Origin of the sequence: Pseudomonas sp. R38(2017), assembly GCF_002112395.1 — a bacterium.
GTDB lineage: Bacteria > Pseudomonadota > Gammaproteobacteria > Pseudomonadales > Pseudomonadaceae > Aquipseudomonas.
Window position 1 is genome coordinate 338,710 of sequence record NZ_NEHN01000004.1, and the last position, 111,917, is coordinate 450,626.

The 111,917-nt window shown below is 61.6% G+C and carries 110 protein-coding genes (1 of these 110 running past the window's edge); 58 read left to right on the forward strand and 52 right to left on the reverse strand.

The window, feature by feature from the left end; all coding sequences use genetic code 11:
• The first annotated feature begins 57 nt into the window (after positions 1 to 57).
• The gene (locus CAF87_RS11495) at positions 58 to 483 is read left to right on the forward strand and encodes a DUF4399 domain-containing protein (protein WP_085709014.1); all 426 of its coding nucleotides are present in this window, start codon (positions 58 to 60) and stop codon (positions 481 to 483) included.
• A gap of 63 nt (positions 484 to 546) precedes the next feature.
• Here the strand turns inward: CAF87_RS11495 and serA are convergent, their stop codons facing one another.
• Positions 547 to 1,776, reverse strand: coding sequence for a phosphoglycerate dehydrogenase (serA, locus tag CAF87_RS11500; RefSeq protein ID WP_085709015.1), 1,230 nt, complete (start codon positions 1,774 to 1,776; stop codon positions 547 to 549).
• Between the two features lie 206 nt (positions 1,777 to 1,982).
• Between serA and CAF87_RS11510 the strand changes: the two genes are divergently transcribed.
• The 4 genes from CAF87_RS11510 to CAF87_RS11525 all read left to right on the forward strand — a co-directional run bounded on the left by CAF87_RS11510 (position 1,983) and on the right by CAF87_RS11525 (position 6,253).
• Positions 1,983 to 3,377 (forward strand): FAD-binding oxidoreductase, encoded by a 1,395-nt coding sequence (locus tag CAF87_RS11510; RefSeq protein ID WP_085731517.1) that lies wholly within the window; start codon positions 1,983 to 1,985, stop codon positions 3,375 to 3,377.
• A gap of 40 nt (positions 3,378 to 3,417) precedes the next feature.
• Entirely contained in the window at positions 3,418 to 4,083 is a 666-nt protein-coding gene (locus CAF87_RS11515) for a fumarylacetoacetate hydrolase family protein (RefSeq protein WP_085731518.1), read from the forward strand.
• A 222-nt stretch (positions 4,084 to 4,305) separates the two neighbouring features.
• Positions 4,306 to 5,229 (forward strand): SdiA-regulated domain-containing protein, encoded by a 924-nt coding sequence (locus CAF87_RS11520; protein ID WP_085731519.1) that lies wholly within the window; start codon positions 4,306 to 4,308, stop codon positions 5,227 to 5,229.
• Between the two features lie 106 nt (positions 5,230 to 5,335).
• Positions 5,336 to 6,253, forward strand: a complete 918-nt coding sequence (locus CAF87_RS11525; protein WP_085731520.1) for an SdiA-regulated domain-containing protein — start codon at positions 5,336 to 5,338, stop codon at positions 6,251 to 6,253.
• Between the two features lie 54 nt (positions 6,254 to 6,307).
• Here the strand turns inward: CAF87_RS11525 and rpiA are convergent, their stop codons facing one another.
• Positions 6,308 to 6,982, reverse strand: a complete 675-nt coding sequence (gene rpiA, locus CAF87_RS11530) for a ribose-5-phosphate isomerase RpiA (RefSeq protein ID WP_085731521.1) — start codon at positions 6,980 to 6,982, stop codon at positions 6,308 to 6,310.
• A 148-nt stretch (positions 6,983 to 7,130) separates the two neighbouring features.
• Between rpiA and ilvA the strand changes: the two genes are divergently transcribed.
• A complete protein-coding gene (gene ilvA, locus CAF87_RS11535) occupies positions 7,131 to 8,645 on the forward strand; it encodes a threonine ammonia-lyase, biosynthetic (protein ID WP_085731522.1) in 1,515 nt (504 codons plus the stop codon).
• A 39-nt stretch (positions 8,646 to 8,684) separates the two neighbouring features.
• Positions 8,685 to 9,110, forward strand: coding sequence for a DUF2269 domain-containing protein (locus CAF87_RS11540; protein ID WP_085731523.1), 426 nt, complete (start codon positions 8,685 to 8,687; stop codon positions 9,108 to 9,110).
• A gap of 22 nt (positions 9,111 to 9,132) precedes the next feature.
• On the opposite strand, the gene CAF87_RS11545 is transcribed toward CAF87_RS11540, so the two are convergent.
• Complete coding sequence (locus CAF87_RS11545) at positions 9,133 to 9,789, reverse strand: HAD family phosphatase (RefSeq protein ID WP_085731524.1); 657 nt, start codon at positions 9,787 to 9,789, stop codon at positions 9,133 to 9,135.
• A gap of 143 nt (positions 9,790 to 9,932) precedes the next feature.
• On the opposite strand from CAF87_RS11545, the gene CAF87_RS11550 reads away from it, so the two are divergent.
• Together CAF87_RS11550 and ptsP are read left to right on the forward strand one after the other, a co-directional pair.
• The gene (locus CAF87_RS11550; RefSeq protein WP_003229203.1) at positions 9,933 to 10,412 is read left to right on the forward strand and encodes an RNA pyrophosphohydrolase; all 480 of its coding nucleotides are present in this window, start codon (positions 9,933 to 9,935) and stop codon (positions 10,410 to 10,412) included.
• A gap of 22 nt (positions 10,413 to 10,434) precedes the next feature.
• On the forward strand, positions 10,435 to 12,699 hold the full coding sequence (gene ptsP, locus CAF87_RS11555) for a phosphoenolpyruvate--protein phosphotransferase (protein WP_085709024.1): 2,265 nt from the start codon (positions 10,435 to 10,437) through the stop codon (positions 12,697 to 12,699).
• Positions 12,700 to 12,730: 31 nt separating this feature from the next.
• Here ptsP and CAF87_RS11560 read toward each other — a convergent pair whose 3' ends face one another.
• Positions 12,731 to 13,477, reverse strand: coding sequence for an NRDE family protein (locus CAF87_RS11560; protein ID WP_085731525.1), 747 nt, complete (start codon positions 13,475 to 13,477; stop codon positions 12,731 to 12,733).
• 130 nt (positions 13,478 to 13,607) lie between these two features.
• Between CAF87_RS11560 and CAF87_RS11565 the strand changes: the two genes are divergently transcribed.
• The 3 genes from CAF87_RS11565 to CAF87_RS11575 all read left to right on the forward strand — a co-directional run bounded on the left by CAF87_RS11565 (position 13,608) and on the right by CAF87_RS11575 (position 16,324).
• On the forward strand, positions 13,608 to 14,390 hold the full coding sequence (locus CAF87_RS11565; RefSeq protein WP_085731526.1) for a sulfite exporter TauE/SafE family protein: 783 nt from the start codon (positions 13,608 to 13,610) through the stop codon (positions 14,388 to 14,390).
• A 96-nt stretch (positions 14,391 to 14,486) separates the two neighbouring features.
• Positions 14,487 to 15,302: a prolipoprotein diacylglyceryl transferase gene (gene lgt, locus CAF87_RS11570; RefSeq protein WP_065258902.1), complete on the forward strand. Its 816-nt coding sequence runs from the start codon at positions 14,487 to 14,489 to the stop codon at positions 15,300 to 15,302.
• Positions 15,303 to 15,352: 50 nt separating this feature from the next.
• A complete protein-coding gene (locus tag CAF87_RS11575) occupies positions 15,353 to 16,324 on the forward strand; it encodes a thymidylate synthase (protein WP_085731527.1) in 972 nt (323 codons plus the stop codon).
• 48 nt (positions 16,325 to 16,372) lie between these two features.
• Here CAF87_RS11575 and cadR read toward each other — a convergent pair whose 3' ends face one another.
• On the reverse strand, positions 16,373 to 16,822 hold the full coding sequence (gene cadR, locus CAF87_RS11580; protein WP_007953454.1) for a Cd(II)/Pb(II)-responsive transcriptional regulator: 450 nt from the start codon (positions 16,820 to 16,822) through the stop codon (positions 16,373 to 16,375).
• Positions 16,823 to 16,906: 84 nt separating this feature from the next.
• On the opposite strand from cadR, the gene CAF87_RS11585 reads away from it, so the two are divergent.
• The 8 genes from CAF87_RS11585 to CAF87_RS11620 all read left to right on the forward strand — a co-directional run bounded on the left by CAF87_RS11585 (position 16,907) and on the right by CAF87_RS11620 (position 26,308).
• Complete coding sequence (locus CAF87_RS11585) at positions 16,907 to 19,162, forward strand: heavy metal translocating P-type ATPase (protein ID WP_085731528.1); 2,256 nt, start codon at positions 16,907 to 16,909, stop codon at positions 19,160 to 19,162.
• Positions 19,163 to 19,178: 16 nt separating this feature from the next.
• Positions 19,179 to 20,042 carry a LysR family transcriptional regulator gene (locus CAF87_RS11590; protein ID WP_085731529.1) on the forward strand — a complete coding sequence of 288 codons (864 nt, stop codon included), beginning with the start codon at positions 19,179 to 19,181 and terminating at the stop codon, positions 20,040 to 20,042.
• A gap of 107 nt (positions 20,043 to 20,149) precedes the next feature.
• A complete protein-coding gene (locus tag CAF87_RS11595; RefSeq protein ID WP_085731530.1) occupies positions 20,150 to 21,226 on the forward strand; it encodes a putative 2-aminoethylphosphonate ABC transporter ATP-binding protein in 1,077 nt (358 codons plus the stop codon).
• A complete protein-coding gene (locus CAF87_RS11600; RefSeq protein ID WP_085731531.1) occupies positions 21,226 to 22,950 on the forward strand; it encodes a putative 2-aminoethylphosphonate ABC transporter permease subunit in 1,725 nt (574 codons plus the stop codon). The genes CAF87_RS11595 and CAF87_RS11600 overlap by 1 nt, the downstream gene beginning before the upstream one ends.
• 47 nt (positions 22,951 to 22,997) lie before the next feature.
• Complete coding sequence (locus CAF87_RS11605; RefSeq protein ID WP_085731532.1) at positions 22,998 to 24,023, forward strand: putative 2-aminoethylphosphonate ABC transporter substrate-binding protein; 1,026 nt, start codon at positions 22,998 to 23,000, stop codon at positions 24,021 to 24,023.
• A 43-nt stretch (positions 24,024 to 24,066) separates the two neighbouring features.
• Positions 24,067 to 25,230 (forward strand): TIGR03364 family FAD-dependent oxidoreductase, encoded by a 1,164-nt coding sequence (locus tag CAF87_RS11610; RefSeq protein ID WP_139831715.1) that lies wholly within the window; start codon positions 24,067 to 24,069, stop codon positions 25,228 to 25,230.
• Positions 25,230 to 25,796: a phosphonate degradation HD-domain oxygenase gene (locus CAF87_RS11615; RefSeq protein WP_085731534.1), complete on the forward strand. Its 567-nt coding sequence runs from the start codon at positions 25,230 to 25,232 to the stop codon at positions 25,794 to 25,796. The genes CAF87_RS11610 and CAF87_RS11615 overlap by 1 nt, the downstream gene beginning before the upstream one ends.
• 86 nt (positions 25,797 to 25,882) lie before the next feature.
• Complete coding sequence (locus CAF87_RS11620; protein WP_085731535.1) at positions 25,883 to 26,308, forward strand: hypothetical protein; 426 nt, start codon at positions 25,883 to 25,885, stop codon at positions 26,306 to 26,308.
• On the opposite strand, the gene CAF87_RS11625 is transcribed toward CAF87_RS11620, so the two are convergent.
• Positions 26,305 to 27,690, reverse strand: a complete 1,386-nt coding sequence (locus tag CAF87_RS11625; protein ID WP_085731536.1) for a GTPase/DUF3482 domain-containing protein — start codon at positions 27,688 to 27,690, stop codon at positions 26,305 to 26,307. The two genes, CAF87_RS11620 and CAF87_RS11625, sit on opposite strands and share 4 nt — an antisense overlap.
• A complete protein-coding gene (locus CAF87_RS11630) occupies positions 27,683 to 29,056 on the reverse strand; it encodes a DUF2868 domain-containing protein (protein WP_085731537.1) in 1,374 nt (457 codons plus the stop codon). Before CAF87_RS11630 ends, CAF87_RS11625 begins: the two co-directional genes overlap by 8 nt.
• 85 nt (positions 29,057 to 29,141) lie before the next feature.
• On the opposite strand from CAF87_RS11630, the gene CAF87_RS11635 reads away from it, so the two are divergent.
• On the forward strand, positions 29,142 to 29,654 hold the full coding sequence (locus CAF87_RS11635) for a dihydrofolate reductase (protein WP_085731538.1): 513 nt from the start codon (positions 29,142 to 29,144) through the stop codon (positions 29,652 to 29,654).
• A gap of 40 nt (positions 29,655 to 29,694) precedes the next feature.
• Here CAF87_RS11635 and CAF87_RS11640 read toward each other — a convergent pair whose 3' ends face one another.
• Entirely contained in the window at positions 29,695 to 31,086 is a 1,392-nt protein-coding gene (locus tag CAF87_RS11640) for an L-cystine transporter (protein ID WP_085731539.1), read from the reverse strand.
• Positions 31,087 to 31,328: 242 nt separating this feature from the next.
• Between CAF87_RS11640 and CAF87_RS11645 the strand changes: the two genes are divergently transcribed.
• Positions 31,329 to 32,384, forward strand: a complete 1,056-nt coding sequence (locus CAF87_RS11645; protein ID WP_085731540.1) for a phosphorylcholine phosphatase — start codon at positions 31,329 to 31,331, stop codon at positions 32,382 to 32,384.
• A 61-nt stretch (positions 32,385 to 32,445) separates the two neighbouring features.
• On the opposite strand, the gene ilvD is transcribed toward CAF87_RS11645, so the two are convergent.
• The 6 genes from ilvD to CAF87_RS11675 form a co-directional block, all read right to left on the reverse strand.
• Complete coding sequence (gene ilvD, locus CAF87_RS11650) at positions 32,446 to 34,287, reverse strand: dihydroxy-acid dehydratase (protein ID WP_064380052.1); 1,842 nt, start codon at positions 34,285 to 34,287, stop codon at positions 32,446 to 32,448.
• Between the two features lie 255 nt (positions 34,288 to 34,542).
• Positions 34,543 to 35,775 carry an MFS transporter gene (locus CAF87_RS11655; RefSeq protein ID WP_085731541.1) on the reverse strand — a complete coding sequence of 411 codons (1,233 nt, stop codon included), beginning with the start codon at positions 35,773 to 35,775 and terminating at the stop codon, positions 34,543 to 34,545.
• The gene (locus CAF87_RS11660; RefSeq protein WP_085731542.1) at positions 35,768 to 36,724 is read right to left on the reverse strand and encodes a diiron oxygenase; all 957 of its coding nucleotides are present in this window, start codon (positions 36,722 to 36,724) and stop codon (positions 35,768 to 35,770) included. Before CAF87_RS11660 ends, CAF87_RS11655 begins: the two co-directional genes overlap by 8 nt.
• Positions 36,721 to 37,794, reverse strand: coding sequence for a SagB family peptide dehydrogenase (locus tag CAF87_RS11665; RefSeq protein ID WP_085731543.1), 1,074 nt, complete (start codon positions 37,792 to 37,794; stop codon positions 36,721 to 36,723). Before CAF87_RS11665 ends, CAF87_RS11660 begins: the two co-directional genes overlap by 4 nt.
• Positions 37,795 to 38,239: 445 nt before the next feature.
• Positions 38,240 to 39,436, reverse strand: a complete 1,197-nt coding sequence (locus CAF87_RS11670) for a class I SAM-dependent rRNA methyltransferase (protein ID WP_085731544.1) — start codon at positions 39,434 to 39,436, stop codon at positions 38,240 to 38,242.
• Between the two features lie 124 nt (positions 39,437 to 39,560).
• Entirely contained in the window at positions 39,561 to 40,100 is a 540-nt protein-coding gene (locus CAF87_RS11675) for a type 1 glutamine amidotransferase domain-containing protein (protein WP_085731545.1), read from the reverse strand.
• 227 nt (positions 40,101 to 40,327) lie between these two features.
• On the opposite strand from CAF87_RS11675, the gene CAF87_RS11680 reads away from it, so the two are divergent.
• The 3 genes from CAF87_RS11680 to CAF87_RS11690 all read left to right on the forward strand — a co-directional run bounded on the left by CAF87_RS11680 (position 40,328) and on the right by CAF87_RS11690 (position 42,372).
• On the forward strand, positions 40,328 to 41,140 hold the full coding sequence (locus CAF87_RS11680) for an HDOD domain-containing protein (protein WP_170929590.1): 813 nt from the start codon (positions 40,328 to 40,330) through the stop codon (positions 41,138 to 41,140).
• Between the two features lie 28 nt (positions 41,141 to 41,168).
• A complete protein-coding gene (gene mutM, locus CAF87_RS11685) occupies positions 41,169 to 41,981 on the forward strand; it encodes a bifunctional DNA-formamidopyrimidine glycosylase/DNA-(apurinic or apyrimidinic site) lyase (protein ID WP_085731547.1) in 813 nt (270 codons plus the stop codon).
• 67 nt (positions 41,982 to 42,048) lie between these two features.
• Positions 42,049 to 42,372 carry a multidrug transporter gene (locus CAF87_RS11690; protein WP_085731548.1) on the forward strand — a complete coding sequence of 108 codons (324 nt, stop codon included), beginning with the start codon at positions 42,049 to 42,051 and terminating at the stop codon, positions 42,370 to 42,372.
• A 38-nt stretch (positions 42,373 to 42,410) separates the two neighbouring features.
• On the opposite strand, the gene CAF87_RS11695 is transcribed toward CAF87_RS11690, so the two are convergent.
• The 5 genes from CAF87_RS11695 to CAF87_RS11715 form a co-directional block, all read right to left on the reverse strand.
• A complete protein-coding gene (locus CAF87_RS11695) occupies positions 42,411 to 42,662 on the reverse strand; it encodes a YfhL family 4Fe-4S dicluster ferredoxin (RefSeq protein WP_003195146.1) in 252 nt (83 codons plus the stop codon).
• A 102-nt stretch (positions 42,663 to 42,764) separates the two neighbouring features.
• Complete coding sequence (coaD, locus tag CAF87_RS11700; RefSeq protein ID WP_003229157.1) at positions 42,765 to 43,244, reverse strand: pantetheine-phosphate adenylyltransferase; 480 nt, start codon at positions 43,242 to 43,244, stop codon at positions 42,765 to 42,767.
• Between the two features lie 115 nt (positions 43,245 to 43,359).
• Positions 43,360 to 44,955 carry a GMC family oxidoreductase gene (locus tag CAF87_RS11705; protein ID WP_085731549.1) on the reverse strand — a complete coding sequence of 532 codons (1,596 nt, stop codon included), beginning with the start codon at positions 44,953 to 44,955 and terminating at the stop codon, positions 43,360 to 43,362.
• 41 nt (positions 44,956 to 44,996) lie between these two features.
• Positions 44,997 to 45,542: a twin-arginine translocation pathway signal protein gene (locus tag CAF87_RS11710; RefSeq protein WP_085731550.1), complete on the reverse strand. Its 546-nt coding sequence runs from the start codon at positions 45,540 to 45,542 to the stop codon at positions 44,997 to 44,999.
• A 24-nt stretch (positions 45,543 to 45,566) separates the two neighbouring features.
• Complete coding sequence (locus CAF87_RS11715; RefSeq protein ID WP_085731551.1) at positions 45,567 to 46,997, reverse strand: coniferyl aldehyde dehydrogenase; 1,431 nt, start codon at positions 46,995 to 46,997, stop codon at positions 45,567 to 45,569.
• A 146-nt stretch (positions 46,998 to 47,143) separates the two neighbouring features.
• Here CAF87_RS11715 and CAF87_RS11720 point away from each other — a divergent pair, with 146 nt between their 5' ends.
• Complete coding sequence (locus tag CAF87_RS11720; protein WP_085709051.1) at positions 47,144 to 47,815, forward strand: TetR/AcrR family transcriptional regulator; 672 nt, start codon at positions 47,144 to 47,146, stop codon at positions 47,813 to 47,815.
• Between the two features lie 27 nt (positions 47,816 to 47,842).
• Positions 47,843 to 48,697: a sulfurtransferase gene (locus CAF87_RS11725; protein ID WP_085731552.1), complete on the forward strand. Its 855-nt coding sequence runs from the start codon at positions 47,843 to 47,845 to the stop codon at positions 48,695 to 48,697.
• 6 nt (positions 48,698 to 48,703) lie between these two features.
• Here CAF87_RS11725 and CAF87_RS11730 read toward each other — a convergent pair whose 3' ends face one another.
• The 5 genes from CAF87_RS11730 to CAF87_RS11750 form a co-directional block, all read right to left on the reverse strand.
• The gene (locus CAF87_RS11730) at positions 48,704 to 49,534 is read right to left on the reverse strand and encodes an AraC family transcriptional regulator (RefSeq protein ID WP_085731553.1); all 831 of its coding nucleotides are present in this window, start codon (positions 49,532 to 49,534) and stop codon (positions 48,704 to 48,706) included.
• 4 nt (positions 49,535 to 49,538) lie between these two features.
• On the reverse strand, positions 49,539 to 50,537 hold the full coding sequence (locus CAF87_RS11735) for a hydrolase (RefSeq protein WP_085731554.1): 999 nt from the start codon (positions 50,535 to 50,537) through the stop codon (positions 49,539 to 49,541).
• A gap of 62 nt (positions 50,538 to 50,599) precedes the next feature.
• Positions 50,600 to 51,208, reverse strand: coding sequence for a 16S rRNA (guanine(966)-N(2))-methyltransferase RsmD (gene rsmD / locus CAF87_RS11740; protein WP_085731555.1), 609 nt, complete (start codon positions 51,206 to 51,208; stop codon positions 50,600 to 50,602).
• Positions 51,208 to 52,695, reverse strand: a complete 1,488-nt coding sequence (locus CAF87_RS11745) for a pitrilysin family protein (protein ID WP_085731556.1) — start codon at positions 52,693 to 52,695, stop codon at positions 51,208 to 51,210. Before CAF87_RS11745 ends, rsmD begins: the two co-directional genes overlap by 1 nt.
• Positions 52,688 to 54,043: a pitrilysin family protein gene (locus CAF87_RS11750; RefSeq protein ID WP_085731557.1), complete on the reverse strand. Its 1,356-nt coding sequence runs from the start codon at positions 54,041 to 54,043 to the stop codon at positions 52,688 to 52,690. The genes CAF87_RS11745 and CAF87_RS11750 overlap by 8 nt, the downstream gene beginning before the upstream one ends.
• A gap of 344 nt (positions 54,044 to 54,387) precedes the next feature.
• On the opposite strand from CAF87_RS11750, the gene ftsY reads away from it, so the two are divergent.
• From ftsY to rpoH, 4 genes are all read left to right on the forward strand, one after another.
• Complete coding sequence (gene ftsY, locus CAF87_RS11760; RefSeq protein WP_085731558.1) at positions 54,388 to 55,890, forward strand: signal recognition particle-docking protein FtsY; 1,503 nt, start codon at positions 54,388 to 54,390, stop codon at positions 55,888 to 55,890.
• A complete protein-coding gene (ftsE, locus tag CAF87_RS11765; protein WP_003229148.1) occupies positions 55,887 to 56,558 on the forward strand; it encodes a cell division ATP-binding protein FtsE in 672 nt (223 codons plus the stop codon). Before ftsY ends, ftsE begins: the two co-directional genes overlap by 4 nt.
• Positions 56,555 to 57,580 carry a permease-like cell division protein FtsX gene (gene ftsX / locus CAF87_RS11770; RefSeq protein WP_085731559.1) on the forward strand — a complete coding sequence of 342 codons (1,026 nt, stop codon included), beginning with the start codon at positions 56,555 to 56,557 and terminating at the stop codon, positions 57,578 to 57,580. The genes ftsE and ftsX overlap by 4 nt, the downstream gene beginning before the upstream one ends.
• Before the next feature lie 115 nt (positions 57,581 to 57,695).
• Complete coding sequence (gene rpoH / locus CAF87_RS11775) at positions 57,696 to 58,550, forward strand: RNA polymerase sigma factor RpoH (RefSeq protein ID WP_003229146.1); 855 nt, start codon at positions 57,696 to 57,698, stop codon at positions 58,548 to 58,550.
• A gap of 70 nt (positions 58,551 to 58,620) precedes the next feature.
• Here the strand turns inward: rpoH and mtgA are convergent, their stop codons facing one another.
• Positions 58,621 to 59,343 (reverse strand): monofunctional biosynthetic peptidoglycan transglycosylase, encoded by a 723-nt coding sequence (gene mtgA / locus CAF87_RS11780; RefSeq protein ID WP_085709060.1) that lies wholly within the window; start codon positions 59,341 to 59,343, stop codon positions 58,621 to 58,623.
• 74 nt (positions 59,344 to 59,417) lie between these two features.
• Here mtgA and CAF87_RS11785 point away from each other — a divergent pair, with 74 nt between their 5' ends.
• The 4 genes from CAF87_RS11785 to trmB all read left to right on the forward strand — a co-directional run bounded on the left by CAF87_RS11785 (position 59,418) and on the right by trmB (position 61,660).
• A complete protein-coding gene (locus CAF87_RS11785; protein ID WP_085731560.1) occupies positions 59,418 to 59,798 on the forward strand; it encodes a DUF423 domain-containing protein in 381 nt (126 codons plus the stop codon).
• A 71-nt stretch (positions 59,799 to 59,869) separates the two neighbouring features.
• The gene (thiS, locus tag CAF87_RS11790; RefSeq protein WP_167394879.1) at positions 59,870 to 60,070 is read left to right on the forward strand and encodes a sulfur carrier protein ThiS; all 201 of its coding nucleotides are present in this window, start codon (positions 59,870 to 59,872) and stop codon (positions 60,068 to 60,070) included.
• A gap of 60 nt (positions 60,071 to 60,130) precedes the next feature.
• Entirely contained in the window at positions 60,131 to 60,925 is a 795-nt protein-coding gene (locus CAF87_RS11795) for a thiazole synthase (RefSeq protein WP_085731561.1), read from the forward strand.
• Positions 60,926 to 60,934: 9 nt separating this feature from the next.
• Positions 60,935 to 61,660, forward strand: coding sequence for a tRNA (guanosine(46)-N7)-methyltransferase TrmB (trmB, locus tag CAF87_RS11800; protein WP_085646976.1), 726 nt, complete (start codon positions 60,935 to 60,937; stop codon positions 61,658 to 61,660).
• Positions 61,661 to 61,790: 130 nt separating this feature from the next.
• Here trmB and CAF87_RS11805 read toward each other — a convergent pair whose 3' ends face one another.
• The 10 genes from CAF87_RS11805 to CAF87_RS11850 form a co-directional block, all read right to left on the reverse strand.
• A complete protein-coding gene (locus CAF87_RS11805) occupies positions 61,791 to 62,114 on the reverse strand; it encodes a DUF3392 domain-containing protein (protein WP_011336381.1) in 324 nt (107 codons plus the stop codon).
• A gap of 20 nt (positions 62,115 to 62,134) precedes the next feature.
• Complete coding sequence (gene hemW, locus CAF87_RS11810) at positions 62,135 to 63,340, reverse strand: radical SAM family heme chaperone HemW (protein ID WP_085731562.1); 1,206 nt, start codon at positions 63,338 to 63,340, stop codon at positions 62,135 to 62,137.
• Positions 63,337 to 63,933 (reverse strand): RdgB/HAM1 family non-canonical purine NTP pyrophosphatase, encoded by a 597-nt coding sequence (gene rdgB / locus CAF87_RS11815; RefSeq protein ID WP_085731563.1) that lies wholly within the window; start codon positions 63,931 to 63,933, stop codon positions 63,337 to 63,339. The genes hemW and rdgB overlap by 4 nt, the downstream gene beginning before the upstream one ends.
• Complete coding sequence (locus CAF87_RS11820) at positions 63,930 to 64,364, reverse strand: DUF4426 domain-containing protein (protein ID WP_085731564.1); 435 nt, start codon at positions 64,362 to 64,364, stop codon at positions 63,930 to 63,932. Before CAF87_RS11820 ends, rdgB begins: the two co-directional genes overlap by 4 nt.
• A gap of 26 nt (positions 64,365 to 64,390) precedes the next feature.
• The gene (gene metW, locus CAF87_RS11825) at positions 64,391 to 65,011 is read right to left on the reverse strand and encodes a methionine biosynthesis protein MetW (protein WP_085731565.1); all 621 of its coding nucleotides are present in this window, start codon (positions 65,009 to 65,011) and stop codon (positions 64,391 to 64,393) included.
• 7 nt (positions 65,012 to 65,018) lie between these two features.
• Positions 65,019 to 66,158 carry a homoserine O-acetyltransferase gene (locus CAF87_RS11830; RefSeq protein WP_085731566.1) on the reverse strand — a complete coding sequence of 380 codons (1,140 nt, stop codon included), beginning with the start codon at positions 66,156 to 66,158 and terminating at the stop codon, positions 65,019 to 65,021.
• Positions 66,159 to 66,267: 109 nt separating this feature from the next.
• Positions 66,268 to 66,558, reverse strand: coding sequence for a DUF167 domain-containing protein (locus CAF87_RS11835; protein ID WP_085731567.1), 291 nt, complete (start codon positions 66,556 to 66,558; stop codon positions 66,268 to 66,270).
• Positions 66,555 to 67,145, reverse strand: coding sequence for a YggT family protein (locus CAF87_RS11840; RefSeq protein ID WP_085731568.1), 591 nt, complete (start codon positions 67,143 to 67,145; stop codon positions 66,555 to 66,557). Before CAF87_RS11840 ends, CAF87_RS11835 begins: the two co-directional genes overlap by 4 nt.
• 10 nt (positions 67,146 to 67,155) lie before the next feature.
• Positions 67,156 to 67,974: a pyrroline-5-carboxylate reductase gene (gene proC / locus CAF87_RS11845; RefSeq protein WP_085731569.1), complete on the reverse strand. Its 819-nt coding sequence runs from the start codon at positions 67,972 to 67,974 to the stop codon at positions 67,156 to 67,158.
• A 23-nt stretch (positions 67,975 to 67,997) separates the two neighbouring features.
• Positions 67,998 to 68,684: a YggS family pyridoxal phosphate-dependent enzyme gene (locus CAF87_RS11850; RefSeq protein WP_085731570.1), complete on the reverse strand. Its 687-nt coding sequence runs from the start codon at positions 68,682 to 68,684 to the stop codon at positions 67,998 to 68,000.
• Positions 68,685 to 68,740: 56 nt separating this feature from the next.
• Here CAF87_RS11850 and CAF87_RS11855 point away from each other — a divergent pair, with 56 nt between their 5' ends.
• Positions 68,741 to 69,775: a type IV pilus twitching motility protein PilT gene (locus CAF87_RS11855; protein WP_085731571.1), complete on the forward strand. Its 1,035-nt coding sequence runs from the start codon at positions 68,741 to 68,743 to the stop codon at positions 69,773 to 69,775.
• 51 nt (positions 69,776 to 69,826) lie between these two features.
• Here CAF87_RS11855 and CAF87_RS11860 read toward each other — a convergent pair whose 3' ends face one another.
• Positions 69,827 to 70,450, reverse strand: coding sequence for a C40 family peptidase (locus CAF87_RS11860; protein ID WP_085731572.1), 624 nt, complete (start codon positions 70,448 to 70,450; stop codon positions 69,827 to 69,829).
• A 248-nt stretch (positions 70,451 to 70,698) separates the two neighbouring features.
• Between CAF87_RS11860 and CAF87_RS11865 the strand changes: the two genes are divergently transcribed.
• Entirely contained in the window at positions 70,699 to 71,133 is a 435-nt protein-coding gene (locus CAF87_RS11865; RefSeq protein ID WP_085731573.1) for a TM2 domain-containing protein, read from the forward strand.
• Between the two features lie 35 nt (positions 71,134 to 71,168).
• Here the strand turns inward: CAF87_RS11865 and CAF87_RS11870 are convergent, their stop codons facing one another.
• The 7 genes from CAF87_RS11870 to gshB form a co-directional block, all read right to left on the reverse strand.
• A complete protein-coding gene (locus CAF87_RS11870; RefSeq protein ID WP_085731574.1) occupies positions 71,169 to 72,440 on the reverse strand; it encodes a dihydroorotase in 1,272 nt (423 codons plus the stop codon).
• Positions 72,437 to 73,441: an aspartate carbamoyltransferase catalytic subunit gene (locus CAF87_RS11875; RefSeq protein WP_007913665.1), complete on the reverse strand. Its 1,005-nt coding sequence runs from the start codon at positions 73,439 to 73,441 to the stop codon at positions 72,437 to 72,439. The genes CAF87_RS11870 and CAF87_RS11875 overlap by 4 nt, the downstream gene beginning before the upstream one ends.
• A 27-nt stretch (positions 73,442 to 73,468) precedes the next feature.
• Positions 73,469 to 73,972 (reverse strand): bifunctional pyr operon transcriptional regulator/uracil phosphoribosyltransferase PyrR, encoded by a 504-nt coding sequence (pyrR, locus tag CAF87_RS11880; RefSeq protein ID WP_007953335.1) that lies wholly within the window; start codon positions 73,970 to 73,972, stop codon positions 73,469 to 73,471.
• A gap of 81 nt (positions 73,973 to 74,053) precedes the next feature.
• Positions 74,054 to 74,491 (reverse strand): Holliday junction resolvase RuvX, encoded by a 438-nt coding sequence (ruvX, locus tag CAF87_RS11885; RefSeq protein ID WP_007953334.1) that lies wholly within the window; start codon positions 74,489 to 74,491, stop codon positions 74,054 to 74,056.
• Positions 74,491 to 75,063, reverse strand: coding sequence for a YqgE/AlgH family protein (locus CAF87_RS11890; protein WP_085689619.1), 573 nt, complete (start codon positions 75,061 to 75,063; stop codon positions 74,491 to 74,493). The genes ruvX and CAF87_RS11890 overlap by 1 nt, the downstream gene beginning before the upstream one ends.
• A 59-nt stretch (positions 75,064 to 75,122) precedes the next feature.
• The gene (locus CAF87_RS11895; protein ID WP_085731575.1) at positions 75,123 to 76,022 is read right to left on the reverse strand and encodes an energy transducer TonB; all 900 of its coding nucleotides are present in this window, start codon (positions 76,020 to 76,022) and stop codon (positions 75,123 to 75,125) included.
• A 107-nt stretch (positions 76,023 to 76,129) separates the two neighbouring features.
• Positions 76,130 to 77,080, reverse strand: a complete 951-nt coding sequence (gene gshB / locus CAF87_RS11900) for a glutathione synthase (protein ID WP_085731576.1) — start codon at positions 77,078 to 77,080, stop codon at positions 76,130 to 76,132.
• Between the two features lie 224 nt (positions 77,081 to 77,304).
• On the opposite strand from gshB, the gene pilG reads away from it, so the two are divergent.
• The 15 genes from pilG to madM all read left to right on the forward strand — a co-directional run bounded on the left by pilG (position 77,305) and on the right by madM (position 94,518).
• The gene (gene pilG, locus CAF87_RS11905) at positions 77,305 to 77,709 is read left to right on the forward strand and encodes a twitching motility response regulator PilG (protein ID WP_085709083.1); all 405 of its coding nucleotides are present in this window, start codon (positions 77,305 to 77,307) and stop codon (positions 77,707 to 77,709) included.
• Positions 77,710 to 77,769: 60 nt separating this feature from the next.
• Positions 77,770 to 78,135: a twitching motility response regulator PilH gene (gene pilH / locus CAF87_RS11910; protein ID WP_011336365.1), complete on the forward strand. Its 366-nt coding sequence runs from the start codon at positions 77,770 to 77,772 to the stop codon at positions 78,133 to 78,135.
• 10 nt (positions 78,136 to 78,145) lie between these two features.
• A complete protein-coding gene (locus CAF87_RS11915) occupies positions 78,146 to 78,685 on the forward strand; it encodes a chemotaxis protein CheW (RefSeq protein WP_085731577.1) in 540 nt (179 codons plus the stop codon).
• A gap of 13 nt (positions 78,686 to 78,698) precedes the next feature.
• Entirely contained in the window at positions 78,699 to 80,759 is a 2,061-nt protein-coding gene (locus CAF87_RS11920; protein ID WP_085731578.1) for a methyl-accepting chemotaxis protein, read from the forward strand.
• A 35-nt stretch (positions 80,760 to 80,794) separates the two neighbouring features.
• Positions 80,795 to 86,710: an Hpt domain-containing protein gene (locus tag CAF87_RS11925; protein ID WP_085731579.1), complete on the forward strand. Its 5,916-nt coding sequence runs from the start codon at positions 80,795 to 80,797 to the stop codon at positions 86,708 to 86,710.
• Positions 86,703 to 87,173 carry a chemotaxis protein CheW gene (locus CAF87_RS11930; protein ID WP_085731580.1) on the forward strand — a complete coding sequence of 157 codons (471 nt, stop codon included), beginning with the start codon at positions 86,703 to 86,705 and terminating at the stop codon, positions 87,171 to 87,173. Before CAF87_RS11925 ends, CAF87_RS11930 begins: the two co-directional genes overlap by 8 nt.
• 99 nt (positions 87,174 to 87,272) lie before the next feature.
• Complete coding sequence (gene mdcA, locus CAF87_RS11935) at positions 87,273 to 88,943, forward strand: malonate decarboxylase subunit alpha (protein ID WP_085731581.1); 1,671 nt, start codon at positions 87,273 to 87,275, stop codon at positions 88,941 to 88,943.
• A complete protein-coding gene (locus CAF87_RS11940; protein ID WP_085731582.1) occupies positions 88,943 to 89,815 on the forward strand; it encodes a triphosphoribosyl-dephospho-CoA synthase in 873 nt (290 codons plus the stop codon). Before mdcA ends, CAF87_RS11940 begins: the two co-directional genes overlap by 1 nt.
• On the forward strand, positions 89,815 to 90,114 hold the full coding sequence (locus CAF87_RS11945; protein WP_085731583.1) for a malonate decarboxylase subunit delta: 300 nt from the start codon (positions 89,815 to 89,817) through the stop codon (positions 90,112 to 90,114). The genes CAF87_RS11940 and CAF87_RS11945 overlap by 1 nt, the downstream gene beginning before the upstream one ends.
• Entirely contained in the window at positions 90,107 to 90,958 is an 852-nt protein-coding gene (locus CAF87_RS11950; protein WP_085731584.1) for a biotin-independent malonate decarboxylase subunit beta, read from the forward strand. The genes CAF87_RS11945 and CAF87_RS11950 overlap by 8 nt, the downstream gene beginning before the upstream one ends.
• A complete protein-coding gene (gene mdcE / locus CAF87_RS11955) occupies positions 90,955 to 91,740 on the forward strand; it encodes a biotin-independent malonate decarboxylase subunit gamma (RefSeq protein WP_085731585.1) in 786 nt (261 codons plus the stop codon). Before CAF87_RS11950 ends, mdcE begins: the two co-directional genes overlap by 4 nt.
• Positions 91,734 to 92,354, forward strand: a complete 621-nt coding sequence (locus CAF87_RS11960; RefSeq protein ID WP_085731586.1) for a malonate decarboxylase holo-ACP synthase — start codon at positions 91,734 to 91,736, stop codon at positions 92,352 to 92,354. The genes mdcE and CAF87_RS11960 overlap by 7 nt, the downstream gene beginning before the upstream one ends.
• The gene (gene mdcH, locus CAF87_RS11965; protein ID WP_085731587.1) at positions 92,351 to 93,271 is read left to right on the forward strand and encodes a malonate decarboxylase subunit epsilon; all 921 of its coding nucleotides are present in this window, start codon (positions 92,351 to 92,353) and stop codon (positions 93,269 to 93,271) included. The genes CAF87_RS11960 and mdcH overlap by 4 nt, the downstream gene beginning before the upstream one ends.
• Before the next feature lie 64 nt (positions 93,272 to 93,335).
• Entirely contained in the window at positions 93,336 to 93,752 is a 417-nt protein-coding gene (madL, locus tag CAF87_RS11970; protein WP_085731588.1) for a malonate transporter subunit MadL, read from the forward strand.
• Position 93,753: 1 nt separating this feature from the next.
• Positions 93,754 to 94,518 carry a malonate transporter subunit MadM gene (gene madM / locus CAF87_RS11975; protein ID WP_085731589.1) on the forward strand — a complete coding sequence of 255 codons (765 nt, stop codon included), beginning with the start codon at positions 93,754 to 93,756 and terminating at the stop codon, positions 94,516 to 94,518.
• Positions 94,519 to 94,563: 45 nt separating this feature from the next.
• Here madM and CAF87_RS11980 read toward each other — a convergent pair whose 3' ends face one another.
• Positions 94,564 to 95,481 carry a LysR substrate-binding domain-containing protein gene (locus tag CAF87_RS11980; RefSeq protein WP_085731590.1) on the reverse strand — a complete coding sequence of 306 codons (918 nt, stop codon included), beginning with the start codon at positions 95,479 to 95,481 and terminating at the stop codon, positions 94,564 to 94,566.
• 141 nt (positions 95,482 to 95,622) lie between these two features.
• Here CAF87_RS11980 and CAF87_RS11985 point away from each other — a divergent pair, with 141 nt between their 5' ends.
• Positions 95,623 to 96,240, forward strand: coding sequence for a hemolysin III family protein (locus tag CAF87_RS11985; RefSeq protein WP_085731591.1), 618 nt, complete (start codon positions 95,623 to 95,625; stop codon positions 96,238 to 96,240).
• Here the strand turns inward: CAF87_RS11985 and CAF87_RS11990 are convergent.
• Positions 96,237 to 97,148: a LysR family transcriptional regulator gene (locus CAF87_RS11990; RefSeq protein ID WP_085731741.1), complete on the reverse strand. Its 912-nt coding sequence runs from the start codon at positions 97,146 to 97,148 to the stop codon at positions 96,237 to 96,239. The genes CAF87_RS11985 and CAF87_RS11990 overlap by 4 nt on opposite strands.
• 108 nt (positions 97,149 to 97,256) lie before the next feature.
• Between CAF87_RS11990 and CAF87_RS11995 the strand changes: the two genes are divergently transcribed.
• Positions 97,257 to 98,498 (forward strand): D-amino acid dehydrogenase, encoded by a 1,242-nt coding sequence (locus tag CAF87_RS11995; RefSeq protein ID WP_085731592.1) that lies wholly within the window; start codon positions 97,257 to 97,259, stop codon positions 98,496 to 98,498.
• 41 nt (positions 98,499 to 98,539) lie between these two features.
• Entirely contained in the window at positions 98,540 to 99,442 is a 903-nt protein-coding gene (locus CAF87_RS12000) for a transporter substrate-binding domain-containing protein (RefSeq protein WP_085731593.1), read from the forward strand.
• Between the two features lie 4 nt (positions 99,443 to 99,446).
• Here the strand turns inward: CAF87_RS12000 and CAF87_RS12005 are convergent, their stop codons facing one another.
• The gene (locus tag CAF87_RS12005; RefSeq protein WP_085731594.1) at positions 99,447 to 100,166 is read right to left on the reverse strand and encodes a 16S rRNA (uracil(1498)-N(3))-methyltransferase; all 720 of its coding nucleotides are present in this window, start codon (positions 100,164 to 100,166) and stop codon (positions 99,447 to 99,449) included.
• A 50-nt stretch (positions 100,167 to 100,216) separates the two neighbouring features.
• Positions 100,217 to 101,623, reverse strand: coding sequence for an adenosylmethionine--8-amino-7-oxononanoate transaminase (locus CAF87_RS12010; protein WP_085731595.1), 1,407 nt, complete (start codon positions 101,621 to 101,623; stop codon positions 100,217 to 100,219).
• A gap of 223 nt (positions 101,624 to 101,846) precedes the next feature.
• On the opposite strand from CAF87_RS12010, the gene CAF87_RS12015 reads away from it, so the two are divergent.
• Positions 101,847 to 103,643, forward strand: a complete 1,797-nt coding sequence (locus CAF87_RS12015) for a flavin monoamine oxidase family protein (protein WP_085731596.1) — start codon at positions 101,847 to 101,849, stop codon at positions 103,641 to 103,643.
• 263 nt (positions 103,644 to 103,906) lie between these two features.
• On the opposite strand, the gene CAF87_RS12020 is transcribed toward CAF87_RS12015, so the two are convergent.
• Positions 103,907 to 105,772 (reverse strand): anti-phage dCTP deaminase, encoded by a 1,866-nt coding sequence (locus CAF87_RS12020; protein WP_256576006.1) that lies wholly within the window; start codon positions 105,770 to 105,772, stop codon positions 103,907 to 103,909.
• 330 nt (positions 105,773 to 106,102) lie between these two features.
• Between CAF87_RS12020 and CAF87_RS12025 the strand changes: the two genes are divergently transcribed.
• Positions 106,103 to 106,654 carry a cytochrome b gene (locus tag CAF87_RS12025; protein WP_085731598.1) on the forward strand — a complete coding sequence of 184 codons (552 nt, stop codon included), beginning with the start codon at positions 106,103 to 106,105 and terminating at the stop codon, positions 106,652 to 106,654.
• 31 nt (positions 106,655 to 106,685) lie between these two features.
• Positions 106,686 to 107,279, forward strand: a complete 594-nt coding sequence (locus CAF87_RS12030; protein ID WP_085731599.1) for a YceI family protein — start codon at positions 106,686 to 106,688, stop codon at positions 107,277 to 107,279.
• Positions 107,280 to 107,348: 69 nt separating this feature from the next.
• On the opposite strand, the gene CAF87_RS12035 is transcribed toward CAF87_RS12030, so the two are convergent.
• From CAF87_RS12035 to ahcY, 4 genes are all read right to left on the reverse strand, one after another.
• A complete protein-coding gene (locus tag CAF87_RS12035; protein WP_085709104.1) occupies positions 107,349 to 109,223 on the reverse strand; it encodes a DEAD/DEAH box helicase in 1,875 nt (624 codons plus the stop codon).
• A 222-nt stretch (positions 109,224 to 109,445) separates the two neighbouring features.
• Positions 109,446 to 110,258, reverse strand: a complete 813-nt coding sequence (locus tag CAF87_RS12040) for an ABC transporter substrate-binding protein (protein WP_085731600.1) — start codon at positions 110,256 to 110,258, stop codon at positions 109,446 to 109,448.
• 168 nt (positions 110,259 to 110,426) lie between these two features.
• Positions 110,427 to 111,272 carry a methylenetetrahydrofolate reductase [NAD(P)H] gene (metF, locus tag CAF87_RS12045; RefSeq protein ID WP_085731601.1) on the reverse strand — a complete coding sequence of 282 codons (846 nt, stop codon included), beginning with the start codon at positions 111,270 to 111,272 and terminating at the stop codon, positions 110,427 to 110,429.
• 192 nt (positions 111,273 to 111,464) lie between these two features.
• Positions 111,465 to 111,917, reverse strand: partial view of an adenosylhomocysteinase gene (ahcY, locus tag CAF87_RS12050; protein WP_085709106.1) — the 3' end only. It continues 957 nt past the right edge of the window; only the last 453 of its 1,410 coding nucleotides appear in the window; its start codon lies off the right edge, out of view; its stop codon occupies positions 111,465 to 111,467.

The window sequence follows — 111,917 nt, forward strand, 5'->3', positions numbered from 1 at the left end:
GAATGGTCATGAAGTTGTCATGACCGCGCGGATTTTACGGAAAAACTGGAGAAGAGAATGAAAACATTCATGTCACGTGCTGCTTTGGCTGGTTTGCTGATGGGCGTTTCGGTGCTGGCCAGTGCGGCTACGCCTGCGCCGAAGGGGGCCGAAGTGTTCATCGTTTCTCCCGAGGACGGCGCGAAGGTTTCGCAGACCTTCACCGTCAAGTTCGGCACCAAGGATGTCGCGCTGGCACCGGCCGGTGATGCCACGCCGAATACCGGTCACCACCATCTGCTGATCGACGCCAAGGAGATTGTTCCGGCCGGCGCAGTGGTGCCGACCGACGCCAACCACATGCATTTCGGCAAGGCCCAGACGTTCGCAGAAATCAAACTGGCACCAGGCAAGCACACCTTGCAGCTGGAGCTGGGCGACAAGAACCACATGGCTTTCGATCCGCCCGTGGTCTCGAAGAAAATCACCATCACTGTGGAATGATTTTTTCACCGGCATGAAAAAGGGAGCCCCGAGGGGCTCCCTTTTTTGTGGCTCGGCGCCGGATCAGAACAATACGCGGCTACGGATGGTGCCGTTGACGTGTTGCAGCTTCTCTTGCGCCAGCTCCGAGTATTCGGCGTCGACGTCGATCACCACGTAGCCGACCTTCTCGTTGGTCTGCAGGAACTGACCGGAGATGTTGATGCCGTTTTCGGCGAAGACCTTGTTGATCTCGCTCATCACACCCGGGATGTTCTCGTGGATGTGCAGCAGACGGTGCTTGCCAGGGTGAGCCGGCAGGGCCACTTCCGGGAAGTTCACGGACGATACGGAAGTACCGTTGTCGCTGTACTTGACCAGTTTTTCTGCCACTTCCAGACCGATATTGGCCTGCGCTTCAGCGGTGGAGCCGCCGATGTGCGGGGTCAGGATCACGTTGTCCAGGCCACGGAGCGGGCTTTCGAACTCTTCGTCGTTGGAGCGTGGCTCGACCGGGAACACGTCGATGGCGGCGCCGATCAGGTGCTTGTCCTTGATCGCAGCGGCCAGGTGATCCAGCTCGACCACGGTACCGCGTGCCGCGTTGATCAGGATGCCGCCCTTCTTGATGGCGCGGATTTCCTTCTCGCCGATCATCCATTGGGTCGCAGCGGTTTCCGGAACGTGCAGGGTGACGATGTCAGACATGCCCAACAGCTCGTGCAGGTTGCCGACCTGGGTCGCGTTGCCCAGTGGCAGCTTGGTCACGGTGTCGTAGAAGAACACCTGCATGCCCAGGCCTTCAGCCAGGACCGACAGCTGAGTACCGATCGAGCCGTAGCCGACGATGCCCAGTTTCTTGCCGCGGATCTCGAAGGAGTTGGCCGCTGACTTGATCCAGCCGCCACGGTGGCAGGAAGCGTTTTTCTCGGGGATGCCGCGCAGCAGCAGGATCGCTTCGGCCAGCACCAGCTCGGCTACGGAGCGGGTGTTGGAGTACGGTGCGTTGAACACGGCGATACCGCGCTCGCGGGCCGCTTCCAGGTCGACCTGGTTGGTGCCGATGCAGAAACAGCCGACTGCCACCAGCTTCTTCGCGTGATCGAAGATCTCTTCGGTCAGTTGGGTGCGCGAACGAATGCCGATGAAGTGAGCGTCAGCGATCTTTTCCTTGAGCTGGTCTTCCGGCAGGGAGCCAGTCAGGTATTCGATGCTGGTATAGCCCGCCGCCTTGAGGACGTCGACAGCCGATTGGTGGACGCCTTCGAGAAGAAGGAACTTGATCTTGCTCTTATCGAGAGAAGTCTTGCTCATCTGCGTAAACCTGTATCCCGGAGAAAAATGGCAGGGAGGGGAGCAGCCTGGAGCTGACCCGCACGGCAAGAAAGCCGTCACCGCAGAACCGGCCTTGGGCACTGGCCTGCGGGGTCGGTATGCTAGCATAGCCGCCCCGCTAATCACTCATTCCTGCGACGTGAAGCGTTCTCAGGATGACCATGAATTGTTCGAGAGTTCTGTCGATGACCAATCCTGCCCTGATTGATGAACTGAAGACCCTGGTCGAGCCTGGCAAGGTCCTGACCGATGCCGACTCCCTGAACGCGTACGGCAAGGATTGGACCAAGCACTTCGCCCCGGCGCCGAGCGCCATCGTGTTCCCCAAGACCATCGAACAAGTGCAGGCCATCGTCCGCTGGGCCAACGAGCATAAAGTGGCGCTGGTGCCTTCGGGCGGCCGTACCGGTCTTTCCGCCGCTGCCGTGGCCGCCAATGGCGAAGTGGTGGTGTCGTTCGACTACATGAACCAGATTCTCGACATCAACCTCACTGATCGCACCGCTGTGTGCCAGCCGGGCGTGGTCACCGAGCAATTGCAGAACGCGGCCGAAGAACATCACCTGTACTACCCGGTGGACTTCGCTTCCGCCGGTTCCAGCCAGATTGGCGGCAATATCGGCACCAATGCCGGCGGGATCAAGGTCATTCGCTACGGCATGACCCGCAATTGGGTGGCGGGCATGAAAGTGGTCACTGGCAAGGGCGATGTGCTGGAACTGAACAAGGACCTGATCAAGAACGCCACCGGTTACGACCTGCGGCAGCTGTTCATCGGCGCCGAAGGCACTCTCGGCTTCGTGGTCGAGGCCACCATGCGTCTGGATCGTGCGCCGAAAAACCTGACCGCGATGGTCCTCGGTACCGCCGATTTCGACTCGATCATGCCGGTGCTGCACGCCTTCCAGGGCAAGCTCGACCTGACTGCGTTCGAATTCTTCTCCGACAAGGCTCTGGCCAAGGTCATGGGCCGTGGCGATGTCCCGGCACCGTTCGAAACCGATTGCCCGTTCTACGCCTTGCTGGAATTCGAGGCGACCACCGAAGAAGTGGCCAACAGCGCCCTCGAAACCTTCGAGCATTGTGTGGAACAGGGTTGGGTGCTGGACGGCGTGATGAGCCAGAGCGAAACCCAATTGCAGAACCTGTGGAAGTTGCGCGAGTACATCTCCGAAACCATCTCCCACTGGACGCCGTACAAGAACGACATCTCGGTCACCGTCTCGAAAGTCCCGGCGTTCCTGCGGGAGATCGATGCGATCGTCGGCAAGCATTATCCAGACTTCGAAATCGTCTGGTTCGGCCACATCGGCGATGGCAACTTGCACCTGAACATCCTCAAGCCGGACAACCTGAGCAAGGACGAGTTTTTCGCCAAGTGCGCGACCGTCAACAGGTGGGTGTTCGAAACCGTCGAGAAGTACAACGGTTCGATCTCCGCCGAACACGGCGTGGGCATGACCAAGCGCGACTACTTGACCTACAGCCGTTCGCCGGTGGAAATCGAATACATGAAAGCGGTCAAGGCGGTGTTCGACCCGAACGGCATCATGAACCCGGGCAAGATCTTCGCGGTTTGATTGGCAATCCCTGATGAATCAATGAAGGCAGGAGTCGGTAATGAGCTATCAGCACCAGTATGTCGACGGTACGCGGATTCATTTTCCGCTGGGGAAAGTGGTGTGTATCGGCCGTAACTACGCCGAACACGCCAAGGAACTGGACAACCCGGTCCCTACCGAGCCGCTGCTGTTCATCAAGCCGGGCAGTTGCGTGGTGCCGCTGGAAGGCGGTTTCAGCATTCCGACCGAGCGCGGCTCCGTGCATTACGAAGCGGAAATCGCCGTATTGATCGGCAAGCCTTTGTCGACCAAGCCGAGCCGTGAAGAAGTGCTGGACGCGATCTCCGGCTTCGCCCCGGCACTGGACCTGACCCTGCGCGACAAGCAGGCCGAACTCAAGTCCAAAGGCCTGCCGTGGGAAATCGCCAAGTCGTTCGACGGCGCGGCGGTGATTGCACCGTTCGTGGTCGGCAGTACCTTTTCCGACCTGACCGACATCGGCATCCGCCTGACCATCAATGGCGAAGTGCGCCAGGACGGTAACAGCAGCGCGATGCTCAACCCGATCGTGCCGATGATCCAGCACATGGCCGGCTGCTTCTCGCTGCAGGCCGGTGACGTGATCCTGACCGGCACGCCGGTTGGCGTCGGTCCTCTGAACGTCGGCGATGACATCGTGCTGGAACTGCCGGGCGCCAGTCGCTTCACCAGCAGCGTGCGCTGATCCGGCATCGCGTTCCCGAGCGGGAGGTCGCGGGTTTGAGTTGAGTACTCAAGCTGGCAGCCTCCCGTTTTTGATTTGTGATCGAGCCTGCAAAGACGCAGGGCAATCCGGCCATTTGCCGTTTTTTTCACATCTTGTCCGGATAATTCCGGTCATCCTGGCGTCTGAGCCGGCCTCTTTGTGCTATTACCCATAGCCTGAATTTTCGGAACGCGTCCTCTGATGTCATCTCAAACTCAGCTCAACCCTGCCCGTCGTTCACGTTTCGCCCTGCGCTGGTATTACTGGCTGTTGCTGGTAGTCGCTGCCGCTTACGGCCTGGCGCATGCCATGCATTGGGATGACCGGGGCCTGCTATGGCTGCGCGAGCGCTTCGAAAGCCCGGCTGAGCGCACGGCGAGTGTCTGGTTGCCGGACTATCGGGTGGTGATTGATGCCAAGCTGCTGCCGGGCATGGAAAAGGACGAGGCCTCGGACGTGTCATACGACGCGCAGAGCAAGACCCTGTTTTCGGTGATGGGCAAGAACCCGTTCCTGGTCGAACTGACCTTGCAGGGCGACGTGCTGCGCAAGATGCCGCTGGTAGGATGGAGCAATCCTGAAGGTGTGACCGTACTGGGCAACGGCCTGCTGGCCATCGTCGATGAGCGCGAGCACATGCTGTCCATCGTCAAGGTCGACGCCGCGACCCGCGAACTGAAGCGCGACGATTTCCCGAAATACGACCTCGGCCCGTCGAAGGACCAGAACAAGGCTTTTGAAGCGATTGCCTGGGACCCGCGTAATCAACAGTTGCTGCTGGGCGAAGAGCGTCCACCGGCGCTGTTCACCTGGAAAAGCGACGGCAGCCAGACCCTCACCGGCGACAAGCAGAAACTGCCGAACGACGAACTGGACATCCGCAACCTTTCGGCCCTGGCGGTCGATCCGCGTACTGGCCATACCCTGGTGCTGTCTGCCGACTCGCACCTGCTGCTGGAGCTGGACGAGAAAGGCGAGCAAGTCAGCTTCATGACCCTGCTCGGCGGTTTCAACGGCCTGAAGGAAACCATCCCCCGCGCCGAAGGCGTGACCATGGACGAGCAGGGCACGCTGTACATGGTCAGCGAGCCGAACCTGTTCTACCGCTTCGAAAAGCAGAAATAACCAACCCGCCGCCGCAAGGTTGTCGTCCGGGGCAAGTGGCCTTTAAGCTTCGATTCAGACAGGCGTGATATTTCATCCGCCTGTTTTGATCCCGAGCCCAGCCCGCATGCGTCGATTTGCCCGTCTCAAGCCACTTCTGATCATCCTTTCGGTGGTTGTCCTGATCGCATTGATTGCGATCGGCCAATACCTGCGTCTGTTCGAGCGCGCCTGGTTCAACCTGCAAAGTCACTGGCGGCCCCACAGCATTGAAGCGATCAATCTGGATGAGTACCACGTGGATATCGAGGCCCGGGTCATCGAAGGGCTGAACGATGACGTCTCCGCGCTGACCTACGATCCGGTGCGCAAGAGCCTGTTCACCGTCACCAACAAGAATGCCGAGCTGATCGAGTTGTCGCTGGAGGGCCGGATCCTGCGCCGTGTCGCGCTGATCGGCTTCGGCGATGCGGAGGCGGTGGAGTTCATCAGCGCCGATACTTACGTCATCAGCGATGAGCGTCAGCAGCGTCTGATCAAGATTCATCTGGAGCAGGGCACGACTTACCTCGATGCAGCGGACGCCGAGCAGATGACGCTCGGCGTGCACATGAGTGGCAACAAAGGATTTGAAGGCCTGGCCTACGACTCGGTGGGCAAACGCCTGTTCGTTGCCAAGGAGCGGGATCCGATGCTGGTCTACGAAGTGCATGGCTTTCCGCACTTCAACCCGGAAAAATCCTACGCTGTACATGTGATCAACAACCCCAAACGCGATGCCGGGATGTTCGTGCGTGACCTGTCGAGCCTGCAATACGACGAGCGCAGCGGCCATCTTCTGGCGCTGTCGGACGAGTCGCGGCTGATTCTGGAACTGGATGTGGACGGGCGCCCGATGAGCACGATGTCGTTGAGCGGTGGCCGGCAAGGACTGAAAAAAACCGTGCCGCAGGCGGAAGGCATCGCGATGGATGATGACGGGACGTTGTATCTGGTGAGTGAGCCGAATCTGTTTTATGTCTTCAGAAAGCCAGACCAGAACTGACATTCTTCAATGAACCCCTGTGGGAGCGGACAGGCTCCCACAGGTTCTTCAGGCTTACTCGGCCTTCAGGGTTTTCACGCCTTCGCTGGTGCCCAGCAACAGCAGATCCGCCGGACGCGCCGCGAACAGGCCGTTGGTGACGACGCCGACGATCGCATTGATCTGCGCTTCCAGCTCCACCGGGTTGGTGATCTGCAGGTTGTGCACGTCGAGGATGATGTTGCCGTTGTCGGTCAGCACGCCTTCACGGTAGACCGGGTCACCGCCCAGTTTCACCAGTTGGCGGGCGACGTGGCTGCGAGCCATCGGAATGACTTCCACCGGCAGCGGGAACGCGCCGAGCACCGGCACCAGTTTGCTGCCGTCGGCGATGCAGATGAAGGTCTTGGCCACGGCCGCGACGATCTTCTCGCGGGTCAGGGCTGCGCCGCCACCCTTGATCAGGTTCAGGTGCGCGTCGCTTTCGTCGGCGCCGTCGATGTAGAACTCCAGGTCGCTGACCGTGTTCAGTTCATACACTGGAATCCCGTGGCCCTTGAGGCGCGCGGCGGTGGCTTCGGAACTGGCGACCGCGCCATCGAACGCGCCCTTGTGCCGGGCCAGGGCGTCGATGAAGCAGTTGGCGGTGGAGCCGGTGCCGACACCGATGATGCTCTTGTCGTCGAGTTTCGGAAGGATGAAGTCGACGGCGGCCTGGGCCACGGCCTGTTTGAGTTGATCCTGGGTCATGCGGGCTCCGGAAGCGGGCAAGGTAAGAACGGAAAGGCCGGCATTATAGCCGCAAGCCGGGCTAAAACCTCTGGATTCGTGTGGTCGTGCGCCCGAAAGCCGGGTTAGACTCGTTGGCCCTGCCCAACCCGCTCAGTGATGCTTTCCGATGCTCGAACAGTACGTCAAGAAGATCCTCACCTCGCGCGTTTATGACGTTGCCGTAGAAACCCCGCTGCAGAACGCTCGCCAGCTCTCCGAGCGGCTGGGCAACGACATCTGGCTCAAGCGCGAAGACTTGCAGCCGGTGTTCTCGTTCAAGATTCGCGGCGCCTACAACAAGCTGACCCAGTTGAGCGACGAAGAACGCGCCCGTGGCGTGGTCACCGCGTCGGCGGGCAACCATGCGCAGGGCCTGGCCCTGGCGGCGAAAGTGCTGGGCGTGAAAGCGACCATCGTGATGCCCAAGACCACCCCGGAGATCAAGGTCGAAGGCGTGCGCTCCCGTGGTGGCAAAGTGGTGCTGCATGGTGATTCGTTCCCGGAAGCCCTGGCCTACTCGCTGAAACTGGTCGATGAAAAAGGCTACGTCTACATTCACCCGTACGACGATCCGCACACCATTGCCGGGCAGGGCACCGTGGCGATGGAAATCCTGCGCCAGCACCCGCAGCCACTGGACGCGATCTTCGTGCCGGTGGGCGGCGGAGGTCTGATCGCCGGCATTGCGGCCTACGTGAAGTACCTGCGGCCGGACATCAAGGTCATCGGCGTCGAGCCCGACGACTCCAACTGCCTGCAGGCGGCGATGGCGGCGGGCGAGCGCGTCGTGCTGCCGTCCGTAGGCATTTTCGCCGACGGCGTGGCGGTGGCGCAGATCGGCCAGCACACCTTCGATATCTGCAAGGATTACGTCGATGAGGTGATCACCGTCAGCACCGACGAGATCTGCGCGGCGATCAAGGACATCTACGACGACACCCGTTCGATCACCGAACCGGCCGGCGCCCTGGGTGTGGCGGGGATCAAGAAGTACGTCGAACAGCGCGGCGTCAGCGGCAAGACTTTCGTCGCCATCGATTCCGGCGCCAACGTCAACTTCGACCGTTTGCGCCACGTCGCCGAGCGCGCCGAGCTGGGTGAAGGCCGCGAAGCGATCATCGCCGTGACCATCCCGGAGCAGGCCGGCAGCTTCAAGGCGTTCTGCGAAGCCATCGGCAAGCGCCAGATCACCGAATTCAACTACCGCTACAACACCGGCAGCGAAGCGCACATCTTCGTCGGCGTGCAGACCCACCCGGAAAACGATCCGCGCAGCGCACTGCTGGCGAGTCTGACCGAACAGGGCTTCCCGGTACTGGACCTGACCGACAACGAACTGGCCAAGCTGCACATCCGCCACATGGTCGGCGGGCGCGCGGCGCAGGTGGTCGATGAAGTGGTGCTGCGCTTCGAGTTCCCGGAGCGTCCGGGCGCGCTGTTCAACTTCCTCAACAAGCTCGGCGGGCGCTGGAACATCTCGATGTTCCACTACCGCAACCATGGCGCGGCGGACGGTCGTGTGGTCGCCGGCCTGCAGGTGCCTCACGACGAGCGACATCTGGTTCCCGCCGCACTGGCGGAAATCGGCTACCCGTACTGGGACGAAAGCGACAACCCGGCCTATCAGCTGTTTCTTGGCTGAGCGGCTACGCTGATGGGCAGGCCATAAGGAAATTCGACAATGGAAACGTTAACTGCCCTGAAAACGGCGCACATGGTCGCCACCGTGGTTTTGCTGGCGAGTGCGCTGGGGCTGGGCGTCTGGGTTTTGCTGGCCCGGCGCAAGGGTGATGTGACGGCGGGCAGCCGCACGTTGCAGCGGCCGCGGGTGTTTGTCTGGCTGCTGATGGGCCTGGCGTTGCTGAGCATGCCGTTCACCGGCTGGTGGATGGTGCATCTGGTAGGCTGGCCGCTGGGGCAGACGTGGATTCTGGCCTCCAGCGTGCTGTACACCGTGGCGGCGCTGGCGTGGTTCTGGCTGCTGGTGCGTTTGAACCGCTTGCGCAAGACGCCGGGCGGCGTCGGCCGGTTCAGCTTTGCCCTGGCGTTGTTCAGTTTTGTCTGCTTTGTCGCGATTGCCGGGTTGATGGGCGCCAAGCCGGTTTAAGGCCCGGCGCCCGATCTCGAGATCAATCGCGCAGTGAGATGACCGACCAGCCACGTTTCTCGGCTTCGGCCCGTAGATTCGGGTCCGGATCAACAGCGACCGGATTCACCACCTGCTCCAGCAGCGGCAAATCGTTCATCGAGTCGCTGTAAAAGTAGCTGTCATCCAGCGAATGCCCGGTCTCTTCCAGCCAGCGGTTCAGGCGCGTCACCTTGCCTTCGCGGAAGCACGGCACGTCGGTGCTGCGCCCGGTGTAGCGGCCGTCCTGCATCTCGCACTCGGTGGCGATCAGGGTTTCAACGCCCAGGCGCACGGCAATCGGTGCGGTGACGAAACGGTTGGTGGCAGTGATGATCACCAGTTTGTCACCGGCGTCGCGGTGCTTTTTCAGCAGCTCGACCGCTTTTGGCAGCATCAATGGCTCGATGCAGTCGCGCATGAAGTCGCTGTGCCATTGCTCGAGCACGGCCATGTCGGTGCGGCCGAGGATTTCCAGACAGAAGTTCAGGTACGCGGCGTTATCCAGTTTGCCTGCCAGGTAATCCTGATAGAACTCGTCGTTGCGTGCCTTGTAGGCGATCGGGTCGAGGAAGCCGCGTTCACACAGATAGTCGCCCCAGGCGTGATCGCTGTCGCCGCCCAGAAGGGTGTTGTCCAAATCGAATAAAGCCAGGCGCATTGCAGTTACCCGCTGAAAAGTCAGTAAAAAGGCCACAAGAATACGGTCTTTTCACAAGAGTGCACATAAGCTCGGAACCTTCGTTGCCGCCTTCACAAGCTTTGTGGAACAATGCGGCGACATGCGTTTGCGAGGTTGTTGCCGTGATCGACCCCGATGGTTTCCGTCCTAATGTCGGGATCATTCTGACGAATGACGCCGGACAGGTGCTATGGGCTCGCCGTATCAATCAAGATGCCTGGCAGTTTCCACAGGGAGGAATCAATCCCGAGGAGACGCCGGAAGACGCCTTGTACCGCGAGTTGAACGAAGAAGTGGGCCTGGAACGCGAAGATGTTGAAATTCTCGCCTGTACCCGGGGCTGGTTGCGCTATCGTTTGCCGCAACGTCTGGTGCGAACCCACAGCCAACCGCTGTGCATCGGCCAGAAACAGAAGTGGTTTCTCCTGCGCCTGATCTCCAACGAGCAGCGGGTGCGGATGGATTTGACCGGTAAACCGGAGTTCGATGGCTGGCGCTGGGTCAGCTATTGGTATCCGCTGGGCCAGGTGGTGACATTCAAGCGCGAGGTGTATCGCCGCGCTCTCAAAGAGCTTGCCCCGCGCCTTTTAGCGCGCGACTGACGACGGAGTTCGACCCCGAGCCATGCTCAATACGCTGCGCAAGATCGTCCAGGAAGTTAACTCCGCCAAGGATCTCAAGGCGGCGTTGGGGATTATTGTGTTGCGCGTCAAAGAGGCCATGGGCAGCCAGGTCTGCTCGGTCTACTTGCTTGATCCCGAGACCAACCGCTTCGTCCTGATGGCCACCGAGGGCTTGAACAAGCGCTCGATCGGCAAAGTCAGCATGGCACCCAACGAAGGTCTGGTCGGCCTGGTCGGCACGCGTGAAGAACCCCTGAACCTCGAAAATGCCGCGGATCACCCGCGCTATCGCTACTTCGCCGAAACCGGCGAGGAGCGCTACGCCTCGTTCCTCGGGGCGCCGATCATTCACCACCGCCGCGTCGTCGGCGTGTTGGTCATCCAGCAGAAAGAACGCCGCCAGTTCGATGAAGGTGAAGAGGCCTTCCTCGTGACCATGAGCGCGCAGCTCGCCGGCGTAATCGCTCACGCTGAGGCCACCGGGTCGATCCGAGGTCTGGGCCGTCAGGGCAAGGGCATCCAGGAAGCCAAGTTCGTCGGTGTGCCGGGTTCGCCGGGTGCGGCGGTCGGTACGGCGGTGGTCATGCTGCCGCCGGCCGACCTCGATGTCGTGCCAGACAAGTCTGTCGACGACATCGATGCCGAAATAAAACTGTTCAAGAAGGCGCTTGAAGGCGTGCGCGCCGACATGCGCAACCTGTCGACCAAACTGGCCACCCAGTTGCGTCCCGAAGAACGCGCGTTGTTCGACGTGTACCAGATGATGCTCGACGACGCGTCTCTCGGTAACGAAGTCAAAACCGTGATCAAGACGGGTCAGTGGGCCCAGGGCGCGCTGCGTCAGGTGGTGACCGACCACGTCAACCGTTTCGAATTGATGGACGATGAATACCTGCGTGAGCGGGCGTCGGATGTGCGTGACCTAGGTCGCCGTCTGCTGGCCTACCTGCAGGAAGACCGCACGACCAACATGGTTTTCCCCGACAACACCATCCTGGTCAGTGAAGAGCTGACCGCCACCCAGCTCGGTGAAGTGCCGGAAGGCAAGCTGGTGGGGTTGGTCTCGGTACTGGGTTCGGGTAACTCCCACGTCGCGATCCTGGCCCGGGCCATGGGTATTCCGACGGTGATGGGTGTAGTCGACTTGCCGTACGCCAAGGTCGATGGCATCCCGATGATCGTCGACGGGATCAAGGGCGAAATCTACACCAACCCGAGCGAAGTGCTGATCAAGCAATTCGCCGACGTGGTGGAAGAAGAGAAGCAATTGGCGCTGGGCCTCGATACCCTGCGTGACTTGCCGTGTGTGACACTCGACGGTCACCGCATGCCGCTGTGGGTTAACACCGGCCTGCTGGCGGACGTGGCGCGGGCGCAGAAACGCGGTGCCGAGGGTGTCGGTCTGTATCGGACCGAAGTGCCGTTCATGATCAACCAGCGGTTCCCGAGCGAAAAGGAACAACTGGCGATCTACCGCGAACAGCTCGCCGCGTTCCACCCGCAACCGGTGACCATGCGTACGCTGGACATCGGCGGTGACAAGGCGCTGTCGTACTTCCCGATCAAGGAAGACAACCCGTTCCTTGGCTGGCGCGGGATCCGCGTCACCCTCGACCACCCGGAAATCTTCCTGGTGCAGACCCGTGCGATGCTCAAGGCCAGCGAAGGCCTGAACAACCTGCGGATCCTGTTGCCGATGATCTCCGGCATCCATGAGCTCGAAGAGGCATTGCACCTGATCCACCGGGCCTGGGGCGAAGTGCGCGACGAAGGCACCGATGTGCCGATGCCGCCGGTGGGCGTGATGATCGAGATTCCGGCGGCGGTCTACCAGACCAGGGAACTGGCGCGGATGGTGGACTTCCTGTCGGTGGGTTCCAACGACCTGACCCAGTATCTGCTGGCCGTGGACCGCAACAACCCGCGCGTGGCCGATCTCTACGACTATCTGCACCCGGCGGTGCTGCAAGCCTTGCAGATCGTCGTGCGCGACGCCCATGCCGAAGGCAAACCGGTGAGCATCTGCGGCGAGATGGCCGGTGACCCGGCGGCGGCGGTGCTGTTGATGGCGATGGGCTTCGACAGCCTGTCGATGAACGCCACCAACTTGCCGAAGGTGAAGTGGATGCTGCGTCAGATCAATCTGAGCAAGGCGAAGGATCTGCTGGCGGAACTGATGACGATCGATAACCCGCAAGTTATCCACAGCTCGCTGCAACTGGCGCTGAAGAGTCTCGGTTTATCGCGGATGGTCAAACCGCTCTGAACAGAAGATCGCAGCCTTCGGGCTGCGATCTTCAAAGGTTGATCTCCACTTCCCCCAGATGCCCGCCGTACGGCCCGAAACTACGTTCCACCATCCGCCGCGTCCCGTCCGCCTGCACGATCAGCGCCGTACTCGCCCGCGTTCCGTAGCTCTGGCTGGCAATAAACACACTCGACAGCAACGACTCGGTTGCCAGGCCCACGCCGGTGTCCGGCAGTTCGGCAAACGGCGCGGTCTGCGCATCCCCCAGCAGCGCGAGCAATTGCTCGGGTTGCGGATCATCCAGCACCGCACTCAATGCCGCCTTGGCCTTGAGCAGTTTTGGCCACGGCGTATCGAGTCCGGCATTTGAAAGCCCGTAGAGGCCCGGCTGCAAGATCACCGGTTCCGAAGACCGCGCGTTGAAATGCCACAGCTCGTTGGCGTTGCCCAGCAGCAGATTGAACCCGGCATACTCCGGCGAGCGGGCGACAACGTCGGACAGATAGTCATCGATCGACAGGTTTCCGGTCAGAAATCCCGCCACCAGTTCACCCCGGGAACGCCGGGCCGGAGGCTGATGCGGATCGCGGATGTTGGTCAGCGCGGCAAAGCGGCCGTTGGCGCCGAGGCCGAGCCAGGTGCCGCCGGCCTCCAGATCCCGTCCGGCATGAACCTGCGGCGACTCGGGCCATTGGGCCAGCGGCAGGCTGGGCCGGGCGTAGAATTCGTCACGGTTGGCCGCGACGATCAGCGGCTGGGCATGCCCCGGCCGCCAGGCGAAAACGATCAGGCACATAAGGTAGTCCTTGTGTGTTTTTTGCCCACTCTACGCAGACATCGTCCGTGCATCCATCGCCAGTGGAGCCGAAGGCCATGCATCCGTTACCATGCCGCTCCGGTTTTGGGATGCGCCTCTGGAGGCAGTCATGGAATTTCTGCTCTATCTGGCACTGGGTGCCTGTGCAGGCGTGCTGGCCGGGCTGTTCGGGGTTGGCGGTGGGATCATCATCGTTCCGGTGCTGGTGTTCAGTTTCACCTTGCAGGGCTTCGATCAGTCGATCCTGACCCACCTGGCCGTCGGCACGTCGCTGGCGACGATCATCTTCACCTCGGTCAACGCCGTGCGTGAACATCATCGACGCGGGGCGGTGCGCTGGCCGATTTTCGCCTGGATGACCGTCGGGATCCTGCTCGGTGCCGGTTTCGGGGCGCTGACTGCCGAAGCGATCTCCGGGCCCAACTTGCAAAAAATCATCGGTGTGTTCGCCCTGGTGATCGCGGCGCAGTTGGCGCTGGACGTCAAACCCAAGGCCAGCCGAACGGTGCCCGGCAAATTCGGTCTGACCGTGGCCGGCAGTGTGATCGGCTGGGCCTCGGCGATTTTCGGGATTGGCGGCGGCTCGTTGACCGTGCCGTTCCTGACCTGGCGCAGCGTGCCGATGCAGCAGGCCGTGGCGACTTCGTCGGCCTGTGGCCTGCCGATCGCCGTGGCAAGTGCAATAAGTTTCATGATTCTGGGCTGGCATGATCCGTTGCTGCCGGCCCATAGTCTCGGGTTTGTGTATTTGCCGGCGCTGCTGGGCATTGCGCTGACCAGCATGGTGTTCGCCCGTCTCGGCGCGCGGCTGGCGCACAAGTTGTCGCCGAAGTTGCTGAAACGGCTGTTCGCCGCTTTGCTGTTCTGCGTGGGACTGAGCTTTCTGTTCTGAGGCGTCTGTTCCGAGCAGGCCACAATCCTGGCTTAATCCTGAGGTGGCAGCGTCGCCCGGGAATTTTGAAGATTTGAACTCTAACGAGGAGTCGCAATGCTGCCTTACCCGCAGATCGACCCGGTGGCCCTGGCCATCGGTCCGCTGAAAATCCATTGGTACGGCCTGATGTATCTGGTCGGCATCGGCGGTGCGTGGCTGCTGGCGTCGCGCCGGCTCAACCGTTTTGACCCGACCTGGACCAAGGAGAAACTCTCCGATCTGGTGTTCTGGCTCTCGATGGGCGTGATTGTCGGCGGGCGACTGGGCTATGTGCTGTTCTACGATCTGAGCGCCTACATCGCCAACCCGACGCTGATTTTCGAGGTGTGGAAGGGCGGCATGTCGTTCCACGGCGGCTTCATCGGCGTGATGCTGGCGGCTTTGTGGTTCGGCAAGCGTAACGGCAAGTCGTTCTTCCAGCTGATGGACTTCGTGGCACCGATGGTGCCGATCGGTCTGGGCGCCGGACGTATCGGCAACTTCATCAACGCCGAGCTGTGGGGCAAGGCCACCGATGTGCCGTGGGCCATGGTGTTCCCGCCGTTCAGCGACCCGGCGCAACTGCCGCGCCACCCGTCGCAGCTGTATCAGTTCGCACTGGAAGGCGTGGCATTGTTCCTGATCCTCTGGCTGTTCTCGCGCAAGCCGCGACCAACCATGGCGGTCTCGGGCATGTTCGCGCTGTTCTATGGCATCTTCCGTTTCATCGTCGAATTCGTCCGCGTGCCGGATGCGCAACTGGGCTACCTGGCCTGGAACTGGCTGACCATGGGTCAGATCCTCTGCGTACCGATGATCATCGGCGGGCTGTTCCTGATCTGGCTGGCCTACCGCCGTGCCCCGTCGGCGCCGGTTGCACCGACAGCTTAAATATTCGAACCCCGGCGCAGCTGGCCGGGGCTCAAGGACACAGGTAACTCATGAAGCAATATCTCGATCTGGTGTCGCACGTCATCAACAACGGTACCAAACAGGCCAACCGTACCGGCGTGAACACCATCAGCTTTCCGGGCGCGATGCTGCGCTTCGATCTGCAGGAAGGTTTCCCGGCGATCACCACCCGCAAGATGGCCTTCAAATCGGCCATCGGCGAAATGTGCGGCTTTCTGCGTGGCGTGAACAACGCCGCCGAATTCCGTGCGCTGGGCTGCAAGGTCTGGGATCAGAACGCCAACGAAAACGCCCAGTGGCTGGCCAACCCGTTCCGCCAGGGCGAAGACGACCTCGGCGAAATCTACGGTGTGCAATGGCGCAAATGGCCGGCGTACAAGCAGATCCCGCTGAGCAACAGCGCCGCCATCGAACAAACCCTGAGCAACGGCTACAAGCAGATTGCCCAGGGCGAAGAAGACGGCCAGGCCTACGTGGTGCTGTACAAAGCCATCGATCAGGTGCGCCAGTGCGTCGACACGATCATCAAGGACCCGGGCAGCCGGCGTATCCTGTTCCACGGCTGGAACTGCGCCCAGCTCGATGAAATGGCCCTGCCGCCGTGCCATCTGCTGTACCAGTTCCACCCGAATGTCGAGACCAAAGAGATCTCTTTGACGCTCTACATCCGTTCCAACGACCTGGGTCTGGGCACGCCGTTCAACCTCACCGAAGGCGCCGCGCTGCTGAGCCTGATCGGTCGCCTGACCGGCTACACGCCGCGCTGGTTCACCTATTTCATCGGTGACGCCCACGTCTACGAAAACCATCTGGACATGCTCAACGAACAGCTCAAGCGCGAGCCGTTCGCCATGCCGAAACTGAAGATTTCGGATCGTGTGCCGGAGTTTGCCAAGACGGGTATTTACCAGCCGGAGTGGCTGGAACTGGTGGAGCCAGGCGACTTCTCGCTGGAAGGTTATGAGCACCATGCGCCGATGACCGCGCCGATGGCGGTCTGATCAAACACCGAGGGAGCCAAATGGCTCCCTCAGTTGTTTCTGGCGTTCTTAATGGCCGTGGCTGCGGCCCACATGCGAATGCTCAACCTCCGCCGCCACAACCCCGCCACTCACCTCCAGCCGCTGCAGGATCCCGCACTGATCCGCCTCCGGTCCTTCGCCACAACGCTGGCGCAGGTCGAGCAGTTGCGTCTGCAACGCCAACAACCCGTCGATCCGCGCCTTGACGTGCTGGATGTGCTCGTCGATCAGTGCGTTCACGCTTTCGCACTGATCCTGCGGACTGTCGCGCAAGGCGAGCAGGCTGCGGATTTCTTCGAGGGTCATGTCGAGGGTGCGACAGTTGCGGATGAAGGTCAGGCGCTCGGCGTGGGCCTGGGTGTAGACGCGGTAGTTGCCGTCGCTGCGGGCCGGCTCCGGCAGCAGGTTTTCGCGCTCGTAGTAGCGAATGGTTTCCACGGCGCAATCGGTCTGTTTCGCCAGTTCTCCGATCTTCATGACGGCAATCTCCAAAAGGGTGCTTGACCCTATAGTGGCTACAGGGTCTTTACTTGGCAACAGGCACCTTCATGGACGCGACCAATGAGCGATTCCCAGCACACCCACAAATCCCACGCGGGACACGATCACAGCCACAAATTGCAGCCTGTGCATAAACATGACCATGGTGCTGATGCCTGCTGTGCATCAAAAGCCGCGGTCCCGTCGCTGATTCAACTGAGCGAGGCGAAAAGCGCCGACGCCCGCTTGAGCAGTTTCCGCATCGAAGCAATGGACTGCCCGACGGAGCAGACACTGATCCAGAACAAGCTCGGCAAACTGGCCGGGATCCAGCAGCTGGAATTCAACCTGATCAATCGCGTGCTCGGCGTGACCCATAATCTGCCGGACACCGCGCCGATCATCGACGCGATCAAATCCCTCGGCATGCAGGCCGAGCCGCTGGAGGCCGGCGTTGATTCCCCGGCCGCCGCCCCGGTGAAAAAACACTGGTGGCCATTGGCGCTGTCCGGCGTCGGTGCGCTCGCCGCCGAAGTGATCCACTTCACCAGCGCCGCGCCGACCTGGGTGGTGGCGATCATCGCGCTGATCTCGATCCTCAGCGGCGGCCTCACCACTTACAAGAAGGGCTGGATCGCCCTGAAGAACCGCAACCTCAACATCAACGCCCTGATGAGTATCGCCGTGACTGGCGCCGTGTTGATCGGCCAGTGGCCGGAAGCGGCGATGGTGATGTTCCTCTTTACCGTGGCCGAGCTGATCGAAGCGCGCTCGCTGGATCGCGCACGCAACGCCATCAGCGGTTTGATGCAGATGACGCCGGAGCAGGCGACGGTGTTGCAGGCGCACGGCAACTGGGTCGAACTGGACGTCAAAAGCATCGATCTCGGCGCCCGCGTGCGAGTGAAACCCGGCGAGCGCATCGCGCTGGACGGTGAAGTCGTCAGCGGCAGTTCGACCATCGATCAGGCACCGATCACCGGTGAAAGCCTGCCGGTTGAGAAAACCGTCGGCGACAAAGTTTTCGCGGGCACCATCAACCAGGCCGGTTCGCTGGAATACACAGTGACCGCAGCGGCAAACAATTCCACCCTGGCGCGGATCATCCACGCCGTGGAACAGGCGCAAGGCGCACGTGCGCCGACCCAGCGCTTCGTCGATCAGTTCTCGAAGATCTACACCCCGGTGGTCTTCGTTCTGGCCCTGGCCGTGGCGATCATCCCGCCGCTGTTCATGGGGGGCGCGTGGTTCGACTGGATCTACCGCGCGCTGGTGCTGCTGGTGGTCGCGTGCCCGTGTGCACTGGTGATTTCCACCCCGGTGACCATCGTCAGCGGCCTCGCGGCGGCGGCGCGCAAAGGCATTCTGGTGAAGGGCGGCGTGTACCTGGAGGGCGGTTTCAAGCTTGACTATCTGGCCCTCGACAAGACCGGCACCATCACCCACGGCAAACCGGTGCAGACCGATTACCTGTCCCTCGACCCGACTGCCGACGGCACGGCTCCGGCGATTGCCGCCGCGCTGGCCGGGCGCTCCGATCACCCGGTGTCGCTGGCCATCGCCAATGCCGCTGTGGATAAAGGTTTCGCGCCGCTGGTTGTGGATAACTTCGAAGCGTTGGCCGGGCGCGGTGTGAAAGGTGAGGTCAACGGTCAGGCCTACCATTTGGGCAATCACCGACTGGTGGAAGAACTGGGCCTGTGCTCGCCGCAACTGGAAGAAAAGCTGTTCGCTCTGGAGAAGCAGGGCAAGTCCGTGGTGTTGCTGCTCGACAGCTCCGGCCCGCTGGCGCTGTTCGCCGTGGCCGACACCGTCAAGGAAACCAGCCGCGAGGCGATCCGCCAATTGCACGATCTGGGCGTGAAAACCCTGATGCTCACCGGCGACAACGTTCACACCGCGCAGGCGATTGCGGCGCAGGTCGGGATCGATCAGGCCAAGGGCGACTTGTTGCCGACCGACAAACTGCAAGCCATCGAAGACCTGTACGCACAGGGCCGTCGGGTCGGCATGGTCGGCGACGGCATCAACGATGCGCCGGCACTGGCTCGGGCCGAGATCGGTTTCGCCATGGCGGCGGCCGGTACCGATACGGCGATTGAAACCGCTGATGTCGCCCTGATGGACGACGATCTGCGCAAGATTCCGGCCTTCATCAGTCTGTCCCGCAACACGGCCTGCATCCTGAAACAGAACATTGCGTTGGCACTGGTGATCAAAGCGATCTTTCTTGGGGTAACCTTCGCCGGGCTCGCCACCATGTGGATGGCGGTGTTTGCCGACATGGGCGTGAGCCTGCTGGTGGTGTTCAACGGTTTGCGCCTGTTGCGCAAATAGAGGAAGAGGGACGGTTGTGCTGAGTGCCGAGCTGAAAGCGTTTTACATGGTGGCCCGTCTGGGCAGCATCACGCTGGCGGCGAAAAAGCTCGGCCTCAGTCAACCGACCGTGACCACCCAGATCCGTAATCTGGAAAGCCAGTATTCGGTGGAGCTGTTCTACCGTGGCGGCCGACGGCTGAGTGTCAGCGACGAAGGCGCGCGGCTGTTGCCGATGGTCAAGGCGCTGTTGCAGCAGGAGGCCGATATCGAATTCTTCCTGCGTAACAGCGGCCAGGTACAGGGCACGCTGCGCATCGCCGCCACGGCGCCGTATTACATCCTCGATCTGGTGAAGACCTTTCGCGAGCGTCTGCCGCAGGTCGAAGTCTCGGTGGAAATCGGAAATTCACAGCAGGTGCTCGAAGCGCTGGAGGATTATCGAGTGGATGTCGCGGCGTCATCGCAGTTGCTCGACGATGCGCGGCTGATCCGCCGGGTGCTCGGCAGCGATCCGCTGGTGCTGGCGGTGCATCGCAATCATCCGCTGGCGGCGCACGACCATGTGACGCTGAACGCGCTGGCCGGGCATACCCTGTTGATGCGTGAACCGGGCTCGACCACCCGTCGCCTGACCGAAGAATTGCTGGCCGGCGCCGGGGTCGGTTTTGGCCCGTTGCTGGAGATCGGCAGCCGCGAGTCGATCCGCGAGGCGGTGCTGCGCAACATCGGTATCAGCATCATTGCCCGCCAGGAAGTGCCGCATGATCCGCAGTTGCGGGTGCTGACCCTCGAAAATGCGCCGCAGATTCCTGAATACCTCTACTGCCTGAAGGAACGCAAGAACGCCCGGCTACCGGCGGCGTTTCTGGGGCTGGCGCAGGAAATGTCCCCAGCCTGATCAACCAAAATCCCTGAATACCACTATCGGTCGATTTTGCCTCGTTGCCATATGACCGACGCATTACAACTCTAGGATTTGCCTCATCTGCTTGATGAGGTCTGTCCATGAACCCTGCAATCGCAACTGCCCTGACCAACCCCGGCGCCCCGATGAAAGTGTGCGGCGTGCAGAAGCGCTTCGGCGCCTTCACCGCGCTGGATAATGTCTCCCTCGATGTCGCGGCCGGTGAGCTGGTGTGCCTGCTCGGCCCGTCGGGCTGTGGCAAGACCACGCTGTTGCGTTGCATCGCCGGTCTGGAGAAGCAGGACAGCGGCGAGTTGTACCTCGGCGAGCGCGACGTTTCCCACCTCGCGCCACAGGCTCGGGACTACGGCATCCTGTTCCAGTCCTACGCGCTATTCCCCAATCTGACCGTCGAAGCGAACATTGCCTACGGCCTCGCCGGCAGTGGTCGCGATGAAGTACGCCGTCGTGTCGGTCAGATGCTGGAACTGGTCGGCCTCACCGGCAGTGAGAAAAAGTACCCGGGCCAGTTGTCCGGCGGTCAGCAACAACGAGTTGCTCTGGCCCGAGCGCTGGCCCCGGCGCCGTCGCTGCTGTTGCTCGACGAACCGATGTCGGCCCTCGACGCCCGCGTCCGCGAGCACCTGTGCACCGAGCTGCGCCAACTGCAACGCAACCTCGGCATCACCACCCTGATGGTCACCCACAATCAGGACGAAGCCATGCTGATGGCTGACCGCATCGCCGTGATGAACAACGGCAAGGTCGAGCAGTACGCTACCCCGCAGGAAATCTACAACCGTCCGGCCACACCGTTCGTGGCCGAGTTTGTCGGCCAGGGCAACTGGCTGCCATTCCAGCGCAGCAGCGACAGCCACGCCAAGGTCGGCGGGATGAACCTGCGTCTGGCCGATGGCAGCGTCCATAGTCCGTCGGGCCGACTGTTCTGCCGTCCGGAAGCGATCAACGTCAATCCGCTGGTGCACGAAGAAAACCTGTTCCCGGCCAAGGTCCGCGAGATCACTTTCCTCGGCAACCGCTGCCGCATGAGCTTCGAACTTGATCAATTGCCCGGCCATGCCTTACTCGCCGAACTGGCGCCGGAAGCCATGCCGCGCCTCGGCGCCCAGCAGATCATGGTTGCCTTGCCGCCACGCAGCCTGCAGGTGTTTGCCTGATGAACAGCAACCTCGCACTGCCGCTACCGCAAAAGCAGGCGCGGCAGGTGGCCGGGGCCGAGGTCGGCGACCGGATCTTCGTCCTCGGCGGCAAACTCCTGCTGCTGGTGCTGCTCGGTGTGGCGGTGCTGTTGCCGTTGCTGGCGATCTTCTGGCGCGGTTTCAGCAGCGAAGCCGGGCAGGGCGGTGGCTGGCTCGCCGCGAAGGAGCTGGTGAGCAGCGACAATTTCCATTGGCTGCTCGGCAACAGCCTGAAAGTTTCCCTCAGCGTGGCGGCGATCGTCGTACCGTTGGCCTACCTGTTTGCCTACGCCTTGCAACGTACGCTGATTCCCGCAAAAGGCATCTGGCGCGGGATTTCCCTGCTGCCGCTGATGGCGCCGTCGATGTTGCCGGGGATTGCCCTGGTCTATCTGTTCGGCAATCAGGGCATGTTGCGCGGGCTGCTGTCGGACAACATCTACGGCTTCTGGGGGATTGTTCTGGGTGAGGTGATCTACACCTTCCCACACGCCTTGATGATTTTGCTGTCAGCCCTGTCGCTGGCGGATGCGCGACTGTTCGACGCCGCGTCGAGCATGGGCGCCAGTCCGCCAAAAGCGTTCCGCAGCATTACCTGGCCGGCGACACGCCAGGCCGTGTTCGCCGCGTTCTGTCTGGTGTTCACCCTGACCATCACCGATTTCGGTGTGCCGGTGGTGGTCGGTGGCGACTACCAAGTGCTGGCGCTGGAAGCCTACAAAGCGGTGGTCGGCCAACAACAATTCGGTCGCGGCGCCTTGATCGGCATGGTTCTGCTGCTGCCGGCACTGTTCAGCTTCGGTGTCGATGCCTGGCTGCGTCGTCGTCACGGCGACTCCATGAGCGGCCGCGCCCAAGTGTTCAAACCGGCGCCGTCGAAGAAGCGCGATGCCTTTTATCTGGCCATCGTCCTGCTGATCAGCGCGGCGTTGCTGCTGGTGTTCGGCATGGCGGTGTTCTCGTCGCTGGTGAAGTTCTGGCCGTACAACCTGTCGTTGTCGCTCAACCACTATCAGTTCAACGAGACCGCCGGCGGTGGCTGGCTGGCCTACGGCAACAGCTTGAAGATGGCTCTGGGCACGGCGTTGATCGGCAGCGTGCTGATCTTCACCGGCGCCTACCTGATGGAAAAGACCCGCAGCCAGCGCGGGCTGAATCTGACGCTACGCATGCTCAGTTTCGTACCGATGGCGGTGCCGGGGCTGGTGCTGGGTCTGGGTTACGTCTTCTTCTTCAACCTGACTGGCAATCCGTTGCATGTGCTGTACGGGACCATGACCCTGCTGATCGTCTGCACCATTGCTCACTATCTGACCACCGCGCAGATGACCGCCACCACCGCGCTGCGTCAGCTCGACGCCGAGTTCGAAGCCGCCGCGCTGTCGCTCAAGGCGCCGCTGTACCGGCATTACCTGCGGGTCACCGTGCCGATCTGCCTGCCGGCGCTGCTGGACATCGTGCGCTATCTGTTCGTGTCTGCGATGACCACCGTGTCCGCCGCGATCTTCCTCTACAGCCCCGACACCATCCTCGCGGCGGTGGCGGTGCTGAACATGGATGACGCCGGCAACGTCGGTGGTGCGGCGGCGATGTCGACCCTGATTCTGTTCACCTCGGCGGGCGTGTCCTTGCTGCTGGCGTGGGCTTCGCGCGGCTTGCTGCGCCGTTCCCAGGCCTGGCGGCAAACGGCGCCCGGCCACTGATCCACGACTTATCCCGATAGCCTCAACTCACCGACAGGAAAACGATCATGTTCAAGCCTATGGCCCTGGCCGCTGCTGTGCTCGCTACTTTCAGCCTGAATGCCTTCGCGGCAAAAACCGAGTTGACGGTGTACACCGCTCTCGAAGCCGAACAGCTCAAGAGCTATAAGGAAGCGTTCGAAAAGGCCAATCCGGACATCGAGATCAAGTGGGTGCGTGATTCCACCGGGATCATTACTGCCAAACTGCTGGCCGAAAAAGAGCGTCCGCAGGCTGACGCGGTATGGGGCCTGGCCGCTTCGAGCCTGGCGATCCTCGATCAGCAAGGCATGCTGCAAAGCTACGCGCCGAAGGACCTGGGCAAGATCGGCGCGAACTACCGCGATGCCGCCAACCCGCCAGCCTGGGTCGGTATGGACGTCTGGGCTGCGACTATTTGCTTCAACACCGTCGAAGCCGAAAAACAAGGTCTGACCAAACCGGTGAGCTGGCAGGACCTGACCAAGCCTGAGTACAAAGGCAAGATCGTGATGCCGAACCCGGCCTCGTCCGGCACCGGTTTCCTCGACGTCAGCGCCTGGCTGCAAACCTTCGGCGAGAAGCAGGGCTGGGCTTACATGGACGGCCTGCACCAGAACATCGGCCAGTACGTTCACTCCGGTTCCAAGCCTTGCAAACTGGCGGCGGCGGGCGAATTCCCGATCGGGATTTCCTTCGAGTACCCGGCCGTTCAGCTGAAGCGTCAGGGCGCGCCGCTGGACATCATCCTGCCGAAAGAAGGCCTGGGTTGGGAGATCGAAGCGACTGCCGTGATCAAAGGCACACCGCACGAAGAAGCCGCGAAGAAACTGGCCGACTTCTCCGCCAGCGCCCCGGCGATGGATCTGTACAAGGAAAACTTCGCCGTCCTCGCACAGCCGGGCATCGCCAAGCCGCAGACCGAACTGCCGGCCGACTACGAACAGCGCCTGATCAAGAACGACTTTGCCTGGGCCTCGAAGAACCGCGACGAGATTCTGACCGAATGGCGCAAGCGTTATGACGGCAAGTCCGAGAAAGTCGCTGCCAAGTAAGAACTTCATCGACTGACAGGGCCCCATCGCTGGCTTGCCAGCAATGGTGGTCTCTTATTCAGAGCACTTCTCAATGACACAACACAAAGACTTGCTGATCGTCGGCGCCGGCATTATGGGCCTGTCCCACGCCTATGCCGCCGCCCGGCGCGGTCTCAAGGTCACGGTTTTCGAGCGCACCGCCACACCACTCGGCGCCTCGGTACGCAACTTCGGTCAGGCCCTGGTCACCGGCCAGCCACCGGGCCCGATGCTGGAGCTGGCCAAGGCCAGCCGCGAACTCTGGGGCCAGTGGGCGCAACTCGCCGGGCTGCAACTCAAGCGCAACGGCTCGTACCTGTTCGCCCGCACCGAGGCCGAAGAACACTTGCTCGAAGCCTTCTGCGCCGGGCGCGCCGTCGAGCACGACTACCGCGTCGAGCTGCTACGCGGTGCCGCGCTGCGCGATCTGTATGGCGGTCAGTTCAGCCATCACCGCGCCGCGCTGCACGGGATGGACGATCAACAACTGTATTCCCGGGAAGCGATTCCGGCGTTGATCGAATACCTGCGCCGCGAACTCAACGTCGGGTTTCACTTCTCGACGCTGGTGCGCGACGTCGAACCGGGACGCCTGCACAGCACGGCCGGCACCTTCACCGCCGAGCAGATCATCGTCTGCTCCGGCCATGATTATCAGACCTTGCTGGCCGAACCGATTGCCGCCCTCGACCCGCAAATCTGCCGCCTGCAAATGCTTCGCGCTCGGCCGCAGATTGACCTGAACTTGCAACACGCCTTGCTCACCGGTCTCAGCTGCGTGCATTACGGCGCCTTCGCCGACTTGCCGGAAGCGGTGGCGGTGCAGGCACAGATCCTGCGCGAACAACCGCACCTGCAGGAAAACGGCATTCATCTGCTGATCAGCCCGACGCCGTATGGCGAACTGATCATCGGCGACTCGCACCATTACGGCAGCGATCCATCGCCGTTCAACGCCGAGCAGGTCGACAACTGGATGCTCGAACTGGCCGAACAGACTCTCGGCTGCAAGGTGCAAGTGGTCGAGCGCTGGCAGGGTGTCTATGGTTCCCGTGGACCAGGTCCGTTTTCGTTCCTGCGTCCGGCGCCGGGGCTGAATGTGGCGCTGATGCACAGCGGCGTCGGCATGAGCGTCGGCCCGGCCATGGCCGAGCGCAATGTTGCACAGCTTTTTGGAGAGCTTTGATGTTGAGTCACGAGCAAGTCATCGACCGGGTGTTCGGCCTCTACGAGCGCTTCGGCGCCAGCGACTACATCGGCGAACCGGTGTCGCAGATCGAACACATGTCCCAGGCGGCGCAACTGGCCATCGCCGAAGGCTTCGACGACGAAGTGGTACTCGCCGCGTTCTTTCACGACATCGGCCATTTTTGTGCCGAGGGCGCGGAGAACATGGGCGGTTATGGCGTGGTCAGCCACGAACGGCTCGGTGCGGACTATTTGCGTGAAGCCGGATTCAGCGGGCGCCTGGCGCGGCTGGTGGAGTATCACGTCCAGGCCAAGCGTTATCTGACGCTCAGGGAATCGGGCTATTACGAACGCTTGAGCGAAGCCAGCCGCCGCACCCTGGAATATCAGGGCGGGGTGATGACGGAGGCTGAAGCCGATGCGTTCGAGCAGGATCCGTTGTGCGACGTCAGTCTGAGGATGCGTCAGTGGGATGAGCTGGCGAAGGAAATGGCCGTACCGGTGATTGATCTTGAAGTCTTGAAGCACAAGGCCTTCACCGTGTTGTCCCGCGAGGCGCGCTGAACCTTCTTACGTCAAACCGGGAAACGGTGCATGGCGCGTGTTGCCCCCTCGGCCCAGACTGGTTTTTTTGCCGAAGGAGCGCACGGATGCGTTTTTTGAAAGTGATTGCTCGGGATCGATCGAGCAGCGGCGCGGGGCACAGTGTCCAGCTGCGCTTTCATGACAGCGAACAGGATTGGCGCGAAGCGTCAGTTCGCGAAGTCGCGCAACTGCGCAGCTTCTCCAGCACCTATCTGAAATGTGCCTGGTTCAATGCGGCCGATGACGATGCGCGACATCTGCGGATCTTCGCTCTGAACCCCGGCGGCGATGGAACACCGGAGTCAGTCAGGCTGCACTTTCACGAGGGCGAAACCATCGCTTATAAAGCTGCCGTCCATGACCTGGATAACGATGGCAGCTTCGAGGTTGTCCTGTGTTCGGACGTCGACAACGACGGGCGCGCCAATCGCACGGATCGCAGCCGCGTGACGGCGCTGGTCAAACAGTTCCTCAAACTTGGCTGGTTCTAGAGTTCGAGGACGTTGCTCACCAGCTCATCGATCTGTTCCTGACGCTGGGCCTGATTCAGCTTTGGATGCGGATTGAGCGACGACCATTGCGGGTGGGCCCGGGCGATGTTCAATGCCTCCGGCAGCTTGCCTTCGCGCCAGGTCTTGTCCTGCGGCGTCGCCACCTGAACGGTATCCATCGCTGCATGACCACGGGCATTCAGCGCTTGCAGCAGTTGCCGCTGACGCAATGCCAGCAGTCGCAATACGTTGTCGTCGACCGTCAGTTCCCGCTGCCCTTTGATCTTGCCGAGCAGGCGATTGCCGTAGCTGCGGGCGGTTTGCAGGGCGCCGCCGGCAATTGCTCCGGCCAGGGCGGCGGCGCCGAGGGTGATGCCGCCGACCAGTAAATCCACACCTGCCCCCGCGGCTGCACCGGCCGCAATCCCGCCGCCGACCCGCACGCCCAGTTGCTTGAGGGTTTCCGGGTTGAACAGGTCATCGCCCCAGCGCCCGTCGAGCAGCGGCAGATCGCTGGCGGCGGCGTCTTGCGGGCGGAAGGCGTAGAGCTTGAGCAGTGCTTCGACGCATTTCTGCTCGCGTTGGCGCACGGCTTTGCGCAGTTCGCTGATGGCCTGTTGTTCCTGCTCGGCGTTGCTCGCCACACTGCGCCGGCACGCGGCGCAGTCGATCAGCAATTCGGCGATCAGGCGTGCGGCACTTTGCTCGCGGGCGAGACGTTGGGCCTGTTGATCGGCGATCAGCCGTTCAAGCTGCGGGCGGGCATTTTCCAGCAGCAACGCGAGACTTTCGTACAGCCGCCGCTCGCCATCCTCCGGCGGGGCGACGCTGTCGAAACGCACCAATGCATGCAGCCCCAGACGCGCCAGTGCTTCACGCCAGTCCGGTTCGCGGTGGTTGGCGCTGCTGACGAAATTCAGCACCGGCAGCAACGGTTTGCCGCAACTGGCCAGCACCTCCAGTTCATCGCGGTACTTGGCCAGCACCGGTTCACGGGCGTCGATCACATACAGGCCGGCATCGGAATCGAGCAGTTGCCGCAGCACTTTGGCTTCCTGTTCGAAACGCTGGCGCGCTTCGCTGCCGTCGAGAAACCGCGCCAGCCGTGCCGGACCGTCGAGGCGTTCGCCGGGGCGTTCAAGACGCTCGAGAAAATCCAGCAGGGCGATGGCATCTTCCAGACCGGGCGTGTCGTAGAGGTCGAGCAACGGCTCGCCATCCACCGACAACCGCGCGCCTTCGACATGCCGCGTGGTGCTCGGGCGATGGGAGACTTCGCCGAAACCAACGTCGCGGGTCAGGGTGCGCAACAGCGAAGTCTTGCCGACGTTGGTATGGCCGACCACCGCCAGTTTCAGCGGCGCTTTCCAGGCATCAGTCATGTCCGTGCTCCAGCCAGTTCAACGGGGCGCAATCGGCGAACGGCAGCTCCAGTTGTTGCAGCGCCACGTGCCAGTCACCGAGGCGTTCGGCGTCCAGCGCCTGACCTTGTGGCGCCTGCAACAGCCAGACGCGGGTCGCGGTGGCATTGCGCGCCAGCTCGGCAATCAGCGCCAGGCTGCCGCGATCCGGTGAACGCCGTGGGTCGCAAGCAATCGCGAGGCGCGCCGGCGGGAAGCGGCTGAGTTGTTCGAGCAGCTTATTGCGCGATTCACGGCTGTCGAGGATGCCGGCGTTGCTGACGTTTTTTGGCAGCGTCGGCGGCCATGGGTGTTGATCGTCTAGTTCGATCGCCACCAGCAACGCGCCGTTGCTGGCGTGTTCGCCGACGGTGCTTTCGACGCGGTGCAATTGCGCTGGCTCGGGGTCGGTGATGCCGAGGCGTTCGCTGGTCGGCATCAGGCGTTCGCGCAGTTGGGCGTAACCGGGCAGGTTCAGGTCCAGCCGCAATGCGGCTTTGCCGCTGTTCCAGCGCCAGAAGCAGAACAGCGCCAACAGCAGGCGCGGCAGCACGCCGTACACCACCAGCACGCCGACCAGCCAGGTCGCCCAGGCCTGACGGGCGCTTTCGATGTTCAGCGCGGTGTCGCCGCTGGCGCGGATCATGTCCACAGTCGGCACGTTGAAACCCAGCAACGCCGGCAATGCGCCGAGGGCCTGAGTCATGTTGATGAACGTGTCGGCGCTGAGAATCGTGGTTTCCCAGACGAAGCCGTAGCGACGGGTCGCCATCAGCGTCAGCAGCAAAACCAGCGCGCTGAACATCGCCAGCAACCACAGTCCATTGACCAGCGTACCGAGCGCCCAACGATTGAGTTTCTGGCGTTGCAGCATCAACAGCAGGGCCGGCGCCAGTTGCGCAGCCTTGGCGTCGCGGGCGAGTTTTTCACTGAGCCACAACCACAAGCGGCCAAGAGTGGCGCCATGTTCGCCAGCGAAGATCAGCCCAAGCGCCCAGCTCAACAGCAGAATCAGATTCAGCCCGAGCAGGCTGCCCAGGGCCCAGAACACATTGACCGGCGTCTGGCCCAGTGCGGCGAAGGCCAGACCCGCGCCGCTCAATACGGCGAGGATCGCCAGTAACACCAGCGCCAGGCGTGCGCCTTGCAGCCAGTGCCTGAGCGCAGAGGTCAGCCCATCGCGCTCGGCCAGCCACAGGGCGCGGCGCTGAATGCGTCCCGGCAGATCGCCGCCGGCCGCGCGGGCCAGGCGATTGGCTTCCTGATCGTCCAGCGGGCCTGCGTGTTCTTCGCGCAGGCGCACGGTTTCGGTGAGCCAGAGGTTTTGCAGTGAAGTCAGTTCAGTCACGCGGCATCCCGTTGCTTGATTGAGCCGTGAGCATAACCGCTGTGGCGCTTATCGGGGTAAGCGCGGCTCTGGTATCCTCGCCGGCATGACTAAATCACTCCCCCTCAGCCTGATCGCAGCCCTCGGTGAAAACCGTGTGATCGGCGTCGATAACAGCATGCCCTGGCACCTGCCGGGGGACTTCAAATACTTCAAGGCCACGACGCTCGGAAAGCCGATCATCATGGGTCGCAAGACCTGGGATTCGCTGGGTCGTCCGTTGCCGGGCCGTTTGAACATCGTAGTCAGCCGTCAGCAGGATCTGGTGCTGGCAGGTGCGGAAGTCTATCCGTCGCTGGAAGCTGCCGTGGTTCGTGCCGAAGAGTGGGCGAAAGAGCAGGGCGTCGACGAGTTGATGCTGATTGGCGGGGCGCAACTGTATGCGCAAGGGCTGGCACAGGCGGATCGTTTGTATCTGACCCGTGTGGCGCTGAGCCCGGAAGGCGATGCGTGGTTTCCGGAGTTCGATCTGAATCAGTGGAAACTGGTGTCGAATGTGCCGAATCCGGCTGAAGGCGACAAACCGGCTTACCACTTCGAAGTCTGGGAAAAAGCCTGAATCTGTGGCGAGGGAGCTCGCTCCCTCGCCACAGCGTCAATCAAGCCTGAACAAGCTCCGCATGCTCATCGGCATCCAGCAGGGCCTTGTCGGTCTGCTGCATCACCTGGCTGGTAATCGCGCCAGCGGTGATCGAACCACTCACGTTCAGCGCCGTACGACCCATGTCGATCAGCGGCTCGACCGAAATCAGCAACGCCACCAGCGAAACCGGCAAGCCCATGGCCGGCAGCACAATCAGCGCGGCGAAGGTCGCGCCGCCGCCCACGCCCGCCACACCGGCCGAACTCAGGGTCACGATCGCCACCAGCGTCGCGATCCACAGCGGATCCAGCGGGTTGATGCCGACGGTTGGCGCAACCATCACTGCCAACATTGCCGGGTACAGACCGGCGCAGCCGTTCTGGCCGATGGTCGCGCCGAACGAGGCGGCGAAGCTTGCCACCGATTGCGGAATGCCCAGACGACGGGTCTGCGCTTCGATGCTCAGCGGGATGCTTGCGGCGCTGGAGCGGCTGGTGAAGGCGAAGGTCAGCACCGGCCAGATCTTGCGGAAGAAGCGCAGCGGGTTGATCCCGGCCGCCGACACCAGCAAGCCATGCACCACGAACATCAGGCCCAGACCGAGGTACGACACCACGACGAAACTGCCGAGCTTGATGATGTCCTGCAGGTTGGAACCGGCCACCACTTTGGTCATCAGCGCCAGCACGCCGTACGGGGTCAGCTTCATCACCAGGCGCACCAGACGCATCACCCAGGCTTGCAGGGTGTCGATGGCGTTGATCACTTTCTGACCTTTCTCGGCGTCATCCTTGAGCAGTTGCAGCGCAGCAACCCCCATGAACGCGGCAAAGATCACCACGCTGATGATCGACGTCGGTTTGGCCCGGGCCAGGTCGGCGAACGGGTTCTGCGGGATGAACGACAGCAGCAGTTGTGGCACGTTAAGGTCAGCGACCTTGCCGGCGTAGTCGGTTTGAATGGTTTGCAGACGGGCCATTTCCTGAGTACCGGCGACCAGGCCTTCGGCGGTCAGGCCGAACAGGTTGGTCAGGCCGATGCCGATCAGCGCCGCAATCGCCGTGGTGAACAGCAGCGTGCCTATGGTCAGGAAGCTGATCTTGCCCAGCGAAGAGGCGTTGTGCAGGCGGGCCACCGCGCTGAGGATCGAGGCGAACACCAGCGGGATCACGATCATCTGCAGCAGCTGCACGTAACCGTTGCCCACCAGATCGAACCAGCCGATCGAGGCTTTCAGCACCGGGTTGCCGGCACCGTAGATCGTGTGCAGCGCGACGCCGAACGCCACGCCCAGCACCAGGGCGAGCAGGACTTTTTTCGCCAGGCTCCACGAGGTGTGGCGGGTTTGCGCCAGACCGAAGAGCAGGGCGAGGAACACCAGCAGGTTGAGAATCAGCGGCAGATTCATGAGTTCTCCAGAAAAGACTTTGCCAACAGCCTTCCGGGGCTGCTGCGAACCGGCAAGCCTAACAGTTTGATTTCCAATGAATTAATACCGAAATTGAAGGTCGTCCGTCGTTTTTGGAATAAGCGTGTGTCGCTCTCGGGGATGCAGCTGGCGCAAAAGGGACGAGGACGGTCGCTGACAGACGGGAACTGTCACACTGATTTGTTAGCGTCGATCTCTTTCAAACCGGGGAGAAACGCAGAATGAAGTTCGCACCTAAAATGCTGGCTGCCGCACTCTGCTTCGGCCTTGTTGGCCAAGCGTTCGCCACTGACCTGAAACACTGGCCGGCGGATCAGGCCAAGGCGCTGGACGCGATGATCGCGGCCAACGCCAACAAGGGTAACTACGCGGTGTTCGACATGGACAACACCAGTTACCGCTACGACCTCGAAGAGTCGCTGCTGCCGTTCATGGAAAACAAGGGCCTGATCACCCGTGACAAGCTCGACCCGTCGCTGAAGCTGATTCCGTTCAAGGACACCGCCGACCACAAGGAAAGCCTGTTCAGCTACTACTACCGCCTCTGCGAAGTCGACGACATGGTCTGCTACCCATGGGTGGCGCAGGTGTTCTCCGGCTTCACCCTCAAGGAGCTCAAAGGCTACGTCGACGAACTGATGGCCTCGGGCAAACCGGTACCGGCGACCTATTACGAAGGCGATGTGGTCAAGAACATCGACGTGCAGCCGCCGAAAGTCTTCACCGGTCAGGCCGAGCTGTACAACAAATTGATGGAGAACGGTATCGAGGTCTACGTGATGACCGCCGCCTCCGAAGAACTGGTGCGCATGGTCGCGGCCGATCCGAAGTATGGCTACAACGTCAAACCGCAGAACGTGATCGGCGTGACCACGTTGCTGAAGAACCGCGAGACCGGCGAACTGACCACTGCGCGCAAGCAGATCACTGCCGGCAAGTATGACGAAAAGGCCAACCTCGGCCTGGAACTGACACCTTACTTGTGGACCCCGGCGACCTGGATGGCCGGCAAGCACGCGGCGATCCTGACCTACATCGACGAGTGGAAAAAACCGGTACTGGTGGGCGGCGACACCCCGAGCAGCGACGGCTACATGCTGTTCCACAGCGTTGACGTGGCCAAGGGCGGCATTCACCTGTGGGTCAACCGCAAGGACAAGTACATGACCCAGCTCAACGGCATGATGGCCAAGCACGCGGCGGCCCAGGCGAAAGAAGGTTTGCCGGTGACGGCGGACAAGAACTGGGTGATCGTGAAGCCGGAAGAGATTCAGTAAGCCTCAAGGCAAAAAAATGCCCCGCACCTGGCGGGGCATTTTTATGCGCGACGGCTAAGTATCACAGGCCGTCGAGCATCGCCTTGTTACGCACCGCACCCTTGTCGGCGCTGGTTGCCAGCAGGGCGTAGGCCTTGAGGGCGGTGGTCACTTTGCGTGGACGCTTCTCGACCGGTTTCCAGCCCTTCTTGTCCTGCTCGACCCGACGTGCCGCCAGTTCTTCGTCGCTGATCAACAGGTTGATCGAGCGGTTCGGGATGTCGATCAGCACCTTGTCACCGTCCTGCACCAGACCGATCGCGCCGCCGGCCGCAGCCTCTGGCGAAGCGTGGCCGATGGACAGACCGGAGGTACCGCCGGAGAAACGGCCATCGGTCAGCAAGGCGCAGGCTTTGCCCAGACCTTTGGATTTCAGGTACGACGTCGGGTAGAGCATTTCCTGCATGCCCGGGCCGCCTTTCGGGCCTTCGTAGCGAATGATGACGATGTCGCCTTCCTTCACTTCGTCGGCAAGGATGCCGCGTACGGCACTGTCCTGGCTTTCGAAGATCTTCGCGTTGCCTTCGAAGACGTGGATCGACTCGTCGACACCGGCGGTTTTCACCACGCAGCCGTCCAGGGCGATGTTGCCGTACAGCACGGCCAGGCCGCCTTCTTTCGAATAGGCGTGCTCAAAGCTGCGGATGCAACCGTTTTCACGGTCGTCGTCCAGGGTTTCCCAGCGGGTCGACTGGCTGAACGCGGTTTGCGTCGGAATGCCGGCCGGGCCTGCCTTGAAGAAATGGTGCACGGCTTCATCGTCGGTCTGGGTGATATCCCACTTGGCGATGGCTTCTTCCATGCTGCGGCTGTGCACGGTGGGCAGGTCGGTGTGCAGCAGACCGCCACGGGCCAGCGAACCGAGAATGCTGAAGATGCCGCCGGCGCGGTGCACGTCTTCCATGTGGTACTTCTGGATGTTCGGCGCGACCTTGCACAGTTGCGGCACCTTGCGCGACAGGCGATCGATGTCGCGCAGGTCGAAGTCGATCTCGGCTTCCTGTGCGGCGGCCAGCAAGTGCAGGATGGTGTTGGTCGAACCGCCCATGGCGATGTCGAGCATCATCGCGTTCTCGAACGCCTTGAAGTTGGCAATGTTGCGCGGCAGTACCGACTCGTCGTTCTCGCCATAATAGCGTTTGCACAGTTCGACGATGGTACGGCCGGCCTGCAGGAACAGCTGTTCGCGGTCGCTGTGGGTGGCCAGGGTCGAACCGTTGCCCGGCAATGCGAGGCCCAGGGCTTCGGTCAGGCAGTTCATCGAGTTGGCGGTGAACATGCCGGAGCACGAACCGCAGGTCGGGCAGGCGCTGCGCTCGTACTCGGCAACCTTCTCGTCAGAAGCGCTGGAGTCGGCGGCAATGACCATGGCGTCGACGAGGTCGAGACCGTGGCTGGCCAGTTTGGTCTTGCCGGCTTCCATCGGGCCGCCGGAAACGAAGATCACCGGGATGTTCAGGCGCAGGGCGGCCATCAGCATGCCCGGGGTGATCTTGTCGCAGTTGGAGATGCAGACGATGGCATCGGCACAGTGGGCATTGACCATGTATTCGACGGAGTCGGCGATGATCTCGCGGCTCGGCAACGAATACAGCATGCCGTCGTGGCCCATGGCGATGCCGTCGTCCACGGCAATGGTGTTGAATTCTTTCGCCACGCCACCGGCGCGTTCGATTTCACGGGCAACCAGCTGGCCCAGGTCCTTCAGGTGCACGTGGCCCGGTACGAACTGGGTGAAGGAGTTGGCAATGGCGATGATCGGCTTCTTGAAGTCGTCATCCTTCATCCCGGTGGCGCGCCACAGTGCGCGGGCGCCGGCCATGTTGCGGCCGTGGGTGGATGTTTTCGAGCGGTAATCTGGCATGGAGCACTCCGGGCGGCTAATCAGGTATCAAAAGGGAGTGAGCTTCTATTGACGTCTGGAACACTCAGAAATGGCCGTGTGTCCTGAAGTTGCCGATGACGTTGCGGGATCGCCGCTGGTCTCAGCCTGAGCTCATAAACCCGCCGGGGATGAATGGCGATGAATCTCGCGATTCTACACCGCTGGCGTCAGGAGGGAATGGCGCAAAACGTTGTTCCAGTGCTGACGCCGCGTGCGGAATGACGACCGGCAGGTTCAATCGCCACCCGGCTGTGCGATGGCGTCGGCTTGCAAGACTCTGGCGCGACGGCTGATCCGGTTGTTCAAGGCGAGCGCCACACCACTGAGCAAGACAAAGGCGTAACCCAGGGTGGATTGCAGATTGGCCGGGCTCAGGCTGATCAAAGCGCTGATCAACCCGCCGCAGATGAAGGTGATCGTGCTGCCGGCCGAGGCCGAGGTGCCGGCGTTGTCCGCAAACAGGCTCATGGCCCTGGAGGTGGCGGCCGGCCGGGCAATAGTGGTGCCGGCGGTGCAGATCAGCATCGGGATCAGCACTGTCGCTGGAGCCAGAGCAAAACTCGACGACAAGTACAACATGGTCACGCCGGCGAACAGGATCAGGCTCAGACCGACGACCATCTGTTGGCCGCTGCTGATGCGCCTGCTCAGCACGCTGGCGAGAATGCCTCCGGTGACGTAAGCCGCACCGTAGATCAGCAGGATCAAGGAGAACTCGTAGGCGGACAATTGCAGCCGGTCCATGAAGATCAGCGGCGATATCACGATGAATGAAAAGTGGCAGGCGAACGCAAATGCCGAAATCAGCCAGTAGCCGACGAAGTCGAAATTCCCCAGCACCCGTCGGTAAGCCGTGAGGAAGTTCGTGCGTGTGCCACGGGTGGTCGGTCGGCTGTTTTCCAGAAACAGCCAGGCCTTGAGCAGTACCACGGCCGATAATGCGATGAACACCCAGAAGCTGCCACGCCAGCCCAGGGTTGCCTGCAGGAAAGTACCGACAAGAGGCGATACCGAGATGAAAATCCCGCCGGCGGTGACCATCAGGATTCGCAGACGATCGCGTTCCTCGCCTTCGAACAGATCCTGGACCAGCGCCTGGGACAGCACGAAGCAACCGCAGCCCAGCGCCTGCACGACCCGGAACATCAGGAACAGCGAATAGTCAGTGGTCATTACACAGCCGAGGGCGCCGAGCATTGAAACGCTCATGCCGGCGAGCAGCAGGCCCTTGCGCCCGATTACATCCGACAGTGGTCCGATCAGCAACTGGGCGAAGGCGATGCCGACGGCGAACAGGCTGATTGACAGCGCGATGTCGGCCGGGGCGCTGCGAAAGTGCTCGGCCAGCGCCGGAAATGAAGGCAGCACGACATCCAGCGGAAAAACACCCAGCAATACCATCGCCAGCAACAGGCTGACGGCCCCGCGACGCTGTCGGGTCGTCACCCCGGATTTTCCTTTACCCATCGATCAATCCTGCCCTGGCGAAAAGTATCTGGTTGTAAGGTTCGGCGAAAAATCCGGCCTTCCTCAGTGCATTCAATGTGGCGATGCCGCCTGTCCGGGCACGTCGTCGGGAGGCTTGTGCTGTTGTCAGGCTGTCGAGTATTTCCAGCACGGCACCGTCGGCAATCCCGGTGGCGCACAGGCTTTGCCGCAGCCACTGTTCATCGGTTTCGAAGAAAATCCCGAAGATCTCGAGCAGGGTGGTGGCGGCGAAAGCTCGTTGCTGCGGTCCCAGATGCAGCCAGAGGTAATGGAACACTTCAGTGAAGTAGCGACTGTGGCGCGCCTCGTCGGTGAGGTGATCGCGCAGCATGTCGTTGACCCCGGACACCAGGCTGTCCCGGCAGACGTCGAGCAGTTCCCGGGCAATGATGGTTTCCGAGACGAAGCCGAGCAGAAACCATGTCAGCGGTCGCTGCTCCGGAAGGGTTTCGTCGATCAGCCTGATCATGCGAGTGATCCGCCTGGGCACCACCGGGCGCCCGGTGATGCCGTAGAACCTGGCGATCTGTTCCGCGACCTGATGGGAAAACAGGGCGTGGTAGCCCTCATCGGTGTAGAGCTGCAGCGCGGCGGTTTTCATGGGCGGCGGAACATCGACCGGCAGTTCGCCGTGGACGATGACTTCCACGGCGCGATTGACGATGCGGTGTTCGAGCAGGGTGGTGTAGTCGAGAAAGTGCACCAGATGATTGGCCGTGAGCCGGTGCACCACCAAGCGGCCTGCGGCTTCGATGGCCGGGTGGGCGAGGTAAGGCAGAAATGCCGGCGGGAACCAGTGACGGGTTTCCAGTTGTTGCGCTATATCAGCCGGCAAGCGGTAATCGTGGGTACTGGTTCGCACGGATGCGCGAGTGCTCCAGTCACCCAGCGAAAACTCGAAGAGCGGGGCCTGGGAGAGCAGGCTCATGCTGGCGTCTCACGCAGCAGGTCGCGCATTTCCTGGCACATCGCCTGACCGTCGCTTTCTCCGCAACCGACGAAGAACAGCGGTTGCTCGGTACCGTTCTGAAGTTGCAGCAATGTTTCAACCTGATCGTCGGCGAATGCGCCTGTCAGCCAGGTATTCATACCTAGCGCGGTGGCAACCAATTGAAACGTCTGTGAAAGATGCCCGGCTTCGACGAACGCCATTCGATAGGCGCGTGAGTGCGGGTATTTCCACCAGAGCCTGTCGAAACGGGCGGTGATGAACAGGCCCAGTGGCAGGTTGTTGATGAAGTGCTGGCCTCCCAGCAGATTGCCCGGCGCTGTGTCGGGCAAGGGGTTGACGAAACTCAGGGCGTGTTCGACCGGGTGATAGGCGTATACGCCGGGTGGTAGTCCGTCGACGTTCTGCACCAGCACAAAACCGGCGCAGGCATTGAGGCCGCCCCCGGAAGGGCTGCTGCGCCGCGCATCAAGCCCTTCGGCGATGCTGTCGTCACCGTCGGCTTCGCGTTCTCGCAGGTAACCGAGGGACAGGTATAGCAAGGTGCCGACGTCGCCCAGCGACACCGCGGCGCCGGTGAAGGATCGGCAGGTCTTTCGCCGGATCAGTGAACCCGACAGGCTGTCGTCAGTCGGTGCCATCGGCGGGGGCAGGGCGATGAGTGCGTTCGGGCCGGTGTCTGCAGGGACGTCCGCCGGAGGCGAAGTGGCGAGTACAGTGTTGCAGTGTTCGAGGTATTGCCTGGACCATTCCTGAATATTTCGGGGCGTGTGTTCGCAGGGAATATTCCGGGTACCGATATGGTAGATCCTGGACAGTTCATCCCAGCCCCAGACCGGCGCTGCGATTTTTGAAGAAGTCAGTATTCCTGCATTTAAAAGTTGCGTGTCTATTGTGTTGTCGCTGTCATATGAAGCCGGCTCGTGAATAAGTTGTGCCAGTCGAGAAGAGTATTCAAAATCAAGTTCGTGCTGAGTATGGTCTTTGTAGTTCCAGACTATCTGGCCGGGCGTTCGTGGCAGTATGAATAAATAAGGATTTATATGCATGTTGGGGCACGCTGCTCTGGATGAATGTTTTGCCAGAGGCGCTGGGTAGCCGGCATACCCAGCGCCAACCTTACTTAACGGGCTTTAGGTGCGACCAGAAAAGCCAGGTTTGCGAGGGTGCGGGATTCCAGAGTAATTGCTTTCATGATTGAACTCCTTGTTCATTGGTGTTTCGTGATTAGTTGGTGCCACCTTCGTGGTGACGACTTAATAATAGTTTGTAATGGATTAATCGCAAGCAAATATTAAGTAGGAATAATCCAGTAATTTTGTCGGAGTGATCTTTGGCTGGAAGTAAGTGTGTAAGTTAAATTCCAGTAAATAAAATATTTAAGGAAATATCCTGCACGTCGGCAAGACGATCAATGTAGGAAAGCAAAGAGCAAGACAAAAAGAAGGGGAGCCCGTGGGCTCCCCTTTCGATAGCGTCAATGCCGTGCGTCTGTCAGCTGTTGGGCAGCAGACGGCAGGTGATGCTCTTGATGTAGCGGGTTTCGGGAATGGCCGGGTGCACCGGATGATCCGGGCCTTGACCGCCGCGTTCCAGCAACTGGATGTTGCGATCCAGGTGACGGGCGCTGGTCAGCAGGATGTTCTGCAGATCGTCTTCCGGCAGGTGCATCGAGCACGAAGCGCTGACCAGGATGCCGTCCTTGTTGAGCAGGCGCATGGCTTGCTCGTTCAGGCGGCGGTAGGCGCCTTCACCATTTTTCATGTCCTTCTTGCGTTTGATGAACGCAGGCGGATCGGCCACGATCACGTCGAAGCGCTCTTCGCTGGCCTTGAGCTCCTTCAGGGCTTCGAAGACGTCGCCTTCGATGCAGGTCATCTTGTCGGCGAAACCGTTCAGCGCGGCATTGCGCTCCACACCGTCGAGGGCGAAGCCCGAAGCGTCGACGCAGAACACTTCGCTGGCGCCGAATGCGGCGGCTTGCACGCCCCAGCCACCGATGTAGCTGTACAGGTCCAGCACGCGTTTGCCCTTGGCGTAAGGGGCGAGGCGGGCGCGGTTCATGCGGTGATCGTAGAACCAGCCGGTTTTCTGACCTTGAACGACTGGTGCTTCGAATTTCACGCCGTTCTCTTCCAGCGCCACCCACTCCGGCACCACGCCGAAGACGGTTTCGGTGTAACGCTCGAGGCCTTCGGCATCGCGGGCGGCGGAGTCGTTCTTGAACAGGATGCCGCTTGGCTTGAGCACTTGGGTGAGCGCCGCGATCACGTCATCTTTATGGGCTTCCATGGTCGCCGAAGCGAGTTGCACCACGAGGATGTCGCCGAAACGGTCGACCACCAGACCCGGCAGCAGGTCGGAATCGCCGTAGACCAGACGATAGAACGGTTTGTCGAACAGGCGCTGACGCAGGGAAAGGGCCACGTTCAGGCGGTGCACCAGCAGCGACTTGTCCAGCGGCAGCTTGATGTCGCGCGACAGCAGGCGGGCGCAGATCAGGTTGTTCGGGCTCATGGCCACGATGCCCAGCGGCTTGCCGCCGGCGGCTTCGAGGATCGCCTGGTCGCCGGCCTTGAAGCCGTGCAACGGGGTGGCGGCTACGTCGATTTCGTTGCTGTAGACCCACAGATGGCCGGCGCGCAGGCGACGGTCGGCGTTGGCTTTGAGGCGCAAGCTAGGCAGGGACATGACGTCGCTCCGAAAAAAAGAGCGGGAGTATACCGTGTTGCGCCTTATGCCGGGTCTGGCGCGCGATGAAACGCGGCGGACCTCGTTACAAGCAGGCCCACCCCCGTGTCCACCCGCCTGTGCTCTATGCCGACAGCGCGTCAATCAGCGCTTTGCTGAATGCCGGAATATCGTCCGGTTGGCGGCTGCTGATCAGGTTGCCGTCTTTTACGACTTCCTGATCGACCCAGTTCACCCCCGCATTGACCAGATCGTCCTTGACGGTCTTGTAGCTGGTCATGGTCTTGCCATTGACCAGCCCGGCCGAAATCAGCAGCCAGCTACCGTGGCAGATCACCGCGATCGGTTTGCCGGCGGAGGCACCGGTCTTGACCAGATGTTGCGCGTCCTGGTCGATGCGGATGGTGTCAGAGTTCTGCACGCCGCCCGGGAGCACCACGGCGTCGTACTGATCGATGCTTGCGCCCTGGAAAGTCTGGTCGACCTTGAAGTCGTCCGCAGGTTTATCGTGGTTCCAGCCTTTGACGTTGCCGGTTTCGGCGGAGAGGATGTCAACCTGCGCTCCAGCCTGCTCGAGTGCCTGTTTGGGACCGGTCAGTTCAACTTGCTCGAAACCATCGGTTACCAGAAAAGCGACGCGCTTGCTGCCGAGAGAATTAGCCATCGTTAAGCTCCTGAGTCTGTTGGGATTACTGCCCGAGACAGATGGAGAACTGTTCCGGGCACTACAGATTCCGAAGGCTGGGGAAAAGTGAAAGTTCCTGCGAATTGCCCACTGGTGTGTCGTGCGTCGGTTTTTAGAGGTTAGAATCGCCGCCTGTCCCAGAGTGTGTACTTATGTCCCAAGAGCTGACCACCGAACAGATTCAACAGTCCCTGCAAGGCATCAGCGTGCCCGCGCAGCCGCAGATCATGGTGGATCTGCAAATGGAGCAATACATGCCCGACCCGGACCTGGAGACGATCGCCAAGCTGATCTCCCAGGATCCCGGTCTTTCCGGCTCGCTGCTGAAAATCGTCAACTCGCCGTATTACGGCCTGAGCAACAAGATCACCTCGATCAAGCGCGCGGTGAACCTGCTGGGCAGCCGTTCGATCATCAATCTGATCAACGCCATGTCGATCAAGGGCGAGATGAACGACGACACCATCGTCACCCTGAACCGTTTCTGGGACACCGCCCAGGACGTGGCCATGACCTGCCTGACCCTGGCCAAGCGCGTCGGCACCGAGGCGAGCGACGAGGCTTACGCCTTGGGTCTGTTCCACGACTGCGGCGTGCCGCTGATGCTTCAGCGTTTCCCGGATTACATGAAGACACTCGAACAGGCTTATGCCAACGCGGGTGCCGAACGCCGGGTCGTGGACACCGAGAACGATGTCTACAACACCAACCACTCGGTGGTCGGTTACTACACCGCCAAGTCCTGGCGCCTGCCGGAGCATGTCAGCGCGGCCATCGCCAATCACCACAACGCCATGGCGATCTTCAGCGACGAGACTTCGCGTAACAGCCAGATGAAAAACCTGCTGGCGATCCTGAAAATGGCCGAGCACATCTGCGCGTCTTACCGGGTGCTGGGCAACCAGAGCGAAGACTTCGAGTGGCAGGCCGTCGGGCCGCTGGTGCTTGAGTACATCGGCCTCTCGGATTACGACTTCGAAACGTTGAAGCAGACAATCCGCGAACTTGGCGCGCACTGATTAAGGAAGCTGATGATTCGAGGAATCCATGCCTGAACTGCCGGAAGTCGAAACCACCCGCCGCGGCATCGCCCCGCACCTGGAAGGCCAGCGCGTCAGCCGGGTGATCGTGCGTGACCGGCGGCTGCGCTGGCCGATTCCCGAAGACCTCGATGTGCGCCTGTCCGGGCAGCGCATCGTGCTGGTCGAGCGGCGCGCCAAGTACCTGCTGATCAATGCCGAAGTCGGCACACTGATCAGCCATCTGGGCATGTCGGGCAATTTGCGATTGGTGGAGGTCGGAATGCCGGCAGCCAAGCATGAGCATGTGGATATCGAACTGGAATCCGGCCTGGCCCTGCGCTACACCGATCCGCGACGGTTCGGGGCGATGCTCTGGAGCAACGATCCACTCAATCACGAATTGCTGATTCGCCTGGGGCCGGAGCCGTTGACCGATCTGTTCGATGGCGAACGGTTGTTTCAGCTGTCACGCGGACGGTCGATGGCGGTCAAGCCGTTCATCATGGACAACGCGGTGGTGGTGGGGGTCGGCAATATTTACGCGACAGAAGCACTGTTCGCCGCCGGCATCGATCCGCGCCGTGAAGCCAAGGGTATTTCCCGGGCGCGTTATCTGAAGCTGGCGATCGAGATCAAACGCATCCTCGCCGCCGCCATCGAACGTGGCGGTACCACGTTGCGCGACTTTATTGGTGGTGACGGGCAGCCGGGGTATTTCCAGCAGGAGCTGTTTGTCTACGGTCGCGGTGGCGAACACTGCAAGGTCTGCGGCACAGGCCTGCGGGAAGTGAAGCTGGGCCAGCGGGCCAGTGTCTTCTGTCCGCGCTGCCAGACCTGACGAAAAGCTGAAAAAGTCCTACGGTCTATAGTGAGTTGTCTCACTGTTCAGCCCGAAGGATCGTGCCATGAAGTCCTCGCAAGCCCTGCTCCTCGCACTGCTGCTGTGCTCCAGCCTGACCGTTCAGGCCACGGAGGGCGGCAGCGGTGATCCGCGATATGCCATCCAGAATCCACCGGCCTACGCCATGATCGGCGATCTGCTGATTGCCCGCCCCTTGCTGGTGGCGGCCACGGTGATCGGTGCGGGGGTGTTTGTGGTGTCGTTGCCGTTTACCGCGCTGGGTGGCGGTGTCGGCGATGCGGGGGAGGCGCTGGTGGTGGCGCCGGCGAAAGCGGCTTTCGTGCGTTGCCTGGGCTGTACCGGGGAAGGATTCGAGCAGCGTGAATGACGTGATCGCAGCCTGACGCTGCGATCACGGTCAGAGACTCAAGCCTTGCCGGTAATCTTGCGGTATTTCTCCATCAACTGTTCTTCAGTCTCCGGATGGGCTTCGTCCAGTGGAATGCAATCCACCGGGCAGACCTGCTGGCACTGCGGCTCGTCGTAGTGGCCGACGCACTGGGTGCACAGGTTCGGGTCGATCACGTAGATCTCTTCGCCTTGGGAAATGGCGGCGTTCGGGCACTCAGGTTCGCAGACGTCGCAGTTGATGCAATCGTCGGTGATGATCAGGGACATGCTAACTCCAGCCGGGGCGGCGGGCCCGGGCGCAATAAATCAATGCGCGCAATTGTGCCGCATTGGCGCCCGTAGTGCACGCGGGCGCCGTTTGAACGGTCGTTACTTCTTGAAGCGCAGGGTCAGGGCATCAGCCACTGCCGGGTGGACAAACTTGCTGATATCGCCGCCCAGGGCTGCAATTTCCCGCACCAGGGTCGAGGAAATGAACGAATAACGCTCGGACGGGGTGAGAAACAGGCTCTCCACATCCGGTGCCAGCTGGCGGTTCATGTTGGCCAGCTGGAATTCGTATTCGAAGTCCGACACCGCGCGCAAACCACGCAGGAACACATTGGCGTTCTGCTCTTTGGCAAAATGCGCCAGCAGCGTCGAGAAGCCGACCACTTCTACGTTGGGCAGGTGTTTGGTGACCTCGCGGGCCAGCTCGACCCGTTGTTCCAGCGGGAACAGCGGATTCTTCTTGGGGCTGGCGGCGACGGCGATGATCACATGGTCGAACAGGCGCGAGGCGCGTTCGACCAGATCGCCATGGCCCTTGGTAATAGGGTCGAAGGTACCTGGGTACAACACTCGGTTCATCGCGTCGTCCTGGCGGGAATCCGTTGGGGAGTCGGATGGTATCGCAGCCGTCCCGGTCGGCCAAGTCGCCTTTTGGGTAAGAAAGCACTATGGACGGTACGAATCTTCGGCTTTTTCACGGGTTTTTCAGCCGTTCGCCGAGGGACGTCGCCAGTTGCGCCGTCAGACCATACACCGACAACTGCGGGTTGGCGCCGATGCTGGTGGGGAACAGCGAGCCGTCGTGAATCGACAGATTGCTCAGTTGATGATGGCGGCCGAGACTGTCGGTGACGGCGGTTTTCGGGTCTTCGCCCATCGCACAACCGCCCATGACGTGGGCGCTGCCCAGGCGGGTGCGGTACAGCTCGAGGCTCAAACCGTCGATCATCTTGCGCGCCTCGGCCAGGCTATTCACATAACGTGCATCCGCGTGCATCGGCATCACCGCTTTGGCGCCACCGGCGAACTGGATCTCGGCCATGACAAGGAAGGCCCGGCGCAAACCGTCCCAGGCGTAAGGCGACACCTGATAATCGAGGACCGGCGAGCCGTCGCCACGCAATTCGACGCTGCCACCCTGACTGTCCTGGTGAAACCCGTCACGCAGCAGAGCCAGCATGGCATGAGTGTGGGGCAGGTCGACCATGTGCTGTGCGTTTTCCTGACCGAAGCCGCCGAGCAGGGTGGCGGCCAGCGCCGGGTGCAACGGCGGCACTTCGAGTTTGAAGGCCATCGGCCCGGTGGTGCCGTCCTTCCACTGGAAATGGTCGGAGTAGATCGACTGCGGCGCTCCGTAAAACGGGTTGATGACCTCGTCGAAGCGCCCGGCGGACATGTTCACCGGGTGCAGGAACGTGCGCTTGCCGAGGCGTTGATGCGGATCCGGCGCATCCGAGCGCAGCAGCAGGGCGGGACTGTTGATGCCGCCGCCGGCCAGCACGTAATGGCGAGCCTTGACCGTGATCTTGCGCCCGGTCGGCTCGACGCAGCGTTCGTCCATTGCCACGCATTGCAGGCCGGTGACCTTGTCGCCGTTGATCAGCAGTTTTTCGGCGCGAGCCAGATAGAGCAGTTCGCCGCCCTTTTCCAGGGTCGCCGGGATGGTCGTGACCATCATCGATTGCTTGGCGTTGGTCGGGCAGCCCATGCCGCAGTAGCCGAGGTTCCAGCAGCCGCGCACATTGCGCGGGATCACGTGCCAGCTGTAGCCGAGTTGTTCGCAGCCTTTGCGGATTACGTCGTTGTTGGCGTTGGGTGGGACCATCCAAGGGGCGACGCCGAGGCGCTGCTCCATTTTTTCGAACCAAGGCACCATGTCGGCGGGGCTGTGGCCTTTGACGTTGTGTTCTTTGGCCCAGTGTTCGAGGGTCGGCTCGGGGGTGCGAAAACTCGAGGTCCAGTTGATCAGGGTGGTGCCGCCGACCGCACGGCCCTGAAGGATAGTGATTGCGCCGTCCTTGCTCATGCGGCCGATGCCTTCCTGATAAAGGCTGCTGTAGGCCTTGTCTTCCAGCATCTTGAAGTCGCTGCTGGTCTTGAGCGGGCCTTCTTCGATCAGCAGCACTTTATAACCGGCGGCGCTGAGGATTTCCGCCGTGGTGCCGCCGCCGGCACCGCTGCCGATGATGGCCACGTCGGCTTCCAGAGTCAGGTCGTCGGTCAGTTGTGCGCCGTTGTAGGTTTTCCAGCCACGGGCAAGGCCTTCGCGAAACGAGTCGGGTACGGGCATCAATCAGGCTCTCTTATTATTGTTCGGGGGAGGCGCGAGTCTTAAACCGTGGGTGGGCCGGGATAACCGCAGTGCGCCCAGGATTCGGCGCGGGTGTACCAGGCCATCATCACCATTTGCTGCAGGGAGCTGTGGCCCATGCGCAGCAGGCTCAACGAGCTGTTTTCCCAGCGCTCGAGAAAGTGCCGGATCGCCTCGGGGCTGGCGTTTTCCCAACTGCCCCAGATTCCGGTCAGCGGTCCCCGGGTCACGGCCATGCCCAGCACGTCGAACAGCTGTCGGGTCAGCTTGAGCATTTCCGGCGACAGGTGATCGAGGCTGTAATCCAGTGATTTCAGGGTTCCGTCGACAGCGGCGGGCATTTTTTCCGCAGCCACGGCGCCATCGAGCATTACCGGAATCAGCGCGCGCAAAAACAGCAGGTCGCCGCTGCGCAACGTGGCGAATCCGTTGGCCGGTACGCTCGACGAACAGCCGCTGAGGCTAGCGCCGAGGCCGGCGGTGGCGAGGAAAGCCGTGGCGCCGAGGCTGAATTTCAGCAGGCCGCGGCGCGACAGGGCAGGTGTTTCGGTCAGGCTTGGGTGCATTGTTGTTATTACCCGGCGGTGACGTTAGCGAATGAACAGTTTCTGGATCAGTTTCTGAATGGATTTGCCATACGGCGGGTAAATCAGCTTCGCCGCGTTGAAGCGCTGTTTAACCAGCACACCCTTGGCTTTGCTGAAGGTCAGAAAGCCTTCGTGTCCGTGGTAATGGCCCATCCCCGACGGCCCGATACCGCCGAACGGCATGTCGTCCTGTGCCACATGCAGCAGCGTGTCGTTGAGGCAGACGCCACCGGAGTGGGTTTCGTGGAGCACGCGGTTCTGTTCGCGTTTGTTGTAGCCGAAGTAGTAAAGGGCCAGAGGACGTGGCCGCTGATTGATGTAAGCAAATGCCTGATCCAGGTTCCGGTACGGCACGATCGGCAGCAGCGGGCCGAAGATTTCGTCCTGCATCACCGTCATCTCGTCGCTGACGTTCAGTAGCAGGCTGTGAGGCATGCGTCGGCCCTGGCCCTGATCGAACAGCGGAATCAGCAACGCGCCCTTACTGGTGGCGTCGCTGAGGTAGCTGTTCAGTCGCGCCAATTGGCGTTCATTGATGATGGCGGTGTAGTCCGGGTTGTCTGCGAGTGTCGGATAAAACCCGCGCACAGCCTGGCGATAGGCTTCGACAAAGCCGCCGACCCGTTCTTCCGGCACCAGCACGTAGTCCGGCGCCACACAGGTCTGGCCGGCGTTGAGGGTCTTGCCGAAGGCAATGCGTTCGGCCGCGTCCTTGAGCGGTACATCTTGGGAGACGATGGCCGGGGATTTGCCGCCCAGCTCCAGGGTCACCGGCGTGAGGTTTTCCGCCGCCGCGCGCATCACGTGCTTGCCGATGCTGGTAGCGCCGGTGAACAGCAGGTGATCGAAACGCAGTTTCGAGAACGCCACGCCGACGTCGGCCTCGCCGAGCACCACGCAGACCAGATCTTCGGGGAAGATTCGCGCCAGCAATTCCTTGAGCAGCAGGCCGGTGGCCGGGGTCGATTCGCTGAGCTTGAGCATCACCCGGTTGCCCGCCGCGAGGGCACCGGTCAACGGGCCCATGGCCAGGAACAACGGGTAATTCCACGGCACGATGACGCCCACGACGCCCAGCGGCTGATACACGACTTTCGCCGATGCCGGCTGGAAGGCGACGCCGACTTTGCGCCGCGAAGGTTTCATCCACTGGCTGATGTGCCGGCTGGCGTAGTGAATGCCGTGCAGGCTCGGCATCAGTTCGGCGAGCAGGGTTTCATCGGCGCTGCGGTGGCTGAAGTCGGAGCTGATGGCGTCGATCAGCGCCTGCCGTTCGCTGCTCAGCAAATCGCGCAGGGCCTTGAGCCATTGCTGACGCTGGGCCGCCGGCGGCATCGGGTTGGCGGCGTAGGCGGCACGCTGCGCATCGAACAGCCGATTGAGCTCTTCCAGCGGCTGTTGCAGCGTTTGCAGGTAGGCAATATCGGCAGTCATTGTCAGCTCCGGATATGTTGTTGTGAGGAACTTTTTAGAGTCTATGCTCTAGAAAGTCAAATGACTTCCTTGGGCATCATGGTTTTATCCCATTCCGGTTAGGTCGTAAGATGCCCCCCAACGCACTCTGAATTAAAGCTCAAGCCATGGCCCCACGGATCAAAACCAGCGAGCGCATCGTGCAGAACAGCCTCGAGCTGTTCAATCAGCAGGGCGAGCGCAGCATCAGCACCAATCACATCGCCGCCCACATGGAGATTTCTCCGGGCAATCTGTACTACCACTTCCCCAACAAGCAGGCGATCATCGCTGTGCTGTTCAGTGAGTACGAAAGCCTTGTGGACAGCTTCCTGCGCCCGCCTCAGGGGCGTGCGGCGACGGTCGAAGACAAGCGTTTCTATCTCAAGGAACTGCTGTCGGCGATGTGGCGCTACCGTTTTCTGCACCGCGATCTCGAGCACTTGCTCGACAGCGACCCGGACCTGGCCGGGCGTTACCGGCGCTTTTCCCAGCGCTGCGTGATTCAGGGGGCAGCTATCTATGAAGGCTTCGTCGCCGCCGGGATTCTGAAGATGGACCGGGTGCAGATCGAATCCCTGACCCTCAACGCGTGGATCATCCTCACTTCCTGGGTGCGCTTTCTGTGCACCACCCGGGAAAACTCCAATCATCTCAGCGAGCAGGCCATTAAACGTGGCGTGTATCAGGTGCTGGTGCTGGAGGCCGGGTTTGTCACCGAGCAGGCCCGCGATGAGGTCAATGCACTGTTCGAAGAATTCTACGTACCGTTGGCCCAGGCCCTCGAAGAAAGGTCCTGACCCATCCGCTCACAGGAGTCGTTCGCTATGCCGATTGCGCAACTGATCAGCCCGACCACGCTGGATGCCCGCAAGGAGCAACCGGGGCTGGTGATTCTCGATTGCCGTTTTGCCCTCGAAGACCCGGATTACGGCCAGCGCAGCTATGCCGAAGGGCACATTGCCGGGGCGAGTTTCGCCGATCTTGAACGTGACCTGAGCGGGCCGGTGACCAAGGGCGTGACCGGACGGCATCCGCTGCCGGAGCCAGCGGCGTTGATCGAGCGTCTGCAAGCTTTCGGTATCAACAACGACAGCGACGTGGTTCTGTATGACGACGGCCCCGGTGCCTACGCGGCGCGTGCCTGGTGGTTGCTGGCATGGCTGGGCAAGCGTGACGGCGTGTTCATTCTCGATGGCGGACTCAAGGCCTGGCACGCGGCCGGTCTGCCGCTGAGCCTGGATGCGCCTTCGGTGGCGCGCGGGACGTTCAGCGGGCAGCCGGACAAGCATCTGCTGCTCAGCGCCGAGCAATTGCAGCAGCGCCTCGGTCAGCCGGCCCTGACCCTGCTTGATGCTCGTGCATTGCCGCGCTTCAAGGGCGAAGTGGAGCCGATCGATCCGATTGCCGGGCACATTCCCGGCGCGCAATGCGCGGCGTTCACCGACAATCTGGGTAGCGACGGGCGCTTCCTGCCGGCCGATCAGCTCAAGCAGCGCTTCGCCGCGAAACTCGGCGAGCGTTCGCCGAACGATCTGGTGGCGTATTGCGGTTCCGGGGTGACGGCGTGTCACAACCTGTTTGCCCTGTGCCTGGCGGGTTATCCGTTGGGTACGCTGTATGCCGGATCGTGGAGCGAGTGGATCAACGAGCCGTCGCGCGGTATCGCCACGGGCGAGTAAGCGCGTTCAGCGGTCCAGCCGCGCACTGCGATAGGCCGCTGGCCCCACGCCATAAACCTGTTTGAACTGCCGGCTCAGATGACTCTGGTCGGCAAAGCCCAGTTGCGTGGCAACTTCCACCGGCAGGCAGCCGCTCTGCAACAAACCCCGGGCACAGGCAATCCGCTGTTGCATCAGCCAGGTGTGCGGCGGCATGCCGGTGGCGCGGCGGAACACCCGGGCGAAGTGGAAAGGCGAGAGGTTCACCGCCGCCGCCAGTTCTTCCAGTGAGGGTGGTGCCGCCAGTTGCGCGTGCAGTAACTCCTTGGCCATCACCACCGCACGATGTTCCTTGCCGGGTTTGCCGTTGATCTGCACCGCCGCGTGACGTTGCAACAGCAGCATCATCATTTCGCGCCACACCGTTTGCTGTTGCAGTGCGGTGGCGGGGCTTTCCAGCAAACGGTGCAACTGGCTGAAGCCATTGACCAGATCCGGATCGCGGTACAGCGTCGCGCCAAAAGCCGGCATCGGCGCAGTCGGCAGTTCCAGTTCTTCGAGCAGCGAGACAATCTTGCCGGTATCCGGATAAAACGCCCGGTACAGCCAGCCGTCCTCGGTGCCTTTGTGGCCGGTGTGCAATTCGTCCGGGTTGATCAGCACCAGCGTGCCGCTGCCGGCCAGGTGCTCGGCACCGCGATAACGATAGCGCTGGGCGCCGGCCATGATCATGCCGATCACGTAGCCGTCGTGGACATGCGGGGCGAAGCGATGCTCGATGTAGCGCGCCGAGAGCAGCTCGACGCCGGCCAGTGGCGCGGTTTGCCAGAAACGGATCGACTCGCCCTGTTCGCTCATGACGTCACTCGCGCCCCGCGTCGGCCAGCCATTGGGGAATGCGCCGTTCCAGGTAATAACCCGGTTGGCGGAACGAACCGTCGACGAAACCGACATGCCCGCCCCGGGCCTGCAGTTCAAATGCGGTCGAACTCGACAGCTCACTGGCTGAAGGCAGGCTGTGGGGGAACACGAACGGGTCGTCCGCCGCTTGAATGATCAGGGTCGGTGTACGGATTTCCCCAAGAAAATAGCGGCTCGACGCACGGCGATAGTAATCCTCGGCATCGGCAAAGCCATTGAGTGGCGCAGTCACCCGGCCGTCGAAGTCCCAGAAGGTGCGCATGTTTTCCAGCGAACCGAGGGCTGCCAGTGCGGCGAGACCATCTTCGCGCCCGTCATGCTGGAACTGGCGCTGCTTGTTCTTGATGTAGGCGACCATCTCGCGCATGAAGTGCGCCTGATAGACCTTCGAGAAACCCTGGCCGATACGGTCGGCGCATTGATCCAGTCGAAACGGCACCGACACCGCCACTGCGCCGAGCACGCCGCTGGCGCTGCCGGTTTCCCCCAGATGCTTGAGCAGCACGTTGCCGCCGAGGGAATAACCGACCGCATATAACGGCGCCAATGGCCGCTTGGCCTTCAGATGGCGGATGGTTTCGGCGAGGTCTTCGCTGGCGCCGGAATGGTAGCTGCGCGGCAACAGATTCGGTTCGCCCGAGCAGCCGCGCCAGTTCAGCGCAACGCTGGCCCAGCCTTGGGCGGCGAGCGCTGCCTGGATTCCGGCGACGTAAGGCGAGTTGGAAGAGCCAGTCAGCCCGTGCAGCACCAACACCAGTGGCGCTTCGGCGCTGTGTGGGCCGTGCCAGTCGAGATCAAGGAAATCACCGTCCTCCAGCCATAGCCGCTCGCGCTGGCGATCAAGGTGCACGGTCTTGCGCCACAGCGGCCCCCACAAGGTTTGCAGGTGCGGATTGCCGAGGCCGAAGGCGGGGATGAACGGTTTTGACGAAGGGGACACGATCGCTCTCGATGCAGCGCAGCGAGCCTCGGCTGAGGCTCGCCGCTTTTTCAGGCCGGCGGTTAGCCGGCGATCACTGCCATACGTTGCCACAACGCGTAGTACACCCGCCCGGATTTCTGCTCGCGGTGCAGGCGCCAGTTGCCTGGCAGGCCGAGGGTCGATGGCGCGGTTTCACTTTCAGTGTAGATCCACGAATCATCGGCCAGCCATTGGCGCTCTTCCAGCAGCGTGCACACCGCGGGCAGCAGGTTCTGGTTGAACGGCGGGTCGAGGAACACCAGATCGAACGCGGTCGCGCTCTGGGTTTCCAGATAGCGCAAGGCATCAGCGGTCTGCACCTGGCCGTTGGTGCAGCGCAGCGTGCCGAGGTGTTCTTTCAGGCTGGAGACGGCGACGTGGCTGGCATCCAGCGCCTGCCCCATGGACGCGCCACGGGACAGCGCTTCCAGAAACAGCGCGCCGCTGCCGGCGAACGGATCGAGCACCTTGGCCCCGGCAACGTACGGCGCGAGCCAGTTGAACAGGGTTTCGCGCACCCGGTCCGGCGTCGGGCGCAGGCCCGGCGCATCCGGGAAGCTCAGTTTGCGGCTGCGCCATTCGCCGCCGATGATGCGCAACTGATTCACACCGTTGTGCAGTTTTTGTACAGGTTTCTTTGGACTGGCCATTAATGCTCCGGAACCCCGAGCGGTTGCTCGGCAGGCTTATCAGATGGGGCCGGTAACGGCTTTTGCGGCACGGTCGGGCCAGCGCTGACGATGACCATTTTGTCCGTGCTCAGGTGTTTGTTCAGGGCGTCGCGGACCTGCTCGACGGTCAGGCTCTGGGACTGACGCATGAAGTCGTCCAGATAGCTCAGCGGCAGGTTGTAGAAACCCATGGCGCCGAGCTGGCCGACGATATCGGCGTTGCTCGCAGTGGACAGCGGGAAGCTGCCAGCCAGTTCACGCTTGGCGTCGTCGAGTTCTTTCTGGGTCGGGCCGGTCTTCAGGTAATCGGCGAGCACGTCCTGCACCAGTTTCAGGGTGCCTTCGCTCATTTCCGCGCGGGTCTGCAGATTGATTATGAACGGGCCACGAGCCTGCATCGGGCTGAACGCCGAATACACACCGTAGGCCAAGCCACGTTTCTCACGGACCTCGCTCATCAAGCGGGTGCCAAAACCACCGCCGCCGAGGATCTGGTTGCCCATCGACAGTGCGGCGTAGTCCGGGTCGTCACGGTCGATGCCCAGTTGCGCGAGCATCAGGCTGGTCTGCTTGGACGGGAATTCGATGTGGCCGACGCTGGCCTTCGGCTCCTGCGGCTGGGCGATCTTCGCCAGCGCCGGGCCTTTCGGCAGGGCAGCGGAGACCTGATTGGCAATCGCCTCGGCTTCGCTGCGGGACAGGTCGCCGACCAGCGCAATCACCACGTTGCCGGCGGCATAGGCCTTGGCATGGAACTCACGCAGTTGCGCCAAGGTTATTTTCGGCACGCTTTGCGCGCTGCCATCGCTGGAGTGTGCATACGGGTGATCGCCGTACAGGCGCTTCATCAACTCCAGGCTGGCGAGCTTGCCGGGGTTCTGTTTCTGGTACTCGAAACCGGCGAGCATCTGGTTCTTGATGCGTGCGAAGGAGTCGGCGGGGAAGGTCGGCTTGCCGATCACTTCCGAGAACAGTTTCAGTGCCGGCTCGCGTTTGTCGGCGGCACTCAGGCTGCGCAACGAAACGATGGCCATGTCCTTGTAGGCGCCGTTGCCGAAATCCGCACCGAGGCCTTCAAAGCCCTGGGCGATGGCGCCGACATCCTTGCCCGCCACGCCTTCATTGAGCATGGCGTTAGTCAGCAGGGCCAGCCCCGGTGCGTTGCCGTCCTGGCTGCTGCCGGCGGAGAAGATCAGGCGCATGTCGAACATCGGCAGTTCGCGAGCCTCGACGAACAGCACCTTGGCGCCTTCGGCGGTGTTCCAGGTCTGTACGTCGAGTTTGCGGCTGGCCGGGGCCTTGCCGTCGAGTTCGGCCAGCGATTGCAGCTTCTGGCTGGACTTGGCGTTATCCAGCGCTTCGCTGGCCTTGCTGTTGTCGCTCGGCGCCAGATACAGCGCGGCGGAGCCAATGACGGCCACGGCGATCAGGCCGAGCAGCAGGCGTGGGGTTTTGCGCTCACTCATGAGTCGTCTCCAGTGGCAGGACGTGGGCGACGCTGAGACGTTCGCGGGTGAAATACAGCTTGGCGGCGTTCTGGATGTCTTGCGGGGTGACGCTTTCCAGATCGGCCAGTTCGGTGTCCATCAGCTTCCACGACAGACCGACGGTCTCCAGCTGGCCGATGGCGGTGGCCTGGCTGGTAATCGAATCGCGTTCGAAAACCAGGCCGGCGATGACTTGCGCACGCACGCGCTCCAGCTCTTCAGCGGACGGTGCGGTGGTTTTCAGCTGTTCCAGCAGTTTCCACAGGCCGGCTTCAGCTTGGGCCATGGTCTTTTTCTTCTGGGTGTTCGGCGTGGCCGACAGGGTGAACAGACTGTCGCCACGGGTGTAGGCGTCGTAGCTCGACGAACCGCCGGACACCAGTTCTTCGCCGCGCTCCAGCTGGGTCGGGATGCGACCGCTGTAGCCGCCGTCCAGCAGCGCCGAGATCAGGCGCAGGGCGTTGATCGAGCGTTTGTCTTCGGCGGTGGCCAGGCTCGGCACGTTGAAACCGAGCATCAGGCTGGGCAGTTGGGTCTGCACGTGCAGGGTGATCTGGCGTTCGCCGGGCTCGGCCAGTTCCAGCGGTTGCTTCGCCGGCGGCACATCGCGTTTCGGGATCGGCCCGAAGTAGCGCTGGGCGAGGGTTTTCACTTCGTCCGGGGTCACGTCGCCGACCACCACCAGCGTGGCGTTGTTTGGCACATACCAGGATTGGTACCAGTGGCGCAGTTCTTCGACCTTCATCCGGTCGAGGTCGGCCATCCAGCCGATGGTCGGTGTGTGATAACCGCTGGCCGGGTAGGCCATGGCCTTGTAGCGCTCATAGGCCTTGGACATCGGCTTGTCGTCGGTGCGCAGGCGGCGCTCCTCCTTGATGACTTCGATTTCCTTGGCGAACTCGTTGGCCGGCAGGCGCAGATTGGCCATGCGGTCGGCTTCCAGCTCGAAGGCTACACCCAGGCGATCGCGGGCCAGCACCTGGTAGTAAGCGGTGAAGTCATCGCTGGTGAAAGCGTTCTCTTCAGCGCCGAGGTCGCGCAGGATCAGCGAGGCTTCGCCTGGGCCGACTTTCTCGCTGCCCTTGAACATCATGTGCTCGAGGGCGTGGGACAGACCGGTCTGGCCAGGGGTTTCGTAGCTGGAACCGACCTTGTACCAGACTTGCGACACCACCACCGGCGCGCGATGGTCTTCGCGCACGACGACCTTCAGGCCATTGTCGAGGGTGAATTCGTGGGTCGGTTGCGGGTCGGCCGCCAGGGCCGAAAGGGGCAGGCAGACCGTGCTGAGCAGCAGGCCTGCGGCGCGGCGGGCTAGAGCATTCATTCGTTTTTAAACCTGTTCGGCTGCCCGCTTGGTCTTAGCCTAGGCGGGCGAGGAGGTGCTAGGATACTGATCCGTTTTACCGGCGACCACGCCTATCCGGTTTTGAAACTTGATCAGGTTGTATGGGTTTGCGGCAGAAGGCCTGGGTTTATCAGCTAAACTTCGCTTTTTCGCCGATTTTGCCGGCTAGTCCTTCATTAAAACGATTCCTTTGAGGTGCTGTTGGCGCCTCGACAAAATGTTGCGCGTGAACAAGCTGGGTGAAACACAGTCTGTTCTGCATCGAATATTTATTTGCCGGGGCGCCCCTGTGGCGCGTCGCTACCGTGAGATAGCCGTCCTCCATGTTTGGTTCCAACGACGACAAGAAGACCCCAGCTGCGGCTGGCGAGAAGAAAAGCCTGTTCGGATGGCTGCGCAAAAAGCCGCAGGAACCCGTCGTCGAACAGCCGACTGCCATTCCTGAGCCAGCCCCGGCACCAGCACCTGTCATAGAAGAAGTGCCGGCTCCGGTTGTGCTGCCGATTGCCGAACCGGTGTTGCAACCGGTGGCCGAAGTAGAGCCTGAAGCGCCGGCTGCCGCTGAACTGCCGCTGACCCCGGCTGCCCAGCCATGGCTGACCTTGCCCGTGGCGGAAGAGCCTGTGGCGCTGGTCGAAGAGGCTGCGCCGCACATTACGCCGCCGATCCCGGCACCGGTTGCATTCACTCCTGAGCCTGTTCAGCCGCCGGTGATCGAACCTGCTCCTGTCATTCCCGAGCCTGTGGTCGCTGCGCCGGTTGCACCGATTGTTGCTGCTCCCGAGCCTGCACCTGCACCTGCACCTGCACCTGCACCTGCACCTGCACCGGTTGTCGCTGCGCCTGTCGCGGTCGCCGAAACTCCGGTCGAGGCGCCTCGCACCGAAGAAACCAAGGCCGGCTTCTTTGCCCGTCTCAAGCAAGGCCTGTCCAAGACCAGCGCCAGCATCGGCGAGGGCATGGCCAGCCTGTTCCTCGGCAAGAAGGCTATCGATGACGATCTCCTCGACGACCTCGAAACCCGCCTGTTGACCGCCGATGTCGGCGTCGAAGCGACTTCGGTGATCATCCAGCGCCTGACCCAGAAGGTCGCACGTAAAGAGCTGGCCGATTCCGACGCCCTGTACAAATCCCTGCAGGCCGAGCTGGCCGCGATGCTCAAGCCGGTCGAGCAGCCGCTGAAAATCGTTTCGCAGAACAAGCCGTTCGTGATCCTCGTGGTCGGCGTCAATGGTGCCGGCAAGACCACCACCATCGGCAAACTGGCGAAGAAGCTGCAACTGGAAGGCAAGAAAGTCATGCTCGCCGCCGGCGACACCTTCCGCGCCGCGGCGGTCGAGCAGTTGCAGGTCTGGGGCGAGCGCAACAAGATTCCGGTGATAGCCCAGCACACCGGCGCGGACTCGGCTTCGGTGATCTTCGACGCCGTGCAGGCCGCCAAGGCCCGTGGCATCGATGTGCTGATCGCCGACACCGCCGGTCGCCTGCACACCAAAGACAACCTGATGGAAGAACTGAAGAAGGTTCGCCGGGTGATCGGCAAGCTCGACGCCGATGCGCCGCACGAAGTGCTGCTGGTGCTCGACGCCGGTACTGGCCAGAACGCCATCAACCAGGCCAAGCAATTCAACCAGACCGTCGAACTGACCGGCCTGGCGCTGACCAAGCTCGACGGCACCGCCAAAGGTGGGGTGATTTTCGCCCTGGCCAAGCAATTCGGCCTGCCGATCCGCTACATCGGCGTCGGTGAGGGCATCGACGATCTGCGTACCTTTGAAGCCGAACCCTTTGTCCAGGCACTGTTTGCCGAGCGGGAGCGTTCATGATTCGTTTCGAACAGGTCGGTAAGCGCTACCCGAACGGTCACGTCGGCTTGCATGAGCTGAGCTTTCGAGTCCGTCGCGGCGAGTTCCTGTTTGTCACCGGCCACTCTGGTGCCGGTAAATCCACCCTGTTGCGCCTGCTGCTGGCGATGGAGCGTCCGACCAGCGGCAAACTGCTGCTGGCCGGGCAAGACCTGAGCACCATCAGCAATGCGCAGATCCCGTTCCTGCGTCGGCAGATCGGCGTGGTGTTCCAGAATCACCAGTTGCTGTTCGATCGCACGGTGTTCAACAACGTCGCGCTGCCGTTGCAGATCCTCGGGCTGTCCAAGGCGGAAATCGCCAAACGCGTCGATTCGGCGCTGGAGCGCGTGGCGCTGTCGGACAAGACCGATCTGTACCCCGGCGACCTTTCCACCGGTCAGCAACAGCGCGTCGGCATTGCCCGCGCCATCGTGCACCGCCCGGCCCTGCTGCTGGCGGACGAACCGACCGGTAACCTCGACCCGCGTCTGGCGGCCGAGATCATGGGCGTGTTCGAAGACATCAACCGTCTGGGCACCAGCGTGCTGATCGCCAGTCACGACCTGGCCCTGATTGCGCGCATGCGCCATCGCATGCTGACCCTGCAACGCGGCCGATTGATCGGCGACGGGGAGGCCGGCGTATGAGTGCAACACGTAGTCCGAAGGTTTCCGAGCGCGTGGCCCCGAAGGCCGCCGATCCGCAGCCGCCGAAGAAGAAAAAGCACGACGAGGATGATGGTCCGGACTTCGCCACGCTGTTTCACGCCTGGATCGAAAGCCACCGTGCCAGCCTGCTGGACAGCCTGCGCCGTCTTGGCAAGCAGCCGATCGGCAGCTTTTTCACCTGCATGGTGATGGCGGTGGCGCTGAGCCTGCCGATGGGGCTGTCGCTGTTGCTGAATAACGTCGAGCGACTGGGCGGTTCCTGGCAGCGTGCGGCACAGATTTCGCTGTACCTGGAGCTCGAGGCCAGTCCGGCTCAAGGCGAGAAGCTGCGGGATCAGATCAAGGGCATGCCCGGTGTAGCTGATGCTGAATATGTCGGTCGCGACCAGGCGCTGGAAGAGTTCCAGCAGCAGTCCGGACTGGGCGAAGCCCTGCGCGAGCTGCCGGAAAACCCGTTGCCGGGCGTGGTGCTGGTCACGCCGAACGAGGTCGACAAGTCGACCCTGGAAGCATTAAGACAAAAACTTTCCGAGCTGCCCAAGGTACAACAGGCGCAACTTGATCTAGTCTGGGTCGAGCGTCTGGCCGCCATCCTCAAGCTCGGCGACCGCTTTGTCTTCGGTCTGACGGTGTTGCTGGTTTCCGCATTACTTTTGGTGATAGGCAATACCATTCGTCTTCATATTGAAAACCGCCGCACAGAGATAGAAGTGATTAAACTCGTCGGCGGCACCGACAGCTATGTGCGTCGCCCCTTCCTTTATATGGGCGCGCTGTATGGCTTCGGTGCGGGGCTGCTGTCCTGGGGAGTGCTGGCGTTCGGCCTGAACTGGCTGAACGACGCGGTGGTTGGGCTGGCCGGCCTTTATGGCAGTGATTTCGCACTGGCCGGAGTGCCAGTTGCCGACGGTCTGTCGCTCTTGCTTGGTGCGGTGCTGTTGGGTTATATCGGTGCATGGATTGCAGTCGCACGTCATCTCAGGGAGCTGGCGCCGAAGTAGAATCTTTTTTGCGCGTGATTGACCTTGCGGTTTTTTAGGGAACTTGTACCTGAGTTTCCGGTCAATTTTTCGCAGTGCCGAAAGGCGCGAGTATGTAAGTCGGAGGTTTTTTCGTATGACCAATTCTTTGCAACCTGCGTATGCATTGGTTCCGGGCGCAAACCTGGAAGCCTATGTGCACACCGTCAACAGCATTCCATTGCTGACGCCGGAGCAGGAGCGTGAACTGGCCGAGAGTCTCTACTATGAGCAGGATCTTGGGGCGGCTCGGCAGATGGTGCTCGCCCACCTGCGATTTGTCGTACACATTGCCCGTAGCTATTCCGGCTACGGTCTGGCTCAGGCTGACCTGATCCAGGAAGGTAACGTCGGCCTGATGAAGGCCGTGAAGCGTTTCAACCCGGAAATGGGCGTGCGTCTGGTGTCCTTCGCGGTGCACTGGATCAAGGCCGAGATTCACGAGTTCATCCTGCGCAACTGGCGGATCGTTAAAGTCGCGACCACCAAAGCCCAGCGCAAGCTGTTCTTCAACCTGCGCAGCCAGAAGAAACGACTGGCCTGGCTGAACAACGAGGAAGTCCACCGTGTGGCGGAAAGCCTCGGCGTCGAGCCCCGTGAAGTGCGTGAGATGGAAAGTCGCCTGACCGGCCATGACATGGCCTTCGACCCGGCTGCCGAAGCTGACGACGACAGCGCTTTCCAGTCGCCGGCCAACTACCTGGAAGACCACCGATACGACCCGGCGCGTCAGCTGGAAGATGCCGACTGGAGCGACAACTCCAATCACAACCTGCACGAAGCACTGGAAGTGCTGGACGAGCGCAGCCGCGACATCCTCTACCAGCGCTGGCTGGCAGAAGAGAAAGCCACGCTGCATGACCTGGCGCAGAAGTACAACGTGTCGGCCGAGCGGATCCGTCAGCTTGAGAAGAGCGCGATGAACAAGCTGAAGTTGTCGATTGCCGCGTAACCGGTAGTCCGGCAATAAAAAACGCCCCGATCAGCGATGATCGGGGCGTTTTTGTGTGCACTTCAGAAACTCATTGGGCCCAGGGCGCGCGGCGTGAATCATCGAGTGTCAGCAGATAGCTGTCGCCACCCAGCTGGCTCATCTGCTGGCGAATCCATCCGGCCCGGCGCGAAACATAGGAAGTCGGGTGGCTGGCGCTCCAGACCCGGGGATTGGGCAATACGGCCGCCAGATAACTCGCCTGCTGCCGGGACAATGACTTGGCGCTCACGCCAAAGTGATGCCGTGCCGCTGCTTCGGCGCCAAACACGCCGTCATCCCATTCGACACTGTTCAGGTACACCTCAAGTATCCGCTGCTTGGGCCAGAACACTTCGATCAGTGCGGTGAACCACGCTTCCAGGCCTTTGCGCAGATAACTGCGGCCCGACCACAGGAACAGGTTCTTCGACACTTGCTGACTCAACGTGCTGGCGCCGCGAATCGAGCCACCGAGTTCGTTGTGGGCCAGTGCAGCCTTGATCGCACTCAGGTCAAAACCCCAGTGCTCGGGGAATTTCTGGTCTTCGCCGGCAATCACCGCGACCTTCAGGTCATCGGAAATTTCGTCCCACGGCTTCCAGGTGCGTTGCAGATCGATCGGTTCGCCGTCGACCCAGGATTCGATCTTGCGCTCGACCATCAGCGCAGTGCCCGGTGGCGGCACAAAGCGAAACACCAACACCAGCAATACGCTGCCGCCCGCGAACCAGAGCAGGGCCTTCGTGAAACGACGGAGAAATAAACGCAGCATAGAGATGGCTTGGCCGAACCGGTTGAGCGGGCCATTATACAGACCCTGCCGATCGAGTCTGAGTGGAGTTCTACATGCTGCGTAGCTTTCTGATGCTGGCTGCCTTCTTTGGTTTCACTGGTGTCGGCCTCGGCGCATTCGCCGCCCATGGCCTGAAAAACCGCCTGACCCCGGAGTACCTGGCGATCTTCCACACTGGCGTCATGTATCAGTTGGTACACGCATTGGCGCTGTTCGGCGTGGCGCTGCTGGCCACGCAGCTTCAGGGGCGTCTGGTCGCCTGGGCCGGCATCTCGTTCAGCATTGGTATCCTGCTGTTCTCTGGCAGCCTGTACCTGCTGACCACCCTCGGCATCGGCAAGCTCGGCATCATCACCCCATTCGGTGGCCTGGCATTCCTGATCGGCTGGCTGTGCCTCGGACTCGCCGCCTGGCGCCTGCAGCCAACCGCTTGACGCTTGGTGCTGACCTTTAGGTCATGATCGGGCTAGAATGCCACCCCCTAAAAATGATGGCGGCATCCGGCATGCGCATTCAGTTGAACGGCGAATCCCTTGAACTGCCCGACGGTGAAACCGTTGCGGCCCTGCTGACCCGTCTGGACCTGACCGGACGCCGCGTCGCGGTCGAGCTCAATCTGGATATCGTCCCGCGCAGCCAGCACGCCGACACCACTTTGAACGACGGCGACAATGTCGAAGTGGTGCACGCCATCGGCGGCGGCTAGTTGCCAGGCCTGCATCGGCCGAGAATTCTGCAAGACCCTCACCCCAACAGAGGATTTCCCATGAGCATCGTTCGTAGCGACAAGCCTTTCGTTCTGGCCGGTCGTACTTACCAGTCGCGTTTGCTGGTCGGTACCGGCAAGTACCGTGACATGGAAGAAACCCGCCTGGCCATCGAAGCCTCGGGTGCCGAGATCGTCACCTTTGCCGTGCGCCGCACCAACCTGGGACAGATCGAAGGCGAGCCGAACCTGCTCGACGTACTGTCGCCGGATCGCTACACCTTTCTGCCGAACACCGCCGGTTGCTACGACGCTGTCGAGGCTGTGCGCACCTGCCGCCTGGCCCGTGAGCTGCTCGATGGTCATAACCTGGTGAAGCTGGAAGTGCTGGCCGACCAGAAAACCCTGTTCCCCAACGTGATCGAAACCCTCAAGGCCGCCGAAGTGCTGGTCAAGGAAGGCTTCGATGTGATGGTTTACACCAGTGATGATCCGATCATCGCCCGGCAACTGGCGGAGATCGGCTGCATCGCGGTGATGCCGCTGGCCGGTCTGATCGGTTCGGGCCTGGGGATCTGCAACCCGTACAACCTGCAGATCATCCTCGAAGAAGCCAAGATCCCGGTGCTGGTGGATGCTGGTGTCGGCACCGCTTCCGACGCCACCATCTCCATGGAGCTGGGCTGTGATGCGGTGCTGATGAACTCGGCGATCGCCCACGCTCAGCAGCCGATCATGATGGCTGAAGCCATGAAACACGCGATCGTCGCGGGCCGCCTGGCCTACCTCGCCGGCCGCATGCCGAAAAAACTCTATGCCAGCGCCTCTTCGCCGCTGGATGGTCTGATCAAGTAAGAGCTATTGATGACTGAATCGAACGACACGCCAATCCAGACGGAAGAAGGCGACGAGCGCCAACACCGCCGCATCAAGAGCTTTGTGATGCGCGCCGGGCGCATGACCGAAGGCCAGCAGCGCGGCCTGGATCAGGGCGCGCCGAAGTTCGTCCTGCCGCTGGCCGATGCGCCTGTGGATTACGATCAGGTGTTCGGCCGTTCCGCGCCGCGTTCGCTGGAGATCGGTTTCGGCATGGGCCACTCGCTGCTGGAAATGGCAGCCGCTGCGCCGGAGCAGGATTTCATCGGTGTCGAGGTTCACCGTCCGGGTGTCGGCGCGCTGCTCAACGGCGTGCTGACCCAGGGCCTGACCAATCTGCGGGTCTACGATTGCGACGCGATCGAGGTGCTCAACCGCTGCATCGCCGACAACAGCCTCGATCGCCTGATGCTGTTTTTCCCGGATCCGTGGCACAAGAGCCGCCACCACAAGCGCCGCATCGTTCAGGCGTCCTTCGCTGAACTGGTGCGCAGCAAGCTGAAGGTTGGCGGCATTCTGCACATGGCCACCGACTGGGAGCCGTACGCCGAATACATGCTGGAAGTGATGAACGTCGCCCCGGGCTATCGCAACCTCGCCGAAGACGGCAAGTGCGTACCACGCCCGGCCGAACGCCCGATCACCAAGTTCGAACGCCGCGGCGAACGTCTTGGGCATGGCGTGTGGGATCTGAAGTTCGAAAAGCTCGCTTAAGCCTTACGCAGAACCCCATGTGGGAGCGAGCCTGCTCGCGATAACGGTCTGACAGTCAACGATGATGTTGAATGTTAAGTCGCTATCGCGAGCAGGCTCGCTCCCACAGTTATTTTGTGTGTGCTGAAAATCAGCGGCGGTCAGCGACCACGCCAATCAGCACCAGCACCACCAACAACACCGGCGCCAGACTGTAGTTGTTGAACTGGCTCAGCCCCTTCACCACCCAGGGTGTGGCGTAGATCAGCGCCGCGCCGCTGCCGATCATGCACAGCAGGGCCATCAGCGGGACGCGCAGGGCGCCGGCGATGCTGCCCAGGCGTTGCTCGACCCAGCCTTTGAAGTCGGCGCCGAACAGCACCAGCAGGCAGCCCACCAGAGCCAGCGCGATTTCCGAGAGGTTGCTGCGGCTCCAGCGGGAGACAGTGGCGAGCAGGTCGAGTATCAAATCCATGCGGTTTCCCCGGGAGCCATTCAGCTCAGAAATTTCTGCAGTAAATCGTTGAGAAAGAGTTGTCCGCGCTCGGTGGCCGCCAGACGTGACGGTTCGACCTGCAACAGACCGCTTTGTTCGGCCTCGCGGCGGTGTTCATCGAGGCTCTCCAGCGGCAGGCCGGTGCGCTCGGGATACAGGCGTGATTCGACGCCGGCAGTCAGGCGCAGGGCGTTCATCAGGAACTCGAATGGCATCTCGTCGTTGGTCAGGGCTTTCTCGCCGGCCTGGAAACTTTTGGCTGGGTTGAGGTAGTCCTTCGGCAAGCGCGTCTTCCAAGTGCGCACGATGCGCCCGTCCGGATGGCTGAGCTTGCCGTGGGCGCCGGCGCCGATGCCGATGAAGTCGCCGAAACTCCAGTAGTTGAGGTTATGCCGCGCCGGACGACCCGGTTGGGCGTAAGCGGAAACCTCGTACTGCGCGTAACCGTGTTCGGCCAGCAGCGCCTGTCCGGCTTCTTGAATGTCCCACAGCGTGTCGTCTTCCGGCAGCACTGGCGGCTGGTTCCAGAACACGGTGTTCGGCTCCAGCGTGAGCTGATACCAGGAGATGTGCGTCGGTTTCAGTTCGATGGCTTGGCGCAGATCGCTCAGGGCATCGTCCAGCGACTGGTCCGGCAAGCCGTGCATCAAGTCGAGGTTGAAGTTATCGAAACCGGCCTGGCGCGCCATGCCTGCCGCCCGCACGGCTTCGTCGCCGTTGTGGATGCGGCCGAGGGCCTTGAGCTTTTCCTGCTGGAAGCTCTGGACGCCGATCGACAGACGATTGATCCCCAGTTTGCGGTAGGCGACGAACTTCTCTTGCTCGAAAGTCCCGGGGTTGGCTTCCAGTGTGATTTCGATGTCATCGGCAAACGGGATGCGTTGTTTGACGCCTTCCAGCAAGCGACCAAGGGCTTGGGCACTGAACAGGCTCGGCGTGCCGCCACCAAAGAAGATCGAACTCAACTCACGGTCGTACACCGCGTGCAGATCCTGATCCAGGTCGGCGAGCAGCGCATCGACGTATTCCTGCTCCGGCAGCACCGGGCTGGCTGTGTGCGAGTTGAAGTCGCAATAAGGGCATTTGCGCACACACCACGGGATGTGGATGTACAGCGCCAGAGGCGGCAGCGTCGGCAACGGCGCCCGAGGCGAGGAGGCGGCGCCACCGACGATCAGTGGCGACGCAGAAGAAGCACGGGTCATTTCAAGCCCAGACGCTGGCGCAGCAGATCCATTGCACGGGCGCGGTGGCTGATCTGGTTCTTGTCGCTAGGGCTCAGCTCGGCGCTGGACACGTTACGCTCCGGCACCCAGAACAACGGGTCGTAGCCGAAACCGTGTTCACCGCTGGCGGCGGTCAGGATGCGCCCGTGCCACAGGCCTTCGCACAGAATCGGCAGCGGATCGTCGGCATGACGCACCAGCGCCAGCACACAGACGAACTGTGCGCCGCGCTCGACTTCAGGCACGTCTTTCAGGGCGTCGAGCAGTTTGGCGTTGTTTGCCGCGTCGCCCTTGCCGTCGGCATAGCGCGCCGAGTAGATGCCCGGCGCACCGCCGAGGAAGTCCACCGCCAGACCCGAATCGTCGGCCAGCGCCGGCAGCCCGGAAATGCGCGCGGCATTACGGGCCTTGAGGATCGCGTTCTCGACGAACGACAGGCCGGTTTCTTCCGGCTCCACGCTGCTGAATTCGCCGATCGAGCGCAATTGCACCGATTCGCCGAGCATGGCCTGGAGTTCCTTGAGTTTGCCGGCGTTATGGCTGGCCAGTACGAGTTGCTTGAGATTGATCATTGGCCAGGGAAAAGCTCTTGGTTGAAATTGATGGTGTTGATCTTGTCGCCGGTCTGCACCTTGATTTCAAAGGTGCGGGTTTCCTGCTGTTCCACCGGGTACTGGGCGATGTAATAGATCGCGCCCTGTTCGGTGATCTGGCGGAAGGTCAGCGGCACGCTCTGGCTGGTCAGATCTTTCACCGTGCCGGTGACGTTGGCGGTCAACGGCTTGCCGTCCTTGATCACCGAGACATTGATCACGCCCTGGTTCTTGCTGCGGATCAGCTCGGCAGCCTTGGCGATGTCCGGTTGCAGGTAGGTCGAGTTGAAGGTGTTGTAGTGCACCGTCACGTCGCCGAAGGTTTCCTGGCGCTCGCTCTTGATGGCATCGGCTGCCACGGCCGACAGGCTCAGGCAGGCGGCCAACAGCGTGGTAATCAGGCGTCCCATGTTCGTTCTCCTCGCAATGTCGTGGTTCAGACCGCGATTCTGTGATCCTGCAGCCCCGGGCTGCTGACGCGGTAGATACCGATCTCACCTAACAGATTAGGCCATAGCTTACTGGCCCACCCGTGACGGTGCTGTTGATCCACGGCAAGCCGATCAATGACCTTCGCCTCACGTTCGCGGCAAAGTTCTTCAAAGTCTTCGAAGGTGCAGAAGTGGATGTTCGGCGTGTTGTACCAGGTGTACGGCAGGAACTCGGACACTGGCATCCGGCCCTTGCTCGCCAGATACCAGCGGCAGCGCCAGTGGCCGAAGTTGGGGAAGGTGATGATGCACTGGCGACCGACCCGCAGCATTTCGTCGAGGATCTTGTCCGGGTAATGTACGGCTTGCAGGGCCTGGGTCATTACCACGACGTCGAAGCTGTTGCTGGCGAAGTTGCCCAGGCCCTTGTCCAGGTCCTGCTCAATGACGTTGATGCCCTTGGCCACGCACTCGGCGATGTTGTCGGCGTCGTTTTCCAGGCCATAGCCGGTGACCTGTTTGTGGTCGCGCAGCCAGGTCAGCAACTCGCCGTCACCGCAACCGAGGTCGAGCACGCGGCTGCCGGCGGGGATCCATTCCTGGATGATTTCCAGATCAGCTCTCATGGCTTGTTCACACCGTAATTCGGTTCATGTAATTGCCGAACGCCTGCAAATAACGCGGGATCGGAATCAGGAAGGCGTCGTGGCCCTGGGGCGCGTCGATTTCCAGGTAGCTGACGTCCTTGCGCGCAGCCATCAGCGCATCCACCAGTTCCCGCGAGCGAGCGGGGGAGAAGCGCCAGTCGGTGGTGAACGACATCACGCAGAACTTGGCTTTCGCGCCTTCGAAGGTTTTCGCCAGGTTATCGTCGAAGTTCGCTGCCGGATCGAAGTAATCCAGCGCCTTGGTCATCAACAGATAAGTGTTGGCATCGAAGCGCCCGGAGAATTCTTCGCCCTGATAGCGCAGGTAGCTTTCGACCTGGAACTCGACGCTGTGGAAGTCGTAGTTGAGCTTTTCGCTCTTCAGGCCGCGACCGAATTTCTCGCCCATGGAGTCGTCGGACAGGTAGGTGATGTGCCCGACCATCCGCGCCAGCATCAGGCCGCGCTTTGGGATCACGCCTTGTTCCTGGAACGAGCCACCGTGGAATTCCGGGTCGGTGAGAATCGCCTGGCGCGCCACTTCGTTGAACGCAATGTTCTGCGCCGACAACTTGGGGGCCGAGGCGATGGCCAGGCAGTGGCGAACGCGATCCGGATAGGTGATGGTCCATTGCAGCGCCTGCATGCCGCCGAGGCTGCCGCCGATCACCGCCGCCCACTGGCCGATGCCGAGCAGGTCGGCCAGGCGTGCCTGGCTGTGCACCCAGTCTTCCACGGTCAGTACCGGGAAGTCGGCGCCGAACGGTTTGCCGGTGTCCGGATTGAGGCTGCTCGGGCCGGTGGAGCCGTTGCAACCGCCGAGGTTGTTCAGGCTGACCACGAAGAACTTGTTGGTGTCGATCGGTTTGCCGGGGCCGATGCAGCTGTCCCACCAACCGGGCTTGCGGTCGTCGACGCTGTGGTAACCCGCAGCGTGGTGGTGGCCGGACAAGGCGTGGCAGATCAACACGGCGTTGCTCGCTTGCGCGTTCAGCGTGCCGTAGGTTTCGTAGATCAGATCATAAGCGGCCAGCGAACGGCCGCAGGCCAGGGCCAGCGGTTCGCTGAAGTGCGCCGTTTGCGGCGTCACCAGACCAACAGAATCGGGGGGAAAGGCAGCTGGCATCGACCCTGCTCTCGTTGAAATGAGGCGTAAGTCTAAAGACCGCTGCCCCCAGCGGCAAGCAACGATCAGGCCTGATTTGCGCTCGTTCCCGCGCGGAGCGTGGGAACGATCAAGGAAGAGCTAAACCGGGTAAATCCGGGAGTTTCTTCGGTGAGCAAACCTTCACCCGCTTCTGCCGATTCAACTCACCGCTGATCAGGCTGACCTGGCTCTTGGAAACCCCGAAAGCCTTGGCCAGAAACCCCATCAGATACGCATTGGCCTTGCCCTCCACCGGCGGCGCGGTCAGGCGGATCTTCAGGCGGTCGCCGTGCAGCCCGGCGAAGTCATCGCTGCGGGCTGCCGGTTGCAGGTGACACTCGAGGATCAAGTCGTCACCGTCCCAACGGAACCAGCTCACATCAACAGGCGCAGGATTTCCGGCATCATCGTCATCGCCGCGAGGTTGTTGATCACCAGCATGTCGATCAGCTTCAGCGCGAGGAAGGCGAAGATCGGCGACAGGTCCAGACCGCCCATGCTCGGCAGGAAGCGCCGGAACGGCGCCAGGGCCGGTTCGCAGATCTGGTTCACCAACTCGGCGCCCGGGTTATGGCTGCCCGGAGCGACCCACGACAGGATCACGCTGATGATCAGGGCGAAGAAGAAAATCTTCAGGAACAGCGCGGTCACGCCGATGATCGACCAGATGAGCAGTTGCAACGGGTTGCCGGTGGTGCCGTAGGTCAGCAGCAGGGTCAGTGCCATCAGTGCCAGTTGTACGAGGATTGCCAGCACCAGCGAGGACATGTCGAGGCCGAACAGGCTCGGGATGATCCGGCGCAGTGGCTTGAGCAGCGGTTGGGTGGCCTTGACCACGAACTGGCACAGCGGGTTGTAGAAGTTCGCCCGTACCAGTTGCAGGACGAAGCGCAGCAGCACGATCAGCAGGTACAGGCTGCCGAGGGTTTGCAGCACGTAGACCGCTGCGGTGTTCAATCCAATCATGTAAGGCTCCTTATTTGCCCAGTTGTTCGGCCATCTCGGCCGAGCGGTGCGCGGCGGCGCCGAGTGCTTTTTCCACCAGGGCTTCGAAGCCGCCGGCCTGGAACGATTTGATCGCGGCTTCCGTGGTGCCGGCCGGCGAGGTCACGCGGCGGCGCAACTCGGCAGCGTCGACGTCGCTGGAAACCGCCATGTGTGCGGCGCCCAGTGCGGTCTGCAAGGTCAGTTGTTCGGCGGTTTCCTTCGGCAGGCCGAGTTTGACGCCGGCGGCGGTCATGGCTTCGATCAGCAGGAAGAAGTAGGCCGGGCCGGAACCGGAGACGGCTGTGACCGCGTCCAGTTGCTGCTCTTCGTTCAGCCACAGGGCGATGCCCACGGCGGACAGCAGTTCTTCAGCCTGTTGGCGCTGCTCGGCGCTCACTTCGCCGGTGGCATACAGACCGCTCACGCCCTGACGCAGCAGCGCCGGGGTGTTGGGCATGCAGCGCACGATCGGCTGCTCGCCAAGCCATGCAGTCATGCTGGCGCAGGTGATGCCGGCGGCGATGGACACCACCAGCTGATTCGGTTTCAGGCTCGGGCGGATCGCTTCGCACACGGCCTTCATGGCCTGTGGCTTGACCGCCAGAACGACAACGTCGGCGCCGTCGATGGCCTGGGCGTTGTCGGCAAAGGTTTCGATGCCATGTTCGGCGCTGACCCGGTTGCGGGTTTCTTCGCCCGGATCGCTGGCGCGGATGTGTGCGGCTTCCAGACCCTTGGCCCGCAGGCCGCCGATCAGGCTGGCGGCCATGTTGCCGGCACCGATAAAGGCAATACGCGTGTTGCTCATGTCAGGTCCTTATCTGGAAATCATCAAGATTGGGAGTAGTCGCGAGCGCCAAACAGGGCCGTACCGATACGGACCCAGGTGGCACCCTGGGCAATGGCCGACTCGAGGTCGTGGCTCATGCCCATGGAAAGTGTGTCGAGCGGCAGGTCGAGGCCGGCCTGCAGCTTCTGAACGGCAGCGAATGCAGCGTCTTGCTCGGCGCGATCTTCGGTCGGCTCGGGAATCGCCATCAGCCCGCGCAACTTCAAGCGCGGCAGGGCGCTGATGGCCTGGGCCAGGGCCGGCAGGTCGGCCGGGGTGCAGCCGGACTTGCTGGCTTCACCGCTGACGTTGACCTGAATGCAGATATTCAGTGGCGGCAGGTCCGCCGGGCGTTGTTCGGACAGGCGTTGGGCGATTTTCAGACGATCCACGGAGTGCACCCAGGCGAAATGCTCGGCAATCGAGCGGGTCTTGTTCGACTGAATGGGGCCGATGAAGTGCCAGATCAAGGGCAGGTCGGCCAGTTCGAGCTGTTTGCCCAAAGCTTCCTGCAGGTAGTTCTCGCCAAAGTCACGCAGGCCGGCGGCGTACGCTTCGCGCAGGGCTTGGGCGGGTTTGGTCTTGCTCACGGCCAGCAGCTGGACGCTGTTTTCATCGCGGCCGGCGGCAGCGGTGGCGGCATGAATGCGTGAACTAACGAGGGCAATGTTGTCTGCTATCGTGGACATCAAGAGGCGCCAGCGGTCTGAAGGTTCGCGGCATTCTACTGGAATTGAGGGACGCTATGGATATCACTGAACTGCTGGCCTTCAGCGCCAAACAGGGCGCTTCCGACCTGCACCTGTCGGCCGGACTGCCGCCGATGATCCGCGTGGATGGTGATGTGCGGCGGATCAATCTGCCGGCGCTGGATCACAAACAGGTGCATGAGCTGATCTACGACATCATGAACGACACCCAGCGGGTGGAGTTCGAGAAACATCTGGAAACCGACTTTTCCTTCGAAGTGCCGGGTGTGGCGCGGTTTCGGGTCAACGCCTTTAACCAGAACCGTGGCGCCGGCGCCGTATTCCGCACCATCCCGTCGAAAGTGCTGAGCATGGAAGACCTCGCCATGGGCGACGTCTTTCGCAAGATCACCGACGCCCCGCGCGGGCTGGTGCTGGTGACCGGGCCGACCGGTTCCGGCAAGTCCACCACTTTGGCGGCGATGATCGATTACCTCAACACCCACCGCCATCACCACATACTGACCATCGAAGACCCGATCGAATTCGTCCACGAGTCGCGCAAATGCCTGATCAATCAGCGTGAAGTCCACCGCGATACCCGCAGTTTCGCCACGGCACTGCGCTCGGCGCTGCGGGAAGACCCGGATGTGATCCTGGTGGGCGAGATGCGCGACCTGGAAACCATCCGTCTGGCGCTGACCGCTGCGGAAACCGGGCATCTGGTGTTCGGCACGCTGCACACCACGTCGGCGGCCAAGACCATCGACCGGGTGGTGGACGTATTTCCGGGGGATGAGAAGTCCATGGTGCGTTCGATGCTGTCGGAGTCGTTGCTGGCCGTGGTCTCGCAGACGCTGATCAAGAAAATCGGCGGCGGCCGGGTGGCGGCCCACGAGATCATGCTGGGTACGTCGGCGATCCGTAACCTGATCCGCGAGGACAAGGTGGCGCAGATGTATTCGGCGATCCAGACTGGCGGGTCGCTGGGGATGCAGACACTCGACATGTGCCTGAAGGATCTGGTGACCAAGGGCCTGGTCAGTCGCGAGCATGCGCGGGAGAAGGCGCGGACGCCGGATAACTTCTAGTGACGAAAAAAAACGCAGCCCGAGGGCTGCGTTTTTTGTGATCTGCAAGGATCAGCGTTGAACCACGCGCATCTGCTTGCCGCCCGGTTCTTTCGGCAGCACGCGCTTGGCAACCACGTAATGCTGTTCCCAATACGGCTTGTTCAGCGTATCGATGCTCACCGCTTTGCCACGGCGCGGTGCGTGGATGAAGCGGTCGTTGCCCAGGTAGATGGCAACGTGATTGACCCGACGGCTCTTGATGTTGAAGAAAATCAGGTCGCCAGGCTTCAGATCCTTGCGCTCGACTTTCTCGCCGTGACCGCTGGCCATGGCATTCGAGGTGCGCGGCAGGTCGAAAGTCGCGTCGTTGAACGCGTATTTCACCAGGCCGCTGCAGTCGAAGCCTTTACTCGGGCTGCTGCCGCCCCAACGGTAAGGTGTACCGAGGACGTTCACCGCACGACTGAGGACGTTGCTGCTTTCTTTGTTCGCCATCGGTGGAACCAGCTTGCCGTGACCCTTGCTGGCGAGCGTGGTGTGTTTCGTTTGTTTGCCTTTGCTCGACGGAGCAGAGGCATGGGATTTGGGAGTGAAACCGTTAACGTTGGGAAGACGTTGCTCACGATTGGTGGCGTGGGCGGCCAGTGGCATTAATAGGCAAATAGTTAGCCATGTCTTGAAAAATGGACGCATTAGGCAGGGCTCTTATGTGTTAGCGCGCAACTTTATAACAGCTTTTTTGTCCCTTCCGAGGCCGTTGGTCGATTCAAAAGGCGGGCAACGGAACCAAACAAGCGGCAAATAGACGCAATTGTCGGACAGAAGTCAGGTGCTATAAGGCTTTGACCGACCACAAGGTAGCATTTGCCGTACGTCGGGTACCTGTAAAAAAGTCACAAAGAATTAAAGAAAATTTATCTATCGCGTGTATCGAGGTCTTCATGAACCGCTATCAACTGCCCCAAGTGAAGGAAAAGGACACCCATAGCAAGGTGATCGGTTATCTGTTGTGGATCTTCGGTTTTACCGGGTCGCACCGCTTCTATTACGGCAAGCCGGTGACCGGCACGATCTGGTTTTTCACCTTCGGGCTGTTGGGGATTGGCTGGCTGATCGACGTGTTCCTGATCCCGGCAATGGACCGGGAAGCGGACCTGCGCTTTGAGGCGGGGCCGATCGAATACAACGTGGCGTGGATTCTGTTGACGTTCCTCGGCGCGTTCGGCGTGCACCGGATGTATCAGGGCAAGTGGATCAGCGGGGTGATTTATCTGCTGACCGGCGGGTTGTTCTTTCTGGGCGTGCTGTATGACTTCTGGACGCTGAATGATCAGGTGTCGGTGCGTAATGCCGAAGGGCGGGGCACTTTTCAGTAAGTGATGGCGAGGGAGCAAGCTCCCTCGCCATTTTTTTATGCCTGATGGCTGATCCGGCCATCCACCAGGGTGTAACGCACCACGCTTGGCAGACTATGGCCGATGAACGGGCAGTTCTCGCCCTTCGACAGCCAGGTTTCGCCGGCAACGGTCGAGGCCTTCGGATCGAACAGCACGATATCCGCCGCGCCACCCACCGCCAGTTTGCCCGCCGGCAGGCGCAAGGCCTCGGCCGGGCCGGCGCTCAGGCGGGCCAACAGGGTCGGCAGGTCCAGCAGACCATCCTCGACCAGCGTCATCGCCAGCGGCAGCAGCAGTTCAACGCTGCTGATGCCCGGCTCGGTCGCACCGAACGGTGCGAGTTTGGCATCGCGCTCGTGAGGCTGGTGATGGCTGGAGATCGCCGAGACCACCCCGGACTTCACCGCCTCGCGCAGGCCATCGCGGTCGGCGCGGGTACGCAGCGGTGGTTGTACGTGATACAGGCTGCTGAAATCGATCAGCGCTTCGTCCGTCAGGATCAACTGATACAGGGCGACATCCGCCGTGACTTTCAAACCACGAGCCTGGGCCTGAGCGATCAGGGCCACGCCGCGAGCACTGGTCAACTGGCTGAAGTGCGCACGCACGCCGGTCTGTTCGACCAGCAGCAGGTCACGGGCCAGGGCCACGGTTTCAGCGGTTTCCGGAATGCCCGGCAGGCCGAGGAAACTGGCGGTGGCGCCTTCGTGGGCCAGGCCGCCGTCGGCCAGGTCGTGATCCTGGGAGTTGAAAATCACCGTCAGGTCAAAGGTCGCCGCGTACTCCAGCGCCCGGCACAGGGTACGGGTGTTGCGGAAGCTCTCCAGGCCGTTGCCGAACGCCACGCAACCGGCGTCGCGCAGTGCAACGAGTTCTGCAAGCTGTTCGCCGTCCAGGCTTTTGCTCAGGGCGCCGATCGGGAACACTTTGGTGTTGCCGGCCTCGCGGGCGCGGTCGAGGATCAGCTCGGCCACGGCGGAGGTGTCGAGCACCGGTCTGGTTTTCGGCGGGCAGCACAGGCTGGTTACGCCGCCGGCCGCAGCCGCGCGGGTTTCGCTGGCGATGGTGCCTTTGCGGCTGTAGCCCGGCTCGCGCAGGGCAACGTTCAGGTCTACAAGGCCGGGAGCGGCGACAAGGCCTTGGGCGTCGATGGTTTCGACGGCGCTGAAACCGGCCGGTGCAGCGCCGAGGGCGACGATCTTGCAGGCTTCAACGTGAATATCGGTGATTTGATCCAGGCCGCTGCTTGGATCGATGACGCGGGCGCCGAGAATGCTGAGCTTCACTGGGCGTTCTCCTGCTCGAATTGACGCTGCGCTGTTTGTCCGCTCATGGCCATCGACAGCACGGCCATACGGATCGCGATGCCGTAAGTGACTTGATTGAGGATCACCGAGTGCGGGCCGTCGGCCACCGCCGACTCGATCTCCACGCCGCGGTTGATCGGCCCCGGGTGCATGACGATGCAGTCGGGTTTGGCGCCTGCCAGGCGCGCGGTGGTCAGGCCGAACAGGCGATAGAACTCACCTTCGCTCGGCAGCAGGCCGCCGGTCATGCGCTCACGCTGCAGGCGCAGCATGATCACCACGTCGACGTCTTTCAGGCCTTCGGTCATGTCGGTGTAGACCTTCACGCCGTATTGCTCGATGCCGATCGGCAGCAGGGTCTTCGGCGCGATCACGCGGATGTCCGGGCAACCGAGGGTTTTCAGGGCGAGCATGTTCGAGCGCGCCACCCGCGAGTGCAGGATGTCGCCGACGATGGCCACCGAAAGGTTTTCGAAGCCGCCCTTGTGCCGACGGATGGTCAGCATGTCGAGCATGCCCTGGGTCGGGTGCGCGTGACGGCCGTCGCCGCCGTTGATGATCGCCACCTGCGGGCAGACATGTTCGGCGATGAAGTGCGCAGCGCCGGAGTCACCGTGGCGCACGACGAACATGTCGGCGGCCATGGCTTCGAGGTTGCGCAGGGTATCGAGCAGGGTTTCGCCCTTGCTGGCCGACGAGGTCGACACGTTCAGGGTGATCACGTCCGCCGACAGTCGCTGGGCCGCCAGTTCGAAGGTGGTGCGAGTGCGGGTGGAGTTTTCGAAGAACACGTTGCACACGGTCTTGCCGCGCAGCAACGGGACCTTCTTCACGGCCCGGGCACCGACTTCGAGGAACGAGTCGGCGGTGTCGAGGATTTCCGTCAGCAACTCGCGGCGCAGGCCGTCGAGCGAGAGGAAGTGGCGCAGCTGGCCCTGATCATTGAGCTGCAGCGGGCGCTTGGTATCTAGAGGCGTCATCGCGAAGGGGACTCTCAATAGGGCGGATTAAAGGGCGAGGTCTTGCAGTTCGAGGGCCAGCTCCGGGCCGGACAGCTTGACCCGCTCGTGGGCGGCCAGCGACAGGGTCGCGCCGACCACGTTCGGGCGGATCGGCAGTTCGCCGGCGTCCAGATCGAGCAGGCAGACCAGCGTCACGCTGGCCGGGCGGCCGTAGTCGAACAGTTCGTTCATCGCGGCGCGGATGGTCCGGCCGCTCATCAGTACGTCGTCGATCAGCACCAGATGCTGGCCTTCGATTTCGAAGGGCAGGGCGGACGGGCGCACTTGCGGGTGCAAACCGTTCTGGCTGAAGTCGTCGCGGTAGAAGGAAACGTCCAGCGTACCCAATGGCGCATCGCTGCCGAGCTCTGCGAGCAGGGCCTGGGCGACCCAGACGCCGCCGGTGCGGATGCCGATGTAACGCGGTTCGCTGATATCACGCTGGGCAAGGTGCGCCTTGAGGCGGGTCGCCATCTGGCTGATCAGATCGGCGGGATTGGGCAGGCTCATGGTTGCTCCTTCTTGGGGTCGAGCCGGTTCTCGCGAACCGTGGCTCGGGTTGTAACCAAAAGAAAAGCGCCGTAGCGCTTGTCAGGATTCAAATAGTGCGGTGTTTTCGTCGAGCCAGCCTTGCAGCAGCAGGGCGGCGGCGATGGCGTCCACCGGGTTGTCGCGGTAGCTGCCTTTCTGCCCGCCGCGCACCAGTCGTTCGCCCTTGGCTTCGAAGGTCGTCAGGCGTTCGTCGTGGGTATAGAAAGGCAGGTTGAAGCGGCCGTTGAGGCGCCGGGCGAATTTCTCGGCGCGGGCGCACATTTCGCTGGGCGTGCCGTCCATGTTCAGCGGCAGGCCGACCACCACGGCATCGGGCTTCCATTCCTTTATCAGGGCTTCGACCTGATTCCAGTCCGGCACACCGTTTTGCGCCTTCAAGGTGCACAGTTCGCGGGCCTGGCCGGTAATCACCTGGCCGACCGCGACGCCGATCTGTTTGGTGCCGTAGTCGAAGCCGAGGATCAGGCGCAGGGCCATCAGGCGTGTCCTGCCTGGCTGGTCAGCAGGCTGAGGTTGATCCCCAGGTGCCTGGCTGCCGCTTCCAGGCGCAGTTCACTGCTGGTGTTGAACAGGATGTCGGCGTCGTACGGGCAGGTCAGCCAGGCGTTGTCGGCCAGTTCGGCCTCCAGTTGTCCAGCTTCCCAGCCGGCATAGCCGAGGGTGATGACGCTTTTGGCCGGGCCCACGCCGTCGGCGATGGCGAACAGCACGTCCTGCGAAGTGGACAGCGCGAGATCGCCGTCCAGCTCGACGGTGGCCTGGAAGGTCTGGCCCGCCGGATGCAGCACGAAACCGCGATCGGTCTGCACCGGACCGCCGATGAAGATCGGTACATGCTGGCACAGTGCTGGCGGATCGATGTCCGGGCGCAGTTGTTCGAGGATGTCGGCCAGATTCAGCTCTTGCGGTCGGTTGACCACCAGCCCCATGGCCCCATTGGCCGTGTGCTCGACGATGTAGGTCAAGGTGTGGGCAAAGTTCGGGTCGGCCATGTGTGGCATGGCGATCAGGAAGTGATGCTTGAGGTAGCTGGGGCTGACGTTTTTCATGTGCGCTAGTGTGGCGTTCGGGGGGCGAACTGACAAGCTGGAGCGGTCAAAAGATCGGCTCAGTTGCTGGACAGCCGGTCGCCCCGGGCGAATTTCCAGGTGCGGATGATTTCCAGCCGGTCGATGTCCGACAGGTCCCCGGTAAACGGTGCGAAAGGCGCGGCCAGCCGGACGATGCGCTGTGCCGCCTGATCCAGCAGCGGCTGGCCTGAGGATTCCAGCACCAGCACTTCATACAGCGAGCCGTCGCGGTTGATCGACACCATCAGGCGCAAATTGCCGTAAATCTGCTGGCGCCGGGCTTCTTCGGGGTAGTTGAGGTTGCCGATGCGCTCGACCTTCTTGCGCCATTCGTCCTTGTACCAGGCACCCTTGTCGCGCATGGTCGATGCCGCGCTGAGGCGGTGGATGCGCGGACGCTTGGCGTACAGCTGTTGTTCGTTGGCCAGTTCGGCTTCGAGGCTGGCGATGTCGCTGGAGAGCTGCGAGCTGTCGAAAGTCGGGGCGTCGACTGTCGGTTTGGTCTCGGTCTTGGCTTCTTCTTTCTTGGTCGGCGCCTTTTTCGGCTTCGGCGCGACGGTGGTCACCGCCGCCTTGGGCGCGGCTTCCTGCACTTGCGGTTTGGCGGCCGGTGGTGGGGTGACTTTCTTGACCTGATTGTCCTGGAACGGCGCGACCTCGGTGGTCTTGGGGATCGCCTTCTTGTCGAGGGTGCCGCTGCCTTCCTGGTTTTCCTGGGCGAGGAAATCGGCCTTCGCCGGCTTCTTTTCGCTCTTGAAGGTGGCGAGGGTGATTTCCAGGGTCTTGCTGATCTGCTTGGGCTCGACCATGGTGAAACCCACGCCGAGCAGCAGCGCCAGATGGATCAGCGCCGCGAGAAACAGGGTAAATCCGAGGCGATCGACCGGGCGCACGCCGCGGTGGGCGAGTTCAGCAGGCAGATCGGACGGAAGTGTCATGACAAGAAAACCAACATCGCGTTTTTCACAGGCCGCGCATGATAACGCAATGTTGGTTTCACGCCTTGGGCTTCAAGCATCAAGCGACAGGCTGCATGTGACACACATCAAGCTTGCAGCTTTTTCTCGATGGCATCCATCAGCATCCCGCCGATGTCGGTGCCGAACGCGTTGTCGATCTCGCGGATGCAGGTCGGGCTGGTGACGTTGATTTCGGTCAGGTGCTCGCCGATCACGTCGAGGCCGACGAACAGCAGGCCCTTCGCGCGCAAGGTCGGGCCGACCTGAGCGGCGATCCAGCGATCCTTGTCGGTCAACGGACGGGCTTCGCCTCGGCCGCCGGCCGCGAGGTTGCCACGGGTTTCGCCCTGGGCCGGAATCCGCGCCAGGCAGTAATCCACCGGCTCGCCGTCGATCATCAGGATGCGTTTGTCGCCATCGACGATGGCCGGCAGATAACCCTGGATCATGATCTGTTGCTTGCCGTGCAGAGTCAGTGTTTCCAGAATCACCGACAGATTTGGATGGCCGGCGGTGTGCCGGAAAATCGACGAGCCGCCCATGCCATCCAGCGGCTTGAGAATCACGTCACCGTGATGGTCGGCGAATTCGCGCAACACGTCCGGGCGACGGCTGACGATGGTCGGCGGCGTGCACTGCGGGAACAGCGTGGCGAACAGCTTTTCATTACAGTCGCGCAGGCTTTGCGGCTTGTTGACTACCAGCACCCCGGCGGACTCGGCCTGTTCGAGCAGGTAGGTGGAGTAGACGAACTCCATGTCGAACGGCGGATCCTTACGCATCAGGATCACGTTCAGGTCGCTGAGCAGAGAATCCTGTTCGGCGCCCAGTTCGAACCATTTTTCCGGGTTGGCGAAGACTTTCAGCGGTTTCATCCGCGCCCGGGCCTGACCTTCACCCTGATAAAGATCCTTCTGTTCCATGTAGAACAGTTCCCAGCCGCGCTTCTGCGCCGCCAGCAGCATGGCCAGCGAGCTATCCTTTTTATAGGAAATGCTGGCGATTGGGTCCATGACTATCCCGACGCGAACGCTCATTGGGTTTTCCTCGAAAATTGGCTACCGGATCGGTATGAAAAAAGTGCCGCCAGAGTGGCTCCGGGCGGGTTTTCGGTCAAGGAAAAACCCGTCGATAGATTGCGTCAGGAGACTGTGCTAAAAAGGCTCCCAGCCGTGCTGGCCCTTGAACATCAAGGGTTTCCAGCCATCAGTCATCGCAAAACGGACAAATTGATTCGCAAAGGCGACGGTAGAGCCCCCTTATGGAACAGCAGTCCAGCGCCTTGAAGGTCATGGTGATCGACGACTCGAAAACGATTCGTCGCACCGCCGAGACCCTGTTGAAAAATGCAGGGTGCGAAGTCATCACGGCGATCGACGGTTTCGACGCCCTGGCGAAGATCGCCGACAACCACCCCGGGATCATTTTTGTCGACATCATGATGCCGCGTCTGGATGGTTATCAGACCTGCGCTTTAATCAAGAACAACAGTGCCTTCAAGGCAACGCCGGTGATCATGCTGTCGTCCCGCGACGGGCTGTTCGACAAGGCCAAGGGGCGGATTGTCGGTTCCGATCAATTTTTGACCAAGCCTTTCAGCAAGGAAGAACTGCTCGACGCGATTGCGGCCCATGTTCCGGGCTTTGCCGCTGATTTGCCGCAGTAAGACACGCACAGTGACGCTCGGCCAGCGGGCCCGGTGTCGACAAGAAAAATGGGGAAGACCATGGCACGTATTCTGATCGTCGATGATTCGCCGACCGAAATGTACAAACTGACCGGCATGCTGGAAAAGCACGGCCACGAAGTGTTGAAAGCCGAAAACGGCGCCGACGGCGTGGCCTTGGCCCGTCAGGAAAAACCCGACGCGGTGCTGATGGACATCGTCATGCCCGGCCTCAACGGTTTCCAGGCGACCCGCCAACTGACCAAGGACGCTGAAACCAGCCATATCCCGGTCATCATCATCACCACCAAGGATCAGGAAACCGACAAGGTCTGGGGCACCCGCCAGGGCGCCAGGGACTACCTGACCAAACCGGTCGACGAAGACACGCTGATCAAGACCCTGAACAACGTGCTGGCCGGTTGATCGCGCCGCCATGAGCGAGTCGCTGACCGCGTTCGAACTGTTGTGGCAGATCGACCAGCGCTGTCGCCTGCTGGCGGCGGACCTGCCGTCGCAACCGGCGCGCCAGGATCGCTGGAGCGGCATCGGCTTTCGTTTGGGCGAGCACTGGTACGTCGCGCCCATGGGCGAAGTCAGCGAAGTGCTGCCAGAACCGCGTTTCACCCAATTGCCGGGGGTAAAGCCCTGGGTCAAGGGCGTCGCGAATCTGCGCGGACGGTTGTTGCCGATCATGGACCTGTGCGGATTCTTCGGCCATGAGCTGTCACCGATGCGCAAGCAGCGGCGGGTATTGGTAGTGGAGCATCAGGACGTGTTTGCCGGTGTGCTGGTCGATGAGGTTTTCGGCTTGCAGCACTTCGAGCAGGACAGCTTCGAACCCGTCTCGATCCGTAAACGGCAAGGCTCCAAGGGCGAGTTCGTCAAAGGCTATTTCCGGCGCGAGCAGAACTGGCGAGTGTTCAGCCTGTTTGCGCTGGCGCAGTCACCGAGTTTCATGCACGTCGCGGTTTAACAGGCGAGGACCGATGATCAAAGCAAAAACCAGCAAGCCCGCAGAAGGCTCGCGCAGCCGCTCGCAGATCATCGTGCTGTTCATTGCGCTGATCGTGTTCATCATGCTGCTGTTCGCCAACTTCGCTTACCTCAACACCCAGGCCAACTACGACAAGCAGTACATCGGTCACGCCGGTGAGCTGCGGGTGCTGTCCCAGCGGATCGCCAAGAACGCTACCGAAGCCGCGGCCGGCAAGTCGGCCGCGTTCAAGCTGCTCAGCGATGCGCGCAACGATTTCGCCCAGCGCTGGGGTTACCTGAAGAAGGGCGACCCGGCCACCGGCCTGCCGCCGGCACCGTCCACCGTGCGCCCGGAAATGCGCGCCGTGCAGCTGGACTGGGAACGCCTGCTGAAAAACACCGACGCCATTCTATCCAGTGAACAGACCGTACTGTCGCTGCATCAGGTCGCCGCGACCCTGGCCGAAACCGTGCCGCAGTTGCAGATCGAATACGAAAAAGTCGTCGAGATCCTTCTGCAACGCGGCGCCCCGGCGGCGCAGGTGGCGATGGCCCAGCGTCAGTCGCTGCTGGCCGAGCGGATTCTCGGCGCGGTGAATACCGTGCTCTCCGGCGATGAAAACTCGCAACAGGCCGCCGATGCCTTCGGCCGTGACGCCACACGCTTCGGTCAGGTGCTCAACGGCATGCTGCAAGGCAATCCGGCGCTGAAGATCAGCCAGGTCGAGGACCGTGATGCGCGCGCGCGCCTGAGTGAAATCGCCGAGCTGTTCCAGTTCGTTTCCGGTTCGGTGGATGAAATCCTCGAAACCTCGCCGGAGCTGTTCAAGGTGCGCGAGTCCGCCACCAACATCTTCAGCCTGTCGCAGACCCTGCTCGACGAAGCTTCGCACCTGGCCACCGGCTTCGAGAACCTCGCCGGCGGGCGCAACACCGACACTATCGGCGGCTACGTGCTGGGCTTGCTGGCGCTGGCGTCGATCATCCTGATCGGCATGGTCATGGTCCGGGAAACCAACCGGCAGTTGCAGGAAACCGCCGAGAAGAACGAGCGCAACCAGAACGCGATCATGCGTCTGCTGGATGAAATCGAAGACCTCGCCGACGGCGACCTGACGGTGACCGCCTCGGTGACCGAAGACTTCACCGGGACCATCGCCGACTCGATCAATTATTCCGTCGACCAGTTGCGCGATCTGGTGGCGACCATCAACCTCACCGCCGGCCAGGTCGCCGCAGCGGTGCAGGAAACCCAGGCCACCGCCATGCACCTGGCCCAGGCCTCGGAGCATCAGGCGCAACAGATTTCCGAAGCCTCGACCGCGATCAGCGACATGGCCCAGTCCATCGATCAGGTGTCGGCCAACGCTGCTGAATCCTCGGCGGTGGCCGAACGTTCGGTGGAGATTGCCAACAAGGGCAACGAGGTGGTGCACAACACCATCCATGGCATGGACAACATTCGCGAACAGATCCAGGACACCGCCAAACGTATCAAGCGTCTGGGCGAGTCGTCCCAGGAAATCGGCGACATCGTCAGTCTGATCGACGACATTGCCGACCAGACCAACATCCTCGCCCTCAACGCGGCCATTCAGGCCTCGATGGCCGGTGATGCCGGGCGCGGTTTTGCAGTGGTTGCCGACGAAGTGCAACGGCTGGCCGAACGCTCGTCCGCCGCGACCCGGCAGATCGAAACGCTGGTGCGGGCAATCCAGACCGACACCAATGAAGCCGTGATTTCCATGGAACAGACCACCACCGAAGTGGTGCGCGGCGCACGGCTGGCGCAGGATGCCGGTGTGGCCCTGGAAGAAATCGAAGGCGTGTCCAAGACCCTCGCGGCGCTGATCCAGAGTATTTCCAACGCGGCGCAGCAGCAGACGTCTTCGGCCGGGCAGATTTCCCTGACGATGAATGTGATCCAGCAGATCACCTCGCAGACGTCGTCCGGCTCCACGGCCACCGCCGAAAGCATCGGCAACCTGGCGAAAATGGCCAGCCAGTTGCGGCGTTCGGTGTCCGGGTTCACCTTGCCGGCGGCGGCAGCGCCCGCCACGGACAAGGCGTGAGGCCTGCGGGCGAGTTCATGTCGAGCGGAGTGGTTATGGGTGACCGGCACGACTACGTGGCCCTCGAATGGGTCAAGGGCGAAATTGCCGAAACGCTGAGGCAGGCGCATCAGGCCATCGAAGCCGTGCTCGACGATCCGCAGTCGGTGCCCGGGCTGGACGAGTGCCTGGCGTGCATCCATCAGGTCCACGGCAGTCTGCAGATGGTCGAGTTCTACGGCGCGGCCTTGCTCGCCGAAGAGATGGAACATCTGGTCGAAGCCCTGCAAAACGACCGCGTCAGCCACCGCGACGAAGCCTTGCACCTGCTGTTGCAGGCCTTCGGCCAATTGCCGATCTACCTTGACCGCGTTCAAGGCGCCCGCCGTGATTTGCCGCTGGTGGTGCTGCCGCTGATCAACGATTTGCGCAGCGCCCGGGGCGAAAGTCTGTTGTCGGAGACCAGCCTGTTCAGCCCGCAATTGCCGGAGTTGCCGCCGCTGAGTCAGGAAGCGCTGGCCCTGCTGGAACCGGCCGATTTACCCAATGTGCTGCGCAAGTTGCGGCAAATGTTGCAGATGGCGCTGGTGGGCTTGCTCCGCGAACAGGACGATCAGACTCACCTCGGTTACCTGAGCAAAGTCTTCACCCGCCTCGAAGCCTTGAGCGGCGATTCACCCTTGAGTCCGTTGTGGCAGGTCGCCTCGGCACTGGTCGAGGGCATGCGCGAAGGCCGGATCGCCAACAGCCCGGCCCTGCGCAGCCTGTTCAAGGACGCCGACAAGGAGCTCAAGCGCCTGCTCGAACAAGGCATGGCCGGCCTCAACCAGCCACCGCCGCCCGAGCTGTTCAAAAGCCTGCTGTTCTATATTGCCAAAGCCGAACATCCCACCGGGCAGATGCTGACCATGAAAGATCGCTACTCCCTGGACGACGCGTTGCCCGACAGCGCGATGGTCGACGAAGAACGCGCGCGCCTGGCCGGCCCCGACCGCGATGCGATGCGCTCGGTGCTCGCGGCGCTGTGCGAAGAGCTGGTGCGGGTCAAGGAACGCCTCGATCTGTTCGTGCGCAGCGACCGCCAGCACACCTCGGATCTGGACAGCCTGCTGGCGCCGCTGCGGCAGATCGCCGACACACTCGCGGTGCTCGGTTTCGGCCAGCCGCGCAAGGTCATCATCGATCAACTGGCGGTGGTGCTCAGCCTCGCTCAGGGCCAGCGCGAACCGAACGACGCCACGCTGATGGACGTCGCCGGCGCCTTGCTCTATGTCGAAGCGACGCTGGCCGGGATGGTCGGCACGGTGGAACCGGAAAGCCCGGAAGACTCGCGCCTGCCCACCACCGACCTGACGCAGATCCATCAGATCGTGATCAAGGAAGCGCGCATCTGCCTGCAACAGGCCAAGGACATGATCGTCGACTACATCGACGCCGACTGGGATCGCCAGCAACTGCAACCGTTGCCGGCGCTGCTGACCCAGGTGCGCGGTGCGCTGGCGATGATCCCGTTGGCGCGTGCGGCAAGCCTGCTGGAAGCCTGCAACGGTTTTATCCGCGAGCATCTGTTGCTCGATCCCCATGAGCCGGGCTGGCAGCAACTGGACAACCTGGCCGATGTCATCACCAGTCTCGAGTATTACCTTGAACGCCTGACCGATGACCCGCAGGCACCGAGCGAGCAACTGCTCGATGTCGCGCAGAAAAGCCTGGCCAGCCTCGGCTACTTTCCTGACGAGCCGCCAAACGAACAACGGGTGCCGCTGCTCGACGATGTGCTCAGCCCCAGCGAAGCGCTGGTGATGCAGGACCTGCAGGAACTCGATGACCCGCAAATCGCCCAGTCGCTGGCCGATGTGCTGGCCAGTCCGGTGTCAGCGGTCAACCCGCCCGCGTTGACCACGCCCGGCAGCCTGCTTCCACCGCCCGCCGATGAAAAGCCGGTGGATGACGAGCTGCGTGAAGTGTTCCTCGAAGAGACCGAGGAAGTGCTCGATGTGCTGCGCGACTACCTGCCGCGCTGGACTGCCGATCCGCAGGACCGGGAGGCATTGAGTGAATTGCGCCGCGCTTTTCACACTCTGAAGGGCAGCGGGCGCATGGTCCGTGCGCTGGTTCTCGGCGAACTGGCCTGGGCGGTGGAAAACCTGCTCAACCGGGTGCTGGAGCACAGCGTCGAACCGGGCCCGGCGGTGCAACAATTGCTGGCCGAAACGTTGCTGTTGCTGCCGGACCTGATTGCCGAATTCGCCATCAACCATCAGCGCCAGCGACAGGATGTCGATCAGTTGGCGGCCCGCGCCCATGCATTGGCCAAGGGCGACACGCCGTTGCCGGCCGAAGACGTAGAAGACGTCGCTGCGCTCGACCCGCTGTTGCTGGAGATTTTCCGCAACGAAGCCGAAACCCACCTCGCCAGCCTCAACCGCTTTCTCGATCTGGCCGCCGAACACGTGCCGTTGCAAGCCAGCGACGAACTGCAGCGCGCGCTGCACACCCTCAAGGGCAGCGCGTCGATGGCCGGCGTATTGCCGATCGCCGAACTGGCGGCGCCACTGGACAAACTGGCCCGGGAGTTCAAGGCTCATCAACTGGCCCTGGACCTCGACGAAGTGGAGTTGCTGCTGGAAGCCGAAGGCCTGTTCCGCGTCGGTCTGCGCCAGCTCAAACACGACCCGCTGGCGCCGATTGTCGGTGCGCAGTCGCTGATCAAGCGCACTGAAACCTTGCTGAGCGAGCGCCTCGAATCCATCCTCAATGCCCCGAGCAGCGCCCTGCGGGTCAAGCGTGATCCGCAACTGATCAACAACTTCCTGGCCCAGGGCATGGACATCCTGCTCGACGCCGAAAACCTCTTGCAGCGCTGGCAGCAGCATCCCGGCGAACGCCAGGAACTCAGTGCGTTGCTGGATGAATTGACGACCCTCGGCGAGGGCGCGCACCTGGCGGATCTGCTGCCGGTGGACGTGTTGTGCGAAGCCTTGCTCGACCTGTATGGCGCGGTGGAAGAAAGCAGCCTGGCGGTCAGCGAACGGTTTTTCCATGAGGCGCAGCAGGCCCACGAAGCGCTGATCAACATGCTCGACGAACTGGCCGCCGGCCAGGAAATCACCCCGCAACCGCAGCGCATCCGTGCGCTGCACGAACTGCTCGACGAAAGCCTCGACCCGTCGGCCATGGGCCTGATTCGCAGCGACGGCAGTCGAACCCTGAGTATTTCCGAGTTGGGCAGCGCCACTGCCGAACTGCAAAAAAACTCCAGCGGAATCGGCGCGGATGACGAGATCGTCGAGATCTTCCTCGAAGAAGCGGTGGACATTCTCGACAGCGCCGGGCAAGCCTTGCAGCGCTGGTTGAACGATCCGGAAAACGGCGCGCCACTGTCGTCGCTGCAACGGGACCTGCACACCCTCAAGGGAGGTGCGCGGATGGCCGAGGTCGAGGCCGTTGGCAACCTGGCCCAGGAGCTGGAAAACCTTTACGAAGGCCTGGTGGATCGCCGCTACAACTACAGCGACGCATTGGGCCGACTGTTGCTGCAAAGCCATGACCGCCTGGCGTTGTACCTCGATCAACTGCATGACCATCAGCCTTTGAAACCGGCGCAGGACTTGATTGACGCGATCCGCCAGTTCCGTCAGGGCCAGGCTGGCAGTCCCGAAACACCGACACCCGCCGCCAGCCATGACGGCGCAGGACACGATCCGGAGCTGCTGGAAATCTTCCTCGAAGAAGGTTTCGACATCATCGAAAACTCCGGTGCCGCGCTGCTGCGCTGGCAGGCCGAACCCGGCAACCGCCAGGAAGTGGAAACCCTGCTGCGCGACCTGCACACCCTCAAGGGCGGCGCGCGAATGGTGGAGATCGGCCCCATCGGCGACCTCGCTCATGAGCTGGAATACCTTTACGAAAGCCTGTCCTCCGGCACCCTGCAAAGCAGCGCCGAACTGTTTGCCCTGTTGCAGCGCGGCCATGACCGGTTGGCGCAGATGCTCGATGCGGTGCGCGCCGGCCAGCCATGCCCGCCGGCGGATCGACTGATAGGCGCGATCCAGAATTTCAGCCACCCGGTGGCGGTGGAAACGCCTGCGCCGATACTGCCGGTGCCCTTGAAGACCGAACCCGCCGCGCCCGCTGCCGAGGCGGGTGTGGACATGGTCAAGGTCTCCGCCGAATTGCTTGATGACCTGGTCAACCTCGCGGGCGAAACCTCGATTTTCCGCGGGCGTATCGAGCAGCAGGTCAGCGATGCGCAGACGGCCCTGAACGAGATGGAAACCACCATTGAGCGCATGCGCGATCAGTTGCGCCGGCTCGACACCGAAACCCAGGGGCGGATTCTCAGCCGTCAGCAAGTGGACGCCGAACGTTTGGGCTACGAAGAATTCGACCCACTGGAAATGGATCGCCATTCGCAGTTGCAACAGTTGTCCCGGGCGCTGTTCGAATCCGCCTCCGACCTGCTCGACCTCAAGGAAACCCTCGACCGGCGCACCCTCGACGCGGAGAACCTGTTGCAACAACAGGGGCGGATCAACACCGAATTGCAGGAAGGCCTGATGCGCACGCGCATGGTGCCGTTCGAGCGCATGTTGCCGCGACTCAAGCGCATCGTCCGGCAGGTGGCCGAAGAGCTGAACAAGGATGTGGCGTTCACCGTCGGCAACGCCGAAGGCGAGATGGATCGCAACGTCCTCGAACGCATGGCGGCGCCGCTGGAACATATGCTGCGCAACGCCGTCGACCATGGTCTGGAACCCGCCGACGTGCGACTGGCAGCGGGCAAACCGGCTCAAGGTCAGATCAGCCTTGATCTGTCCCGTGAGGGCAGCGACATCGTTTTCGACATCCGCGACGACGGCGCCGGCGTACCGTTGGACGCGGTGCGACGCAAGGCGATCAAGCGCGGCCTGCTGGCACCGAACGCGGAAATCAGCGACCGCGAAGTGTTGCAGTTCATCCTCCAGCCGGGCTTTTCCACTGCCGAGAAAATCACCCAGATTTCCGGGCGCGGCGTGGGCATGGACGTGGTCCACGAAGAAGTACGGCAACTGGGCGGCACCATGAGCATCGACTCGGTGCCGGGGCAGGGCGTGCATTTTCGCATTCGCCTGCCGTTCACCGTGTCAGTCAACCGTGCACTAATGGTGCAGTGCGGCGAGGATCAGTACGCGATTCCATTGAACACCATCGACGGCATCGTCCGCGTGCTGCCGAATGAGCTGGACGGGCATTTCCGTCTCGACCCGCCGAGTTATCAATACGGCGGCCAGCGTTATGAGCTGTGCTACTTGGGCGAGCTGCTGAAAACTGCCCCACGGCCGAAACTGTCCGGCCAGAGCCTGCCGGTGCCGGTCTTGCTGGTGCAGTGCAACGACCGGCACATCGCGGTGCAGGTCGACACGATGGCCGGAACCCGCGAGATCGTGGTCAAGAGCCTCGGCCCGCAGTTCGCGTCGGTGCAGGGCGTGTCCGGGGCGACGATTCTCGGCGATGGCCGGGTGGTGCTGATTCTCGACCTGCTGGCGCCGATCCGCGCGATGCAGGCGCGGTTGCCGCAGCGTCCGGCCAGTCACGAAATCGAGAGCGAACCGCAAAAGCCGTTGCTGGTGATGGTGGTCGACGATTCGGTGACGGTGCGCAAGGTCACCAGCCGTCTGCTCGAACGTCATGGCATGAACGTGCTGACCGCCAAGGACGGGGTCGATGCGATGCTGCTGCTGGAAGAACACATGCCGGACCTGATGCTGCTCGACATCGAAATGCCGCGCATGGACGGCTTCGAAGTGGCGACCCAGGTGCGCCACGACGAGCGCCTGAAACACCTGCCGATCATCATGATCACCTCGCGCACCGGCCAGAAACACCGCGACCGCGCGATGGCCATCGGCGTCAACGACTACCTCGGCAAGCCGTACCAGGAATCGGTGCTGCTCGAAAGCATCGCGCTGTGGAGCAAAAAACATGCATGAACGCCGGGACAACCAGCGCACCAGCCAACTCACCGGGCTGCTGCTGCCGCTGGCGGATCGCAACCTGATCCTGCCCAACGTCGCCGTCGCCGAGCTGATCGACTACCAGTCCAGTGCCTTCGATCTCGACACGCCGCCGTGGTATCTGGGCCGGGTAACCTGGCGCGAGCGGCAGATTCCGCTGCTGAGTTTCGAGTCGGCGTGCGGCAACAAGATCGTCATCGGCGAACGGGCCCGGATCGTCATCCTCAACGCCCTCGGCGGATTGCCGACGCTGCGCTTCATTGCCTTACTGGTGCAGGGGATTCCGCGCTCGTACAAGCTCGACAGCCAGTTGAGTTATGTCGACGTGCCGCTGTGTACGCTGGAGCAGGCAGCGGTGCAGGTTGGGGAGCAGGTGGCGAAGATACCGGATCTATTGGCATTGGAGAAATTGTTGGTGGATGCGGGGCTGGTCCACTGATCGTTACGCTCAGCGTAACGGTTCACCACCGCGCTTGATTGATGCCCCTCGATCACACTCCTAAGGTAGCTCCACGACAGCGAACCCCGTGGAGTGAGCATGACAACAACAATTTCCCCCGACTCGCGCTGGACGCGGCGGCGTGACGAGAAGCTGCGGCGCCTCGACAAGGTGCGCGGGCTGGCCGACGGTGCGGTGCTGCCCACCGACAAGATCGTCGCGGCGCTCGAAGCGCTGATCCTGCCCGGTGACCGTGTGGTGTTGGAGGGCAACAACCAGAAGCAGGCGGATTTCCTTTCCCGGGCCTTGGCCATGGCCGATCCAGAAAAGCTCCACGACCTGCACATGATCATGCCCAGCGTCGGCCGCTCCGAGCACCTCGACCTGTTCGAACGCGGCATCGCCCGCAAGCTCGATTTCTCCTTCGCCGGCACCCAGAGCCTGCGTATCAGCCAGTTGCTGGAAGACGGTCTGCTGGAAATCGGCGCGATCCACACTTACATCGAACTCTATGCCCGTCTGGTGGTGGACCTGATCCCCAACGTCGTGCTCTCGGCCGGGTTCATGGCTGACCGTGCCGGCAACATCTACACCGGCCCGAGCACCGAAGACACCCCGGCGCTGATCGAACCGGCGGCTTTCAGCGACGGCATCGTCATCGTCCAGGTCAATCAACTGGTGGACGACGTCAGCGAACTGCCTCGCGTGGATATTCCCGCATCGTGGGTGGATTTTGTGGTGGTGGCGGACAAGCCGTTCTACATCGAACCGCTGTTCACCCGCGACCCTCGCCACATCAAGCCTGTGCACGTGTTGATGGCGATGATGGCGATCCGCGGCATCTACGAAAAACACAACGTGCAGTCGCTGAACCACGGCATCGGTTTCAACACCGCCGCCATCGAACTGATCCTGCCGACCTACGGCGAATCCCTCGGCCTCAAGGGCAAGATCTGCCGTAACTGGACGCTTAACCCGCATCCGACGCTGATCCCGGCGATTGAAAGCGGCTGGGTCGAAAGCGTGCATTGCTTCGGCACCGAACTGGGCATGGAAAACTACATCGCCGCCCGTCCCGACGTGTTCTTCACCGGCCGCGACGGCTCGCTGCGTTCCAACCGGATGTTCTGCCAACTGGCCGGGCAATACGCGGTAGACCTGTTCATCGGCGCGACCCTGCAAGTCGATGGCGATGGCCATTCCTCTACCGTGACCCGTGGCCGCCTCGCCGGTTTCGGCGGTGCACCGAACATGGGCCACGATCCGCGCGGTCGCCGTCATGGCACCCCGGCCTGGCTCGACATGCGCCATGACGATTCGCAGCAGCCGATGCTCGAACGCGGCAAGAAGCTTGTGGTGCAGATGGTCGAGACCTTCCAGGAGGGCGGCAAACCGACCTTCGTCGAGACCCTCGACGCGGTGGACGTGGCGAAGAAGAGCGGCATGCCGCTGGCGCCGATCATGATCTACGGCGACGACGTCACCCACCTGCTCACCGAAGAAGGCATCGCCTACCTGTACAAGGCGCGCTCGCTGGAAGAGCGTCAGGCGATGATCGCTGCCGTTGCCGGCGTCACTGCCATCGGCCTGCGCCACAACCCGAAAGACACTGAACGCATGCGCCGCGAAGGCCTGATCGCCTTGCCCGAAGACCTTGGCATCCGTCGCACCGACGCCACCCGCGAATTGCTCGCGGCGAAAAGCGTGGCCGATCTGGTCGAGTGGTCCGGCGGCCTCTACAACCCGCCCGCCAAGTTCAGGAGCTGGTAATGCACGCACTCAACCTGAAAGCGAAACCTGTTTTTCTGGCTGACCGATTAGCGGACCTGGCAGTGGACGCGCTGATCGACGAAGCCGACCTGTCGCCGAAACCGGCGCTGGTCGACCGACGCGGAAATGGTGCGCACACCGATCTGCACCTGGGATTGATGCATGCCTCGGCGTTGGCGCTGTGGCCGGCGTTCAAGGAAATGGCCGAAGCTGCGCTCGAATTCGGCGAAATCGGCTTGCCGCTGCGCGAAGCCATCGGCCGCATCGGACGGGAAGGCGAGCAGGCGATGCTCACCACCACCCACGGCGTGAACACCCATCGCGGGGCGATCTGGGCGCTGGGCCTGCTGGTCACGGCTGCTGCGCTGGACACCAAGTCCACCAGCGCTGGCGCCGTTACCCTGCGCGCTGCGCGTCTGGCATTGCTCGATGACCGTTATGCGCAGCGCCCGCTGAGCCATGGCGCGCAAGTCGCCCAACGCTACGGCGCTCGCGGTGCCCGGGAAGAAGCGCAACTCGGCTTCCCGTCGGTGGTGCAGCGCGGTTTGCCGCAGCTCAAACGCAGCCGCGCCGCCGGCCATGGCGAACAGAACGCCCGGCTCGATGGCTTGCTGGCGATCATGACCAGGCTCGCCGATACCTGCGTGCTGTACCGCGCCGGCGAACAGGGCCTGCACGCCATGCAGCACGGCGCCCAGGCAGTGCTCGACGCCGGTGGCAGTGCCAGCCTCACCGGTCGCCGCCGCTTGCATGAACTGGATCAACAACTCATCGCATTGAATGCCTCGCCCGGTGGCGCCGCCGACTTGCTCGCCTCCACGTTGTTGCTCGACCGGATCGAGTGCGACGGCATCTTTCAGGGAGCGTTTTGATGGAAACCTTATCCTTTGAATTCCCCGCCGGGCAGCCGCCACGCGGTCGGGCGCTGGTCGGTTGTGTCGGCTCGGGCGATCTGGAAGTGCTGATCGAACCGGGCCTGGCCGGCAAGCTGACTATCAATGTGCAGACCTCGGTCAACGGTGCGCAGCAGCGCTGGCAAAATCTGTTTGCGCGGATGTTCGACGGCACCACACCGCCGGCGATGGCCATCGATATCCACGATTTCGGCGCGACCCCGGGCGTGGTGCGCCTGCGTCTGGAACAAGGCTTCGAGGAGATCGGCCATGACTGATACCTCAGCGCTTCTGCACAAACATTCGTTCGTCGAACTTGGTGCTCGGCAGCGGGCAAAAGCCTTGCTCGACGCCGGCACCTTCCGCGAACTGCTCGATCCGTTCCAACGCGTCATGTCGCCATGGCTCGAGCGTCAGGGCGTGGTGCCGCAGGCTGATGATGGAGTGGTGATCGCCAAGGGCAGCCTCGACGGTTTGCCGGTGGTGATCGCGGCGATTGAGGGCGCGTTTCAGGGCGGCAGTCTTGGTGAAGTCGGTGGCGCCAAAATAGCCGGCGCACTGGAACTGGCGGCTGAAGACAACCGCAAAGGCATCCCGACCCGCGCCATCCTGCTGCTGGAAACCGGCGGCGTGCGCTTGCAGGAAGCCAACCTCGGACTGGCGGCGATTGCCGACATCCACGCGGCGATTGTCGATCTGCAGCAGTACCAACCGGTGGTCGGCGTGGTCGCCGGCAGCGTCGGTTGCTTTGGCGGGATGTCGATTGCCGCTGCGCTGTGCAGCTACTTGCTGGTGACCCAGGAAGCACGCCTCGGCCTGAACGGCCCGCAGGTGATCGAGCAGGAAGCCGGGATCGAGGAATACGACTCCCGCGACCGGCCCTTCATCTGGAGCCTGACCGGTGGCGAGCAACGGTTTGCCAGTGGTCTGGTGGACCGTTATGTCGCCGATGACGTGGTGCAGATTCGTCAACAGGTCGGCGAGTTGCTGCAACTGGGCTTGCCGAAACAACCGCGCAGCCAGCGTGCCGAGTGGTTCCTGCAACGCCTGACGGGCCTGGACACTGACAAGCAAATCGAGCCTTCGGTGGTTCGCGATCTGTATCAAGGAGAGCGCTCATGAGTGGTTATTCCGTGCGCGGTTTGAACTGGTTCAACGCCTTGAGCGCTGGCGCGAATGTGGTTGAAGGTTTGCCGCCCTCGTTGAAGGTCGCCGAGGGTGAACTCGGGCGGTTTATCGCCGTGGTTGCCGATCCGCAAAACCGTTTCCCTCGCGCTCGCAACGGCGAAGTCGGATTGTTGGAAGGCTGGGGCCTGGCGAAAGCGGTGGATGACGCGATCACCGCCGACCGTGACAAAACGCAAAAGCGTCCCTTGATCGCCATCGTCGATGTGCCGAGCCAGGCCTACGGTCGCCGCGAAGAAGCCCTCGGCATTCATCAGGCGCTGGCCGGTGCGGCAGACGCTTACGCCCGCGCCCGTTTGGCCGGGCATCCGGTGATTGCGTTGCTGGTGGGCAAGGCCATGTCCGGGGCATTTCTGGCCCACGGTTATCAGGCCAACCGATTGATCGCCCTGCGTGATCCGGGGGTGATGGTGCATGCGATGGGCAAGGCGTCGGCGGCGCGGGTGACCCTGCGCAGCGTCGAAGAGCTGGAAGCCCTGGCGTCCAGCGTGCCGCCGATGGCTTATGACATCGACAGCTACGCCAGCCTCGGATTGCTCTGGGAAACCCTGTCGGTGCAGCAGATCGATCAGCCGACAGCGGAGGATCTGGCGCGGGTGACCGAGTGCCTGACCCAGGCCATCGGCGATGTCACCGGCAGTGATCTGAGCGGTCGCCTTGGCGCGACCAATCGTGCGGCGTCCAGTCGGGTGCGCGAGTTGCTGAGGGCGCAGTGGTGAACAGCTTTCTCGCCCACGACTTGCTGTGGGGCATGACGCCTGAGCAGTTGCCGGCGGATGCGCCGCAGTGGGCGATTGATTCGCTGGCTGTCGGGCAACCGGTGGTGGTGCGGCGGGCCGTGAGCGCTGAAGGTCTGGTCGCGGTTGGCGTGCGCGGTGTGCTGCGCGAGCAGCGCTTGGCGGCGTTCATGGCGATTGATTCGATTGCCTGTCGGGTCAGCCCTGAAGCGCTTTGTCATGTCGAGAGTGGGCGTGATCTGCCGGTCATGCACGCGCTCCGGCAACTGCGGCCGGTGCTCGATGATTGCGGTTGGGTCTGGGGTGTCAGCGGCAGTGCCGGATTCGAATTGGCGAGTGGATGTGCGGCGATGCACGAACGTAGCGATCTCGACTTGATCCTGCGTACACCGCAACTCATCACCCGTAATCAGGCGCGCAAACTGGTCGCGGTTTTCGATCAGGCGATCTGCCGGGTCGACATGCAATTGCAGACGCCGTTTGGTGCGGTGGCTCTGCGCGAATGGGCCAGTACTTCGGCGCGAGTGTTGCTGAAAAATACCCATCAGGCCTGCCTCGTTTCAGATCCGTGGAACCCGCAGGAGCAGGCAGCGTGAGCAGTCTGCTGGTGTTTCCCGGCCAGGGCGCACAGCAACCCGGCATGCTCCAGCGTTTGGCTCGGGAAACGCTGATCGAGGCCAGCGATAACCTCGGTGAGGATGTCTTGCGGCTGGATTCGATCGAAGCGTTGCACAGCACCCGGGCGGTTCAGCTCTGCCTGCTGATCGCCGGAGTCGCAGCGTCGCGGCAGTTATTGCAGGACGGACTCACCGCAGACTACGTCGCCGGCCTGTCCATCGGTGCCTACCCGGCAGCGGTAGTCGCCGGCGCGTTGAGCTTCAGCGATGCGTTGCATCTGGTCAGCCTGCGCGGCGAGTTGATGCAGCAGGCTTATCCACAGGGCTTCGGCATGACCGCGATCATCGGTCTGCAATTATCCACAGTCGAAGATTTGCTGGCGCAGGTGCACGGCGCAGAAACGCCGGTTTACCTGGCCAACATCAACGCCGATAACCAGGTGGTGATTGCCGGCAGCGACAAGGCGATGCAAGCGGTCGCCGAGCTGGCGCGCAGTCGTGGCGCCGGGCTGGCAAAACGTCTGGCGGTCAGCGTGCCGTCGCACTGCCCATTGCTGGATGAGCCTGCGCAAACACTCGCCGAAGCGTTCGCCAGAGTTGAACTGAAAACACCGAACATCGCTTACCTGAGCGGCAGTCGCGCAAGGCCTGTGACCAACGCCTGCGCGCTGCGCGACGATCTCGCCTTCAACATGTGCCGCGTGGTGGACTGGCGCGGCACCGTGCAAAGCGCCTACGAGCGCGGCGTGCGACTACAGATCGAACTGCCGCCCGGTGCGGTGCTTACCGGGCTGGCGCGCCGGGTGTTCGAACAGGGGACTGTCACTGCCTTCGACAGTGCCCGGCTCGACACCTTGCAGGCGCTGTTGCGAGAGGAGGAGGGCCGACGACCCTAAATCACCGACTCAGGCTTCGAACAACAAAAACAACATTCGACGATGCACTTTGAGGACTACAACAATGATTATTTACGGTGTGGCGCTGCTGGCGATCTGTACGCTGGCAGGGGTGATCATGGGTGACCTGCTCGGCGTGTTGCTGGGGGTCAAATCCAACGTCGGCGGGGTCGGCATCGCCATGATCCTGTTGATCTGCGCGCGGCTGTGGATGCAAAAACGCGGCGGCATGACCAAGGACTGCGAGATGGGCGTCGGCTTCTGGGGCGCCATGTACATTCCGGTGGTGGTGGCGATGGCCGCGCAACAGAACGTCGTCACCGCGCTGCACGGCGGCCCGGTGGCGGTGCTGGCGGCAATCGGTTCGGTGGTGGTCTGTGGCTGCACCATTGCCCTGATCAGCCGCACCCACAAGGGTGAACCCTTGCCCGATGAACCGGCGGAAATCTCCCCGGCCGGCACACCGGTAGGAGGTCGCTGATATGTGGGATCTCATTGAAAAAGGTCTGGAACACAATGGTCTGATCACTGCGTTCGCCTTCGTCGGCGTGATCATGTGGGTCTCGGTGATTCTCTCCAAACGCCTGACGTTCGGACGGATTCACGGCTCGGCGATTGCCATCGTCATTGGCCTGGTGCTGGCCTGGGTCGGCGGCACCATGACCGGCGGACAGAAAGGCCTGGCGGACCTGTCGCTGTTCTCCGGTATCGGCCTGATGGGCGGCGCGATGCTGCGGGATTTCGCCATTGTTGCCACCGCTTTCGAGGTGCAGGCGACCGAGGCGAAGAAGGCCGGGTTGATTGGTGTGATCGCGTTGCTGCTGGGCACGATCCTGCCGTTCATTGTCGGTGCGTGCATGGCCTGGGCCTTCGGTTATCGCGATGCGGTGAGCATGACCACCATCGGCGCGGGTGCGGTGACCTACATCGTCGGGCCTGTGACTGGCGCAGCGATTGGCGCGACCTCGGATGTGATGGCGCTGTCGATTGCCACCGGTTTGATCAAGGCGATTCTGGTGATGGTCGGCACCCCGGTGGCGGCGCGCTGGATGGGCCTCGACAATCCACGCTCGGCGATGGTGTTTGGCGGGTTGGCCGGGACCGTGAGTGGTGTGACGGCTGGGTTGGCGGCGACGGATCGGCGGTTGGTGCCTTATGGGGCGTTGACGGCTACGTTTCACACCGGGCTTGGGTGCTTGCTTGGGCCTTCGCTGCTGTTCTTCATCGTTCGCGGAATCGTTGGCTGACCTCAACATAACTGATCATTCCCACGCAGAGCGTGGGAATGATCGTTAGGTGGTCTGGCGATTCGCATACATCCGACACTCCGCCAGCAACGCCAGCAGATTCGGATCCCGCTCCTTGGCCTTCAAAAACACCACGCCAATGTGCTGCTGCAACCGGTACTTCTCCTGCAACGGAATCAGCTTCACCCGGTTCTCGTACACCGCGGCAATCCTTCCCGGCAGCAACGCATAACCCACCCCCGAGCTGACCATGCTCAGCAGGGTGAAAATATCGTTGACCTGCATCGCCACCTTCGGCTCGAACCCTGCCTGCCTGAACACCCGAATCCCGTCCTGATGGGTGGCGAAGCCTTGGGTGAGGGTGATGAAGGTCTCATCGCGCACCTCCGCCAGATCCACTTCGCTGCGTTGGGCGAAGCGGGAATCGGCGGGAGTGGCGAGGAAGATGTCGTCGGAAAACAGTGGAATCTGCTCGCAGTCCGGATCGTTGACGCTGTCGTCCAGCGACACCAGGATCGCGTCGACTTCCATGTTTTTCAGCTTGTAGAGCAGGTCGATGTTCGAACCGAGGATCAGGTCGATGTTGAGTTCGCTGCGGCGGATCTTCAAGCCCATGATCAGCTGTGGCACGGTCTTCACCGTCAGCGAATACAGCGAGCCGAGCTTGAAGCGCTCGGCCGAGAACCCGGCGGCTTCGCGGGTCAGGCGCACGCTTTCGACCACGTCCTGAATCAGCTTCTGCGCGCGCTCTTCGAGTACATAGGCGCTCTCCAGCGGGGTCAGGTTGCGTCCTTCGTGCTTGAACAACGGGCAGCGCAGGGCGCTTTCCAGCGAATGGATTGCGCGGTGCACGCTGACGTTGCTGGTCTGCAACTCGGCGGCGGCGCGGGCGAGGTTGCCGGTGCGCATGAAGGCGAGGAACACCTCGAGTTTCTTCAGGGTCAATTCTTCGTCGATCAGCATGGCGCGGACTCTTCTTGGTATCGGTCGATTGTGCCCAAATATCAGGACAGGTGCAGGCCCGCGTTGAACGGAAACATTGCGCTTTTACGCTCAAGGCCCGAGCCTTGCGCGCTGCGGTAATGAAATCGAGGTGTGCGACACATGTATCACGGAGAAAAATTGAACGCCTGGACGCATCTGGTCGGGGCGATAGCGGCGTTTGTCGGGGGCGTCTGGATGCTGGTGATCGCCAGCCTCGACGGCAGCCCGTGGAAGATCGTCAGCGTGGCGATTTACGCCTTCACCTTGCTGGTGCTCTACAGCGCATCCACCGTGTACCACAGCGTGCGCGGGCGCAAGAAAGCGATCATGAAGAAGGTCGATCACTTTTCGATCTACCTGCTGATCGCCGGCAGTTACACACCGTTTTGTCTGGTGACCCTGCGCGGGCCATGGGGCTGGACGTTGTTCGGAATTGTCTGGGGCCTGGCGCTGATCGGCATCCTGCAAGAGATCAAGCCGCGCTCCGAGGCGCGGATCCTGTCGATCGTGATCTACGCGGTGATGGGCTGGATCGTGCTGGTGGCGGTCAAGCCGCTGATCGAGGCACTGGGGACGGCGGGGTTTGCCTGGCTGGCGTCGGGCGGCGTGTTGTACACCGTGGGGATTATCTTTTTTGCCCTTGATCACCGGTTGCGGCATGCCCACGGGATCTGGCATTTGTTTGTGATTGCCGGGAGTCTGCTGCACTTTGTGGCGATTCTGTTTTACGTCCTTTAAGTGCCCGTCAGGCGGTCGAGTTGTTCGCCAGCGCGCTGACTGAATATCTGCAGCAAATCATTCAGGGTGTGCGGCGGTGGCTCGGTGGCACGGGTCACGGCATACAGTGTGATCGGCAGCGGCGGGGCGAGAGGGCGGATAGTGGTGGTGGCCGATGAGGCACCGAGCGCGGTGAACGGATCAATCACCGCCACCCCAGCTCCGGATTCAACCATCGCCCTCGCCAGCGAATACGTCTGCACGGCAATCCGCACACGCGGCGACGGTTCGACGGCTTCCAGATAGCTGTCGAGCCGGGCAGCCAGCGGGTCGGAGCTGGACAGCCCGATCAGTGGCGCTCCGGCCAACGCCATCAACGACAACGGCTGGCCAGCGTCTTCCTCCGGCCAATAACCTTTCGGCGCCAGCGCCACCAACACACCCGAGGCCAATGCCTGCGCCTTCAGCCCCGGATGGTCCGGTAACTGCAACGTCAGGGCCACGTCCACTTCGCGCATCAGCAGGTTCTGCATCAGCTCGCGGCTGTGGGCGCTGGACAGTTCGCAGGCGATGTCCGGGAACCGCGCCGTCCACTGCTGGATCGCCGGCGGCAGCAACGACAGCGCCAGCGCCGGCGTCGCGCCGATCCGCAGGCTGTGACCGGGTTCGCGACGCAGGCTCTGGGCCAGACGCCGCACGCCTTGCAGGCTTTCCGTGACCTTGTCGACTTCGCGCTCCAGTTCAAGCGCTTCCGGGGTCGCCTGCAATTTACCGCGCACCCGCAGAAACAACGCAAAGCCCAACTGCTGCTCGGCGTGCTGCAGCACCTTGGTCACCGCCGGTTGCGAGACGTGCAGCAACTGCGCAGCGGCGCTGACCGAGCCGGTCTGGCGAATGGCCTGGAAAATCTCGATATGACGAAGGCGCATGACGATCCCATAACCTTTGTTTATAGGCTTGGCATCTTTATTCATTGTTCGGCGCCTGTCACCTCACCCTAACCTCGGCCTCGTCTTCAAGAACGATTAAGGACGGACATGGCTCAGCGTGTGTGTATCATCGGCGGCGGCGTGATCGGGTTAGCAACGGCCTGGGCGCTGGTGCGCGACGGTTTCGAGGTGACGGTGGTCGAGTCGCGGCAGTCGCTGGGCAGCGAAACCAGTTTCGCCAACGGCGGCCAGTTGTCCTACCGCTACGTTGCGCCGCTGGCCGATGCCGGTGTGCCGTTGCAGGCGATCGGCTGGATGCTGCGCGGCGACTCACCGCTCAGGCTGCGCCCGCGCCTGGACCCGACGCAGTGGCGCTGGATGGCCTCGTTTCTCGCCGCCTGCCGCACTTCGGTAAACCGCGAGAACGCCGCGCATCTATTGCGTCTGGCGCTGTTCAGCCAGAGCACGCTGAAACGCTGGCGCGAGGACGATGGACTCGTCGGTTTCAACTGGCGGCGTAACGGCAAGCTGGTGACCTTCCGTAATGCGGCAAGCTTCGACCATGCACGCAAAGGCCTGACCGATCCGCAGCAACAGCAGGTGTTGTCCGCCTCCGAATGTACGCTACTGGAACCGGCACTGACCGATGCGCCGTTTGTGGGCGCGATTTACACGCCGGATGAAGAAGTCGGCGACTGTCACGGCTTCTGCCAACAGTTGGCGGCGCGATTGCAGGCATCGGGCCGCTGCGAGTTTCGTCTCGGTCAGGCAGTCACCGGCATTCGCCACAGCCTCGGCGCCGTCACGGCCATTGAGCTTGGCGACGAAACCCTGCCGGTCGAACAACTGGTGATCGCCGCCGGCCATCGCAGTCCGTCGCTGGCGCTGCCCGGCCTGCGCCTGCCGCTGTATCCGCTGAAGGGCTACAGCCTGACCGTGCCGATTGGCAGTGAAAACCGGGCACCGGACGTCAGTATCACCGACTACGACCGCAAGATTGTCTTCGCCTGCATCGGCGAACAGTTGCGGGTGGCGGCGATGGTCGACATCGTCGGTTTCGACCCGGCGGTGGATCCCGAGCGGCTGGCGCTGATCAAACGTCAGGCCCGCGACACCTTTCCCGACGCTGGCAACTACGACGCCGCCGTTGAGTGGGCCGGCATGCGCCCGGCCACCCCCACCGGCGTTCCGCTGCTGGGCGCCACGGCGTATCGCAATCTGTGGCTCAACCTCGGCCACGGCGCGCTCGGATTCACCCTGGCCTGCGGTAGCGGGCAGTTGCTCAGCGAACTGATCGGCCAGCAGCGCACATCCATTGATCTGCACGGGTTCAATCCCCGCGCGGCGTGACGGTCTCTGCTAAAACACCCCACTCACAACGGAGAATAACAATGCAAAAAATCACGTTGCTCGGCTGCACACTGGCGCTGTTCATCGGCGCTCAGGCACAGGCCAATGAAGTGCCGCTGACCGGTACGCTTGGCAAGATCGCCAGCACCAACAGCATCACCCTGGGGTATCGCGATGCGTCGGTGCCGTTCTCGTATGTGGGCGATCACACCGGCCAGCCGATGGGGTATTCGGTGGAGCTGGCGGGCAAGATCGTCGAGCGCATCAAGCAGCAACTGGCACTGCCGGAGCTGAAGGTGAAGTACAACCTGGTGACGTCGCAGACGCGGATTCCGCTGGTGCAGAACGGCACGGTCGACCTTGAGTGCGGCTCCACCGGGGTGACGGCCGAACGGCAGAAGCAGGTCGCGTTCTCCTACGGTTTCATCTACGTCAAAGGGCAGTTGTTGACCGCAAAGGACAGCGGCATCCACAGCTTCGATGACCTGCGCGGCAAGAACGTGGTGACCACTGCCGGCACCACCAACGAGCGCTATCTGAAGAGCTACAACCTAGACCACAAACTGAACATGTTCGTGATCAGCGCCAAGGATCACGGCGAGGCGTTCCAGATGCTGCAGTCGGGACGCGCAGCGGCCTTCTACATGGACGACGCATTGCTCTACGGCGAGCGGGCCAAGGCGCGCGACCCGCACAACTGGGTCGTGGTGGGGGAGGAGCAATCGCGGGAAATCTACAGCTGCATGGTGCGCAAGGATGATCCGCAATTCCTCGCGCTGGTAAACGGCGCGTTGGCCGATCTGTACAGCTCGGGAGAGATCAACGGAATCTACCGTAAGTGGTTCGAACAGCCGATCCCGCCGAAGGGCCTGAACCTTGAGTTCCCGATGACCAGTGAACTCAAGGCAATCATCGCCAGACCGATCAGTGATCCAGTGCAGTGACGGGTCAGAAATCACCCCACAGCTGCTGCGCCACTGCCAGCGCCACAACCGGCGCCGTCTCGGTACGCAGCACGCGCGGGCCGAGGCGGGCGGCGTGGAATCCGTTCCCCTTGGCCTGCTCGACTTCGGCGTCGGACAAGCCGCCTTCGGGGCCGATCAGGAATGCCAGGGTCGATGGTTTGGCGTGGCTGACCAACGGCTCGGCCACCGGGTGCAGGACCAGTTTCAGTTCGGCTTCGGTCTGTTTCAGCCAGTCGGCCAGCAGCACCGGTGGATGAATCACCGGAACCCGCGAACGACCACATTGCTCGCAGGCGCTGATCGCCACCTGGCGCCAGTGCAGCAGGCGTTTGTCGGCGCGTTCGTCCTTGAGGCGCACTTCGCAGCGCTCGCTGAAAATCGGGGTGATTTCGGTCACGCCCAGTTCGGTGGCTTTCTGGATCGCCCAGTCCATCCGCTCGCCCCGGGACAGGCCCTGGCCGAGGTGGATCTGTAACGGCGATTCGACCTGGCCGGCGAACTGCTCGTCGATCTGCACCACGACACGCTTCTTGCCGACTTCCACCAGCGATCCGCGAAACTCGTGGCCGGAGCCGTCGAACAACTGCACCGCATCGCCTTCGGCCATGCGCAGCACGCGGCTGATGTAATGCGCCTGGGCTTCCGGCAGTTCGTGTTCGCCGGTGCTGAGCGGGGCGTCGATAAAGAAGCGGGACAGTCTCATGGTGGTTCTCTAGAAAATTGAATCAGGATCGCTGTTGCGGCGAGTGACGCTTAGCCCGGATCACGGAAGCCGGGATGGAAATCCTTCGGCACCGCCAAGCTGACGCTGTCGCGGGTGGCAATGTCGATGCCTTCGCTGGCGACTTTGGCGAGGAAGTCGATCTGCTCCGGGGTGATCACGTACGGCGGCAGAAAATACACCACGCTGCCCAGCGGACGCAGCAACGCGCCACGCTCCAGCGCATGCTGGAACACCTTCAGGCCGCGACGCTCCTGCCACGCATAGGCTTGCTTGGTGGCCTTGTCCTTGACCATCTCGATGGCCAGGACCATGCCGGTCTGACGCACTTCGGACACATTCGGGTGATCGCTCAGATGCGCGGTCGAAGAAGCCATGCGTTGAGCCAGTGCGCGGTTGTTCTCGATCACGTTGTCCTGTTCGAAAATATCCAGGGTCGCCAACGCCGCCGCACAGGCCAGCGGGTTGCCGGTGTAGCTGTGCGAATGCAGGAAGGCGCGCAAGGTTGGGTAATCGTCGTAAAACGCGCTGTACACCTCGTCGGTGGTCAGGCACGCCGCCAACGGCAGATAACCGCCGGTCAGGGCTTTTGACAGGCACAGGAAATCCGGGCGGATGCCGGCCTGTTCGCAAGCAAACATGGACCCGGTACGACCGAAACCGACAGCAATTTCATCGTGGATCAAGTGCACACCGTAGCGGTCGCAGGCCTCGCGCAGCAGCTTGAGGTACACCGGGTGATACATGCGCATGCCGCCGGCGCCCTGGATCAGCGGCTCGACGATCACCGCAGCGACGCTGTCATGGTTCTCCGCCAGCGTCTGTTCCATGGCCGCGAACATGTTGCGCGAGTGTTCTTCCCAGCTCATGCCCTGCGGGCGCAGGTAGCAATCCGGGCTCGGCACCTTGATGGTGTCCATCAGCAGGGCTTTGTAGGTTTCAGTGAACAGCGGCACGTCGCCGACCGCCATCGCTGCCATGGTTTCGCCGTGGTAGCTGTTGGTCAGGGTGACAAAGCGCTTCTTGTTCGGCTGACCGCGGTTGAGCCAGTAGTGAAAACTCATTTTCAGCGCGACTTCGATGCAGGACGAACCGTTATCGGCGTAGAACACCCGGTTCAGGCCTTCCGGCGTCATCTTTACCAGACGCTCGGACAGTTCGATCACCGGCTGATGGCTGAAACCGGCCAGAATCACATGTTCCAGCTGATCGACCTGGTCCTTGATGCGCTGGTTGATGCGCGGGTTGGCGTGGCCGAACACGTTGACCCACCAGGAGCTGACCGCATCCAGGTAGCGCTTGCCTTCGAAGTCTTCCAGCCAGACGCCTTCACCGCGCTTGATCGGGATCAGCGGCAGCTGTTCGTGGTCTTTCATCTGGGTGCAGGGATGCCACAACACCGCGAGATCGCGTTGCATCCACTGGTTGTTCAGGCCCATGTTCAGTCTCCTCGAGGCGGCTCGCGTCAGGTGCGGGCAAACAATCGCGCAAGCCTATGCAATGCGTCGCGCCGGGACAACCCATTGCGTCGATTGAGCTACTTTGTATGGGCCGATAGACGTCGCTGGCGGCGTTTTGATGGCTGACGTATTCTTCGCGATTCTTTGGGTCGTATGACCCGCAAAACTGCATTTTCCTACGTGTTTTTCCGGAGTTCGCTGAATGTCTGTCGGTTGGCTGCGCGCCTGTGCGCTAGTGGTGTTGGGGCTTTTCAGCGTTACGGCGCTGGCCAAGGATAAAACCGCAATCGTGATCGGCGGCGGCCTGTCGGGCCTGACCGCGGCTTACGAATTGCAGAACAAGGGTTGGCAGGTCACGCTGCTGGAAGCCAAACCGAGCCTGGGCGGTCGCTCGGGCATGGCCACCAGCGAGTGGATCGGCAACGACAAGGCGCAGCCGGTGCTGAACAAGTACGTCTCGACCTTCAAGCTGAGCACCACGCCGGCCCCTGAATTCGTGCGTACCCCGGGTTACCTGATCGATGGCGAGTATTTCTCCGCCGCCGACCTGGCCACCAAGCAGCCGGCCACCGCGCAGGCGTTGAAAACCTTCGAGAAAACCCGTGACGATCTGGCGCGTTCGATCGACGATCCGCAGAACCCGGCGGCGACCAACACCCTGCACGCACTGGATCAGATCAACGTGTCGAGCTGGCTCGACAAGCAGAACCTGCCTGCCACCGCGCGTCAGTTGATCAACCAGGATATCCGCACCCATTACGACGAACCGTCGCGTCTGTCGCTGCTGTACTACGCACAGCAGAGCCGCGTTTATCGCGGCGTGTCCGACCGTGACATGCGCGCTTCGCGCCTGGTCGGTGGCAGCCCGGTGCTGGCCCAGGCCTTCGTCAAACAGCTGAAAACCATCAAGACCAGCTCGCCCGTTTCCGCGATCGTCCAGGACAAGGACGGCGTGACCGTCAAGGTCGGCGGCGTCGGCTATCAGGCAGACTACGTCGTGCTGGCGGTGCCATTGCGCGCCCTCGACAAGATTCAGCTGACCCCGGCCCTGGATGCCCAGCACCTGGCCGCGATCAAGGGCACCAACTACGGCTGGCGCGACCAGATCATGCTGAAGTTCAAGACGCCGGTTTGGGAAAGCAAGGCGCGTATGTCCGGCGAGATCTACAGCAACACCGGTCTGGGCATGTTGTGGATCGAGCCGGCCCTGAAGGGCGGCGCCAACGTGGTGATCAACCTGTCCGGCGACAACGCCCGCGTCATGCAGGCCTTCGGCGACAAGCAGATGGTCGATCAGGTGCTGATTCGTCTGCACGCGTTTTATCCACAGGCCCGTGGCGCGTTCACCGGTTATGAAATCCGTCGCTACAGCACCGACCCGTCGACTGGCGGTTCGTACCTGGCCTTCGGCCCGGGTCAGATCAGCAAATACTGGCGCCTGTGGGAGCGTCCGCTGCAGCGCGTAGCGTTTGCCGGCGAGCACACCGACACCCTGTACCCGGGCACCCTGGAAGGCGCGCTGCGCACCGGTCAGCGTGCGGCCAGTCAGGTGGAAGACCTGGCGGCAGGCAAATCCTTCGAACCGATCAAGGTCGGCCCGGCAGCGGCCACCGCAGCAGCGGCGGCAGGCGCAGCGGGTGCGGCCACGGCGGCGAAGAAAGGCAACTTCTTCACCAACCTGTTCGGTGGTTCGGATGACGACAAGAAACCGGAGCCAGTAAAAGCGCCAGAGCCGGCACCAGCTCCAGCCGCTCCAGCGCCTGCACCGACTCCGGCACCTGCGCCAGCGCCGGTGGAAGCGCCGAAGCCCGCAACCCCGGTAAAAGCCGAGCCAGCGAAGAAAGCGGCAGCCAAACCAGCGGCGAAAAAGCCTGCGGCCAAGACCGAGGCGAAAAAAGCCCCGGCCAAACCGGCAGCGAAAAAGGCTGAGCCGGCCAAAAAACCAGCCGCAAAACCGGCTGCGACCCCGGCGGCAGCGACCGATACCAAAGCGCAGTAAGGCTTTGCGGTGAATGAAAAAGCGCGGCTTTCAGGCCGCGCTTTTTTATGGATTAACCATTTTGGTCAATCTGCCCTAGGTTGGGCTTCAAGCTCCATTGGATGAGAGCCGGGGAGATGGTTCAGCGCTTTTCTTTGTGCTGAGAAGATGGAGCTGATGAAGACGAATGCTGCTGAGGAGACGCTTTGAGTGCCTCTTGCTTCCAAGAAGGCCATTGCTCAACGGTACGGCGAGATTCCGCTAAATGGTTGAGAAACTCTTCTTTAGTGGGCGTCATTTTGGCTTTCCTCTAGGTACCTTGATAGAAGGGTTGCAGCTATGGTTTCGCGTTCAATGTACGAGCAAGGCAGCATTTGGGTGCGTAATTTAGCATCGGACTCATTCCAGTCAAGAGCCTGACCATCCTCGGATTTTCTGGTTACTGGATAGCCACTACCGAGGTTAGTGGAGAATAGGTTGAAAAAGCTTCGTGGGCCAACTCCGATAAACGGTGCAAATACAACGTTGCTGCTTCTTTGATTCAGTGATATGGAATCTGAGTGAAAGTCGAGTGCTTTGCTTTTCGGGTATGGCTCAACATATACAACTCTCTTGATTCCAGCAGCCACAATGTGCTTCGCACAATTGTGACAGGGGAATGTCGTGCAGTATAAATCGCTACCATATGTACTAATTCCTAGCCTTGAGCTTGAAAGAAGTGCCTCCATTTCTGCATGAACAACTCTTCCATATTCGGTGATGTCTTTTATCTTGCTGCCCTTGATCAAGGGTTTTAGTTTTTCTTTGTATTCTTCTGGGATTACTTCAAGAATGCTGTCGATAATTAATTTTTTCTGTGTGGCGTTAGAGTCTTCTCCTCTCATGTAGTCGCGACCATCCTTTGCGTCAACGATTTCTTGAGTGACGTCGTCTACTTCCGGCCAGTACAGCCCTCCATGTGCTTTTGGTACATCGTTAGCACCTGTTGAGACGATGCATCTGTCTTTCGTTAGAACTGCACCCACCTGTCGAGAAAGATCAGCAGATCTTAATGACGCTGAGAATGCCATGAACATTGCGTATTCATCGAATGTTGGCGTTACGTATGGCTTGCCAAAAAGCAGATCAAAAACTCGCCATATCTGCTTTTTCAATGAGTCGGAGTTGCCGTTGTAGTCGATGAAAAAGTCGGATAAATGATAGGTGTCCTTCGTGTGTTGGCCATAGTCATCGCGTTCGTCCGCGTCTCTGTCGATCAATTTAGAGGCTTGCTCCTCGGGGATCGATTTTTCTTTTGTTAAATAGTCATGCCGTCTTGTGTGGTCAGCGTGGACGCCAATTAAGAAAAACCCGTTCGAGTATATTTTTCGTAGCCTTTGTACTTCGGCAGGGTTCTTCAGTGAATTGATAATAAAAGCTTTTCTGCGCAAGGCTTCTTGCTTGCCTCGTAGAAGGTTGATCCTGGCAGCAGCGCCGAGAGCAAGTATTGAATTGTCTTTGCTGTTTTTCCTTAGGTTGTTCCCTTCCTCCATAAAAGAACTGATCCTGCCAAATTCATCTGTGCTTGAAAGTGGGGAGCCTAATGTAGAGATTATATCCGTAGAGATTTTTATGTTTTCTGTTGTGTAGTTGAATTTGTAAAGCCGTTCCTCTATGAGTCTTGCAATTTCGTTTAGGTTGGTACCGATCGTGCCAACCAGGCCGATAACCAACTCAGAGTCTGAGTAGGAGTCATCGAGGAAATATGCGCCTGTCTCTGTCGAGCTTGTTGATAGTTCAGCGAAAGCAGTTTCTACCTCTATCGAAGTTTGTTCGATGTATGGGTGTTCAGAATCTGTGCCGCTGATCAGTAATCCTTCAACAAGTAGTCTTAATTGTTCGGCGGATCTCGGGTTTCCTTGAAATGTGATGCTCCCCGTTGAGGGGAACCAATTCATGATTCCTTTGCTATTGGCTCTGAATTGATGTTGGTTTTGGTTGACGACTCTCCATTCTCCAGCATGCTGGAGAGAGTTTAATTTTTGCATTAATTCTTCGAGTTCGCCGTCAAAACGCATCTTTTTTCCCTGTGTTGAATTGCGGTCCGTCAGGCACTGTTCCAGCTGTTGGACAATGGACTTACGTTTGCCCCACCTGAGAGTAGTAGCCACTCTGTCATAGGTCCAGATACGAAAGCCCCCTCAAGGTTTTTGTTCCGATGGTCAAAAAAACGCATAGCTTCTGTCCTGCTATCCCACTCAAATCGCCTCGAATTCCTAAATGAATTGAAGAATTTTCTGATGAGCGACTACGTGAGTGGGTGCTGGATTTGTATGATTTTTCTCGCTAAGACGTGTGATTCTGCTATGGGTTAATCTTTCCTTAACGCGACAGTCAGAAGCTCTTGATCGTATTTCTCGATATTTCAAAGCGAAATTTTCCGCTTTAATTCGATAGATAACTCGCTAGTCTTGGTTCGCAGTTCTCACAGGATTTGGGCAATGCAGCTACGTAACTCTTCTTCGCGCTACGGTTGGGTCAGCATCTTCATGCACTGGGGTGTGGCGCTGGCGGTCTTCGGGCTGTTCGCGCTGGGTCTGTGGATGGTAGGGCTGGATTACTACAGCAGCTGGCGCAAAGACGCGCCGGATCTGCACAAGAGCATCGGTCTGGTGCTGCTGGCTGTGATGGTGTTGCGGGTGCTGTGGCGCTTTGTCAGCCCTCCGCCGCCAACGCTGCAGAGCTACAGCCGCATGACCCGCATCGGCGCAAAGTTCGGCCACGGGTTTCTGTACCTTGCGCTGTTCGCCGTGATGATTGCCGGTTACCTGATTTCCACCGCAGACGGTGTCGGGATTCCGGTGTTTGGCCTGTTTGAAGTTCCTGCACTGGTTTCCGGACTACCGGATCAGGCAGATACCGCCGGGGTGATTCATTTGTACCTGGCGTGGGCGCTGGTAATTTTTTCCGGCCTCCATGCGTTGGCAGCATTGAAGCACCACTTTATCGATCGTGATGCGACCCTCACTCGAATGCTCGGTCGCAAAGCCTGAAGCTCAACCTCGACTCAAAGGAAAAGAAAGCATGTTGAAAAAGACTCTGGCCGCTCTGGCAATCGGTTCTGCCGTGCTGTCCGCCAACGTAATGGCTGCTGACTACACCGTCGACAAAGAAGGCCAGCACGCCTTCGTCGACTTCAAGATCAGCCACCTGGGCTACAGCTACATCACCGGTACCTTCAAGGACATCAGCGGCAAGTTCAGCTTCGATGCTGCCAAGCCTGAAGACAGCAAGATCGAGTTCGACGTGAAGACCGCCAGCGTGTTCACCAACCACGCCGAGCGTGACAAGCACATCGCCAGCAAAGACTTCCTGGACGTGGGCAAATTCGCTGACGCCAAGTTCGTCTCCACCAGCGTCAAGTCCACCGGCAAGAACGCCGATGGCAAAGACACTGCTGACGTGACCGGTGACCTGACCCTGCACGGCGTGACCAAGCCAATCGTGGTCAAGGCCACTTTCCTGGGTGAAGGCAAGGATCCATGGGGCGGCTACCGTGCCGGCTTCGAAGGCACCACCAGCATCAAGCGTTCTGATTTCGGCAAGATGATGGACCTGGGTCCACAGTCTGACAAAGTCGACCTGTACATCTCGTTCGAAGGTGTCAAAGCGAAGTAATTTTCGCCTGACACACAAAAACGCCCCCGGTCTTGCGACCGGGGGCGTTTTTTATTGCCTTGTCGAAACTCAGCGATTGCGGGTCAGCAAGGCCGGTTTCTCACCGCGTGGGCGGCTTGGCAGTTGATCGAGCTGCTCAGGCGTCGGGAAGCGGTCGGCTTTCGATTCCTTGTGCATGATCTTCGGGCCGCTGCTGCGCGGGTTCTGCACGGCCGGTTCGGCACGTTGCTGATCGTCACGGGCCGGACGGCGGTTGCGCGAGTTTTCGTCGCGGCGACCCTGGCCGTCACGCGGGGCTCCGTTGCGCGGGCCGTTGCGTTTGCCCGGCGGGGTGCCGGTGCTCGAGCCGTTGCTGTTGCGCGGGCCGTTCTGGCGACCTTGCGACTGACCGCCGCGTGGAGCGCCCGAACCCGCGCCTTGCGCCGGAGCACCTGGGCGACGGTTGCGACCACCGGCAGGTGCCTGCTTCGGTACGTAATCAACGCGGTTACCGAAGTTATCGATATCGTCGTCGAGGAACTCGTCCGGTGCACGATCAGCCGCAGCACGTGGCGGCTGGCTTGGCTGGCGCTGTTCGCGGGCCGGGGTGCCTTCGCGTGGTTTCTGCTGACGGGCTGGACGCTCGCCACGCTCACCGCGTTCGCCGGCAGGTTTTTCCTTGCCCTTGTCTTTGCCTTTGTCTTTACGACCGCCGCCACCGCCGCCATTCGGGCCATCGCCGCGCGGGCCACGACCGTTGCGCGGGTTGCGCATGTCCGGACGCTCGCGCACTTCAGGCTTTTCGGCCTCGATGGTGCTGGCGTCGAAGCCCATCAGATCGCCGTCGGCGATTTTCTGCTTGGTCATGCGTTCGATGCTTTTCAGCAGTTTTTCTTCGTCCGGTGCCACCAGCGAGATCGCTTCGCCCGAACGACCGGCACGGCCGGTACGACCGATACGGTGCACGTAGTCTTCATCGACGTTCGGCAGTTCGAAGTTGACCACGTGTGGCAACTGGTCGATATCCAGGCCGCGCGCCGCGATGTCGGTGGCAACCAGGATGCGTACCTGGTTGGCCTTGAAATCGGCCAGGGCTTTGGTGCGGGCGTTCTGGCTCTTGTTGCCGTGGATCGCCACAGCCGGCAGGCCGTGTTTGTCGAGGTACTCGGCCAGACGGTTGGCGCCGTGCTTGGTACGGGTGAACACCAGTACCTGTTCCCAGGCGCCGGCGGTGATCAGGTGAGCCAGCAGCGCACGCTTGTGGCTGGCCGGCAGACGGAAAACGCGTTGCTCGATGCGCTCGACCGTGGTGTTCGGCGGCGTCACTTCGATGCGTTCCGGGTTGTGCAGCAGCTTGCCGGCGAGGTCGGTGATGTCTTTGGAGAAGGTCGCCGAGAACAGCAGGTTCTGGCGCTTGGCCGGCAGGCGGGCGAGGACTTTCTTCACGTCATGGACGAAGCCCATGTCGAGCATGCGGTCGGCTTCGTCCAGCACGAGAATTTCAACATGGGACAGATCGATGCTGCCCTGGCCGCACAGGTCGAGCAGACGACCCGGGCAGGCAACCAGCACGTCCACACCGCGGGACATGGCCTGAACCTGGGGGTTCATGCCGACGCCGCCGAAGATGCAGGCGCTGACGAATTTCAGGTCACGGGCGTAGATCTTGAAGCTGTCGTGTACCTGGGCCGCGAGTTCGCGGGTCGGGGTCAGGACCAGGACGCGCGGCTGGCGCGGGCCGTGGCGCTGGGATTTGTCCGGGTGACCGTTGGGGAACAGCCGCTCCAGGATCGGAAGGGCGAAACCGCCGGTTTTACCGGTACCTGTCTGTGCCGCAACCATCAGGTCGCGACCTTGCAACACGGCGGGAATGGCCCGCTGTTGCACCGGAGTAGGCTCGGTATAGCCCGCGTCTTCGATAGCGCGGACCAAAGCCTCGGAGAGACCGAGGGAAGCAAAGGACATGAGTAATCCTGTTTTAGTTAGGGCTTGGCCCAATGGGAGTCTTGCCTGGCGCGAATGGCGTTTAAGAGGACGCAATCCCGTCCGGTCCTGCTGCGGTTCCGAAGGCACGTCCGGAGCGCTCGCGCGGGCTGAAAAGCTGCGCTGTAGCGGGTCGGGAGGCCTGTAACGGTTCCGGGCGTCCGGGCGTGAGCCTGGCGGGAACGCCGGAGTATAACAGAGCAATCACTGTGCGCCCCTTTCCTGCTGCTCAACGGTTTTGCCGCTGGCGGTGGCGCTGCTCAAGGGTTTTTCCGAAACCGGGGCTGCACCGTAGCGCGCGCTCAGCTCTGCATAGGCCGGTTCGCGCTTGAAACGCTTGAGTTCGGCGCCGAAGCGCTGCACCAGCAAATCCATCCCTGCGTTGCGCCGAACGGCCAAAAACTGGCTCTGACGGCTGATGACGGTGGGGTTTTCAGTGATCTGATCGCGGATATTCAGTTCATCAAGCAAATGCTGACCCACACGGCGATCGGTTATCAGCAGGTCGATGCGCCCGCGCACCAGTTTGCCGAAATTGGCTTCGTGGGTCGGGGCCGGTTCCCGGTTGAACAGGGTCGATTCGCTGAAGTCCGGGCTGTACAGATAACCCGGCGAGGTGCCGATGGTCAGGCCCTTGAGGTCTTCAAGGCTGCGAAAAGGGTGCGGTCGGTCGTTGGCGTAGAACATCACGAACTCGACGTCCGACAGCGGTTCGCTCGGGTAGAGCAGGGTGGCGTCGCGTTCGTCGCTGTGAAAGATGTCCAGCGCACCGTCGGCCTGCCCGGTTTCGAGCATCGACAGACAGCGCTTCCATGGCAGGAACTGCCACTCGACATCGATTCCAAGGCGCTTGAACACGATGGCAGTGGTTTCGTAGTCCAAGCCGAGCTTCTTGCCATCGGCTTCATACACGTACGGCGCCCACGGTTCGGTGACGATACGCAGCTTCTCGCCTCGAGCCGCAAAGCTCAGGCAAGCAAAAACCAGCACGGCGAATAACTGCGTGATCAAAGGCATGACTTGAGATTACGACGAGAAACGCCAAAGAGCCAGAAACTGGCAGCAGAAGCTCTGTTTCGGGCCTTAAAAGCAAAAGATCGCAGTTGCGACACCCCCACAGGAGCTGTCGAAACTTGCGATCTTCTGTTGTCGCATGACGTCTTCAGCTTGAGACGTGCAGCGGTATCAGCGTGGCAACTTCAGGTTGTTCCAGATCGCCAGGCTCGGTTCGGCCTGGTTCATGGAATAGAAGTGCAGGCCAGGCGCGCCGCCTTGCAGCAGGCGTTCGCACATCTCGGTGACGACTTGCTCACCAAAGCGCTGAATGCTTTGGCTGTCATCGCCGTAGGCTTCCAGCTGCTTGCGGATCCAGCGCGGGATTTCCGCACCGCAGGCATCGGAGAAACGCGCGAGTTTGCTGTAGTTGGTGATCGGCATGATCCCCGGCACGACCGGAATGTCCACGCCCAGCGCCTGCAAACGGTCGACGAAGTAGAAGTAGCTGTCGGCGTTGAAGAAGTACTGGGTGATCGCGCTGTCGGCACCGGCACGGGCCTTGCGCACGAAATTGGCGAGATCGTCTTCGTAGTTGCGCGCTTGCGGATGCATCTCCGGGTAAGCGGCGACTTCGATGTGGAAATGATTGCCGGTTTCTTCACGAATGAACTCAACCAGCTCATTGGCGTGACGCAGCTCACCGCTGGTCATGCCCATGCCGGACGGCAGGTCGCCACGCAGGGCAACGATGCGCTTGATGCCGGCAGCCTTGTACTCGTTCAGCAGGCCGCGCAAGTCGTCCTTGCTGTCGCCGACGCACGACAGGTGCGGGGCGGCGGGTACTTTGACTTCGCTTTCCAGCTGCAGCACGGTGTTCAGCGTGCGGTCACGGGTCGAGCCGCCCGCGCCGTAGGTGCAGGAAAAGAAGTCAGGATTGTAGGTGGCCAGCTGACGGGCAGTGGCGAGCAGTTTTTCATGCCCAGCATCGGTCTTGGTCGGGAAGAACTCGAAGCTGTAGCGGCGTTCTTGGGACATGGAGGGAGCCTCCAGTTACGAGCGGCAAGCTACACGCTGCGAAAGAAGCGGAGGTGCGCTGAACTCTCGTGCGTGAAACCTGCTGCCTGAAACTGTTTTGAAATAGGGGCAGAGCTCTCAAGCTTCGTACGGCAAGTCCGGCTTTTGACCTTGCTTGCCGCTTGAAGCTTGTAGCTCGCAGCTGCTCTTGTCTTAGTAGCGGTAAGCGTGCGGCTTGAACGGGCCTTCGACGGTCACGCCGATGTAGTCAGCCTGTTGCTTGGTCAGTTGGGTGACCACGCCGCCGAATCCGCGAACCATTTCCAGGGCCACTTCTTCGTCGAGTTTCTTCGGCAGTACTTCAACGGTCAGACGCTCGGCTTTCTGGGCTGGCGACAGGTCGGCGTACTTCTGGCCGAACAGGAAAATCTGCGCCAGAACCTGGTTGGCGAACGAACCGTCCATGATGCGGCTTGGGTGACCGGTGGCGTTGCCCAGGTTCACCAGACGGCCTTCGGCCAGCAGGATCAGGTAGTCGTCGTTCTGAGCGTCGAAAGCGCCCGGGCCTGTACGGTGGATCTTGTGTACCTGTGGCTTCACTTCTTCCCATGCCCAGTTCTTGCGCATGAAAGCGGTGTCGATTTCGTTGTCGAAGTGACCGATGTT

Coding starts and splice junctions, on each gene's coding strand:
- CAF87_RS11495 (WP_085709014.1), top strand. CDS start 58: ATGAAAACATTCATGTCACGTGCTGCTTTGGCTGGTTTGCTGATGGGC.
- serA (WP_085709015.1), bottom strand. CDS start 1,776: ATGAGCAAGACTTCTCTCGATAAGAGCAAGATCAAGTTCCTTCTTCTC.
- CAF87_RS11510 (WP_085731517.1), top strand. CDS start 1,983: ATGACCAATCCTGCCCTGATTGATGAACTGAAGACCCTGGTCGAGCCT.
- CAF87_RS11515 (WP_085731518.1), top strand. CDS start 3,418: ATGAGCTATCAGCACCAGTATGTCGACGGTACGCGGATTCATTTTCCG.
- CAF87_RS11520 (WP_085731519.1), top strand. CDS start 4,306: ATGTCATCTCAAACTCAGCTCAACCCTGCCCGTCGTTCACGTTTCGCC.
- CAF87_RS11525 (WP_085731520.1), top strand. CDS start 5,336: ATGCGTCGATTTGCCCGTCTCAAGCCACTTCTGATCATCCTTTCGGTG.
- rpiA (WP_085731521.1), bottom strand. CDS start 6,982: ATGACCCAGGATCAACTCAAACAGGCCGTGGCCCAGGCCGCCGTCGAC.
- ilvA (WP_085731522.1), top strand. CDS start 7,131: ATGCTCGAACAGTACGTCAAGAAGATCCTCACCTCGCGCGTTTATGAC.
- CAF87_RS11540 (WP_085731523.1), top strand. CDS start 8,685: ATGGAAACGTTAACTGCCCTGAAAACGGCGCACATGGTCGCCACCGTG.
- CAF87_RS11545 (WP_085731524.1), bottom strand. CDS start 9,789: ATGCGCCTGGCTTTATTCGATTTGGACAACACCCTTCTGGGCGGCGAC.
- ptsP (WP_085709024.1), top strand. CDS start 10,435: ATGCTCAATACGCTGCGCAAGATCGTCCAGGAAGTTAACTCCGCCAAG.
- CAF87_RS11560 (WP_085731525.1), bottom strand. CDS start 13,477: ATGTGCCTGATCGTTTTCGCCTGGCGGCCGGGGCATGCCCAGCCGCTG.
- CAF87_RS11565 (WP_085731526.1), top strand. CDS start 13,608: ATGGAATTTCTGCTCTATCTGGCACTGGGTGCCTGTGCAGGCGTGCTG.
- lgt (WP_065258902.1), top strand. CDS start 14,487: ATGCTGCCTTACCCGCAGATCGACCCGGTGGCCCTGGCCATCGGTCCG.
- CAF87_RS11575 (WP_085731527.1), top strand. CDS start 15,353: ATGAAGCAATATCTCGATCTGGTGTCGCACGTCATCAACAACGGTACC.
- cadR (WP_007953454.1), bottom strand. CDS start 16,822: ATGAAGATCGGAGAACTGGCGAAACAGACCGATTGCGCCGTGGAAACC.
- CAF87_RS11585 (WP_085731528.1), top strand. CDS start 16,907: ATGAGCGATTCCCAGCACACCCACAAATCCCACGCGGGACACGATCAC.
- CAF87_RS11595 (WP_085731530.1), top strand. CDS start 20,150: ATGAACCCTGCAATCGCAACTGCCCTGACCAACCCCGGCGCCCCGATG.
- CAF87_RS11600 (WP_085731531.1), top strand. CDS start 21,226: ATGAACAGCAACCTCGCACTGCCGCTACCGCAAAAGCAGGCGCGGCAG.
- CAF87_RS11605 (WP_085731532.1), top strand. CDS start 22,998: ATGTTCAAGCCTATGGCCCTGGCCGCTGCTGTGCTCGCTACTTTCAGC.
- CAF87_RS11610 (WP_139831715.1), top strand. CDS start 24,067: ATGGTGGTCTCTTATTCAGAGCACTTCTCAATGACACAACACAAAGAC.
- CAF87_RS11615 (WP_085731534.1), top strand. CDS start 25,230: ATGTTGAGTCACGAGCAAGTCATCGACCGGGTGTTCGGCCTCTACGAG.
- CAF87_RS11620 (WP_085731535.1), top strand. CDS start 25,883: ATGCGTTTTTTGAAAGTGATTGCTCGGGATCGATCGAGCAGCGGCGCG.
- CAF87_RS11625 (WP_085731536.1), bottom strand. CDS start 27,690: ATGACTGATGCCTGGAAAGCGCCGCTGAAACTGGCGGTGGTCGGCCAT.
- CAF87_RS11635 (WP_085731538.1), top strand. CDS start 29,142: ATGACTAAATCACTCCCCCTCAGCCTGATCGCAGCCCTCGGTGAAAAC.
- CAF87_RS11640 (WP_085731539.1), bottom strand. CDS start 31,086: ATGAATCTGCCGCTGATTCTCAACCTGCTGGTGTTCCTCGCCCTGCTC.
- CAF87_RS11645 (WP_085731540.1), top strand. CDS start 31,329: ATGAAGTTCGCACCTAAAATGCTGGCTGCCGCACTCTGCTTCGGCCTT.
- ilvD (WP_064380052.1), bottom strand. CDS start 34,287: ATGCCAGATTACCGCTCGAAAACATCCACCCACGGCCGCAACATGGCC.
- CAF87_RS11655 (WP_085731541.1), bottom strand. CDS start 35,775: ATGGGTAAAGGAAAATCCGGGGTGACGACCCGACAGCGTCGCGGGGCC.
- CAF87_RS11660 (WP_085731542.1), bottom strand. CDS start 36,724: ATGAGCCTGCTCTCCCAGGCCCCGCTCTTCGAGTTTTCGCTGGGTGAC.
- CAF87_RS11665 (WP_085731543.1), bottom strand. CDS start 37,794: ATGCATATAAATCCTTATTTATTCATACTGCCACGAACGCCCGGCCAG.
- CAF87_RS11670 (WP_085731544.1), bottom strand. CDS start 39,436: ATGTCCCTGCCTAGCTTGCGCCTCAAAGCCAACGCCGACCGTCGCCTG.
- CAF87_RS11675 (WP_085731545.1), bottom strand. CDS start 40,100: ATGGCTAATTCTCTCGGCAGCAAGCGCGTCGCTTTTCTGGTAACCGAT.
- mutM (WP_085731547.1), top strand. CDS start 41,169: ATGCCTGAACTGCCGGAAGTCGAAACCACCCGCCGCGGCATCGCCCCG.
- CAF87_RS11690 (WP_085731548.1), top strand. CDS start 42,049: ATGAAGTCCTCGCAAGCCCTGCTCCTCGCACTGCTGCTGTGCTCCAGC.
- CAF87_RS11695 (WP_003195146.1), bottom strand. CDS start 42,662: ATGTCCCTGATCATCACCGACGATTGCATCAACTGCGACGTCTGCGAA.
- coaD (WP_003229157.1), bottom strand. CDS start 43,244: ATGAACCGAGTGTTGTACCCAGGTACCTTCGACCCTATTACCAAGGGC.
- CAF87_RS11705 (WP_085731549.1), bottom strand. CDS start 44,955: ATGCCCGTACCCGACTCGTTTCGCGAAGGCCTTGCCCGTGGCTGGAAA.
- CAF87_RS11710 (WP_085731550.1), bottom strand. CDS start 45,542: ATGCACCCAAGCCTGACCGAAACACCTGCCCTGTCGCGCCGCGGCCTG.
- CAF87_RS11715 (WP_085731551.1), bottom strand. CDS start 46,997: ATGACTGCCGATATTGCCTACCTGCAAACGCTGCAACAGCCGCTGGAA.
- CAF87_RS11720 (WP_085709051.1), top strand. CDS start 47,144: ATGGCCCCACGGATCAAAACCAGCGAGCGCATCGTGCAGAACAGCCTC.
- CAF87_RS11725 (WP_085731552.1), top strand. CDS start 47,843: ATGCCGATTGCGCAACTGATCAGCCCGACCACGCTGGATGCCCGCAAG.
- CAF87_RS11730 (WP_085731553.1), bottom strand. CDS start 49,534: ATGAGCGAACAGGGCGAGTCGATCCGTTTCTGGCAAACCGCGCCACTG.
- rsmD (WP_085731555.1), bottom strand. CDS start 51,208: ATGGCCAGTCCAAAGAAACCTGTACAAAAACTGCACAACGGTGTGAAT.
- CAF87_RS11745 (WP_085731556.1), bottom strand. CDS start 52,695: ATGAGTGAGCGCAAAACCCCACGCCTGCTGCTCGGCCTGATCGCCGTG.
- CAF87_RS11750 (WP_085731557.1), bottom strand. CDS start 54,043: ATGAATGCTCTAGCCCGCCGCGCCGCAGGCCTGCTGCTCAGCACGGTC.
- ftsY (WP_085731558.1), top strand. CDS start 54,388: ATGTTTGGTTCCAACGACGACAAGAAGACCCCAGCTGCGGCTGGCGAG.
- ftsE (WP_003229148.1), top strand. CDS start 55,887: ATGATTCGTTTCGAACAGGTCGGTAAGCGCTACCCGAACGGTCACGTC.
- ftsX (WP_085731559.1), top strand. CDS start 56,555: ATGAGTGCAACACGTAGTCCGAAGGTTTCCGAGCGCGTGGCCCCGAAG.
- rpoH (WP_003229146.1), top strand. CDS start 57,696: ATGACCAATTCTTTGCAACCTGCGTATGCATTGGTTCCGGGCGCAAAC.
- mtgA (WP_085709060.1), bottom strand. CDS start 59,343: ATGCTGCGTTTATTTCTCCGTCGTTTCACGAAGGCCCTGCTCTGGTTC.
- CAF87_RS11785 (WP_085731560.1), top strand. CDS start 59,418: ATGCTGCGTAGCTTTCTGATGCTGGCTGCCTTCTTTGGTTTCACTGGT.
- thiS (WP_167394879.1), top strand. CDS start 59,870: ATGCGCATTCAGTTGAACGGCGAATCCCTTGAACTGCCCGACGGTGAA.
- CAF87_RS11795 (WP_085731561.1), top strand. CDS start 60,131: ATGAGCATCGTTCGTAGCGACAAGCCTTTCGTTCTGGCCGGTCGTACT.
- trmB (WP_085646976.1), top strand. CDS start 60,935: ATGACTGAATCGAACGACACGCCAATCCAGACGGAAGAAGGCGACGAG.
- CAF87_RS11805 (WP_011336381.1), bottom strand. CDS start 62,114: ATGGATTTGATACTCGACCTGCTCGCCACTGTCTCCCGCTGGAGCCGC.
- hemW (WP_085731562.1), bottom strand. CDS start 63,340: ATGACCCGTGCTTCTTCTGCGTCGCCACTGATCGTCGGTGGCGCCGCC.
- rdgB (WP_085731563.1), bottom strand. CDS start 63,933: ATGATCAATCTCAAGCAACTCGTACTGGCCAGCCATAACGCCGGCAAA.
- CAF87_RS11820 (WP_085731564.1), bottom strand. CDS start 64,364: ATGGGACGCCTGATTACCACGCTGTTGGCCGCCTGCCTGAGCCTGTCG.
- metW (WP_085731565.1), bottom strand. CDS start 65,011: ATGAGAGCTGATCTGGAAATCATCCAGGAATGGATCCCCGCCGGCAGC.
- CAF87_RS11830 (WP_085731566.1), bottom strand. CDS start 66,158: ATGCCAGCTGCCTTTCCCCCCGATTCTGTTGGTCTGGTGACGCCGCAA.
- CAF87_RS11840 (WP_085731568.1), bottom strand. CDS start 67,145: ATGATTGGATTGAACACCGCAGCGGTCTACGTGCTGCAAACCCTCGGC.
- proC (WP_085731569.1), bottom strand. CDS start 67,974: ATGAGCAACACGCGTATTGCCTTTATCGGTGCCGGCAACATGGCCGCC.
- CAF87_RS11850 (WP_085731570.1), bottom strand. CDS start 68,684: ATGTCCACGATAGCAGACAACATTGCCCTCGTTAGTTCACGCATTCAT.
- CAF87_RS11855 (WP_085731571.1), top strand. CDS start 68,741: ATGGATATCACTGAACTGCTGGCCTTCAGCGCCAAACAGGGCGCTTCC.
- CAF87_RS11860 (WP_085731572.1), bottom strand. CDS start 70,450: ATGCGTCCATTTTTCAAGACATGGCTAACTATTTGCCTATTAATGCCA.
- CAF87_RS11865 (WP_085731573.1), top strand. CDS start 70,699: ATGAACCGCTATCAACTGCCCCAAGTGAAGGAAAAGGACACCCATAGC.
- CAF87_RS11875 (WP_007913665.1), bottom strand. CDS start 73,441: ATGACGCCTCTAGATACCAAGCGCCCGCTGCAGCTCAATGATCAGGGC.
- pyrR (WP_007953335.1), bottom strand. CDS start 73,972: ATGAGCCTGCCCAATCCCGCCGATCTGATCAGCCAGATGGCGACCCGC.
- ruvX (WP_007953334.1), bottom strand. CDS start 74,491: ATGGCCCTGCGCCTGATCCTCGGCTTCGACTACGGCACCAAACAGATC.
- CAF87_RS11890 (WP_085689619.1), bottom strand. CDS start 75,063: ATGAAAAACGTCAGCCCCAGCTACCTCAAGCATCACTTCCTGATCGCC.
- CAF87_RS11895 (WP_085731575.1), bottom strand. CDS start 76,022: ATGACACTTCCGTCCGATCTGCCTGCTGAACTCGCCCACCGCGGCGTG.
- gshB (WP_085731576.1), bottom strand. CDS start 77,080: ATGAGCGTTCGCGTCGGGATAGTCATGGACCCAATCGCCAGCATTTCC.
- pilG (WP_085709083.1), top strand. CDS start 77,305: ATGGAACAGCAGTCCAGCGCCTTGAAGGTCATGGTGATCGACGACTCG.
- pilH (WP_011336365.1), top strand. CDS start 77,770: ATGGCACGTATTCTGATCGTCGATGATTCGCCGACCGAAATGTACAAA.
- CAF87_RS11915 (WP_085731577.1), top strand. CDS start 78,146: ATGAGCGAGTCGCTGACCGCGTTCGAACTGTTGTGGCAGATCGACCAG.
- CAF87_RS11920 (WP_085731578.1), top strand. CDS start 78,699: ATGATCAAAGCAAAAACCAGCAAGCCCGCAGAAGGCTCGCGCAGCCGC.
- CAF87_RS11925 (WP_085731579.1), top strand. CDS start 80,795: ATGGGTGACCGGCACGACTACGTGGCCCTCGAATGGGTCAAGGGCGAA.
- CAF87_RS11930 (WP_085731580.1), top strand. CDS start 86,703: ATGCATGAACGCCGGGACAACCAGCGCACCAGCCAACTCACCGGGCTG.
- mdcA (WP_085731581.1), top strand. CDS start 87,273: ATGACAACAACAATTTCCCCCGACTCGCGCTGGACGCGGCGGCGTGAC.
- CAF87_RS11940 (WP_085731582.1), top strand. CDS start 88,943: ATGCACGCACTCAACCTGAAAGCGAAACCTGTTTTTCTGGCTGACCGA.
- CAF87_RS11945 (WP_085731583.1), top strand. CDS start 89,815: ATGGAAACCTTATCCTTTGAATTCCCCGCCGGGCAGCCGCCACGCGGT.
- CAF87_RS11950 (WP_085731584.1), top strand. CDS start 90,107: ATGACTGATACCTCAGCGCTTCTGCACAAACATTCGTTCGTCGAACTT.
- mdcE (WP_085731585.1), top strand. CDS start 90,955: ATGAGTGGTTATTCCGTGCGCGGTTTGAACTGGTTCAACGCCTTGAGC.
- madL (WP_085731588.1), top strand. CDS start 93,336: ATGATTATTTACGGTGTGGCGCTGCTGGCGATCTGTACGCTGGCAGGG.
- madM (WP_085731589.1), top strand. CDS start 93,754: ATGTGGGATCTCATTGAAAAAGGTCTGGAACACAATGGTCTGATCACT.
- CAF87_RS11980 (WP_085731590.1), bottom strand. CDS start 95,481: ATGCTGATCGACGAAGAATTGACCCTGAAGAAACTCGAGGTGTTCCTC.
- CAF87_RS11985 (WP_085731591.1), top strand. CDS start 95,623: ATGTATCACGGAGAAAAATTGAACGCCTGGACGCATCTGGTCGGGGCG.
- CAF87_RS11990 (WP_085731741.1), bottom strand. CDS start 97,148: ATGCGCCTTCGTCATATCGAGATTTTCCAGGCCATTCGCCAGACCGGC.
- CAF87_RS11995 (WP_085731592.1), top strand. CDS start 97,257: ATGGCTCAGCGTGTGTGTATCATCGGCGGCGGCGTGATCGGGTTAGCA.
- CAF87_RS12000 (WP_085731593.1), top strand. CDS start 98,540: ATGCAAAAAATCACGTTGCTCGGCTGCACACTGGCGCTGTTCATCGGC.
- CAF87_RS12005 (WP_085731594.1), bottom strand. CDS start 100,166: ATGAGACTGTCCCGCTTCTTTATCGACGCCCCGCTCAGCACCGGCGAA.
- CAF87_RS12010 (WP_085731595.1), bottom strand. CDS start 101,623: ATGGGCCTGAACAACCAGTGGATGCAACGCGATCTCGCGGTGTTGTGG.
- CAF87_RS12015 (WP_085731596.1), top strand. CDS start 101,847: ATGTCTGTCGGTTGGCTGCGCGCCTGTGCGCTAGTGGTGTTGGGGCTT.
- CAF87_RS12025 (WP_085731598.1), top strand. CDS start 106,103: ATGCAGCTACGTAACTCTTCTTCGCGCTACGGTTGGGTCAGCATCTTC.
- CAF87_RS12030 (WP_085731599.1), top strand. CDS start 106,686: ATGTTGAAAAAGACTCTGGCCGCTCTGGCAATCGGTTCTGCCGTGCTG.
- CAF87_RS12035 (WP_085709104.1), bottom strand. CDS start 109,223: ATGTCCTTTGCTTCCCTCGGTCTCTCCGAGGCTTTGGTCCGCGCTATC.
- CAF87_RS12040 (WP_085731600.1), bottom strand. CDS start 110,258: ATGCCTTTGATCACGCAGTTATTCGCCGTGCTGGTTTTTGCTTGCCTG.
- metF (WP_085731601.1), bottom strand. CDS start 111,272: ATGTCCCAAGAACGCCGCTACAGCTTCGAGTTCTTCCCGACCAAGACC.